This window comes from Ignavibacteriota bacterium (assembly GCA_013285405.1).
Classification (GTDB): Bacteria; Bacteroidota; Ignavibacteria; order Ignavibacteriales; family Ignavibacteriaceae; genus IGN2.
On record CP053446.1, the window covers coordinates 346,028 to 461,370 of the forward strand.

At 35.4% G+C, this 115,343-nt stretch carries 101 protein-coding genes and 2 tRNA genes (2 of these 103 running past the window's edge); 26 read left to right on the forward strand and 77 right to left on the reverse strand.

The window, feature by feature from the left end:
* The 4 genes from HND39_01540 to HND39_01555 all read right to left on the reverse strand — a co-directional run.
* Positions 1-635: the 5' end (the start) of a dihydroorotase gene (locus tag HND39_01540; protein ID QKJ95050.1), read on the reverse strand. The gene continues 658 nt to the left of window position 1, outside the view; 635 of the gene's 1,293 nt are visible here — the first part of the coding sequence; the start codon lies at positions 633-635; its stop codon lies beyond the left edge, outside the window.
* A gap of 9 nt (positions 636-644) precedes the next feature.
* Positions 645-1,568, reverse strand: coding sequence for an aspartate carbamoyltransferase catalytic subunit (locus HND39_01545; GenBank protein QKJ97843.1), 924 nt, complete (start codon positions 1,566-1,568; stop codon positions 645-647).
* The gene (gene pyrR / locus HND39_01550; protein QKJ95051.1) at positions 1,568-2,119 is read right to left on the reverse strand and encodes a bifunctional pyr operon transcriptional regulator/uracil phosphoribosyltransferase PyrR; all 552 of its coding nucleotides are present in this window, start codon (positions 2,117-2,119) and stop codon (positions 1,568-1,570) included. Before pyrR ends, HND39_01545 begins: the two co-directional genes overlap by 1 nt.
* A 228-nt stretch (positions 2,120-2,347) precedes the next feature.
* On the reverse strand, positions 2,348-3,538 hold the full coding sequence (locus HND39_01555; protein ID QKJ95052.1) for an OmpA family protein: 1,191 nt from the start codon (positions 3,536-3,538) through the stop codon (positions 2,348-2,350).
* A gap of 244 nt (positions 3,539-3,782) precedes the next feature.
* Between HND39_01555 and HND39_01560 the strand changes: the two genes are divergently transcribed.
* A tRNA-Pro gene (locus HND39_01560) sits at positions 3,783-3,860 on the forward strand.
* A gap of 22 nt (positions 3,861-3,882) precedes the next feature.
* On the opposite strand, the gene HND39_01565 is transcribed toward HND39_01560, so the two are convergent.
* On the reverse strand, positions 3,883-4,479 hold the full coding sequence (locus tag HND39_01565; GenBank protein QKJ95053.1) for a hypothetical protein: 597 nt from the start codon (positions 4,477-4,479) through the stop codon (positions 3,883-3,885).
* Between the two features lie 190 nt (positions 4,480-4,669).
* On the opposite strand from HND39_01565, the gene argF reads away from it, so the two are divergent.
* Positions 4,670-5,671, forward strand: coding sequence for an ornithine carbamoyltransferase (gene argF / locus HND39_01570; GenBank protein ID QKJ95054.1), 1,002 nt, complete (start codon positions 4,670-4,672; stop codon positions 5,669-5,671).
* Positions 5,672-5,686: 15 nt separating this feature from the next.
* On the opposite strand, the gene HND39_01575 is transcribed toward argF, so the two are convergent.
* From HND39_01575 to HND39_01750, 36 genes are all read right to left on the reverse strand, one after another.
* Positions 5,687-7,756, reverse strand: coding sequence for a M48 family metalloprotease (locus tag HND39_01575; protein QKJ95055.1), 2,070 nt, complete (start codon positions 7,754-7,756; stop codon positions 5,687-5,689).
* A 123-nt stretch (positions 7,757-7,879) separates the two neighbouring features.
* Positions 7,880-10,819, reverse strand: a complete 2,940-nt coding sequence (locus HND39_01580; protein QKJ95056.1) for a hypothetical protein — start codon at positions 10,817-10,819, stop codon at positions 7,880-7,882.
* A gap of 211 nt (positions 10,820-11,030) precedes the next feature.
* Positions 11,031-12,152: a BamA/TamA family outer membrane protein gene (locus HND39_01585; GenBank protein ID QKJ95057.1), complete on the reverse strand. Its 1,122-nt coding sequence runs from the start codon at positions 12,150-12,152 to the stop codon at positions 11,031-11,033.
* Positions 12,153-12,219: 67 nt separating this feature from the next.
* A complete protein-coding gene (locus tag HND39_01590) occupies positions 12,220-12,840 on the reverse strand; it encodes a hypothetical protein (GenBank protein QKJ95058.1) in 621 nt (206 codons plus the stop codon).
* Positions 12,841-12,842: 2 nt separating this feature from the next.
* Positions 12,843-13,520, reverse strand: coding sequence for a hypothetical protein (locus HND39_01595; GenBank protein ID QKJ95059.1), 678 nt, complete (start codon positions 13,518-13,520; stop codon positions 12,843-12,845).
* Positions 13,521-13,531: 11 nt separating this feature from the next.
* Positions 13,532-14,617 carry a calcium/proton exchanger gene (cax, locus tag HND39_01600; protein QKJ95060.1) on the reverse strand — a complete coding sequence of 362 codons (1,086 nt, stop codon included), beginning with the start codon at positions 14,615-14,617 and terminating at the stop codon, positions 13,532-13,534.
* A 42-nt stretch (positions 14,618-14,659) separates the two neighbouring features.
* Positions 14,660-15,562, reverse strand: coding sequence for a polyphosphate kinase 2 family protein (locus tag HND39_01605; GenBank protein QKJ95061.1), 903 nt, complete (start codon positions 15,560-15,562; stop codon positions 14,660-14,662).
* A gap of 155 nt (positions 15,563-15,717) precedes the next feature.
* Entirely contained in the window at positions 15,718-17,193 is a 1,476-nt protein-coding gene (locus HND39_01610; protein ID QKJ95062.1) for an efflux transporter outer membrane subunit, read from the reverse strand.
* Positions 17,193-20,378, reverse strand: coding sequence for an efflux RND transporter permease subunit (locus HND39_01615; protein QKJ95063.1), 3,186 nt, complete (start codon positions 20,376-20,378; stop codon positions 17,193-17,195). Before HND39_01615 ends, HND39_01610 begins: the two co-directional genes overlap by 1 nt.
* 3 nt (positions 20,379-20,381) lie before the next feature.
* Positions 20,382-21,557, reverse strand: a complete 1,176-nt coding sequence (locus tag HND39_01620) for an efflux RND transporter periplasmic adaptor subunit (GenBank protein QKJ95064.1) — start codon at positions 21,555-21,557, stop codon at positions 20,382-20,384.
* Positions 21,558-21,657: 100 nt separating this feature from the next.
* Positions 21,658-22,746, reverse strand: coding sequence for an AI-2E family transporter YdiK (ydiK, locus tag HND39_01625; GenBank protein QKJ95065.1), 1,089 nt, complete (start codon positions 22,744-22,746; stop codon positions 21,658-21,660).
* Between the two features lie 65 nt (positions 22,747-22,811).
* Positions 22,812-24,233 carry an aspartate ammonia-lyase gene (locus HND39_01630; protein QKJ97844.1) on the reverse strand — a complete coding sequence of 474 codons (1,422 nt, stop codon included), beginning with the start codon at positions 24,231-24,233 and terminating at the stop codon, positions 22,812-22,814.
* Positions 24,234-24,296: 63 nt separating this feature from the next.
* The gene (locus HND39_01635) at positions 24,297-25,625 is read right to left on the reverse strand and encodes an anaerobic C4-dicarboxylate transporter (GenBank protein QKJ97845.1); all 1,329 of its coding nucleotides are present in this window, start codon (positions 25,623-25,625) and stop codon (positions 24,297-24,299) included.
* A gap of 237 nt (positions 25,626-25,862) precedes the next feature.
* Complete coding sequence (locus HND39_01640) at positions 25,863-26,912, reverse strand: type II asparaginase (protein QKJ95066.1); 1,050 nt, start codon at positions 26,910-26,912, stop codon at positions 25,863-25,865.
* A 77-nt stretch (positions 26,913-26,989) separates the two neighbouring features.
* The gene (locus tag HND39_01645; GenBank protein ID QKJ95067.1) at positions 26,990-27,472 is read right to left on the reverse strand and encodes a hypothetical protein; all 483 of its coding nucleotides are present in this window, start codon (positions 27,470-27,472) and stop codon (positions 26,990-26,992) included.
* Between the two features lie 38 nt (positions 27,473-27,510).
* A complete protein-coding gene (locus tag HND39_01650) occupies positions 27,511-29,127 on the reverse strand; it encodes an NAD-dependent malic enzyme (GenBank protein ID QKJ95068.1) in 1,617 nt (538 codons plus the stop codon).
* Between the two features lie 265 nt (positions 29,128-29,392).
* Complete coding sequence (gene aspT, locus HND39_01655) at positions 29,393-31,078, reverse strand: aspartate-alanine antiporter (protein ID QKJ95069.1); 1,686 nt, start codon at positions 31,076-31,078, stop codon at positions 29,393-29,395.
* 26 nt (positions 31,079-31,104) lie between these two features.
* Entirely contained in the window at positions 31,105-32,100 is a 996-nt protein-coding gene (locus tag HND39_01660) for a hypothetical protein (protein ID QKJ95070.1), read from the reverse strand.
* Between the two features lie 12 nt (positions 32,101-32,112).
* The gene (locus HND39_01665) at positions 32,113-32,748 is read right to left on the reverse strand and encodes a PorT family protein (GenBank protein ID QKJ95071.1); all 636 of its coding nucleotides are present in this window, start codon (positions 32,746-32,748) and stop codon (positions 32,113-32,115) included.
* A gap of 35 nt (positions 32,749-32,783) precedes the next feature.
* Positions 32,784-33,350, reverse strand: a complete 567-nt coding sequence (locus HND39_01670; protein ID QKJ95072.1) for a hypothetical protein — start codon at positions 33,348-33,350, stop codon at positions 32,784-32,786.
* Positions 33,247-34,911, reverse strand: coding sequence for a carbohydrate-binding family V/XII (locus HND39_01675; GenBank protein QKJ95073.1), 1,665 nt, complete (start codon positions 34,909-34,911; stop codon positions 33,247-33,249). The genes HND39_01670 and HND39_01675 overlap by 104 nt, the downstream gene beginning before the upstream one ends.
* A gap of 8 nt (positions 34,912-34,919) precedes the next feature.
* Positions 34,920-36,005 (reverse strand): amidohydrolase family protein, encoded by a 1,086-nt coding sequence (locus HND39_01680; protein QKJ95074.1) that lies wholly within the window; start codon positions 36,003-36,005, stop codon positions 34,920-34,922.
* A 32-nt stretch (positions 36,006-36,037) separates the two neighbouring features.
* Positions 36,038-37,399 (reverse strand): hypothetical protein, encoded by a 1,362-nt coding sequence (locus HND39_01685; protein ID QKJ95075.1) that lies wholly within the window; start codon positions 37,397-37,399, stop codon positions 36,038-36,040.
* A gap of 151 nt (positions 37,400-37,550) precedes the next feature.
* On the reverse strand, positions 37,551-38,582 hold the full coding sequence (glsA, locus tag HND39_01690) for a glutaminase A (GenBank protein ID QKJ95076.1): 1,032 nt from the start codon (positions 38,580-38,582) through the stop codon (positions 37,551-37,553).
* A 30-nt stretch (positions 38,583-38,612) separates the two neighbouring features.
* Entirely contained in the window at positions 38,613-39,836 is a 1,224-nt protein-coding gene (locus HND39_01695; protein QKJ95077.1) for a hypothetical protein, read from the reverse strand.
* Positions 39,837-39,917: 81 nt separating this feature from the next.
* Entirely contained in the window at positions 39,918-40,286 is a 369-nt protein-coding gene (locus HND39_01700; GenBank protein ID QKJ95078.1) for a response regulator, read from the reverse strand.
* 24 nt (positions 40,287-40,310) lie between these two features.
* A complete protein-coding gene (locus HND39_01705) occupies positions 40,311-40,910 on the reverse strand; it encodes a hypothetical protein (protein QKJ95079.1) in 600 nt (199 codons plus the stop codon).
* Between the two features lie 113 nt (positions 40,911-41,023).
* Positions 41,024-41,392 carry a hypothetical protein gene (locus HND39_01710; protein QKJ97846.1) on the reverse strand — a complete coding sequence of 123 codons (369 nt, stop codon included), beginning with the start codon at positions 41,390-41,392 and terminating at the stop codon, positions 41,024-41,026.
* A gap of 262 nt (positions 41,393-41,654) precedes the next feature.
* Positions 41,655-43,523, reverse strand: a complete 1,869-nt coding sequence (locus HND39_01715; GenBank protein QKJ95080.1) for a HAMP domain-containing histidine kinase — start codon at positions 43,521-43,523, stop codon at positions 41,655-41,657.
* A 116-nt stretch (positions 43,524-43,639) separates the two neighbouring features.
* Entirely contained in the window at positions 43,640-44,296 is a 657-nt protein-coding gene (locus HND39_01720; GenBank protein ID QKJ95081.1) for a two pore domain potassium channel family protein, read from the reverse strand.
* 58 nt (positions 44,297-44,354) lie between these two features.
* Positions 44,355-45,812 (reverse strand): potassium/proton antiporter, encoded by a 1,458-nt coding sequence (locus HND39_01725; protein ID QKJ95082.1) that lies wholly within the window; start codon positions 45,810-45,812, stop codon positions 44,355-44,357.
* A gap of 57 nt (positions 45,813-45,869) precedes the next feature.
* Entirely contained in the window at positions 45,870-46,475 is a 606-nt protein-coding gene (locus HND39_01730; protein ID QKJ95083.1) for a hypothetical protein, read from the reverse strand.
* A 19-nt stretch (positions 46,476-46,494) separates the two neighbouring features.
* Entirely contained in the window at positions 46,495-46,824 is a 330-nt protein-coding gene (gene sugE, locus HND39_01735) for a quaternary ammonium compound efflux SMR transporter SugE (protein QKJ95084.1), read from the reverse strand.
* A gap of 28 nt (positions 46,825-46,852) precedes the next feature.
* The gene (locus HND39_01740) at positions 46,853-47,563 is read right to left on the reverse strand and encodes a hypothetical protein (GenBank protein ID QKJ95085.1); all 711 of its coding nucleotides are present in this window, start codon (positions 47,561-47,563) and stop codon (positions 46,853-46,855) included.
* A 137-nt stretch (positions 47,564-47,700) separates the two neighbouring features.
* Positions 47,701-49,383: a hypothetical protein gene (locus HND39_01745; protein QKJ95086.1), complete on the reverse strand. Its 1,683-nt coding sequence runs from the start codon at positions 49,381-49,383 to the stop codon at positions 47,701-47,703.
* A gap of 451 nt (positions 49,384-49,834) precedes the next feature.
* Positions 49,835-50,338 (reverse strand): hypothetical protein, encoded by a 504-nt coding sequence (locus HND39_01750; protein QKJ95087.1) that lies wholly within the window; start codon positions 50,336-50,338, stop codon positions 49,835-49,837.
* Between the two features lie 118 nt (positions 50,339-50,456).
* Here HND39_01750 and HND39_01755 point away from each other — a divergent pair, with 118 nt between their 5' ends.
* From HND39_01755 to HND39_01815, 13 genes are all read left to right on the forward strand, one after another.
* Entirely contained in the window at positions 50,457-50,714 is a 258-nt protein-coding gene (locus HND39_01755; protein QKJ95088.1) for a hypothetical protein, read from the forward strand.
* A 34-nt stretch (positions 50,715-50,748) separates the two neighbouring features.
* Positions 50,749-50,997: a hypothetical protein gene (locus HND39_01760; GenBank protein ID QKJ95089.1), complete on the forward strand. Its 249-nt coding sequence runs from the start codon at positions 50,749-50,751 to the stop codon at positions 50,995-50,997.
* A 28-nt stretch (positions 50,998-51,025) separates the two neighbouring features.
* Entirely contained in the window at positions 51,026-51,616 is a 591-nt protein-coding gene (locus tag HND39_01765; GenBank protein QKJ95090.1) for a hypothetical protein, read from the forward strand.
* Positions 51,617-51,794: 178 nt separating this feature from the next.
* On the forward strand, positions 51,795-53,966 hold the full coding sequence (locus tag HND39_01770) for a hypothetical protein (GenBank protein ID QKJ95091.1): 2,172 nt from the start codon (positions 51,795-51,797) through the stop codon (positions 53,964-53,966).
* Positions 53,966-54,223 (forward strand): hypothetical protein, encoded by a 258-nt coding sequence (locus HND39_01775; protein ID QKJ95092.1) that lies wholly within the window; start codon positions 53,966-53,968, stop codon positions 54,221-54,223. The genes HND39_01770 and HND39_01775 overlap by 1 nt, the downstream gene beginning before the upstream one ends.
* A 103-nt stretch (positions 54,224-54,326) precedes the next feature.
* On the forward strand, positions 54,327-54,596 hold the full coding sequence (locus tag HND39_01780; protein QKJ95093.1) for a LacI family DNA-binding transcriptional regulator: 270 nt from the start codon (positions 54,327-54,329) through the stop codon (positions 54,594-54,596).
* 184 nt (positions 54,597-54,780) lie between these two features.
* A complete protein-coding gene (locus HND39_01785; GenBank protein QKJ95094.1) occupies positions 54,781-55,113 on the forward strand; it encodes a hypothetical protein in 333 nt (110 codons plus the stop codon).
* A complete protein-coding gene (locus HND39_01790) occupies positions 55,091-57,061 on the forward strand; it encodes a hypothetical protein (protein ID QKJ95095.1) in 1,971 nt (656 codons plus the stop codon). The genes HND39_01785 and HND39_01790 overlap by 23 nt, the downstream gene beginning before the upstream one ends.
* A gap of 13 nt (positions 57,062-57,074) precedes the next feature.
* Positions 57,075-57,497, forward strand: a complete 423-nt coding sequence (locus tag HND39_01795; protein QKJ95096.1) for a hypothetical protein — start codon at positions 57,075-57,077, stop codon at positions 57,495-57,497.
* A gap of 10 nt (positions 57,498-57,507) precedes the next feature.
* Entirely contained in the window at positions 57,508-58,458 is a 951-nt protein-coding gene (locus HND39_01800) for an AAA family ATPase (GenBank protein ID QKJ95097.1), read from the forward strand.
* A gap of 24 nt (positions 58,459-58,482) precedes the next feature.
* A complete protein-coding gene (locus HND39_01805; GenBank protein ID QKJ95098.1) occupies positions 58,483-58,797 on the forward strand; it encodes a hypothetical protein in 315 nt (104 codons plus the stop codon).
* A 79-nt stretch (positions 58,798-58,876) separates the two neighbouring features.
* Positions 58,877-59,059, forward strand: a complete 183-nt coding sequence (locus HND39_01810) for a hypothetical protein (GenBank protein ID QKJ95099.1) — start codon at positions 58,877-58,879, stop codon at positions 59,057-59,059.
* A gap of 342 nt (positions 59,060-59,401) precedes the next feature.
* Positions 59,402-59,602, forward strand: coding sequence for a CPXCG motif-containing cysteine-rich protein (locus HND39_01815; protein ID QKJ95100.1), 201 nt, complete (start codon positions 59,402-59,404; stop codon positions 59,600-59,602).
* A gap of 282 nt (positions 59,603-59,884) precedes the next feature.
* On the opposite strand, the gene ftsZ is transcribed toward HND39_01815, so the two are convergent.
* From ftsZ to HND39_01905, 18 genes are all read right to left on the reverse strand, one after another.
* Positions 59,885-61,168: a cell division protein FtsZ gene (gene ftsZ / locus HND39_01820; GenBank protein QKJ95101.1), complete on the reverse strand. Its 1,284-nt coding sequence runs from the start codon at positions 61,166-61,168 to the stop codon at positions 59,885-59,887.
* A gap of 22 nt (positions 61,169-61,190) precedes the next feature.
* Positions 61,191-62,435 (reverse strand): cell division protein FtsA, encoded by a 1,245-nt coding sequence (ftsA, locus tag HND39_01825; protein ID QKJ95102.1) that lies wholly within the window; start codon positions 62,433-62,435, stop codon positions 61,191-61,193.
* On the reverse strand, positions 62,432-63,190 hold the full coding sequence (locus HND39_01830) for an FtsQ-type POTRA domain-containing protein (GenBank protein QKJ95103.1): 759 nt from the start codon (positions 63,188-63,190) through the stop codon (positions 62,432-62,434). Before HND39_01830 ends, ftsA begins: the two co-directional genes overlap by 4 nt.
* Entirely contained in the window at positions 63,187-64,566 is a 1,380-nt protein-coding gene (locus tag HND39_01835) for a UDP-N-acetylmuramate--L-alanine ligase (GenBank protein ID QKJ95104.1), read from the reverse strand. Before HND39_01835 ends, HND39_01830 begins: the two co-directional genes overlap by 4 nt.
* Entirely contained in the window at positions 64,559-65,041 is a 483-nt protein-coding gene (locus tag HND39_01840; protein QKJ95105.1) for a hypothetical protein, read from the reverse strand. The genes HND39_01835 and HND39_01840 overlap by 8 nt, the downstream gene beginning before the upstream one ends.
* Positions 65,038-66,141 (reverse strand): undecaprenyldiphospho-muramoylpentapeptide beta-N-acetylglucosaminyltransferase, encoded by a 1,104-nt coding sequence (murG, locus tag HND39_01845; GenBank protein QKJ95106.1) that lies wholly within the window; start codon positions 66,139-66,141, stop codon positions 65,038-65,040. The genes HND39_01840 and murG overlap by 4 nt, the downstream gene beginning before the upstream one ends.
* Entirely contained in the window at positions 66,138-67,277 is a 1,140-nt protein-coding gene (locus HND39_01850) for a cell division protein FtsW (GenBank protein QKJ95107.1), read from the reverse strand. Before HND39_01850 ends, murG begins: the two co-directional genes overlap by 4 nt.
* Positions 67,277-68,623, reverse strand: coding sequence for a UDP-N-acetylmuramoyl-L-alanine--D-glutamate ligase (murD, locus tag HND39_01855; protein QKJ95108.1), 1,347 nt, complete (start codon positions 68,621-68,623; stop codon positions 67,277-67,279). The genes HND39_01850 and murD overlap by 1 nt, the downstream gene beginning before the upstream one ends.
* The gene (locus HND39_01860) at positions 68,623-69,732 is read right to left on the reverse strand and encodes a phospho-N-acetylmuramoyl-pentapeptide-transferase (protein ID QKJ95109.1); all 1,110 of its coding nucleotides are present in this window, start codon (positions 69,730-69,732) and stop codon (positions 68,623-68,625) included. The genes murD and HND39_01860 overlap by 1 nt, the downstream gene beginning before the upstream one ends.
* Positions 69,732-71,123 carry a UDP-N-acetylmuramoyl-tripeptide--D-alanyl-D-alanine ligase gene (gene murF / locus HND39_01865; protein QKJ95110.1) on the reverse strand — a complete coding sequence of 464 codons (1,392 nt, stop codon included), beginning with the start codon at positions 71,121-71,123 and terminating at the stop codon, positions 69,732-69,734. The genes HND39_01860 and murF overlap by 1 nt, the downstream gene beginning before the upstream one ends.
* Complete coding sequence (locus HND39_01870) at positions 71,120-72,589, reverse strand: UDP-N-acetylmuramoyl-L-alanyl-D-glutamate--2,6-diaminopimelate ligase (GenBank protein QKJ95111.1); 1,470 nt, start codon at positions 72,587-72,589, stop codon at positions 71,120-71,122. The genes murF and HND39_01870 overlap by 4 nt, the downstream gene beginning before the upstream one ends.
* On the reverse strand, positions 72,589-74,592 hold the full coding sequence (locus HND39_01875) for a transpeptidase family protein (protein ID QKJ95112.1): 2,004 nt from the start codon (positions 74,590-74,592) through the stop codon (positions 72,589-72,591). Before HND39_01875 ends, HND39_01870 begins: the two co-directional genes overlap by 1 nt.
* A complete protein-coding gene (locus HND39_01880) occupies positions 74,585-74,917 on the reverse strand; it encodes a hypothetical protein (GenBank protein ID QKJ95113.1) in 333 nt (110 codons plus the stop codon). The genes HND39_01875 and HND39_01880 overlap by 8 nt, the downstream gene beginning before the upstream one ends.
* Positions 74,914-75,768, reverse strand: a complete 855-nt coding sequence (gene rsmH / locus HND39_01885) for a 16S rRNA (cytosine(1402)-N(4))-methyltransferase RsmH (protein ID QKJ97847.1) — start codon at positions 75,766-75,768, stop codon at positions 74,914-74,916. Before rsmH ends, HND39_01880 begins: the two co-directional genes overlap by 4 nt.
* A 69-nt stretch (positions 75,769-75,837) precedes the next feature.
* Positions 75,838-76,275: a division/cell wall cluster transcriptional repressor MraZ gene (gene mraZ / locus HND39_01890; GenBank protein QKJ95114.1), complete on the reverse strand. Its 438-nt coding sequence runs from the start codon at positions 76,273-76,275 to the stop codon at positions 75,838-75,840.
* Positions 76,276-76,458: 183 nt separating this feature from the next.
* Positions 76,459-76,531 (reverse strand) — tRNA-Thr (locus HND39_01895).
* 206 nt (positions 76,532-76,737) lie between these two features.
* Positions 76,738-77,406, reverse strand: a complete 669-nt coding sequence (locus HND39_01900; GenBank protein ID QKJ95115.1) for a tetratricopeptide repeat protein — start codon at positions 77,404-77,406, stop codon at positions 76,738-76,740.
* A gap of 204 nt (positions 77,407-77,610) precedes the next feature.
* Positions 77,611-77,910 carry an integration host factor subunit beta gene (locus HND39_01905; protein ID QKJ95116.1) on the reverse strand — a complete coding sequence of 100 codons (300 nt, stop codon included), beginning with the start codon at positions 77,908-77,910 and terminating at the stop codon, positions 77,611-77,613.
* 194 nt (positions 77,911-78,104) lie between these two features.
* Between HND39_01905 and HND39_01910 the strand changes: the two genes are divergently transcribed.
* The 3 genes from HND39_01910 to HND39_01920 all read left to right on the forward strand — a co-directional run bounded on the left by HND39_01910 (position 78,105) and on the right by HND39_01920 (position 81,249).
* Positions 78,105-78,674: a helix-turn-helix transcriptional regulator gene (locus tag HND39_01910; protein QKJ95117.1), complete on the forward strand. Its 570-nt coding sequence runs from the start codon at positions 78,105-78,107 to the stop codon at positions 78,672-78,674.
* A 109-nt stretch (positions 78,675-78,783) separates the two neighbouring features.
* Positions 78,784-78,981, forward strand: coding sequence for a heavy-metal-associated domain-containing protein (locus HND39_01915; protein QKJ95118.1), 198 nt, complete (start codon positions 78,784-78,786; stop codon positions 78,979-78,981).
* 18 nt (positions 78,982-78,999) lie between these two features.
* Positions 79,000-81,249: a copper-translocating P-type ATPase gene (locus tag HND39_01920; GenBank protein QKJ95119.1), complete on the forward strand. Its 2,250-nt coding sequence runs from the start codon at positions 79,000-79,002 to the stop codon at positions 81,247-81,249.
* Positions 81,250-81,263: 14 nt separating this feature from the next.
* Here the strand turns inward: HND39_01920 and HND39_01925 are convergent, their stop codons facing one another.
* The 5 genes from HND39_01925 to HND39_01945 all read right to left on the reverse strand — a co-directional run bounded on the left by HND39_01925 (position 81,264) and on the right by HND39_01945 (position 85,881).
* Positions 81,264-81,815, reverse strand: coding sequence for a hypothetical protein (locus HND39_01925; protein QKJ95120.1), 552 nt, complete (start codon positions 81,813-81,815; stop codon positions 81,264-81,266).
* A 122-nt stretch (positions 81,816-81,937) separates the two neighbouring features.
* Entirely contained in the window at positions 81,938-82,450 is a 513-nt protein-coding gene (locus tag HND39_01930) for a bacterioferritin (protein ID QKJ95121.1), read from the reverse strand.
* 51 nt (positions 82,451-82,501) lie between these two features.
* Entirely contained in the window at positions 82,502-83,518 is a 1,017-nt protein-coding gene (locus HND39_01935) for a guanosine monophosphate reductase (protein QKJ95122.1), read from the reverse strand.
* Positions 83,515-85,350, reverse strand: coding sequence for an oligoendopeptidase F (gene pepF / locus HND39_01940; GenBank protein QKJ95123.1), 1,836 nt, complete (start codon positions 85,348-85,350; stop codon positions 83,515-83,517). Before pepF ends, HND39_01935 begins: the two co-directional genes overlap by 4 nt.
* A 108-nt stretch (positions 85,351-85,458) precedes the next feature.
* Complete coding sequence (locus tag HND39_01945; GenBank protein ID QKJ95124.1) at positions 85,459-85,881, reverse strand: hypothetical protein; 423 nt, start codon at positions 85,879-85,881, stop codon at positions 85,459-85,461.
* A 228-nt stretch (positions 85,882-86,109) separates the two neighbouring features.
* Between HND39_01945 and HND39_01950 the strand changes: the two genes are divergently transcribed.
* On the forward strand, positions 86,110-87,384 hold the full coding sequence (locus HND39_01950) for a peptidoglycan DD-metalloendopeptidase family protein (GenBank protein ID QKJ95125.1): 1,275 nt from the start codon (positions 86,110-86,112) through the stop codon (positions 87,382-87,384).
* A gap of 157 nt (positions 87,385-87,541) precedes the next feature.
* Positions 87,542-88,513: a signal peptidase I gene (lepB, locus tag HND39_01955; GenBank protein ID QKJ95126.1), complete on the forward strand. Its 972-nt coding sequence runs from the start codon at positions 87,542-87,544 to the stop codon at positions 88,511-88,513.
* A gap of 56 nt (positions 88,514-88,569) precedes the next feature.
* Here the strand turns inward: lepB and HND39_01960 are convergent, their stop codons facing one another.
* Positions 88,570-91,344 carry a TonB-dependent receptor gene (locus HND39_01960; protein ID QKJ95127.1) on the reverse strand — a complete coding sequence of 925 codons (2,775 nt, stop codon included), beginning with the start codon at positions 91,342-91,344 and terminating at the stop codon, positions 88,570-88,572.
* Positions 91,345-91,755: 411 nt separating this feature from the next.
* Here HND39_01960 and HND39_01965 point away from each other — a divergent pair, with 411 nt between their 5' ends.
* Both HND39_01965 and HND39_01970 read left to right on the forward strand, forming a co-directional pair.
* Entirely contained in the window at positions 91,756-93,030 is a 1,275-nt protein-coding gene (locus tag HND39_01965) for an insulinase family protein (GenBank protein ID QKJ95128.1), read from the forward strand.
* On the forward strand, positions 93,020-94,387 hold the full coding sequence (locus HND39_01970) for an insulinase family protein (GenBank protein QKJ95129.1): 1,368 nt from the start codon (positions 93,020-93,022) through the stop codon (positions 94,385-94,387). Before HND39_01965 ends, HND39_01970 begins: the two co-directional genes overlap by 11 nt.
* Before the next feature lie 7 nt (positions 94,388-94,394).
* Here HND39_01970 and HND39_01975 read toward each other — a convergent pair whose 3' ends face one another.
* The 5 genes from HND39_01975 to truA all read right to left on the reverse strand — a co-directional run bounded on the left by HND39_01975 (position 94,395) and on the right by truA (position 98,362).
* Positions 94,395-95,396, reverse strand: coding sequence for a hypothetical protein (locus HND39_01975; GenBank protein QKJ95130.1), 1,002 nt, complete (start codon positions 95,394-95,396; stop codon positions 94,395-94,397).
* Positions 95,397-95,413: 17 nt separating this feature from the next.
* Entirely contained in the window at positions 95,414-96,196 is a 783-nt protein-coding gene (locus HND39_01980) for an enoyl-CoA hydratase (GenBank protein QKJ95131.1), read from the reverse strand.
* A gap of 9 nt (positions 96,197-96,205) precedes the next feature.
* Positions 96,206-96,811: a hypothetical protein gene (locus tag HND39_01985; protein ID QKJ95132.1), complete on the reverse strand. Its 606-nt coding sequence runs from the start codon at positions 96,809-96,811 to the stop codon at positions 96,206-96,208.
* 45 nt (positions 96,812-96,856) lie between these two features.
* Entirely contained in the window at positions 96,857-97,324 is a 468-nt protein-coding gene (locus tag HND39_01990) for a DUF2231 domain-containing protein (GenBank protein ID QKJ95133.1), read from the reverse strand.
* 309 nt (positions 97,325-97,633) lie between these two features.
* Positions 97,634-98,362, reverse strand: a complete 729-nt coding sequence (gene truA / locus HND39_01995; GenBank protein QKJ95134.1) for a tRNA pseudouridine(38-40) synthase TruA — start codon at positions 98,360-98,362, stop codon at positions 97,634-97,636.
* 125 nt (positions 98,363-98,487) lie between these two features.
* Between truA and HND39_02000 the strand changes: the two genes are divergently transcribed.
* Complete coding sequence (locus HND39_02000) at positions 98,488-102,282, forward strand: PAS domain S-box protein (GenBank protein ID QKJ95135.1); 3,795 nt, start codon at positions 98,488-98,490, stop codon at positions 102,280-102,282.
* Positions 102,283-102,288: 6 nt separating this feature from the next.
* Here HND39_02000 and HND39_02005 read toward each other — a convergent pair whose 3' ends face one another.
* From HND39_02005 to HND39_02030, 6 genes are all read right to left on the reverse strand, one after another.
* A complete protein-coding gene (locus HND39_02005) occupies positions 102,289-103,656 on the reverse strand; it encodes an NAD-dependent succinate-semialdehyde dehydrogenase (protein QKJ97848.1) in 1,368 nt (455 codons plus the stop codon).
* A 25-nt stretch (positions 103,657-103,681) separates the two neighbouring features.
* Positions 103,682-104,914 (reverse strand): serine/threonine-protein phosphatase, encoded by a 1,233-nt coding sequence (locus HND39_02010; GenBank protein QKJ97849.1) that lies wholly within the window; start codon positions 104,912-104,914, stop codon positions 103,682-103,684.
* A 9-nt stretch (positions 104,915-104,923) separates the two neighbouring features.
* Positions 104,924-106,192: a peptidase M64 gene (locus HND39_02015; protein ID QKJ95136.1), complete on the reverse strand. Its 1,269-nt coding sequence runs from the start codon at positions 106,190-106,192 to the stop codon at positions 104,924-104,926.
* Between the two features lie 186 nt (positions 106,193-106,378).
* On the reverse strand, positions 106,379-106,954 hold the full coding sequence (locus HND39_02020; protein ID QKJ95137.1) for an orotate phosphoribosyltransferase: 576 nt from the start codon (positions 106,952-106,954) through the stop codon (positions 106,379-106,381).
* Positions 106,955-106,956: 2 nt separating this feature from the next.
* Positions 106,957-107,238 (reverse strand): 4a-hydroxytetrahydrobiopterin dehydratase, encoded by a 282-nt coding sequence (locus HND39_02025; protein QKJ95138.1) that lies wholly within the window; start codon positions 107,236-107,238, stop codon positions 106,957-106,959.
* 82 nt (positions 107,239-107,320) lie between these two features.
* Positions 107,321-109,828 carry an ATP-dependent Clp protease ATP-binding subunit gene (locus HND39_02030; GenBank protein ID QKJ95139.1) on the reverse strand — a complete coding sequence of 836 codons (2,508 nt, stop codon included), beginning with the start codon at positions 109,826-109,828 and terminating at the stop codon, positions 107,321-107,323.
* A 400-nt stretch (positions 109,829-110,228) separates the two neighbouring features.
* Here HND39_02030 and floA point away from each other — a divergent pair, with 400 nt between their 5' ends.
* From floA to HND39_02045, 3 genes are read left to right on the forward strand one after another with little or no spacing between them, the layout of a single operon-like run.
* Positions 110,229-111,215: a flotillin-like protein FloA gene (gene floA / locus HND39_02035; protein QKJ95140.1), complete on the forward strand. Its 987-nt coding sequence runs from the start codon at positions 110,229-110,231 to the stop codon at positions 111,213-111,215.
* A gap of 3 nt (positions 111,216-111,218) precedes the next feature.
* Positions 111,219-111,785: a hypothetical protein gene (locus HND39_02040; protein ID QKJ95141.1), complete on the forward strand. Its 567-nt coding sequence runs from the start codon at positions 111,219-111,221 to the stop codon at positions 111,783-111,785.
* Positions 111,782-113,800 carry an ATP-dependent helicase gene (locus HND39_02045; protein ID QKJ95142.1) on the forward strand — a complete coding sequence of 673 codons (2,019 nt, stop codon included), beginning with the start codon at positions 111,782-111,784 and terminating at the stop codon, positions 113,798-113,800. Before HND39_02040 ends, HND39_02045 begins: the two co-directional genes overlap by 4 nt.
* Positions 113,801-113,952: 152 nt before the next feature.
* Here the strand turns inward: HND39_02045 and HND39_02050 are convergent, their stop codons facing one another.
* On the reverse strand, positions 113,953-115,343 hold the 3' portion of the coding sequence (locus HND39_02050; protein QKJ95143.1) for a DUF1028 domain-containing protein. The gene runs 22 nt beyond the window's last position; only the last 1,391 of its 1,413 coding nucleotides appear in the window; the start codon falls outside the window, past its right edge — the gene reads right to left on this strand; its stop codon occupies positions 113,953-113,955.

Genomic DNA, 115,343 nt, shown 5'->3' on the forward strand with positions numbered 1-115,343 from the left:
TCTTCAGCAACAGATGGTATAGCAGGCAACCCAAGCAAAGTCGAATTAATTCCTTCATTCATTGAGCCATCTGCGAGTGATTCGTCTTCACAATGTTCAATTATTGGTGCATCATACATACTGGCATATTCAAAAGCTCTCCTCAATACAGAGGAAGTTTTAATTGCAATGCCATCATCCGAAAAAGCAACAGCACCTGCTTCAACTAGTTCTGCCATCGGTGAAATTATTTCGCCTTTACGACCAATGCTTGCGGCAGCAACGGGATACACTTCAACCAGATGGTCAAAAGCTTTTTCTTTAATAAATTTTACTACTTCCGCAGTATCAATCGCAGGTTCGGTGTTAGGCATACAGGCAACTCCTGTAAATCCTCCTGCTGCTGCACTATTACATCCGGTAACAACTGTTTCTTCATCTTCTCGACCGGGTTCTCTCAGATGTACGTGCATATCAAAAAATCCAGGGACAAGAATTTTTTCGGAAAAATTAAACTCCTTTGCACCAGATTTTTCTTCATTACTTAACTGACCGATCTTCGAAATAATTCCTGAGTCAAGTAAAACCGAAACCCCTTTTAAATTTAGATTTTCTTCGGGATGGATTATATCAACATTTGTTAAAATAATTTTCATATATTTTTTTTAGTTTAGAGTTCCAAGTAAATATAATACTGCCATCCTGATAGCAACACCATTTGTGACCTGATAGAGAATTATCTGGTTCGATCCATCAGCAACTTCAGAAGAAAGTTCAACACCTCTGTTAATAGGTCCGGGATGTAGTATCAGAATTTCTTTTCCATTTTTATCCAATCTTTCCTGAGTTATACCAAAATATTTAGCGTATTCCCTGATTGATGGAAAATATTCTCTGGCTTTTCTCTCCAATTGAATTCTGAGAACATTGAGCACATCATTTTCCTGAATTGCCTCATCAATATTATGAATAACTTCAACTCCAAGTTCCTCAATATTTCTTGGGATCATTGTTGATGGACCGCAAACAGAAACTTTAGCACCCATAGTTTTCAATCCATGAATATTAGAAAGTGCGACACGACTATGTGAAATATCTCCCACAATACATATCTTCAGACCATCTAAACGACCGAGCTTTTGTCTAATTGAATACATATCAAGAAGTGCCTGTGTCGGATGTTCATGGGTTCCATCTCCGGCATTGATAATATTTGAACTCGAGATTTTTGTAAGATAAAGTGGAGTGCCCGCAGCCGCGTGTCTGACAACGACCATATCTACTTTCATTGCTTCAATATTCTTTATTGTATCTTTGAAAGTTTCACCTTTGCTTACGCTGCTTCCTGAAACTGAAAAGTTTATTGCGTCAGCAGATAATCTTTTCTCAGCAAGTTCAAATGAGATTCTTGTTCTTGTAGAACTCTCATAGAATAAATTAACAATAGTTTTTCCCTGAAGAGTCGGAACTTTCTTAATTGGTCTTTCAAGAATTTCTCTGAATGTATGTGCTGTATCAAGAATAGTTTGAATATCTTCTTTTGGAACTCCCTGCAATCCAAGTAAATGTTTGCTTGATAAAGGCATAATCAATCATCCTTCCTGTCAACTTCAATGAGGTAGATAGCATCTTCTTCATCAACCTCCGTCATTCGTACTTTTATTTCTTCATTCATCGAAGTAGGAATATTTTTACCAACATAATCTGCTCTAATCGGAAGTTCACGATGTCCTCTGTCAACAAGTATGCAAAGTTGAATTGATGCAGGTCGCCCAAGATCCATAATTGCATTCATAGCTGAGCGAACTGTTCTGCCTGTGTAGAGTACATCGTCAACAAGAATAATATGCTTTTCATTTATGTCGAATGTAATATCCGAAACTGAAACTTCCGGTTGTTTAATTCTCATGCGGAAATCATCCCGGTAAAGTGTTACATCGAGGACTCCAAGTGGAAGATCAGCGTTATCAATCTCTTTTAACTTTTTGTGAATTCTCCTAGCAATAAACTCACCGCGAGTACGCATACCCATTAAGACAAGATCATGAGAACCTTTATTTTTTTCTAGTATTTCGTGAGTGATTCGGGTAAGAATTCGATCCAGACCATCGCTGTCAGCAACTTTGGTTTTGATTTTCATATAAAAAAACCTCCTGCGTTTCTTCTCGTGGAGGTAGTATAAGTTTCTTGTTTCATTTCCTTCTCCATCTCTCGGATAGAATTAAAGGTTAGTAAATAATTTTTTCGGAACAAAATTACAAAAAATTGGAAGGATAAAAAATACTTTGTTGTTAAATGTTTTATCAAAAAGAAAAAGGGATCATATTTCAGATCCCTTTTCCAATTCGTGGATTCTGTAAATCCTAAATTATTTAACGTGGAATTCCACTCTTCTGTTGTAGAATCTGCTTTCAGGATCTGATTCTTTAAATAACAATTGGCTCTTTCCTTTACCTGAAGTAGTTAATCTGCTAGCATCAACGCCTTTAGCTATGAGATATTTCTTAACAGCATCAGCTCTCCTCAGAGAAAGTTCGTCGTTATACTTATCAGAGCCGATCTGATCTGTATGTCCCTGAATTTCAACGCTAACATCCGGATGCGAGAGTAGAATAGAGGCAGCATTATCAAGAATTGCATAAGATTCTGGTCTTAATGTTGCTTTGTTGAAATCGAAGTTCACACCAACCAGCACCCATTTGTCTTCCATTTTAGCAGGACCCATACATCTCTTAATAATTTCGCATATACGGTCATAATCAACTTCGGTTGGAGTTGTTTGATATCTTCTAACAATATCTTCAATTTTATTATAATCAACTTCGCCCAAACCAGAGTAAATCTGGCAGTACTTTGAAGGTTCACCCTTGCTGAAGTAATACAGTAATCCAAGGTCAGCATGAATCCAACTGTCGTTTGAATTACCACCGAAGAAGCTACCACCAAAGAAACCGTCAGAACTGCCATCTCTGGTATCTCTTCCATCGATTTTACTATTACCCATTGTATGGTAAGTACCTTCACCGCGTAATCTCCAATCTTCACCAAGTCTTATTTCAATACCAGCACCCAAATTAAATTGTGCTCCGGTGTTGGATTCTTCGTCTAATTCGCTTGTAACAAATCCACCTTCACCGTCAGCCCATCTTGCATTTTCAGGTTTGTTATAATTTACACCGATACCTGTAACCAAAAACAATGACCATGGTTCACAAGGATTAAAGTAATATAATAAATCAAGATCGCCTGAGATCATGTTGTTAGTTACATATTCGCCATTATTTGCAGCATAGTTTTCATAATACTGAGCTGCAACATGGTTATAAGAAGCTTTTAATCTTGAGGCAACATGTTCTGACCAGTTTCTTTGGATCAGAATATGACCTCCATAAAATTCGCTTGTATTCAGAGATGCACCGTTAATTCCCACATACATCGGATAAGTAAATCCAAATCCGAATGCCCATGCATCTGATGCAACATATCTGTCCTGTGCATATGAATTACCCATTAAGAGCAAAACTGCAAAAACAGAAAGAATTCTGAATAATTTTTTCATATTGATACCCTCTTAGATTGTGATAGATGTTTTCTTATTATTTTCATATAAAAGTGCCATTAAATAACAGTTGCAAAAATATTATAAAAATCAAACAAAAACAATAATCGTGCGATATAACTTATTTGTTATTAAACAGTTAGCTTTACAAAAATCTTTCCAAGAAAAATGATTGAGTTTAGCGTATTAAATAAGAATAACTTATCTTTTCAGAGTAAAAATTGCAATGTTGTAAAATCTTTTTCGGGGTGTAGCGCAGCCCGGCTAGCGCGCTTCGTTCGGGACGAAGAGGTCGGGGGTTCGAATCCCCCCACCCCGACCACTCGATAAATTCAAATCTATTATTAAAATCCTACTCCCGCACCAAAACTTACAAAAGGATCACCTGAATCGTATGGTGAATTCTCATCGTTAATCACATCAAACAGAACTTCAACAAAAAGCCAGACGTTGGGTCCAATATTCTGACTGTATCCACCACCAAGCAACAAATATGGCACCCAGAAACGTTCTGTATCATAACTATTATTTAGTAAATTGAAAGAACTGACGTTCTCGTAACTCCAGTAAGCAAATTCAGCATGTGCGTAAATCTGAGGAATGATGCGATATCTTGAAAATATGCTGCCACCATAATTGCTTGTCGTAAGTGCCGGAGCTGGTTCATATCTATCATCACTTATATATGCATATCCTATCTTACCTCCGATTGACAGCTTGGGCGTCACTTTATACGCAACTAACGGATAAACACCAAGATAGAAGTAATCATTCCAGAAATTAAAACCAATATTACCTCCGTAGTACCATCTGCTCTCAGATACTGGAGGTTGAATAGCTTGACTGCAGCTTGCAGCCTCCTCTGCCAGTGTTTTGTCAATGGCAAGCAGTGAAGACAACATAAAACTTACTAAAACCAGAGAACCGATTAAAGTTTTCATTACCTCTCCTTAATTAAATATTTAATTTCCAGGATTAAAATTAAACTATGCTGATTAAGAAACAATAGTTGACCTTATTGATTGAGTAGTATCAAATAAGCTCAACCTTTTAGTTTTCGGAGCTAAAAGATTAATTTTGAGCATTATTTAATTTTATTTATCAACTCTAAATCTAACCTGGAGAAAAATTATGGGAATCAACTTAAAGAATAAAAGCTTTTTAAAATTACTCGACTTCAATCCGAAAGAAATTCGCTACCTTCTTGATCTTTCAAAAAAATTAAAAGCTGAGAAGCAAAAAGGTGTTGAAAAGAAAAAACTAAAGGGAAAAAATATCGCACTAATTTTTGAAAAAACTTCTACGAGAACACGTTGTGCATTCGAGGTCGCATCATTTGATCAGGGTGCAAATGTAACTTACATCGGTCCAACCGGATCTCAAATAGGACACAAAGAAACGATGAAGGATACAGCGAGAGTGTTAGGAAGAATGTACGACGGAATTGAGTATCGTGGATTTGGACAATCAATCGTAGAAGAACTTGCCGAGTTTTCAGAAGTTCCCGTGTGGAATGGATTAACTGATGAATTTCACCCGACTCAGGTGCTCGCAGATTTATTAACAATGGAAGAACACTCAAAGAAAAAGTTAAATAAACTTTCTTTTTGCTTTCTGGGCGATGCTAGAAATAATATGGGTAACTCACTGATGGTCGGCGGAGTGAAAATGGGAATGGATGTACGGTTATGTGCACCAAAAGAAAACTGGCCTGAAGAAGAACTTGTTAAAAAATGTAAAGCGATTGCAAAAGAGACTGGTGCAAAAATTACATTAACGGAAAAAGTTGAAGAAGGTGTAAATGGTGTAGATTTTCTTTATACAGATGTATGGCTTTCACTTGGCGAACCAGCAGAAAAATGGGAAGAAAGAATTAAACTTATGAAACCATACCAGGTGAACATGAACGTAATAAATCTAACGCATAATCCGAAAGTAAAATTCCTTCACTGCTTACCTGCGTTTCATAACAAGGATACGAAAGTTGGAAAAGAAATTTTTAATAAATATGAACTTGATGGAATGGAAGTTTCTGAAGAAGTTTTCGAGTCAAAGCACTCAATAGTTTTTGATCAGGCTGAGAACAGATTACATACTATCAAAGCGGTGATGGTTGCAACACTCGGCAAGTAAGTTTTCTATTAAATTTTATGCTGGATTTACATTTTCAACAATTTCGATTTGAAAATCCAGCAATTTCTTTAAAGCATAAAACGGTGCCCGGGAACAGAGTTCATAGAACTGGAATATGGCTTCCTGAAGAATATTTAATTCTTCCTGATTATAATTTTGTCCGTCAAAGTAAGACCATTCTTTTTCAAGATACTTGGTAAATTTTTCTTTTTGTTCTAAAGTTAGAATTGACTGATAATTTGCGGCGTCAAGTAGTTTTTTCATCCTTTCACGAAAAATTCTTTCTTTGTGGTGCATATCTTCAAGCTTAATCCTAATTTGATTAAATGAATGAATTCGATAAATAAACTGCATCGAATTTATCAGGTCAAGGTATACTTGCAGGTTTGATTTATCTTCATTTACAAAATAAAAATATGTTTCATAATAGTTTACAAGCTCCGAATTCCTTCCGACCAGCTTACTAAGATTAAAGAAGAATTTAAAGATTTTAATGTCTAGCTCACTCACAAGTTTGTGTAAAGTTTCGTGCTGCTTTATTAGTTTATCGAGCAGTTGGCTGCTCTCTTTCGTGTTATATTTTATTCCGTCATATTCAAAACTTTCGATCTTCCACTCACCTTTTGAAATACTCTCAATTGTCTTTAAATCATAATCGAGACCATTGAACTGATAAATAAGATTAACATTTGCGTCGGAGTAAACTTCGCTGAAATGATTAAAAATATCTGTATCCACTTTCTCAATTACTGATTCAATTTCGAAGCTTGATATACCCCGATTATCATAAAAATAATTGTACATCTTGTTAAATGAATGATTTTCCAGTTCACCAGAATATTTCAATATAAATTCTTCAATTGATAGGTTAGTTGGAGATTCAGAAAATTGCCAGTTTCTAAAAAGCTTATTAGTTACTTCTTTTTGGATATTTTCCTTATTGATAAAAAAGTTCCAGGCTGAATCATTACAAATTATTGAATCAACATTTAGCTCTTCAAGTTTTTTGACCCGGTCATTCACCGAAGGATGCGATGCCCATTGATTTTCTATTATCAATTTTGATCTGTTAAAGCGGGCAATTGTCTCCTTTCTAATTTGCGGTAATCCGTTTCTAAACTGAACACCATATCTCTCAGCAATCTGATTTATTACAAATGAGTGCTGCGGATAAAGATTATCTGCTTTAATATTTTCTGAAATATGATTATAGTAAAACTGCCAGAGATAATTGAAGGAATCCCCGGCTAATCCTGTACGCAGCAAGGCTGACACTGCAGGAATGGAGCCAGAAACTTTTGCTGACACTTCGTCAGCGTGGAATTCCATCTCTCTTGAAAGCGACATATAGCTTTTGGACACAACTTCATAAGCCTTTCTCAAAATCCATCTGATTGCTCTGGAATAATAAATTACAATCCAATAGAAACGGCCTATCACTAAAAATTTATGTAAAAGAGTTTGATAAAATTCCTCATCAATAAGCATTTTGTAGATTATCTGGTTCTCGATATATACGTAACTGTAAACATTCAGACTTTTCTGTGTGAAATGTCCAAACTCGTGAGCAAGGATTGCTTTGAGCTCACTTTCATTCATAGAGTTCACAAGTCCCAACCCTATCATTAAATTTTCTTTACTTGGAAAAAATAAGTTTCGAAAGTTTGAATCGTAGAAGACCATTGCTTCAACACCCGAACCTAAATAAACTTTTTGTGGAAAATTAGTTTCTATTTCTTTTGAGATGGATTCAATAATCTCAAATAATTTGGGCTGTTCATCCTTAAATATCTCTACCCATCCTGATCTATCTACAGTAAACTTTCTGAAAAAGAACATCATGATGAATACTAAAAGAATAATCGCTACAAAAACTATTAAGAGGAATAAAATAATAATATAAATACTTGAACGATTATGTTCTACAAACTGTAACAGTAAAATGGACGAGTAAAAAATTGCGGCTACTAGTGTGAAAGAGAGAATAAGCGTGAACAGATAAACGATAATAAAAAATATTATCGCAAATATTGTTCGTATAGCACGGCTTCTGTATTTAGTTGAAAATTCAAATTTATTCTGCATTTAGTCAGACATAAATATTGTTAAATAATTTGACCTGAAACTAATTCAATTTTGAGTCAAGCTTGTAAATAATTTGTAAAAAATATGTCATACAGTTTCTACTATTCTGAACCATAAGTAATATCATTTGGGATGTTCAACTGAACCCTGATAAAACACCACGCAATCTTTTCCTGTAACATCATCGACCAGGTTTGTTACCGGGGCGAGTACTGTACCGACTACTTTAACTTTACCGAGTTGAGGTGAGTCAAGGTTTCCGTACACATTCTGGCTGAAAATGCTGCATCCACTTTTATTTAATAGTGCTATTACCAGATCAAGTTTATTATCCGCAAACCCTATTGATCCTGTTAATGCTATACGATTTTTGGTTGTAGAAAATGCAGCATCAATAATTTTAAATGTTCCATTTTTAATAGTCCAATTGGAAACAAGTTTTTGAATCAAAGTATATTTCCCTGAATTGAATACAAAAATTCTGGCAAAATCTGTTCCTTTTGTTACTGCTATTCCAACAGGTCCGGCAAGCAGAACAGCACCAAGATCAACAAGATTAAATGATTGACTGCGCTTGAATTTATCTATAATCTCTTCAGCATCAAGACCATTGAGAATAATCTGCTCACCGGAGAGATTAATTGTTCCATCAATATTGTCAATTATTTTATTCCACTCAGTACCAGATGATGTAAGGTTCAACGATAGGTTTACTGGACCTTTGAAAACTGAGTCCTCATTAAATACTGCCAGTAATTTTTCAGCTTTGAATCGTACATTATTTAAACTTAATTGATAAGCAGGTTTGATTGCAAATGGAGTCATTTTCAATAATGAACTTCCTTGAGCATTTTCTCCGAAGAGACGAACGACATCTGATTTAATTTCATAACTTCCATTATTAACATTTATTGACAAATCTATATCATTAAAGTTGAAAGATTTTGATTGGATATGTTCAGTTTGTAATTCACCTGAAGCGAACATAGTTGCAAAAGGATTGGGATTTGTTCTCTCATCGAAATAAATATTATTCAAATAGAAATTAAAATTCTTTGCTCTGATTGTATCCTTTGAGAATTTGTAAAGAAAATTTGAATTCTTAAACTTTAATTGCTTGAGAATCAATGAATCAGTTGGGAATTGGACTTCTGTAAAAAAAGATCCTGAAAGTTTTCCATCCAATGTTTCAGGAACAGAATCACCTTTCGTGTATAATAATTCCGAAGGATAGATATCATTGCAATCAGCATTGGCTTTTATATAAAATGGTTGAAACTTTGAAGTGTTATATTCACCAGTAAAATTAAATTTACCGCTCAGAAAATTCGTCTTGAAATCACTGAACTTCAGATTAAAACCCAGGATATTTTCACTGATTTTAAATAACCCGGAATTGATTTTTATTCGTGGGAGGAAATCTTCTGCTGTTGCATCAATTTTTTTGATGTCAAATTCAATCTCGGGGAATGATTTAAACTTAGTAGCTTTTAATGTTGTGGTTTTTGCCACTATATCAACTTCAGCATCAAGTATTCGGTGATTAAAATCTCTTTTAATTGATGGATCAAAAAACAGGAAGTTTGGCAAATCAAAGACTTTGGACTTGATGCGGATGTCTGCAATAATTTCTTCTTCATTCTTAAATAATATTGCCATTGCATTTTTTATATGTCCCTTAATCAGGAAATCAGTGTCTTCCGAAATAACACTAAGATCATCGAAGAAAATATCATCATTTTCTCTTCTTATAACTCCATCAACTTTATCAAACTTAATTTTGCCGGGAATTGTAATTGAAAAATCTGAGAAAGATATTTTAGCTTTATTCATTTCACTCAAATATTTTTTTTCATCAACTAAATATTTTCCAATCAACCTATCTGTTATTTCTAATTTACCTTTCAAATCTGATATCGTTCCCAGTTTAAAGACTTTCTCAAGTCCGGTAACATCAGCGGAAAGCAACACATTCACGTTTATTTGAGGTTGTGTGAAATTATTGATTGAGCCAGATAATTTCACGAAGCCATCATATAAATCAGCGTATAAAGTGTCAATAAATAGTTCTGCATCAGACCAATCATCGCTTTCTCCTGATTTAAAATTTCCTGCAAGATTTAAATTCTTGATTGGTCTGCTTGTAAGTGGATTAGTTAAGTAAACTTTGTTCAATCCAAATGCAATCTCAATTGACGGAAATTCAACAAATGTTTTCCCTTTAATATTGGCATTCAAATACATTTCACCCGATTTTAAATTCTTCAATCCATCGTCATTGAGAAATAATGAGAACAAACTAAAATCTCTATCAGAACCGATTACGGACAAATCTAAATAACCTTGATTTTTGGAATCAAAGAATCCACTAAATTGAAATTGAGTTTTGTCTATTATTAAAGTTCCATCACCAAGCCTGAAAAAAATTGAATCGGAATTGATTTGCAATTTTGAGTTAAGTTCAATTTGAGTATCGGTAATTAACGAAGTGCCATTTTTAATTATTGAATCAATTTCGCAATCAAGTTTAAAGGATGAGTTAATCACTTTGTTTTGATAAGTTAGGCTGGATTGCAGTTCGTTTACTTTAAGTTGTATTTTGTTTTTTTTGAATTGGTTTTCCGCTGTTATTAAAATATCTGTCAGTTCAAAATTATCAAATTGGAAAGCAAATTCTGTCTCTGTTTTAGTTTGAATCTTTTGGGTAACTGTATCAACAGGTTCTCTTTTTTGTTGAACTATTTCCTTTTTTGATTCTTCACCTAATGCATTTTTAAGATTTATCTGACTATCAGGATAGACTATGATATTTATATTTCCATTTGACAAATCAATAGCTGATGCGTTTATTTTTGAAGAAAGCAGATCAATTATGTTTATTGAAATATAAACTTCACTTATTTCAAAAACGGGGAGTTTATCGGCATTCAGTGCAGAATCTTTACTTTCGATCAATGAAAAATTTTTTAGTATTAACGAAGCATTTGGGAAATACCTGAAGGGAGTAAACGCAATATCATCAAAAGAAATCTTTCCGCTGATCTTCTGATTTACATTTAACAAAATTGTTTTACTTAAATCGTTTTTGTAGACCAGGAATAGAACAGAAAGCAGCAGAAAATAAAAAATTACAATTCCAGCAAGTGAAAAAAATGAAAATATGATTATTCTGAAGAGAGACTTTTGATTTTTTAATATCGGGTTTTTCAAATTGAACAATAGTTATTGACTTCAGATTATTATTAGGAAAAATCAACTATAATTTTTTTTACAATTAAAACGCCTGATTTATATCAAAATAAATTCCATTGCTTCCCTTGCCAAATCCAACATCCATTCTGATTTCAACTTTTTCCAGTTCATCAAACCTGAACCTGATTCCAAATCCGTATGTAGGTTTCACATTTGATATTGTAATTCTCTTCAGTGAAGGCGCAACATCGCCAAAGCCGGCAAATAAAATTAATCCAAAACGCCAAACCAGCTCAGGCATTCGATATTCAGACTGAACTACGTAATAAGTTTTATCCCGATATCTACCCATAATTGTTCCTCTCATCAGCCTGCTTCCGCCGAGTAACCCAAGATCGTAAAACGGTGGAGTGCCGCTTTCATTCAATAAATAAGCTTGTAATGCAACTACGTGACTGAATATTGGATTCCAGTAATGTCTCAGGTCAAGAACTGATTTGTTGTAATTAAAATCACTGCCAATAAATTCAAAAAAATTAGAAGTGTAAGCTTCATAATAACCACCACGGGATGGGAAAAAATTATTATCTCTCGTATCCCAGGAAACAGCGAACCCCAAACCCGAAGTCAGTCCTCCTTCTTTTCCAATAATTGTTGAATCATTTTCCAGATACGGATTTCCTTTTGTATCAACTACGGACATATTCCTGATTTCATAATTAATTCCAATGTTCAGACGATCATCAAATAGTTTTGGCTGGAGCTTAATCTGAGCCTGGAAATTGTCCTGAAGATATTTATCATTCTCTATTTCCACACTCTGGTTTCCAATTCCATAATAACGATCGAAATAAGAAGAATAATTTAACTTAGACCAAATTTTTAATTTATCTTCAAAAAGAAATAGTTCAGGTATAATGGTGACGTCATATTGTCCATTAACAGTGTAATAAAATGATGGCGTAATGCTGGATGATTTTGCTTTTGGGTTTTCATACAACTTAAAGTAAACAATTCCACCACCACCGAATGCAAGACTGGTTTCAGGTGAATAGAATATGTAAGGATAAGCAAGCCAATCAACTCCACGAATAGCAATCGTATCTGGTTTGTGAGTTAAAGAGGAATCAGACTGAATTGATTGTGGAAAGGTTAGCTGTAAGCATACATAGATGAAAATTGCAATATGATTTATCTGCTTCATAATCCAATGTTATAAAAGAAGTATCCAGATTTATAAAAGATTTTATTCGGTTTGCCAAAACTAATTACTAAAATTCAGCAGCTAATGCAAACATAAAAAAGTCGTCATCAGTAAACACGTTAAAAAAGTAACCAGTACATTCAAAGTTTTTATAAGAACCTCCTAACAGCACACCTCGTTCTATATCAAGTTTTGTTTGGTATAATCCTGTCCGTTGACCACTTAATCCGAACCATAACCAATCTAAAGGTGAATATGTCAGGTCAGTCCAGTTATAAAAAAAATTATTTTCCTTTGACTCAAAGTCAAATAAATATTCCGATTCACTGTAAAGCTCAAATCCGCTCAGACCAAAAGAAAATTCTAATCCGGGAGCAATTCCATTTGTTCTGCCAACAGCAGCCCCAATAATTGGTGTTATAAAATATTCAAATTCATCTCTTCCAAAAAAGTTATATCCGACCCAACCGGAAAAAGTTTTTAGATCTTCATAATTATACCGTGCTTCAAGATGTAGATTTTCTTTATTTGCAATGAAGATTGGAAGAAAGTTAAAAGGATCGGTAAAGTAAAAATCTGCTTCGGCACTAAACTTCCACTCAGTTACCGCATTTGTATCTTCTTCCTGAGAATACACGAATGGAACGAAGAAAATGATCAGATATAAAGCAGGCAACTTAAAAATCATTTTCATCCACCAAGTGCAATTGTCAACCCGACTAAAATAACTCCGAGCAAAAGAATACCTATTCCGGACACAGCGGGTCGAAAGCCAGCATATTTGCCAACTGAAAATCCACAAGCAAACAGAATCAGCAAGGCGATTGCATTTGAAAGTCGAAGTGCTAAAGCAGTGTTTGAAATAAATATAAATGGAAGCGCAACAGGAAAAGTACAGGTAAATACTAACAGAAAAATCAGGAAAGCACTTCTTAAATCAGACCAATTAATTAGTTTAGTTTTTGGAATATCTTCAAGCGTCACTAATCTTTCCTGAAGCTGATCAACTTCCTCTGATTTTAATATTGCAGATATTACAGGTGGCAATTCATCGGTAAGCAGCTTTCTTCCTTCAGTTTTATCATTTGATGTTTTTAGTTTTTTTAAAATTGAATGAGCGTGTCCTTTTTCAAAGAGCCTGCTCATCAGATAAAATGCTGCATCAATAATACCCCAGGCCAGATTACATCCCAAAGCAGCCCAAAGCAAATCTTTAATTTGTGCTTTACCATCGGCAACAACACTAATTGAACCGGTGAATGACAGAACCATTATTAATCCAAAGAGAATTTCAGAAATCCTGCTGATCGGATCTAAAGCGCTTCCTGCTTCGCTTTGAATTTTCTGCCAAAGATTTTTTTCTGACATCTGAGTCTTTCTTATACAGAGTCAGGTATAAAGAAAAACATTAAAGCGATTATTAAATAAATTGCAATTAACTGAACACCTTTAAACCAGTTGGCTCTGCCATCACCCGAAATCAGTGATCCAATAATTACCGCAAAAAATAAAGCTCCCATTTGAGTTTTTGGAAATGATAAATGCAACGGATAAGGTCCCAGCACAATGCTGAGCAACACAAGTACCGGTGCAATAAATAATGCGATTTGAATGCAGCTTCCCATCAGAATACCGACACTTAAATCCATTTTATTTTTCTGCGCTACAGTAATGGCTGATAAACTTTCGGCTGCACCACCGACGACTGCCAAAAATACAATTCCTATAAAAGTTGCTGACATACCAAGTGCGTCACCTGTTCCCTCAGCAGCTCCGACAAGAATTTCACTCATAAATGCGGCTGCAACGGATGCAATTATCAGCGATATAATAGAGCGACTTTTTGACCAGCGATCTTCGTGGTGTTTGTCTTCTTCATCTTTTATGCTTTTAAAAAATTCCGGGTGTGTTTTTATCATGAAGAAAAGATAAAGTGCATAGCCCAATAAGAGGACGATTGCTAAACCAATATTGAGCATATTTCCCTGTCTTAAAACATCCTGAGAACCAAAAAGAGTATTGAATGAACTTGGAACTGTCAAGCTGATTACAGCCATGAACATCATTGATGCATAAACACGGGCACTCACCTGATTATATTCCTGGATATGGTATTTCGTTCCTCCGATAAAAAATGAGAGACCTAATGCAAGTAAAAGGTTTGCAAGGATAGCTCCAACAATAGAAGCTAATACCATGGTATAAAGACCGGCTTTCAAAGCTACAACCGCTATAATTAACTCAGGAAAATTACCAAATGTTGCATTCAGTAATCCACCAATTGCATCACCTGTATAAGTGGCTAATTGTTCAGTTGAGTGAACAATCAATTTTGCAATCGGAATTATGGATAATGCGGCAGAGAAAAAAATCATCGGAGCTGATGCTTCTGATTGCTCAAGAGCAATAGAGATTGGTATGAATATTAAGAGCCAGTTTGGACCGGGTTTAAAAAATTTTTTCACTTGGTTTTACTCTTAGCTTAATTATAGAATATTTGAGTTTAATTATTCCTGGTTAAGCAAATTTTTTGCTTCAGCCAGTTCGATTAATTTATTTTCGCCGACTTCGGGATATTCTAATTCCAGAGATGCAAGTGCATCAATTACTGCAGCCGCAACTACTAAACGGGTAAACCACTTATTATCTGCTGGTACAACAAACCAAGGTGAATCTTTTGTGGATGTATTTCGAATCATATCTTCGTAAGCTTTCATGTATTCGTCCCAATGTCCCCGCTCTTTAGCATCTGCTGAGGAGAATTTCCAGTTCTTTTCAGGATTATCAATTCGTTCGAGAAATCTTTTTTTCTGTTCTCCTCTGGAAACGTGAAGGAAAAACTTTCTGACAATCGTTCCATTCCTGGTTAAATATTTTTCGAAGTTACGGATATCCTGAAATCGTTCATCCCAAATGTGTTTGGTCACTAATTTTTCCGGTAGTTTCTGCTTTGCAAGGATTTCTTCATGAACTCTTACAACCAATGTTTCTTCATAATAGCTCCTGTTGAAAATTCCGATTCTGCCTCTTTCAGGCAAACATTTGATGCATCTCCATAAATAATCATGATCAAGATCTTCGCTGGTAGGTGCTTTGAAAGAATAAACCTGGCAGCCTTGTGGATTTATTCCTGACTTAACATGTTTTATTGCCCCATCTTTTCCAGCAGCATCCATTGCTTGAAAAATTAAAAGGACGGACCATTTATCCTGAGCATAAAGTTTGTCCTGAAGTTCGGCAAGTAATTCGATTCCATTTTTTAGAGCTTCCTGAGCTTTAGGTTTATCTTCAGATTTAAGTCCAAGTGTATCTTCCGGATCAATATGTTTAAGACGAAAATCTTTCCCGTCAGTAATCCTAAAAGGTTTGGAAAATTTTTTCGTTCGTTTAATAAACTCTTTTTTCTTCATTTGTCATCTCATATTAAAATTGCAATCAGGCTAAAGCCAATTAATATCAGATAAAATTTATAACCCCGAACTAAAAGTCGGGGTTAATAGCCACATCATTTAAGATGTGGACACTGATTTACAAAAAAATAAACCGGGTTTTAACCCGATTGAAGTTATTCATTGTCAGTTTCAGATGTTTGCTCATCTTCTGACTGTTCATAAACAGGGTTCATAGGTTGATAGGAATCATAAACTGTTTTGTCAAGCCAACCACCAGCAAGTGAACTGAAAATTCCTACAGCGCTTTTCATCAAAGTTGCTCTTGATTGTACATAACCAAGTTCCGAGTCAAATAAGTTTCTTTCAGCATCAAGAACTTCCAGATAGCTTGTTGCACCTTCATTATATTTCATCGTTGCCAGGTTATAATAAGTTTGCAGGGCGTCAAGCCGTTTTCCATCTGAAGAATATATTTCTTCTGTTTTTTTCCTTTCGACTAATGCATTCTGAGCATCGCTAAATGCAGTCTGAACTGATTTGATATAATTAAAGAAAGCTTGTCTCTGTATTGCTTCTGCGGATTCAACCTGGCTTGAAATCTCACCGGCACGGAATAATGGTGCAAGCAAACTTCCACCAGCATTCCACACAAATGAACTTGGTTCAAAAAGTTTTGCAACATCACTATTTGAAAATCCTAACAAACCAGTTAATGATAATGAAGGAAAGTAAAGCGATTTTACAACTCCGATTCTTGCATTGGCAGCGATCAACTGTTGTTCAGCTCCCAATACGTCCGGTCTTCTTTCAAGCAAAGTAGAAGGAAGACTTTCGGGAATATCAGGAAGAATCAGATTGTTTATCAATTGTCCGCGTGGTATAGGACCGGGATTTCTTCCAAGCAAAACACAAATTGCATTTTCTAATTGAATAATATTTTTTTCAAGAAATGGAATCTGAGATTTTGCATACCAGTACTCTGACTCGAGCTGGCTAATTTCAAGCTGGGAGATATCGCCTTTATTCTTTCTCTGTTGAAAAAGGTCTAATGATTTTGCACGCGAATCAACTGTACGATTTGCAATTTCAAGCTGAGCATCGAGGGAAAGCAGATCGAAGTAATTATTAGCAATCAGCGAAGTAATAGATAAGATAACTCCTCTTCGAACTTCCTCAACACTTAGTAAATCAGCGAGAGCCGCTTCATTTGCTCTGCGGATTTTTCCCCAGATATCAATTTCCCAGAATGCTGATAGATCCAATGTATAACGTTCAGACCTGAATTTTACGCCATCAACATTATATTCTCCAACTCTACCGGAAGCACCAGCATCAAATTTTGGATAGTAATTGGATTTTTCAACTCCGTACAATCCCATATATTGATCTACTCTTGCTGCTGCAATTTTAATATCATTATTTTCCTGGACGGCTGTCTTTATCAAATACGTTAAAACTGTATCTCCAAAAAGTTCCCACCATGTTGTGTCGGCAAGAGCAAGAGCAAGACTATCTTCAATCGTATAATCCTGCATCAGAATTGTGCTGTCCGGTATTTCAATATCCGGTCGGACATAGTCTGGTCCAACTGAACAACTTACAGCAAAAAGTAGAATCGAAACGGAAATCACTAAAAATATTTTTTTCATCAGTGTCCTCCTTTCTCCTCTGAACCTGAATCAGATGTTTCCGGAGGAGAAGGTTCTTTAGTTTTTTTATCACGAACAAAATATTTTTCAACCATAACAAAAAGTGATGGGATAGTAAAGATTGCAAGAACAGTTGCTATCAATAATCCGGAGAATACGGCAAGTCCCATTACTTTTCTGGATTCAGCACCTGCACCTGCTGCACGAACGAGTGGAAGAACGCCAAGTATGAACGCAAAAGATGTCATCAATATCGGGCGAAGACGAAGCTTGGCAGCATCGAGAGCCGCAGCAGCTACATCCATTCCTTCTTCTTTTTTCATCTTAGCAAATTCGACAATCAATATTGCATTTTTTGCAGCGAGTCCAATCAGAGTTACAAATCCTATCTGAGCAAACACGTTGTTGACATAACTATCACTAAAAAATCTGCCAATCCATAAACCAGCCATCGCTCCAAAAACAGCAAACGGAATTCCAAGCAGAACACTCATTGGTAAAGACCAGCTTTCGTACTGAGCAGATAGAATTAGAAAAACAAACAACAGTGCAAAAATGAAAACAGTCGCTCCGCTTCCCGCGGCTTCAACTTCCTGATAAGACATATTTGCCCAGTCATATCCCCAGCCTTGCGGCAAATATTGTGCTGCAACTTCCTGAAGTGCTGCTATTGCATCTGTAGATGTATATCCCGGAGCCGGAATACCAGTCAATTCAGCAGAACGAAATAGATTAAATCTGTTCGTGAATTCAGGACCATTTGTTGGACTCATAGATACAATTGAATTTAGAGGGACCATTCCACCCTGATTATTGCGGACATAGAATTGACCGAGATCCCAGGTTTCATTTCTATATTCTCCTTCTGCTGAAAGGTAAACTTTATACACTCTTCCAAATCTGTTGAAGTCGTTAATGTAGTTTGCACCAAGGAGTGAGCCGAGAGTTGTATTGACATCTGAAATTGTAACTCCTTGTTTCAGAACTTTATCTCTGCTGACTTCAGCAAATATCTGCGGAACATCGGGGCGGAAAAGTGTTGCTATTCTTCCAATCTCAGGACGTTTTTTTGCTTCGTTAATAAAATTCACAACCTGCTTACCAAGTTCAATCGGGGTATTTCCACTTTTATCCTGCAACATAAAAGTAAATCCAGCACCGGTTCCCAAACCCTGAATAGCAGGTGGTCCGAAAACATAAACAAACGCTTCGGGAACTGCATCAGACAAAGTTTTATTCAAAGCTTCGATAACTTCGAATGATCTTTCAGAAGTTTCAGTTCGCTCACTCCATTCTTTTAACGAAACAAAGAAAGTTGCAATGTTTGAACTTGCAACGCCGGTAATCAGACTATATCCTGAAATAGTAGTATAGTTATCAATGCTTTTTTCATTGGCAAGAATTTGTTCTATTTTTTTGCAGGCGAGATCAGTTCTTTGGAGCGAGCTTGCATCAGGAAGCTGCACGTTTATAAGAAAGTAGCCGTTATCTTCTTCAGGTACAAATCCACCAGGAACTCCCTTGAAGAGCAGAAGAGTAAGCACGACAATAATTCCAACGAAAATTATACTTCGTGAAACTTTGCGAACCAGAATTCCTGTAAATGAAAGATATTTTCCTGTAAATTTATCAAAGTATTTATTGAACCATGTATAAAATTTATCTAAGGGAGATTTCTTTCCTCCTTTTGGTTTTAATAATATTGCGGCTAAAGCAGGGCTTAGTGTAAGTGCGTTGAATGCGGAAAATAAAACTGAGATTGCAATTGTGATAGCAAATTGCTGATACAATCTTCCGGTAATTCCTCCCATAAATGCTACAGGTACGAACACTGCTGCAAGAATAAGAGCGATTGCTATAACGGGTCCCGATACTTCTTTCATAGCCTGAAATGTTGCATCTCTTGGTGTCATTCCATGTTCGATGTGATGCATCACCGCTTCAACAACCACTATTGCATCATCAACCACAATTCCGATTGCCAGCACCATACCGAGCAGTGAAAGTGTATTGATTGAAAATCCCAGCATTGGAAAAACAATGAATGTAGAAATCAGCGAAACCGGAACAGTTAAAAGAGGAATTAATGTCGCACGCCAGTTCTGCAAGAAAATAAAAACAACCAGTATTACAAGGAGAACGGCTTCAAATAATGTATGAACAATTTCATTAATTCCTTCTTCAATAGGAAGCGTTGTATCAAGAGTAACTTCATACTCCATCCCTGGCGGGAAACTAATTGCTAATTCATCCATCAGCTTTTTTAAATCTTCGGCAACAGCAATTGCATTTGATCCGGGCAACTGGAATACAGCAATAGTAGCCGCCGGTTTGCCATTGTTACGTCCAATCTGATTGTAGAGAAGTGTACCAAGTTCAATTCTTGCCACATCTTTTAATCTTAATTGGGAACCATCGGGATTTGTGCGAATTATAATTTGACCAAACTCTTCTTCATTCAGCAGCCTGCCTTGAGTTTTTACTGTATATGTAAAATCAGTTCCGGGAGGTGCAGGCGGCGCACCAATTTGACCTGCAGGACTAATCACGTTCTGATCCTGAACAGCTTTTACAATTTCAGGAACTGTTATACCCATTTTACCAATAGCGTCCGGTTTAACCCATATTCTCATTGCATAATCACTACCACCAAAAAGTTTTACATCACCAACACCCTTGGTTCTGCTGATTCGATCATTAATATTTATTGAAGCGTAATTGCTGAGGAAGTTATTGTCATATTGCCCACCCGGAGATTTCAATGTAATCAGCAGTAATGGAAAGACGAGAGATTTTTTTACTGTAACTCCATAATTTTTAACTGAAGCAGGAAGGAAAGCATCTGCCTGACTGACTCTGTTCTGAGTCAGTACATTGGACATATCAAGATCAGAACCAACATCAAAAGAAACCTGAAGTGTTAATGTTCCGTCATTACCATTAATTGATTTCATATAGATCATATTCTCAACACCATTTATCTGCTGTTCAAGCGGTGTTGCAACAGATTGTTCAACATCAATAGCAGAAGCACCAACATAAGTTGTTGTTACATTAATCATAGGTGGTACAATGTCAGGGAATTGAGCAATCGGAAGCCCACGCATAACTATTATTCCGACAAGCACCATCACAATGGATATAACCATAGCAACAATCGGACGACGAATAAAAAAATTAGCCATAAATTAATTCTCCTTCGAGGGTTTTTCCTGACTATCAGGTATTTTGGCTTCAATAGGAGAAACGACCATATCAGGTCTGACTTTTAACAAACCTTCATAGATGACATTCTCACCCGGATTAACGCCGGATTCAATGACGATATAATTATTGTATTCAGGACCTGTTGTTACGACTCTCATTACAACTTTTTTATTTTCATCAACAATGTAAACAGATTTTTGTCCCTGAATTTCAAAAATAGATCTGGAAGGTACAACCGTTGCATCTTTTCGTTCATCAATTACTATCCGGATTTTTGCAAATTGTCCGGGTCGTAAAGTTCTTTTTGGATTTGGGAATGAAGCTTCAAACTGTAAAGTACCAGTAGCCGGATCAATTTGTCTTTGAGCAAAACTGATTACACCTAAATAGGGATAAACTGTCTCATCAGCGAGCACCATCTGGATTTCTTTGGCTTTAACTTTTGTTCTACCTTCATTTTGTTCAATCCGTCTTATAAGATCTAAATACTCTTGTTCGGATATAGAAAATCTAACATGAACTGAATCCACTCTTGAGATAGTATTAAGAATAAGAACGTTTGGCGGACGACCAACGAAATCTCCAACACGCGCTACGGAAATACCAATTAATCCTGTTATGGGTGCATAAATTGTGGCGTAACTCAGATTAGTTTTTGCAATATTCAATGCGGCTAAAGCTGCATCTAATTCACCTTGCTGTGCTTCGTATTTTGATACAGCAATTTCAAGATCTCGCTGGCTGACTGCACCAGCTTTTGCAAGCGGAGTGTAACGTTTAACATCATCTTCAGCCTGAATTAATAAAGTTCTTACGGCAGCTACTTTACCTTCAGCTTCAGCTACAGCTTCCTGCAGTTCGGTTGCATCAATTGTGTAAAGCAATGCACCCTGACGAACTTCACTTCCTTCTTTAAAATAAATTCCTGTCAGCCAACCTTCAACTCTTGCTCTGATTTCAATGTCAACTGCTCCAAGTGTTTGACCAACCCACTCACCTGTTACCGGAACATTCATCTTCAGAGCTTTGGTTATCTGAACTTCCGGAGGTGGTCCTGTTTGCTGCTCTTCTTCACCGCAGGCAAAAACGAGAAAAATCAATAATAGACTAAGAAGCAACAAACAAAAAGCGCTCAGACTTCTTTTGGGATTTAACATTTTAATCACTCCTTCATTATAAAAGTACTTTAAGATTGAAATGGAATTTATTATTTAACTCATATAAAATTTAATTATAATAATTCTGAAATTTATATTTTCAAGAATTGCCGATTGCTTTGCTCACCGGTTCGCTTTTGACTTCATTTATCCAGGCTTTTAGCAAAGTATAAGTTACTGCAAGAATAACAGGTCCAATAAACAGTCCGACGATTCCAAAAGCAATTAATCCACCAATTACACCAGCGAAGATTAATAAAATCGGAAGATCAGCTCCTCGTTTTATTAAAAACGGGCGAATGAAATTATCGGAAGTTCCAACAAATATAGAAAGTATCAGCAAAACGGTTCCCCAAACAGGATCACCAGAAGCATATTTCCATATTACTGCAGGTAGTAATACAGGAAGTCCGCCAATTTGCGAGAGACCAAGAACGAACATAATAGCAGCCAGTAATCCTGCTTTCGGAACTCCACAAATCGCTAAAGAGACTCCGCCAAGAATCGATTGAATAAGTGCAGTGATTACAACTCCCATTGTAACTGCTTTTACAGCCTGACCAGCCAAAGTTACGATTTCATCACCTTTGTTTCCGGCAAGACGAACTGCAAAATTTCTGATACCTTTAACGGCAACATCACCTTTGGAATATAAAATTCCACAAATGATAACTGTGATTAGAAAATGTAAAAGAAATAATCCGACTCCTCCGGCTTTTGAAACAAACCATTTTACCACGTCATCAAGAAAAGGAACGATTTTTTTAATTATTTCTTCATTATGCATTGAAGTAATCTGGTTCCACCCATCTGCTAACTGAGAGCCAACTAAAGGAATCCCACTCATCCATTCCGGAGCAGATTGGAATCTTAAATCTGACAGAGCATTAAACCATCCGGAAAGTTCTGATACGTTTGTTGCGATTGTTCCTACTACTATTGCAATCGGTACAAGAATAACTGCAAGAATTAATAAAAGCATTACAGTAACTGCTAATCCTTTTTTGTTCCAGAGAATCTTCTGCAGTTTAAGCATAAAATTGTATGTGGAGACTACAATGATTGTAGCCCAAATCAGTGCAGCTACAAATGGTGCAAAAACCCAGATACTACCAACGGTCAATAGTAAAATTATTATAACACTCAGTGTAATCTGAGTTAAATCTTTTTTAGAAAGATCGTTATCCATTAACTGCCTCACTTTTTTTATTTAATAAATATTCAGATTAAACTCATTGAAAATTTAATTAATTATCATTGTCCTGTCATTTTCTTTGGATCAAGTAATTCTTTTATCTGCTCTTCAGTTAATAATTTTTTCTCACGGATGAGTTCCAGAATTCCTTTTCCTGTTTCGAGAGCTTCTTTAGCAAGCTCGGTCGTCTTTTCATAACCCAGCACAGGATTAAGTGCCGTTACGATCCCAACACTCTGATTGATATATTTTGTCATCACATCTTGATTTGCCGTAATTCCATCGATACAACTTGTGCGGAATGCTTTCATTGTATTCGTGAGGAGCTTCTGCGATTCAAGAATTGCAGAGATTGCTAAAGGTTCATAAGCATTTAACTGAAGCTGCCCGGTTTTTGCTGCGATTGTTACAGCCACATTATTTCCCATTACTTTGAATGTAACGAGATTCATAAGTTCCGGCATTACCGGATTAACTTTTCCCGGCATTATGGAAGAACCTGGTTGTAAAGCAGGAAGATTAATTTCAAATAATCCTGTCCGAGGTCCTGAAGCTAACAAAATTAAATCACTTGCAATTTTTGATAATCTGACAGCGAGTGTATTTAATGCATTCGAGTATTCAACAAATGAAGAAAGATCGGATGTAGCCGCAATTAAATCTGTTGCGGGAACAATTTTCTTTCCTGTCAATTCTGCAAGATGCTTAGCACAATTCTGTACGAAACCTTTTTGAGCAGTCAATTTAGTTCCGATTGCAGTTCCACCCATATTAATAACATATAAATTTTCTTCTGCTCTTTTTAGTTCACTTATTGATCCTTTGAGCTGTGATGCAAATGCGTTAAACTCTTGCCCTAATGTCATCGGAACTGCATCTTGCAATTCAGTTCTGCCCATCTTCAAGATATTTTCAAATTCTTTTCCTTTCTTTTCGAAAGATGCGATCAATGAGTTTAGTTCGGGAATCATTTTATCGTTCATCAGAATTATAGCAACATGAAGTGATGTCGGATAGGAATCATTTGTTGATTGAGACATATTGAGATGATCGTGCGGTTCAATGTAAGCGTAATCACCTTTTTGCTTTCCGCTAAGTTCCAATGCTATGTTGGCAAGAACTTCATTGACGTTCATATTTGCGGAAGTACCAGCGCCACCTTGATAAAGATCAACTAAAAACTGATCGTGATATTTTCCAGCCAGAACTTCCTTGCATGCCTTTTCCACTGCATCAAGAACATATTTTGGCAAAGCTCCCGAATCATAATTCGCTTTTGCAGCAGCAAGCTTTACTAATACAAAAGCATTTACAAGTTCAGGATAATCTTTTGTTGTCTGACCGCTGATTTGAAAATTTTCTAAGGCGCGCATAGTCTGGACACCGTAATATGCATCATTTGGTATTTGCTTATCACCAAGCAAATCGTGCTCTATTCTGAATCCGCTGTCCTGTGCGAACAGGATTGCTGGTAAAAACATCAATCCAACGATGACTGATAAAAATATTTTTTTTATTGATAACATGATTGACTCCAATAAAATTTATAAAACAAATGAACTAATTATAAACGCAAAGATTGTTGTAGCTACAAGACACACAATTCCCGGAAGCATAAAACTATGATTGAGAAGATATTTTCCTATCTTCGTTGTGCCCGTACGATCAAATGAAACTGCTGCCAATACAGTTCCATAAGTCGGTAAAAAGAAAAATCCGTTTACAGCAGGATAAACTGCAATTAAAATCCACAACGGCATACCAAGTGCAACCGCAACGGGCATGAGTGTTACAACAGTTGCTGCCTGACTAAATAGTAACATCGAAAGTACGAACAGTCCAATTACAAGCACCCATGGTGATTGTTGAATTATATCAGAAATTCCACTAACAATTTCAACTCTATTTCCCTCAAAGAAAGATGAACCCATCCATGAAACTCCGAGAATAGAAATTATTGCAACAACACCGCCGTTCATGATACTCCCTTTCACTGCTTCTGCAGGTTTTGCTTTAAAGAAGATCATCATCAATCCTCCTGCTGCAAGCATAATAATCATTATTGCATCACCCATTTCCAGATGTTTGGTGATTGACTCACCTGCTGAAAATATTTCATAATCCGGACGGAGCTGCGGAAAGATGCCAATCATTACAACAACTACAATTGCACATAAAAATACAAATAGTGAATTTCTCGCATTACTAATTTTTTCTTTAGCTATTTCTACAGAGGCAGTCGTCTCTTGAATTTTACCAGTCTTTAATCTTTCCTGATATTCAGGATCGTCTTTAAGTTCTTTACCTTTCCAAGCAACAGATAAAATTCCCACAATTAATCCGAGTAATGAAGCTGGAATAATTACCATCATAATTTGAAGAAGATTTACATCATAAGAAACAAGTGCTGCTAATAAAGCAACAGTAGCAGCACTTATGGGAGAAGAAATTAATCCGTACATAGAAGCTGTCACACTTATTGATAAAGGTCTTTCAGGACGAACACCCGCTTTAGTCGATACTTCTGCAATGACCGGAAGCAACGCATATATGACATGCTGAGTTCCGCTTGCAGCAATTAAAACATAAGTAACAAATGGTGCAACGAATGTGATGTATTGAGGTTTTTTGCGCAATACTTTATTTGCGAACGATATCAAATAATCGAGCCCGCCAGCAGATTGCATAGAAGCTAATGCTGTTATTACGGCGATTATCATTCCAAGTACGATTCCAGGAGGTGAACCTGGCGGAAGTCCAAAGACAAATACCAGAACCACAAGCCCGATCCCACCCATTGTACCTAATCCGATTCCTCCGAGCCTTGCACCTATCACTATGCAAGTAAAGAGTATCAGGAGTTCAATCCACATCATGGTTGCACCTAAATTGAATTTTAAATAGTTAAATGATCACAAAGCTGATCGCTAAAAACTAATTGGGCTAAAGCCCTATTTTGTTTAGCGGGCTCATTAATTTCCCCGACCTGAAGGTCGGGGCTAATAGCCACGCACTTCAGTGCGTGGTTAATTAACCCGCCCAAGTTAAAATGGGTTTCAACCCGTAATAATATTAAATAAATGATTTTATTCATTGAATTGATCTCGGGATTAATACATATCAAAATATTCCTGAATTTTTACAGGATCATTGGTTGTTAATAATGCAAGTCTTAAAAGAACTCGTGCTTTGGATGGAATAAGTTCATACGAAGCATCGAATCCAAGTGCATCATCATCCAGTTCAATATTTCGTCCAACAAAACCTGTAAGTACACGAGCAGCTCGAACAACTACTACATCCTTACTCACTGCATACTCACAAGCTTCAACACAGGCTTTTGGCATATTGCCATTACCTAATCCACTTGTAACAATTCCTTTAGATCCAAAATCAACCGAAGCTTTAATCAAATCTCCGGGTGCATTTTCGTAGATAGCAATAATATCAACTCTTGGTAAGCTTGTTAATCCATCAACGCTGAACGGTGTTTGATAAGTAAATTTTTTATCAGGATAATCGAAAAAATTAATATCTCCATAATTTACAGTTCCCAACGGTCCAACACCGGGAGATATAAATGTTTCAACAGCAGTAGTGTTACTTTTAACAACAGCGCGAGCAGAATGAATTAAATCATTTGCAACAACCATAACTCCGCGATCCCAGGAATCTTTGCTTCCGGCAACTGCAACTGCATTGTAAATATTTAGCGGACCATCCGCACTCAATGCTGTTGAAGGTCGCATAGAACATGTAAGCACAACAGGTTTTTTAGATTTCAGAACAAGATTCAGGAAGTAAGCAGTTTCTTCCATTGTATCTGTTCCGTGTGTGATTACTATTCCATCAACATCATCCTGTTTTAATAATTCATTGCAGTGTTTTGCAAGTTTTAGCCATACTTCATCACTCATATCCTGACTACCGATATTTGAAATTTGTTCACCACTTACAATTGCGATTTCCTTAAGCTGTGGTACAGCATTAATTAATATTTCTACACCAACTTGCCCGGATTGATAACCTGATTGAACTTCAGTTGGTGCAGCCCCGGCAATTGTACCTCCTGTAGCAAGAATAACTACGTGAGGAAGATCTTGTGCAAAGAGATTAAATGAAAGTGCTACGACTATTAAGAAACCAAAATGTTTTTTCATGACATTACTCCTTATGTTTTTGAAAATATTTGATATTCAATAATTTTAAATCAATCGAAGTTTTGTAAAACAATTGACTATTTCTTTTCTGAACCAGTCTCTGATTTTTTCACCAATGGCAAATTCGCAGCAATACTCAGATCCACAACTAATTGCATCTGATTTTGTAACTGCATAAATTTTGCTGCGACGGTCGGTGATAAAGCTTCTGAGAATTTAGTAAAATACTCTTCATTCAGAGACACTCGATCACTCTGGAAATCAAACGCTTCTTTAATAAGTTCAGTAGCTTTTTCATCATTCATATTGTCATAATTTGCAGCAAAGTCTTTGATATTTGCTATTCTTTCACTGTTTAATTCATCAAGCTCTTTCTCCATTTCCCCATATATTGGCCAGAAAAGAGAAGACTGTTGATCTGTGAATTCCATAGTCTGAGTTATAATGGTTTTCTTATTTGTTTTTAATTCAGATTTTAGAATTTCGATGTAGCTGTCTGCATCCTGTGCATATAAAAAATTTACAGACATAAATACTACAATCATTAATAAATACTTCATGACATTATTCCTTTTATTTGATTTTTGATATTTGATTATTATTTATACAGAGGTTCATACATTTTACTTCTAATAAACTTTTCTAAATTCTTAGGTTTTTTAACACGGGCTAATCCGCTTCTGAAAATTTCTTCAGCAACTTTTATTGCAACATTTTTTGAAACTTCTCTTATATTTTTTATCGGTGGATAGATCAAACCTTTTTCAAAATCTTCATTTTTAATCTGATCAGCAACTGCTTCTGATGCAACCAAAAGCATTTCATCAGTAACTCGTTTTGCTTCAGTTGCAAAGATCGCCATTCCAAGTGCAGGAAAAATGAAGACATTATTTCCCTGTCCCGGTGTGTATGTTTTTCCATTGTATGTCACAGGTGCAAACGGACTTCCGCTTGCAAATATTGCTTTACCTTTGCTCCATTGGTATGCCTGCTCAGCAGTACATTCCGAATGAGAAGTCGGATTTGAATAAGGAAATATTATCGGTCGTTCATTTATCGAGCTTATATTTTCTATTACCTTTTGAGTGAAAGCTCCACCAACTGTACTAACTCCAATTATTGCTGTTGGTTTTATTTTCAGAATGCTTTCGGCAAAATTATTTGATGGTTCAGCATCGTGCGCAAAATGTTTTTGATGATCAGCAAGATCTGTTCTGGATTTGACGAGCAATCCATTCACATCAAACATCCAGATATTATTTAGTGCTTCATCTCTGCTCAAGCCATCTTTTTGAAATTTCTTGACAAGCATATCTGCAATTCCAAATGCTGCAGCACCAGCACCAAGAAATAAAAATTTCTGATCTTTGAAAGATTTTTTTAACAAACGACTGATAGCAATAAATCCGGCAACTGCAATTGCAGCCGTTCCCTGAACATCATCGTTGAAGGTACAAATTCTTTCACGGTATTTTTCCAAGATTCTAATTGCATTCACTCCGGCAAAGTCTTCCCACTGAATACAAATCTTCGGATAAACTTTTGTGATAGCTTTTACGAATGCTTCAACAAAATCATCATATTGCTTCCCTTTAATTCGTTTCTGTTTTAGTCCCGGATAAAGCGGATCATTTAAAAAATTTTCGTTATCCGTTCCGGCATCAAGAATAATCGGAAGAGTATGTTCAGGCGGAACACCAGCACAAGCAGTATAAAGAGCAAGTTTTCCAATCGGAATTCCCATTCCGCAAATTCCAAGATCACCAAGTCCAAGTATTCTTTGCCCATCAGTGACAACTGCAAATCTCACATCCTTAACCGGCCAGTTTTTCAAAATTGATTCAATTTTATTTTTATTTTTTATTGATATGAAAAGTCCTCTCGGTCGTCTCGCAATGTGACCCAAACGCTGGCAGGCTTCTCCAACCGTTGGTGTATAAACCAATGGCATAAACTTAGCAGGATCACTTATAATAGTTTTGAAAAACAATGTTTCATTTGTATCGAGCAATCCAGTCAGATAGATGTACTTGTTGATTGGTTTATTTAAATTGTCAACCTGACCTTGAACACGTAAAATTTGTGTTTCCATAGATTCAACTTCATCAGGAAGAATTCCATCTAACCCGTACTTTTTCCTTTCTGCTTTAGAAAAAGCAGTTCCTTTATTCCGTCGGGGATTGTATATCAGCGAATATCCTTTAAGCTCTTTCATCGGATTTGTTGTAATTATTTTAAATACATTTATTAGAAAAAGAACTCTCTCTCATCTCTCTCTTAAAAGAGAGAGTCTTATTATCAGTAAAACAATCTATATCTTAATTTTGACCTTACACCGTACCAATTAATGTGAAGTCATAAGTTTTCATAAGCCCTTCTCTTTGCAAGAGAAGGGTTGGGATGAGTTCCACACTAAAGAAAATTTAAAAGAGTATTTCAATTATCATATAAATTTTTCATTAGTTCGTTTTCATAAATTGTTAAAGATTCATCAATGCTACTATCACAGGTCCCCATGCAGTTAATAAAATATTTCCGAGTGCGTAAGGAACTGTATAACCAAGCACAGGTAATTTACTGTTTGCATTTTCCTGTACTGCTTTAAGTGCTGCTGTCATAGTTCCAGCGCCTGATTGAGCACCAAGCAGTATTACCGGATTAATTTTTAGTATGAACCTACCAACTAATAATCCGAAAATATGTGGCACGACTGCGACAATGACTCCGGCAAATAATAATCCAATTCCAGTTTGATGTAATCCTGAAATAAAACTTGGACCTGCTGAAAGACCAATAATGCCAATGAATGCTGCTAATCCAACTGTATCAAAAATCCATAAAGCTGGTTCAGGAATTCGCCCAAACTTTGGTGTTTTAGATCTAAGCCAGCCAAATATTAATCCCATTACAAGTGCTCCTCCACTTGTGGTTAGTGTAATTGATATTCCTGCTATAGTAATTGAAATCAATCCAACTAATCCTCCAATGACAATTCCTAGACCGACAAATATCATATCAGTTGCAGGTGAGTTGCTATCAAGATATCCAATAATTTTTGTTGCACGATCAACTTCCTCACGAAGCCCGGAGATTTTTAGTACATCGCCCCGATTCACAATTGTTTCCGGCGAGAATGGAATTTCCTGACCTGTTCGAATCAACTTGTGCAGTTTAACTCCCTGACCATATTTCATTGCAATATCACTCAAAGATTTACCAATTAAATTTTTATTTGTCACAATTAGATCCCTGTAGAGAATTGGAAAGTCTAAAAGTTCTCGATCCATAATTTCCGTTCCGATGTCATTAATCTTTTGGAAAAAAACCTGATACCTTGCCATTACAGCAATCACATCTCCCGATTTCAAAATTGTATTTCCAATCGGTTCGATAATTATACCATTTCTGCGAATCCGGTGAATAAAAATCCGAAAGCCGGTAATACTTTTTTCTAAATCATCAATTGATAATCCCGACCATTTTTCATTTGTAATTTTGAAAGCCCGAAGCCTCCAGTCTTCAAAAGCTGAAGCTATTCCGTCATCTTCTTCTTCAGATTTTCCTAAAAGTTTTTTTTCAAGCTCACGACTTTCTGTTCTTAAATTTATTTTCATAAGTTTTGGAGCGAGTGAAGAAAGAAACCAAACAAGAATTGTTGTTCCAACGAGATATGTTACAGCATAAGCAACAGGAATATTATTTAACAAAATTGTTTTCTGTTCAAGCGTGACAGGAAGACGCTGAATTGATTCGCTTGCTGTTCCGATGACAGTTGATTCAGTAAAAGCACCTGCTAATAGTCCTGCAGCAGTTCCAACATCAAATCCCATAAGCTTTGACATTATGAATGCTGTGAGTAAACAAGTAACGCAGATAACAACCGTAAGTATAAGTTGAGGCACAGCATCTTTCTTTAATCCCCGGAAAAATTGAGGACCTACTTTGTAACCTGTTGCAAATAAAAACAAATCAAAGAAAATAACTTTAACGGTAGGATGAATCTGAATATCGAATTGACCGATTAACACACCAGCAAATAAAGTTCCGAGCACAGAACCTACTTTAAAATTTCCAATTCTTATTTTGCCAATAGCAAAACCAAAAGCGAGAGTTAGGAAAAGAGCTAACTCAGGATGCTGCTGAAGTATTTTGACAAATTCATTCATAAAATCTCAAAGTGTTAGAAGTTTTTTTAAAAGTAATAGCTTATATAAATTCTGGAATAAATAAATTTAAAAGTCTGTTCATATTCCTGTGGTTCTATAAATTGAAGAAAATTTTCAATACCAAGTGTAAAATCATTCCGGTTATAAAACGCAATATTAATATTTCCTGAAAACACCGGTGGTTTGGCATCGTTAAATCTCCAGTCGTTTGAAATGAGTGTGCCGCCCAATCCAACACCAAAAGGAATGTGAATCCAATTACGTAAGTCAATGCTAAGTGCAAGTCCGAAGTTATACTGAAACTGGCTCTGATTTTCAGCAGCGTAGAATTCACCAAATCCTCCGGATAGTTTAGTAACCAATCCAAAGACATCACTAAACCGGACTGCAAATCTCAAATCCGTTTGCGTAGTCAGGCTTTGATAATCAGTAACAATCTGCTTGTTAATAATAGTGTCTATTTGAGTGATGGTAGTATCAGCACCACCAAAGATGTCAATAAAAGTTAGATCAGTTGTGTTAAGTGATATGCTTGCAGAAAACATAAGATCTTCGTTTTCGGCAATCCTGAATAACCAGCCAATATTAAAGCTGGATGCTGCTGATACACCTTCCGAAGCAAAGGATAAAAAATTGTTTCCTAATCTTGCAAGCCCAAATGCTTTTATATTTACTGCCGCCCAGTTTCTGATAGCGTATTGGAATTCTACTCCACCTGTTGAGTAGAATATATCCGGTTCAAATTTTATGGTTCTATTAAACTCGCCAATTGTGATAGGTATTTCAGTCTCAACCATTTCAGCGATACCGAAACCAAGATGAAATTTAGTACTTACAAAAGGATCGTCAACGTTTGATATTGATGTAAAAACGTGATTACCGCGCGATGGTAAATAAGTTGTATCAGAACTTTGTTTTAAGACTTCAGTCGAATCAGATTCTTGTGCGAGACATCGTAAAAAAAATGGAGTGACTCCATTTAGGAATAATAATAATAAAAGTAGTTTGTTTATTTCTTTCATAGTATTAAAATTTTAAAGTGGTATCAAGATTCCGGTACTCAACCTCAAACCGGTACTTTTAAAGTTTGACAAATATATTTCTGTGTCTGACTCGTTTTCATCCGATCGTATATTAATAAGACCCTGAATGTATCTCAGCTCAACGAAGAGTGATGGTCCACCTATTGGAATTTTATATCCAATATTGAAGAACGCAAGTGCATCATAGTTTATGAATTTATCTTTTATGTCTTTTTCCTGCGATTCATATTCTAGTTTTGCGCTGCTTAATAATTGAGCGCTTAAACCACTGCCTACAAAAAAATTTCCAGCATTTACTTTGAACATCAGACCAAGTCCAAAATAGTTTTGCTTAACTTTAAATTTTAATGTAGTATCTTCTAATCCTTCTTCGAGATGTATATCGATTGTTGATCCACGTTGTTCAAAAGAGGGCTCAAGTGAGATTACAAAATCGGTTGATGGATGGAAATCTAAATTTGCACCAGCAGCTAATCCTCTGATATCGCCATATCCGGCATCTTCTGGTGGATTGCCGCCAAAGCTGGAATTGTTGACGCCACCCCAGAGTGATAGCTGAACCTGGGCGAATGAATTGTTGCCAAGGATAAAAATAAAAAAAGTTAAGGCTATAAAATTTTTAATCATAATATTTTTAACTAACTACATTTTATTATTTGAATTTATCTTCTTCTTCCACTTCCTCTGTTAAAACTTCTGTTTTGTGTTGTTCTTTGTTGATTAAAAGAATTGGTTCTCTGGTTTCCTTTTTCTCTTGAGTTATATTGTTTGTTTAAATCCTGTTTATTCCTATCGAAGGAGGATTTGTTTTTATTATTCTCAACATTTGACCAGTTATTTCCATCCCTGGACTGCCATTGGTTGTTATCTTTTTTGTAAACATTCCCGTTTTTATCAGAAAAAACATTATTCTTATCATTCGTATTTACTCTGTTCCTTTGAACATCGCCCGTGGAAACATTATTTCTTTGTCTGTCCATAGTAGAAAGATTGTTTCGCTGTCTGTCATTAGTATTAATGTTCTCTCTGCTCTCTCGGTTATAAATATTCCTGTTTCCTTCACCCAACTGATTAATGCGTGGGTTGTTTTGTGCGTAGTTGTAACCAGCATAAAATCCCGCTCTTCTACCGTGATAATACCCATGATGGTAGCCAGCATGATATCCTCCGGCTCCCCCAATATCCTCCGTAATATGGATAAGAACTAAAACCAATAGAAAACCAGCCATAAGGTCCGCCGAAACTCATTCCAAAACCGAAACTCCATCCCATATAAGGGTTGTAGTGAACTGAAAATCCGTAGGTGACAGGACGAGGATAATAGTACGCTCCATACCAGGGCTGATAGTAATAACCTGTTCCATAAATAACAGTTCCACCATAAACATAAGACCCGGTGTAGCCGGGATAGTATCCAACATAAACAACTTCAGGAGTGGAATCGTACACATAAACATATTTTGTATTATAAACCGGTGAGTCAGGAGTCATTTCATAAATCTTATCAGGAACTTCATCAGCAACTTTCCATGGACCTTTCGGACTATCAGAAACAAACCAGGTTGCATTATCACAACAGTAATATTTATCATAATATTTGATTACACTTTTATCTGTATTCGTAGCATAATAAAGATCTGACGTTGATAATTGTTCGAACTTTGGTTCACCGTCATAGTTAACTTCGAGCTTTGTGCTGCGATCAACTTTAGCTGTTTGAGGTATTTGAGTATCAAGTATTGCATCCTTCGATTCCTGAGTACCAGGAACATTAGTAAGTACATTACCCATATCCGAATCAACTGGAATTTTAGCAAAGTCTGCCGGCAGGTTTTCAGGCTCAATATATTTCCAGGGACCTTCAAGGGATTTTGATTGAAACCATCTTCCTGAAATCAGAATAAAATAAGTTTGTGAAGTAAGATCCATTAAGATATCGCTGTCAGTATTTTCAACAAACAAAAGTGAAGTACCTTCTATTGAAGCGAGTTTTGGTTCCCCAGTCGTTACGATTAATTCTGCCGGCTTGGTTCTTACAATAATCTCAGGTTTAACTTTGATCGTATCGGGATCTATGTTCTTATATTCATCAGGATTTTTCTTCAGAATGAATTCAATTAACTCATCAGGAATTTCCTCAGTGAATTCATATCCATCGTAAACATTTTCCGATTCATACCATAGAACTCCGCCTTTCAGATAATACATCTCTTCCCAATTATCTTTTACAATGAAGAACGGAGTATTGATCACCATTTCATAATCTGTGTCTTCCAGCTTTTTAAATTTTGGTTCACCATCTATGGTAATTAACACTGAAGGTGTTGTTACGTGGATTATTTCAGGAGGGTCGTTCTTGAAATTTTCTTTTGTAGTACTTTTGTCATCTTCCAAACTGGCAATCAATTGATCAATTGTAATATCTAACTTCCATTTAGGAATTTCCTCACTTAAAAATTTCTTCAGCTCTTCAATTTTTGTTGAATCCTGATTCGGAAATTTTGCGTCTGTAACCATGACTTCATCAAGTGAAATTTCTCTTGTATCCCGATCAGTTAAAATTTTAGTTTTTACCCAGACTGCACCAAATATGGGTTCTTCCTGTTTTGGTGATTTTATCATCACTGCAGAACGGAACTCGAGATTTACTTTATCAAATGATTCTACCTGCGGTTGATATAGTGTAATCACTGTTCCTGATGGATGAGTAATTTCCTTTGGCCATTCCTGAGAAAAGACTTCTGAACATAAAATCAGAAGGACACAAGATATTATTATTGAATACTTCATTCTTAATCTCATTTGATATTTTCTTTCTCCCAATTTCTGACTTTAACCCGGGCTTCGTTGAATAATTTTTCGTAATTACCAATACATACTTTGTAAGTAACCTCTTCTCCAACAGCTTTCCACAACCTGTCATAAAGATGATAAACATAAAGCTGCTTTTCCTGTTTATCAGGTGCAACGTTATCCGTTCCGAATAAAAATCTGTCCGGATATTTCTTAATTAAACCCGCAGTACGTTCAACAGAAGTATCATTTTGCATTATCCATTTTGCAACTTCATCCCATGAAATATCAAAATAAAGATTTTTGCAATCGGGATCCTGAAGAACCTGATCCAGTTTTTTTGCCATATCTTCAACCGGATGAACAATTCTTCCCAAACCACAGTGTGCCCAGATTGTAGTGGTGTTAGGATGTCTCTTGATTAGATCAATCATTCCTGTGAGATAATTTGGCTTTCCCGGTTTCGGGAATGGATTATCAATATCATTGTGAATAAGTACGAGCAATCCGCTTTCAGCACAGAACTCAAAAATTCTATCGAGCGCCGGATCGTAATAGCTTGCAACGTCACCGGAGATTTTTGATGATACAAATTCTTTATGAATAGTAAACTCTCCGATTCCTGTAAACACTCCCGGAAAAGTTTTTAAAACTCTTTTGATATGATCAACTGCGTACATATCGGTGGGATTAAATCCTGTTATCATCGGGTCGAGACGTTTTTGCTTTTCTTCCGGAAGAGATGTGTACATCATTGCGATAACTGCATCAGTGAACGAATAATAATAAAGTGGTGCATCAGAATCGAGATAATATGTCGGAGCTATATTTTCTGTCACACGATAAGACCATTGCTGTTGAAGTGGAATACCAAATAAAGTCGAACGACCGACTTTATTTCCCATAATTGAATCAACATAAAAGTTTATATCAATTCCTTCCTGAATGTAGTTTGTTATGTGAAAGTGTGAATCATTGAATAAATAATCATCGCTGGATTGTCCTTTAGTCAGCATTAATACTCCAAATACGAGCAGAAGTATTATCGTGTAAATAAACTTCAGAGAGACCGGGAACGTTTTATTTTTCATTTAAAATTTTCCTTTTGCCTTTATTCAGTTAATCAAAATAGAAAATCAATTCCTGTTGAAATAGTTGTGCCTGTCTGTCCACCAATATAGAAACCAAATGATGAAGATGCCGGAGATTTGTCAACATATATTGCATGCAGATTTAATCTTAAGCTTCTTGACCCCGAAGGATACCAGTTAATCCCTCCTACAATATCCCATGGTTTTCTCTGGAAGTCATCAAAAATCCATGAAGTTGCACCATAGATTTGAATTGCTTTCGGAATAATTTCATAAGAAGCTAATGCATAAAAACCATGATCATAAATGGAAGAAGGCACTTCACTAATATCTATTGAAGGATTGGCAACTGCTAAATCAAATTTGGACAGATTTCTGAAGTAGTATTCCACCTGAAGATGCAAACCATTTATTTTAATCCCGGCATCAACGGCAGCCTGATCAAAATTAGCTTTAAGTACTGTAACACCATCTGCGAGAGTATTGGTTTCATACAACAACAAACCATCAGAGACTTTTACTTGTGTTTCAGCGGAAGCAGCGTTTAACTGCGACTGACGATCCTCACGACAGTGAGTGAAAGAAACACCGAACCTTGTTGCTAAGGTTTTATGAAGTTCAAAATCTCCATAACCACCTCGTGGTCCAAATTCTCCAGTTGTTGGCATCCACCAGATACTTGCACTTGAACTTAGGTCGCGAGTCATCTGACTTGCAGTTATACCAAGCTGGCTCAAATTATTTCCAACCATTACCCAGTATCTGAGTTTTGCAGTTGGTTCACCTGTAACCCATGCACCTGCAGTAAATCCAGGTCTGAAAAATTCTTCCGCTAATAATCTGTCACTTGATAAAAAATACGGCCAAGGTCCTTGCATGGAACGGGTTCCTAAATTCGGAACAATACCCACTCCAAGAGTTGCAGCTTTGTGTGCAGCATACTGAAGATTTCCGAATAACAGAACTTGATTGGTCGCGGCAAGTCCCCAAATTGAAATTGTATATCTAAGTTTGGGTGTATAAAAAAAACCTGAGAGCCACACAAAAGTTCTATGCCACCAGATATCATTTCTTGTATCTGCAATTTTTGTTCTTCCAAGATGATCTTGAAATTCCTGTTCACCGGGCATTTGATTAATATATCTTGCAAGTCCATATACACTAATGTTAAGACTTGCTAAATCAGTTTTAAAAATTGTAAATCCTTTTCCGGGAGTAAACTCGCCAGCAGTTGTATTTTCAAATGTCCTGTCCTCAACAATGCCTACAAATACACCTTCGGAACTCATTGTTGAATCAAATTCGATTGGAGCTTCATCCTGTGCATTAGTGATTCCAGAATAAAATAAAATGGTGAGTAAAGTGAATAATAGAACCGTAAATAAATTTCTCATAAATATTCTCTCCGGATTCATTATTAAAATAAAGAGGCTCTCTTTTCAAAACCTATCAAAGTCAAATCTTGTCCCGTAAGAAGCAGCTTACTCAATTGAGTAGCCAATCGGTTTTAAGACAGCCCCATTTAAAAAGTTATTTCAAACGCAATTACTGCTTTGGTTGAATTAAATACGGATCAACCTTTAACTGTTCAATTACATATTTAATAGCCAATTGACCTTTTACACTATTCCCTGCTTTGTCAAGTGGTGGTGAAACTACAGCGATACCAAATTTTCCTGGTACTACTGCAATTAAGCATCCACCAACTCCGCTTTTTGCTGGAACTCCAGTGTTGTAAAACCAGATACCTGAATCATCATAGAGACCAGCGGTTGACATTACAGGAAGAGTGTACATAACAGTTTCCGATGATACAACTTTCTTTTTTGTAACGGGATTAATTCCACCATTTGCTAAAGTTGCAGCCATAATTCCAGCATCTTTTGCGTTGACATTGATTGCACACTGCTTTGTATAAATGTCTGTCGCCTCAACAGGATCAAAATACATTCTTCCATAAGCTAATAACAGATGGGCGATCGCCTGGTTGCGTAAATTATCTCCGGCTTCACTTATATAAACCGGAACATTAAGTCCAAGTTGTCGTCCTGCAAAGTCACTATGCACTTGAAGAATGTGTTTCCATTTTGCTGATGAATCTGCACCAGCAATCAAACTTGTTGCTGCAATTGCGCCTGGATTTACAAGAGGATTAATTTCTTTTCCTCTCATTCTCTCGACTGCAGTAATTGAATTGAATACTTCGCCGGTTGCATCGACACCAATTTTATCCTGGACAGCCTGATGCCCCTGTTCTTCAATTACCTGTGCCATCGTGAATACTTTGGAAACACTTTGAATCGATACCATAGATTTAATGTCACCAGCAGTATAAACCTGACCATCAACGGTTACGAGAGCAATTCCGAAAATATTCGGATCAACTGTTGCAAGCTCCTTGATGTAATCGGCATTAGCACCTTCTTTTACATCTTTGAATTTATTGAATGCTTCATTCAGAACTTTTTCAATATTTGCTTTAGAAAGATCCTGTGAATACAAAAAGGAAGTACCAGTTAACAACAATGCAAATAGCACTATTGCCATTAATCTTATGTGAACAAAAAACCTTTTCATTTTATTACGCTCCTTTAGTTAATTACTTTATTAGAATAAAATCTTGTGCGAAAAATTATATTTGAATGAGAATTGAAGTTTCAGAATATCAGAAGTCTTTAAATATTCTTCCGGATATTCTTGTCCTGCCTCAAGGTTATTAAAATTATCACGGTTACCATATTGCAATTCAGCTACCATCATAACATTTTCTACCGGGTAATAGATTAAGTTACCAATAGCATAATTACCCATTTTGAATGCACCATAGCTCTGTCCGTTAGTATTATCCATACTCAGCATCGAATAACCGATTGCTGTAGCAAATTTGTCACTCCAGTTATGCTCGAGGAAAGCAACAACACCGAGCAAAGGAATTGCAACACCTTTTACTGGTTTTTCAGGATCATTTGTTGTTTCGATTCCAACATCTACGGTTGCATCATTCATATAATTTTGAACACCAGCTCCGTATAAAACTGAAAGTCGTGCTATATCATTCTGTGTTATTTTAATATTCGAGCTGAGGTTCAGTCCCCAACCAATTGCATCTCCGCTTAAATCAATCGAATCAGCGCCCTGATCTTTCCATTTCATATATCTTACGATTCCGGCAAGTTCAACGTATCCCCAATCATGTGCAGAGCGATATTCCGCAGAAAAATCCGGGACTGGAAACTGTGCATCTATATTTTGCTGCTGAAGTATTTCACTATACACTCCTCCATCAGCACTAGCACCCGGTCTTTCAAGAGCAAACGTTAAACGTGTATCGCCTTTAATCGGCATATAACGGAATTGAATGTTCCTGAAAAATGCCATACCATTTGGACCCCAGTACTCAACAGTATTTGGGAAAACATCAATGTCCATAAACGGTGACCAGTACTGACCTACACCAATGCAGCCAAGTTCACCGTAAGCATGGCGAAGTCGGATTGTAGTTTGACCAGCATCAACGCCGGTTCCGAATAATTCCCATTCAAACTGAGTGAATAGTTCTCCTAAACCAGTTTGTGTGCTGCTTTTTACACCGAATCTGGTTTGACGGACGCTGAAGTATGCGTTGCCATCAGTGCCATATTCATTTTCGTAAGTTGGGAGTTTAGTTGGTCTAACTACATCATACCAGTCAGGATGAATCTGCTTGAAGTCATAACCTATATCAGTCATAGCAAATCCGTAAACCTGAAACCAGTTTTTATCCTGTGCTTGCAGGTTGACTGCAATAGCCGCAATGATAATATTTAAAAATAGAAGTCTGTAATTAGTCATAGTTCTTCCTTTCAGTAATTAGTTAGAAAATTTTGCTCATCAATATTTGTGTGATTTTAAAATATCAACAGATATATTTTTTCAATTTAAATTTTTCGCAAAACTAAATTTTATCAGATCCAATAAAGCCGCACTATCTACAGGTTTTCTGAGATACGCGAGTGCACCATGATTTTTGGCTGCGACTCTCGAAGTCTGTTCATCATACGCTGTTATTATTATTATTGGAAGATTAAAACCTTTCTTCCTCAAATACCCCATAACTGAACAACCATCCATACCTGGCAAATGCATATCAAGAATAAGTAAATCATTTGTACCAGCTTTGTAATTTTCCAGAAATTTCTCCGCACTCTCAAATGCGCTGCATTTTAAACCCGCAGATTTGAGCAGCATCAGAAATCCATCTCTTACATTCTGATCATCGTCAACAATATGAATCATATACATAAACTAATTTTTATTAGTAAAAGATTAAAAACCGACGCCGCCCCCAATACTGATAATTGGATCCCAATCTTCATACGGCGAGTTTTCATCCTGAAGCACATCAAACAGAACTTCAACATAAACCGCTGCATTCGGACCAACCTGCTGAACAAATCCGCCGCCTAAAAGCAGGAACGGAACCCAGTTTCTATCAGATTCCCATTCTTTACTGAGCGGATTATAAACGGGTGTATCATAACTTTCATAAGCAAATTCTGAGTGCAGATAAAGTTGATATACCGGACGGAATCTTGCAAAAACACTTGCGCCGTAATTATGTGAGCTAAAATCAGGATTGTCATAATTGTAATAGGAATACAGCAATTTACCACCCAAAGAAAATTTAGGTGAAATTTTATAACCGATAATAGGATTTACACTTAAATAAAAGTAGTCCTGCCAAAAATTAAACCCAACAGTTCCTCCATAATACCATTTGCTCGGTCCTGATGATGTGGGTGGTACTTCGGGTTGAGTTTCTTGTTCAACAATTACTGAATCTTTTTCAACTTTCGAAGAATCCATTTCTTGCGCGATCGAAAAAGAGCAAAAAGCAAATAGAAGAATTACTACAAAGTATTTCATTTTTTATCTCCTTGAATATTTTGTGATGAAATCTATCTGAATTGGATTTTGCAGTAAATAGGTACTTAGTCCTATTCGTAGAAAATTAGAATTAAGGAAAATGTGAGAAAAGATTATTTAGAGTTGTTCGGGATTAAGGTTCTTAAGCTTAATTTATCTGCCATATAAATCATTTCGGGAACTGTCTTTACTCCAAGCTTTTCAGTAATTTTCAGTCTATGATTCTTTACCGTGTGTTCTGCAATTCCCAGCTCGCTGGCTATCTGTTTATTAAGCATACCGGTAATTACGTGTCTGAAAATTTCATATTCTCTGGCAGTTAGAGAACTTACCAGCGATTTAATTTTATCAATTTCAGAATACTTGATATTTAAAGTTAAACTTCTGCTTAATGCTTCTTCTATTGCATTAATCAAATTCCTCTCATCAATTGGTTTTTCCAGAAAATTTATTGCGCCTTTCTTAAGTGCTTCAACACTCATAGGAATATTGCCGTGCCCTGTAATGAAAATTATAGGGAAGGATTCAAATCTCATTTCAATTTCAGTTTGCAGTTCAAGTCCCGTTTTTCCTCCAAGAATTACATCAAGAATAATGCAGCCCGGACCAATGTGATTTGTCTTCTCAAGAAATTCTTCAAAACTAATAAAACTTTCAACCTGATAACCAGTTGATCCTAGAAGCAATGCGAGGCTTTGTCTTATTTCCTCATCATCATCAATTAAAAATATTTTACAATCGGATTTATTCATCTTTAAAAATTTTCAGACTGAATGAAAATTCCGCACCACCATCTTTTTTGTTCTCTGCCCAAATTTTCCCGTTATGATCTTCAATTATTGAGCGGCAAATTGCCAGACCAATTCCCATCCCTTCAATTTTTGAAGTTACGAACGGTTTAAAAACAACATCCTTTATTGATTCATCTATTCCTCTGCCATAATCACGAACAGAAATAATAACATTTTCTTCTTTGAATGTTTGGTTAATATCAATAGTTTTTTTTGATGCGCCATCCCGTTCTATAGATTGTGATGCATTGAAAATAAAATTAAGTAAAACCTGCTGGATCTGAATTCTATCAGCAAAAATGTAAATAGGTTCATTTAAAATATGCAAAAAAATATTCGTGGATTGTTTTCTCGCCTCGCCGCGAATAACTGCTACTGTCTCTTCGATAAGAGAATTCAATTCAGTTTTTTCTTTTGGTCTGTTTTCAAGTTTCATCATTCCGCGAATGGTATGTATTATGGAGGCGCCTCGTTTATCATTATCAACAATTCGTTGCAATATCTGTTTCAATAATTCGGGAGTTGCATTATTTGAGTTTATAAAATTAATTCCAGCCTGTGCATTACTCAAAATAGCAGTTAATGGCTGATTCAATTCGTGAGACAAAGTTGCTGTCAACTGACCAAGCCTCAGAATTCTATCTTCATTAACAAATTTCCTGTATTGGTTTTCGGTTTCTATAACTTTTTGAGTCATAACCTTTTGATTTTTATTTAACCTTATCAGGCTAACTATCAACAATGATTGAAAAATAATAAAAAGTAATACTAAACCTATAATCCATTTGTATTGTTCAAAGAAACTAACTTCTTTAAACATTATTTTGCTTCCCGGAGGAATATTTTTGGAGTATTGAATATTCCACCGTTTCAATTCTCTCCAATCGAAAACAGTTTCATAATAATCATCCTGGGTTGCCTCAAGTGAATTTGGATCAACTCCGTTTAATACCTGCACAGCAAATTCACCTGTCTTCAACCCTGCTTTTCCGAAACTTAAAATATAACCTCCAACCGATCCCTCTCCGAATCCCATATCGCTGTAAGCGAATACGGGTGAATTTGAATTACTGCTTATTAATCTGATAGCTTCCGGATTATGGTAATTAACGTGTTTGTAATCAGAGTTAAAGGATGGAACAAATATTAAACTGTTTTCCGGAAACTTATTTACCATATGAATAATTCCATCCATCGATAAATCTGTTAAAAACAAGAATTTTCTGTTACTTACTTTTTTAGCTGAAACAGAAGCAATCGATAACATAAACTTATCAAATTTTGAAGTACCGGAGATAAAATAAACTGACTTTGTTTTCGGAAAAACTGATAGAGCAGTGTTCAACATTTTATCAATATTCATTTTCATCCCAACAATAGCAGTCTTTTCATTAAGCTTAATATTTGATGTATAACCAAAATCCGAAAAATCCAGATCAACAGAGATTGTGGGTAGTTTAAGTAAATAATCTTCAGCATACTTTTTTATAATATCAATACCATTTCTTCCTACGACGATTAATAAATCTATAGCAATATCTTTATACTTCTCATTATATCTGGCGAATTTCATTTCAATAGATGAACTATCAATTTGGTATTCAATGTCAAAGTATTCCGTATGAATATCGAATCCATCACCATATTTTTCTTGTAATTTTTGTCTTATCCCATTAAGAATTGGCTGGTATGCAGGTTGAGTCGGTGAAAGAGCAAGTAAAATTAGTATGGTTTTATCTTTAGCTGATTGATCAGCGAACAAACTTGTACAGCTAATTATTATAAAAATAGTAACTATTAAGAATCCAAAGGATTTTCGCATGATACAAAACAATACATAATGTCTAATTGAAAATAAATGACTTCGAAAAATTAAGAAGTTTTCAGTGAAAATTTTTTTAAAAAATTAACTTATAGTATTTGGTTATCATCAGCTTATTAAGTTTCTTTACTGATGGATAAATACTTTCCAATTAATATCCCGATAATCACCGTAAGATAAAGGTTTCCAAACAACGCAAGAAAAATTGAAAGGGTTCTGGCAATCGGGCTGATAGGTAGTACATCCCCGTACCCGGTAGTTGTTATGGTGATATAACTGAAATATAAAAATTGATGAAACTGACTTACATAACCGGTAGTTAATGAAAATGCTTCAGGTTCAAAAAACATAATAACTGCTGCAAGGATAGCACCACAAAAACCAAATAAAACGTAAACTGCGACAGCGCTTACAATCAACTGAGTATCAACTTCTTTACTTTTTACGATCTCAATTAACAGATTGACTGCAACAAGAACCAAATACAATATGAACAAAATTCTATTGATAAGTTCTATGTCTGTATTCTCAGTAATAGCTACAATTAAGTTTACAATTATAATCAGGTAACCAGCTTTACCGAGTTTTCGCAATTTAACTCTGCTTTTTTTCAATGTCAGAATTGCTGAAAGAAGAATAAGCGATAAGAATAAAAAATTAATGTACCCGGCAGACTGTGCATTCCCGTAGTATGGACAGACAATAATCATAAGCAGTATGCTTAAGATCAGAGAGATTTGTGGTTGATCTGAAATAATTTTTAATGATTTCATAATAAAACTTTATCAGTGTAATAAATTCCGCGTGCAGAAAAATTATCTATTTATCATCTCAACTGCGCACATCAATTTTTTTCTTTACCTCTTCAATTGTTTTTTTATTGGTAAGGACAAGAAGAATGTCCCCCTGCTCAATTAAAGTTCCACCGGCAGGAACAACATATTGTTCATTACGATTAATCATCACTATCAGGCTTTCCTTCGGCAGACCAAGTTCAACAATTGATTTTCCAACCAAAGGTGAATTATCACTAATCATAAAATCGTAAAGATCGTTAGTATCGCCGGGTTTCGATTCAAATTCAATTGGCGAATATAATTTTTTAGGAAATGGTGCATCCACTTTAAGAAGTTTTGCAACAAATGGTAAGCTGCCTCCCTGAATAACTGCTGAAGTTAAAACAATAAAGAAAACTATGCTGAAAATTACATCAGCATATTGCACTCCTGCTAAGAGTGGAAATGTTGCCAGAATAACAGGAACTGCACCTCTTAATCCAACCCACGAAATAAACACTTTTTCTTTTAATTCTATTTTAGTGAAAAGCATACCGAAAAACACTGAGATGGGTCTGGCAATAAACATTAGCACGGCTGAAAGTACCAAACCTGCTAAAGCAATTCCTAAAAGTTTTGAAGGGAAGATCAGCAATCCTAAAGTAAAAAACATTACAATCTGCGAAAGCCACGCCATCCCATCAAAAAAACGTTTCAAACTTTTTTTATGCAGAAATTCTTTGTTCCCTATTATCAAGCCGGCAAGATAAACAGCAAGAAAACCGCTCCCTCCAATCAGATTCGTTAATGAGAAAACCATTCCGGCAAATGCTAAAAAGAGTACCGGATATATTCCTTCATAATCAAATTGAATTTTATTGATCAGATAGGTGATAACTTGTCCCATAGCAATTCCCACAAGACCACCGATGCCGAATTGCTTTATGAATAATAAAACAAGGCTGAAAAAATCTGAAGTTGGTTCCATGATTAACTGGATAAAACCAATTGTCAGAAAAATTGCCATCGGATCATTGCTGCCTGATTCAAGTTCGAGCAAGGGTTTGAGATTTTTTTTCAGGCTTACATTTTTTGACCGGAGTATATTGAAAACCGCGGCGGCATCTGTTGATGAAACAATGGAGCCTAATAACAGACCGTATTTCCAATCTATTTCCAGAAAATAAGAAGCTGCAACACCAACAATGATCGCAGAAATTAATACTCCTATCGTTGCCAAACTGATTGCTTGTATCATAACAGGTTTTACATCCTGAATGCTTGTATCAAGTCCGCCTGAAAACAATATAAAAACCAGAGCGATTATACCAATTGATTGTGCAAGAAGTGCATCATCAAAATAAATTCCGCCAATCCCTTCTGAACCTGCCAGCATGCCAAGTGCTAAGAACAATACTAAGGTCGGCAAACCGAGATCATCAAAAACTTTTGCAAAAACGACGTTAATAATTATAAGTACTGTAATGCTGAGCAGAAAATGATCCAATGTCATACTTTATTACGATTTATTTAACGATTTATAAATTTGTTTTATCGAAATTATTTAATTCTATTTTAGAAAACCTTGTTTGTAAAGATCACCAATGACTTTACTGCTTACTGCTTTAACTACTTCGCCGGTGTTTTTTGGTTCAAAAGATTGTGATTTCGCGCTCCAGATAATTTTGCCATCAGTGGTTTCATAAAAATTTGTTCTCATATAAACAATTTTTTCTTCAGCTAAATAATCTGAGTTGAAGTAAAGCGGGGCAGTTGAAGCATAGAACCCATAGAAACCAACATAAACATGTCCTGAACCGCCAGAGTACAATGTTTTATCCGTTCCTTCACCGCCTTCAATAACTACCAGCACTGCATCGATATCCTTATCTCTAAAATATTTCTCGAATGTTTCTCTGTTAAACTCCTCGCCTTTGGGAAGTTCCTGCCATCCCAGCAGAACTTCGACATTATGATCTAACAATTGCGAACGGAACTCATTTTCATATACTTTTCTTTTCCATTCGACTTTCGCTAGACCGATTACCAGAATTTTGTTAAACTGCTTACCAGCAAAAGTTTCGTCAATATAAACGTCAGTAAGTTGAGTGGATGAACTGCAGCTAATAATTATTATAGTTAAAAAGCCAAGAGAAACTTTAATTAAAAATCTCATAAAATTAATAGACCTTTCTTTATTGTGTAGGCACTTTCGAAAAAATTTTTAGTCCGACTATTCCGACCACTATTAAAAAAATAAAAAATATTCTTAATAATTCTTTTGATTCATTAAACAGAATTATACCCAGAATAGCAGTTCCCACAGCACCAATTCCAGTCCAGATTGCATAAGCAGTTCCGATAGGAATAATTTTTATCGCATTCGATAGAAAATAAAAACTCAATATCATACCGATGATTGTGAAAACACTTGGGAGAAATTTTGTAAAACCATCAGTGTATTTCAATCCGATCGCCCAGCCGATTTCAAATAATCCGGCTATGAAGAGATAAATCCAGGCCATACAATTTGCTATTTTTGATTGTTTAAAATTAACTATCTGCGTTGTCAGATGCCATCTGAGTTGCCGATGTGAAGAAATCAACTGCACTTGTCAGAAGCTCGACAAACGTTTTGATGCCCACAAATATTAATATAATTGCCATATCTATCCGCACCGAAAAAGCTGAACCAATGATGCTTAAAAATCCTCCGAGAATAATTATAATATGCATTGGTATTATTCTGAAATAAGGTGCAAACATTACAGCACCAAGATTTGGAATTACTTCCTGTTGAGCCCGTATTGATTGAACGAATTCGATTAAATAGCTGATAAAAAAAACTAATGTCGTGTAAACAAGATAACTTAATCCGGAGTTTCCTGAATGTGTATTAGTGATTCCGGGAAATCCACCGAGGAACATTGCATAAACAAAATGGAAGAATCCATAATGAAATAAAAAGAAAATTGCTATTGAAACTTTAGTTGCTTTCATCGGAGATAATTCACTGCCAGCGCCTCGCTTTAATCCGGTTGTTGTGAACTCTTTTAGTGAAATAATTCTTATAAAATTAAAAACACCGATGATGACACTTTGTATCCAATAAATCCACAGAACTTCAACTGCACTCAGGTTATCCACAACCGCAAAAATGATTACGAGGAGATTTGAAAAGATTATCATCAGTGTAGATGTTTTACTGAAATCTACTTTCTTCCACGCATCAGATAATTTTATTTTCTGTTTCTTAACTTTCACAAATATTTTTTTTCGTTGTAATAATATATGGATTTGGCAAGATTATTCGTGATTTATGCTGAATTTATTTCAGCATCTTCTTCAAATATGTAAGTCTGATTCCGGATCAAGTCCTGAATGACAAATACAATTTATGTTTATCCAACATAAGCAATTTTCAGTTTCTTATGATCGAGAGCCTTTGCAAGAGCGAAATCTTCTTCTGTTATTTTTTCTTCATCACCGTAGTAATTGTGCTCAACGCTGTCTTTCATCAGGCTTGATTGAAGAACAGTTGAAGAAAGTACTTTAAGATTATCAACAACAAGATTTGTGTGATCGTTTGTATCCACTCTTCCGGTAACGAGATATGGACCCAGTGACAAAGTCAGTTCTGCGACACGGTAATAGACTTTCGGGAAGATAACAGCTTCAAAAGTACCGGTGAGATCTTCGAGCGAAAGGAATTTCATTATCTCACCGCTTTTTGTTTTAATTCTTTTTGAAGTCATATACCAGCCGATCATCTTCACTTTCCGTCCTTTGTTCTGCAGCATATCTTTCGCAGAAACAATTCCCTTCTGTTCTATCCATTCTTTGAAAAAATAAAGCGGATGACGTGTAACCATATAACCGAAAGCTTCGTATTCTTCTTTGCAGATGCCGGCAAGTGAGTAGTTTAAATCAGTTTTTACTTCTTCCTCCAAAGCAAAAGTTTCACTCAAGAAAAGATCGTTATAACTCTCCTCAATTATTTTTCGCCGATGAATGTAAATATCAAGCAGTCGAAGCAGTGTCGGTCGCGTTTGCTTGAAGCATCCCATTGCACCACATTTAATTAATAAAGCAGTTTCTTCGCAGCCAAGTTTTGTTCGGACAAGAAAATCTGCCAGTGAAACATAGTTGCCATTATGTTTTCTTTCCACAACAATTTTTTCAATTGCATTGTAAGAAAGATTTTTGATTGCCTTCAAACCAACACGAATTGTTCTTCCTTTCCCGGCATATTCTTTTTCACTTTCATTGACCGAAGGAAGTTCAATCTTCAAACCCAGACGTTTTGATTCTTCAACGTAAACTGCAGGTGAATAAAATCCTCCGCCGTTGTTGAGTACACTTGCCATAAACTCTGCAGGATAGTGAGCTTTGAGAAACGCTACCTGGTAAGAAAGCAATGCAAACGATGCACTGTGTGCTTTGCAGAAAGAATAACCTGCAAACGATTCAATCTGCCGCCAGAGTTCTTTGCTTTGGTAATCTGTCAATCCTTTTTCTTTACAGGAGATAAAAAATTTATCAACTATACGCTGCATTGCCTGGTGTGAGCGCATCTTCCCGCTCATTGCTCTGCGAAGTAAGTCTGCATCCTCAAGACTCAATCCTGCAATGTGATGAGCAACTTTAATTACATCTTCCTGGTAGATCATCACTCCGTAAGTTTCGCCGAGATAAATCTCCATTTCGGGGACAAGATATTTTCTTAGTGAAGGATCTTTGTGACGAGCGATAAACTCCTGCATCATTCCGCTTTCTGCAACACCGGGACGAATAACAGAACTTGCCGCTGTAAGCATCTCAAAAGTTTCAACATCAAGTCTGCGAAGAAGCGAACGCATTCCCGGCGATTCAATATAAAAGCAGCCGATAGTTTTTCCCGAGCGGATTAATTCCTTTGTTGCCGGATCGTTGAAGAGCATTTCAAAATTGAAGATGTCGAAATCAATATTGCCGGTGTGTTTTGGTATCGGCGGATAGAGAGTGTGTACTTTTGCCTGCCCGCGCCATTCAGGTGGAATTTGGTAAATTAGTAAATCTTCCATTTGTGAGCTGTTTTCAAACATATTATAGTGAACATTTGCCCACTAAAATATAATCTTTTAAAGTTTAAATGCAAGAGGAAATTTGATAGTTATGAGATCATTATTGCAGATAAAAAATTAAATGTGGTTGGAATTGATTCATCTAATTCTATTTCGAAACATTTTAAGAAAGTTTTTATAAAAGGATGTGTAATTTGGGAAATTTTAGTGTGACAAAAAGTGTTGAATTTTGTTTGTAATGAAAGAAAACAGTGAAAATTTCCAGAACTTGGTTTCAAGAATCATTACATAGAATAGTGCTAAAACGGCTCAGAATTACACAGTGATGGAAATTTGGTTTGGGAAATGAAACAGCGGATTAAAAATTGTTTAAACGTGTTTTAAAGGTTGTTTAAACTGTGAATTTGATTTTAATACGCAATTATTTTTAAACAAGGCTGTTTAAAAGTGGGAGAAAGAGAACAAAAAACTGTCACGGCTTTTTTGCATTTTTTGATGGTTTGGGTTTCCTAAAAGGGGGATTATCTTTTTTAAATCTATTTACTTTTGGGATACTAATATCAAACACTCTGGCTGCGAAAGTACAGTCCATTTTTTTATGCTGGCTTAAATACAGATGTATGAGCTTATCGATTGCATCTCTTCTTAAAGGAAGTCTGACTTTTGGGAACGCTTTTTTTATTTTAGAAAAATGTTCGTCCCCGATAAAAGCCTTAGCTTCCTCCATAAAATAGTTGAATTTAGATTTTCGGAGATATAACCCCGTCTTATGGTAAAGGTCAAATAGTATGAAATATTTTTTTGGGCCGACAATATCAAGAAGTTTACGGTTATCCTCGTCAAAATACTCTTTATAATTAGGAACATGCTGAAGGAGATCAAATCTCTTAAGACTCACATAATACATACGGTCTTTGTCAGGATCAACAATAAGATTGGGGATGAGCTTGAGTGTTTCTTCTATACTTGATTTCACGAATTAAACTTAATCATTTTTTTTTACATTGTAAATGGAATAATGTCAAGAGACAAATTATTTTTCATTTAAACTTTTATTCAATTGAGAGATTATGGAAAATAATAATTTAAGCTTTTTGAAAACGACACCTGACTTCATTAATTTCTTTAATAAGGAAGAGCAAGTGATGATTGGATTAGTTGGAGTCGATGGCTTTTTTAAACTTTACCACCGCTACTCAAAAACAGGATTCTACTTCAGTTCTGCATCAATAATCAAATTGAAAAAAGCTTGGTGCATTCAAAACAGTCATTTAACTTATGATGAATTAGCACGTGAATGTGGAGTCGCATCAAAAACCATTTTTCGATGGCTACACGAAAATGATAATTAAAATAATTTCTAACAAAATATAAAAGGAGTTACAAATGAAAGTCACCACGCTACCTGAACAAGGGAAAGAAAGCAAAGGCTTTATAAGTTCACACGAAATTGTGAACAAAACAGATTTAGTAAATCGAAGTTTAGTCCAGGGTGTTGTAAAAGAACTGGAAGAAAAGGCTGTTAAGTTAGGTGCAGACTGCATAAGCAATTTAAAATTAAAATATTTAGCAGTTCCTTCTGGTTTCGGTCTTGAGTTGGTCGTCGTCGCAGAGGCAACGGCAATAAAATTATAAAATTTTAATTAGAAAGGAGATCACAATAATGGGACAAGGATATAGACTTGCCTATGAAAAGGCACACCAAAAGTTGAGAGAAGAGACTGAAAGACCTCTAAGAGTTAAAGTTTCAACCTTACCATTCGTCAATGGAAAATCGTTGGGATACGTTTCAGTATTCCAGAAAATAAACATTTCAACATTGAGTCCAGACCTTAAAATAGATGATAACATTATACAAGCCTTACAAGTAGAAACAGATCGTCGTGGTGGGAACTTTCTTTCTAATCTCAAGATAAATTATATTCAAGATCAAGGACAGCCTGGTATTCTATTGGCTTACGGGTCTGGAGAATCAATGCTAACAAGTGCCTATGAGATGTCGATTGCACAACCAAGGACTACTTCCCCACTGAAATCAACAGAAGACGATGCTTCTCCTGAATTAAAAGAAATCCTAAGAATATTGAATGGGGAGAATGTAGAGAAAACTTTACCAACACTTGCCGTGATGTTAGGTGGAGTCTATAAAAAATCAGTAGAAGTTCATAATAAAGCAATTGAGCTCCAGGCGGTAGACAAAGGTCTCAGTTACGAAATTGCTGTAAGGGAATCTTATACAGAATTGGTAAAGTGAAAATAGAATTTTAAGTAGAACAGATGAAAATGATTTTAGGTGGTTGCTTGTGGTCTCTTGGTGGTAAAGAATACTCCTTTACACCAACAAATAGCAGAGGCTTTTCTTATGAAGCTATATCGTCCATTTCATAATTAATTGTCTCTGCTTTTTTATTGAATTTAAATGAAAGAGAATAATGGCTGAATCAACACAAACGTTAGTATTTAAACTTATTATTGATGGGAAAGAAGCACAAGCAACACTTGATCTTACCAAAGGTGAATTCGTTGAAACCGGAGTAGCTGCAACCACAGCAACCGAACAAATCAAAAAAGCATATCAGGGCTTAACTGCTGAAGCTCTAAAACAAAACCAGGTTACTGAGGGTAATGTCGAAAGTCTTACTGCGTACATTAAAACACAAAATCTTTCAGTTGATGTAATTGAAAAAACAATACAGGTTCTTGATACAGAAACAAGAACACTTGCAGTTGACAGCGAAGCGTGGAAAAAGAAAATGGTTGCATCAACAAATCTTAAAGCTGCACTTGGTGGAATAATTCAACAGCAAACTGCATATGGTAAAGCAAATCAACAAACTTTGCCAGGTGTAAACAGTATGAGGATGGCAGTACAACAATTTGGATATGTGCTAAATGATTCACAAACCTTTTTTGTGAATGCAAGAATGGGAATGATGGGTATAGCTAACAACATACCTATGATTATTCAATTATTCCAGGCAGCAAAAAAGGAAGCCGGTGCAAATGCAAGCATGATGAAACTACTGACAAGTTCAATTACCGGAGGTGGTGGATTAATAATTGGAATAAATGCATTGATGCTTGTGATGCAATTGCTCCCAGGTTTGTTTGATGATACCACTGAAGCTGCTACTAAGCAAAAAGAAGAAATTGAAAAACTCAGAACGGAGTATGAAAAGCTTACACAGGCACAAATAAAGAGAAAGCAGACTGATGTTCAAACTGAACTCTCACAAATGACTCAAGAGTTGGGGGGAAAATATGGATGGCGAAAAGAATTCTTAGATGCATTGCCACTTGGGATGGGAAAATATCTGGCGTCCTTCAAGGAAATGAACGATGAGGAAAAGGAGAGATATGAAAATTTACTAAATCAAAATCAAGCATTGACTGAAGCTGCTGCAAAAGTTGGATATACTAAGGATTTAGAAAACCAAATCAACCAATTATTGGAAAAGCGAGAGACGATAAAGGACCCTTCTGCATTGAGAGCGTTTGATGATTGGATATTGGAACTAAAGAAAAAACAAAAAGAAGCAGGATTGGATGAAACTAATTGGGACAAAGAAAAAGACAAGCAATTTAAAACTGCATCAGAGCAATTAGAATTATCACAATCACACGCAACAAGAATGGCTGAGATTGAAGGCAAAAGCGACAGAGATATTCTTGAGTTGAAAAAACAGCAGCTTGCTGAACAGGTAAAACTTTATGAGAATTATGGCAAAGATGTTACTGCATTGCTTTATGAACTCGCTGAGACCGAGGCTGCACTGCAAACAGGGAAAAAAGTTAAAGTTAAATCAGCATTTGATCCGAGTGGGAAAAGCAGTAGTGCAACCGGAAATGAAAATGAAGATAGAAATAAGTTTTTAAAACAGTTCGAAGATGATCAATTAAAGGAGCTTGAGATTGAAGAATCAATAGCTTTAAAGCGTGCAGAAACTTTTTCGAATGCAGAAGAATTAAAAACAAAAATTCAAAAGTATTATTTAACAAAGAGAACAGAACTTGAAGAAAAGGCACAAGCTGAACAGCTTAAATTCACTTCTGATTATTTAGGACAGGCAGCTGGTTTATTCGCTAAACATACTGCTGCATATAAAGTGCTATCTGTAGCACAAGTTCTCATAGATACTTACGCATCTGCACAATCAGCATTTAAAGCAATGGCAGGTATTCCGGTTGTTGGTCCCGCACTGGGAATAGCTGCCGCAGCAGCAGCTGTTTTAGCTGGTATTCAAAGAGCAAATGCTATTGAAGCAATAAACATAAAAGAGATTGGTGGTTTTGCTGAAGGTGGAAGATTGCCAAAAGGCAAGATGGGTTTCTTTGAAGGTTTCCATAATGAAGTAATTGCACCTGAAGAAGATTTTAAAACTTATTCTACAGAGCTTGTAAAGCATGCACTTGCTGATGCAAGGAATTATATCAGCATAAATCAATCTTTAAATACTGATTTATTCGCTGTTAAAGAAGAGATAATAGCCCTAAAAAACACTTTGATAAATGGGGGGATTAAGTCGATCGCATATTACGACAATAGCGAGGTTAAAAAAATAAGGAGATTGGGTTCAAGTTTATACAGAAGATCTAAAGTATGATGAACTCAGAATTAGAAAAAATAATTAAAGAGATACCCGGTTACAATATTTCAATGCCATTGAATAAAATTCCATTAGAGATATTTAACCTAAAAACACAATCAGCAAAACTTGATGCTCTTGCAGCTTTTGTAATTGAATATATAGCAGAAAAAGGATACAAAGAGGAAGAAGAAGTTAGGGCTGATTTTGAGGAATTATATGCACGTATTCTTGCAGATGAAATTGCACAATTTTTATCGGACTATGGACGATGATTCCAAAATATGTTAAATAGTAAATTGAGCAGCTTTTCTAATTTCATCCTAAACGCTCATAGATTGCAAATTGGATGATTCCAATTAATATACGAGTAAGATAATGGTAAGAAAAAATAAAGTCGCTGAAATCGAAAATCCTATCAAGAGAAAAATCCTTGAAGAGATGTCATTAAAAAAGTTTGCGAAACTCGCTGGTGTAACTCCTCCCGATCTGTCTTATTATCTTAACAAAAATAAAAAAGTTAAAGCATCAAAAAGAAAAAAGATAAAAGTAACTTTAATTAAGTTGAGATTTGTTCCTAAACCTTCAGTGAGACAATATGCAATTTGTGAACACTGTGGAAGTAAAGTTAGGATTTTAACCAAATAATTTTTATGTTATGGCTAGAATTTCTAAAAACACAAGCGGATACCGGCCCGTCAGCCGTTATTTTATTTTAAACCATTTTAATTTCCCAGGATTCCGCTTGTTCCGTAAGGCTGGCGGGTGTGCTTGTGTACACAGAAAAATCCTGGGCTTTTTTATTAATTTCTAAAATCACAGGAGGATTTTTATGAACAATTACTATATCAAATACGCTGACGAACTTATCAAAATTGTTGGGCTGGGAGAATGCCTTAAAGATGCACAGATTGGCCTATTAGAAGCAAATAAGGATATTGAAAACCATATCTGGTTAACCCAAGTAATCACGCATAAGCTTCGTGGTGTTATAAAAAAAATGGAGGAAGAACCGGAACAAGAAGATGTTAAGATAACAGAGGCGAGTTATTTGGATTTGAAAAAGGCTGCTGATACAATTATCAACGAATTAAATAAACTTCAGAGGGAAAACTCTTCCCTGAAAAAAAAATTAGTTAAGTATGAAGCGAAAAACCGAAAATAATCTTTACTCTGGCTTAATTAGTATTAAAGAGCTTGCCAAGTTAATTGACTCAGTTAACTGGCAGGCTGCTTATAATAATCTTCGTCAAAAGGTTGTACGCGGAAAATTTAAATCATACCAACTAATTGACGGAAGAGGATTTGTTAGTTTAGATGATGCTTTAGTTCCCGATTTTGTTAAGCAAAAATTTTCAAAAACAACCTCCCTTCAAATACCATTGGATCACTCGATAATACAAAAAGCAGAGTCATCAAAGGAACTCTCCGGAGATCAACTGGATTTTGCTTTAGCAGCTGCTGAACTTGTGGGAGAATTTATAAAGTATAAGAATCAACCAATGTTTAAAGGCAAGAAAGCTGCTGCTGAAAAAATATTTTCTGATGCTTACAACAATGAATCTTTAAGTTCATACCCCAACATATTTAAAATTATTGGGAAGCGTTCATTTAAGACTCTGAGAACCTGGGAAAACAAATATGTATCATCAGGAAAAGATTACAGAGTTTTAATCCCTCAATACAATTCAGAAAAGTCGAGCAGTATTACTCTTGATGAGCGTGAAGTGCTTACTCGTTTATTACTGCACCCTGGTAAACCCTTAATAACTGAAGCAGTAAGACAATCAATTAACTACTTCGAGATGAAAAGATTTCCTCATATTAAAAGCGACAAGACCTATAAAAGATACCTTGAGAGTTGGATGAAAGAAAACTTTGCTGAGTATATCTTCTATACTGAAGGTGAAAAAGGTCTTGACGATAAAGTTTTACCATACATTGAACGTGACTGGACATTGGTGGAAGTTGGTGACATCATAATTATGGATGGACACGTTAACAATTATGAAATAATTAATCCATTCACTGGTAAACCAAAACGAATGGTAACAATGGGTGCAATTGATGGAAGAAGTCAATACCTTGTTGGGTACGACATTGCAATAACTGAAAATATTCTTTGCATTGCATCCACCCTCAGACGTGCTATACTTCAACTCGGAAAAATTCCGAAAGTAGTTTACATTGATAACGGGAAAGCATTTTCAGCAAAATATTTTCATGGTGATGATTTAGAAAAATTAAATCCTCTATTCTCACGACTCGGGATAAAAACCATTTTCGCTAAAAAATACCATGCACAAAGTAAACCGATAGAACCTTTCTGGGGTTGGATGGCTGAGCTTGAAAGATTGATCCCAACTTATGTCGGCACGTCAATAGAAATGCAGCCACCAAGAATGAACAGAGGTGAATTCATTCATAGAAAAATCTATGACAATGCAATGCAGAAAATAACTGTTGATATTTTTGCTGCTCACCGAGCTATGGCTTGGTGGTTAGATCAATACCATAATAGACCTAAACAATCTGGTCATTTAAAAGGATTAACACCGGCACAGGTATTTGAAGCTGGCAAAGGACAGGGAGTTGATAAAGCTAAACTCAATTACCTGATGATGGATACCACAGTTGCAACTCTGTACCGTAAGGGAATAAGGATGTTTGGAACGTGGTATTGGAATGATTCACTTTTCGGTCAGCAAATAGATTCAGGTGATGAAATAACAGTTAAGTATGATTTGTTTGATCGTGATTCAATTCTTGTTTATGACAACAAAGGAAATTTTGTTTGTGAAGCTAAAGAGGTTAACAAAATTCATCCGGCAGCAGATCTGCTCGGAAAACCTGAACAACAGGAAGAATTCAAAAAACAGATTGCACATAAAGAAAAACTTAAATCTGCTGTTGTTGGCTCAGCAAGAAAATTCGCAGAGGAAGAAATATTCCCTGCTGTTAAAAAGCAATTAAACGATGCTAAAATTCTTCAGTTTCCTGATTCTAATACTGATGATACAATTGAAGAAAAAGCACCAAAACAAAAAATCAAAAAGAAAAATATTTCTGATAGATGGACGCTGACAGAAGATAAAATTAAAAAAGCAAATTAAACTCTTGAATGTAATGAATAAAATTTTAAGCATAATAGATCGTGTAAAGAAACACAAAGCCATAGGAATTATTTTTAACCTTCCACCTGATGAGGAGGCTAAGATTGAAAAAATACTTCTTGATGAAAACCACATTATTATCAAAGGCACAGATGCTTATAGAGGCGAGATGCTTCGATATAGACTCGGTAAAAAATTCAAAGTCAAGTATTTCCGTTTTTGTATGCTTCCTGGTTTGTTGGATAACGGAATTATATGTATAAAAGAAGCGGACAAAATTAAGCCAAGTTACTCACGTGTGTTTTATGATTTTCATCAATACAAAATTCCTTTGCTTCTTTTGATGAACAGCGATGCACAAATGAAAGATTTAAGGATGCTCAATTCTTATAAGTATGTGCTTACTATTGAACAGAACTTTTTAACACTTAAATAGTGAGATTAAAATGAATGAACAAATAATCAGCGATTCTACAATACAACTTACAAGAGAAAGACTTAATGAATTCATTAAGCAAAATCCTCCCCTAACAAATAAAATTATTGCAACTAATACAGGACTCTCGCATGGTACAGTTTCACTATTCAGAAACAACAAATATTCTGGAAACAACGCAGAGGTTGCGTCGTTAATTGAAAACTATCTTGATATTGAAAAATCAATCGAGACCAGGATAAGCAGAGGACATCTAAAATTTGCAATGACAACCGCAGCAAAAAGCATTTTCACAATTGCAAACTATGCTTTAACAGAAGGGAAGATCGGTGTTATAACCGGTGTAGCCGGTTGTGGTAAAACTATTGCAGTTCAAGAATATAAGAAAAAAAATCCAACCGTAATATTAATTGAAGTATCCCCGATAGTAACTCAGAAATTTTTGATTCAGCAAATAGCACAAGAGTTGAAAATACCTTTATACACTTACAAAAATGAATCGTCTAAAATTGTTCCAAGCTTTAACCTTTTCAGTGAAATTGTTGATAAGTTGAGGGATACCAGAAGACTTTTAATAATTGATGAGAGTGAAAATAACACTGTCTCTTGTTTGGAAGTAATAAGAAGAATACAAGATTTTACGAGTATTGGGATGTTACTTGTCGGAACGAAAAAATTATTAGACCGCCTCCGCGGTCCGAGAAGAGAGCTACAGCAACTTTTTTCGAGAGTCGGCATTCAAAAAGATATAGACTTGCTTCAACGTAGTGATGTTAAAGCGATTTTATCAGTTAACTATTCTGAAGCATTAAAGTATGCAGATAATTTTTTGCAAGTCAGCAAGAACAACGGAAGGTTACTCGAACATCTTATTACATTGGTAAAGAAAACAGTCCAAGAAACAGGCGATGAACTGTCAACTGATCTAATCGACGAAGCAGCTGCTTCATTGTTAACTTAATAATTTAAATTTGAGGTGTCCGTTATGATAGATAGTAGATTAAGAAAAAAATGTTTGAACTTATTTTTGAGCAGATACACACTTGATAACATAGTCAAACAAACCGGTGTCTCTAAAAAAACATTATATAATTGGAAGCAACAGGACAAGTGGGATGAGATAAAAGAAGTAAACCTCACTGATGCTGAAAAAATAGAAAATAGACTTTCTGGTTTAGTATTAAAAATGATTGATAAGGCGAATCAAAGTGCTGACAAACAATCACTTGCTAATCTTGAATATGCTGTTAAAATTTATGATGAGCACCAGAAGACATCGCTCGTAAAATCAAAGAGATAATATTAACAGGCATTTAATAAGCTCATTGACAATTACTCTTTTTAGAATTAAGTTTGAATAAAATAGTGAACATAAATTGATGAGAAAATTATCAGAAAAAGAATACCAAGAGTTGCTAGAACGTGAGCAGAAAGGCGAAAAGCTTTCCGACGAGGAAAACCTGCTGATCCTTTTATATCTGGGTTATTCCGAAGACATAGCACGCGAAATGCTTTTCATTGATTCAGACGAATTTAAGAATTCTGGAAACATTATAATCTGATCCTCCTAACAAGACTCTCAAAAAACTGCCAAACCCTTTGTGACATTTAAAGAAATTTCTTTAAATCGGTGTCCGGTCATAGTTTTTCATCATTAAGTAATGATTTCTAAATAATACTTAATGGTCTGAGAGTTGTAGAATTATCTCTGCACAACTTCTTTTGAAAATAGAATTGTGATCATACAACAACGAGTGGCTGTCCGGTAAAAATCTGGACAGCCATTTTTATTTTACACATGACAAATATTGATTTTCATTTTTTGTAAATGTACTGCGAGTGTTGCGTTTGATTTAAAAATTATTTTAGTTTCGGTAGGTAATAACAATTACTAAGGTGAAACTATGCAAACAGATGATGTAATAAATTGGATTTGTCAGTACTGTGGTGAAGAAAACGAATTGTGGGTTGATCTGACAATTAAGGGTAATCAGGATCTAATTGAAGATTGCGAAGTATGCTGCAGACCAAACAGAATTCTGATTAAACACGACAAGGAAGACGAAGAGTACATATTCGTTGAGTCACGTATTACTGACGAATAATACCCTCGAATTACAAAGATTAAATTGAAACTGGTTTTTATTTCTGATCATGATCAGAAATGATTATTCAACCCGTAAACCTTCCTTCATTCTAATTTTTATCATCTCCTCGTCAGCATCTCTACGAACTTTTCCAAAAACCAGTGCAATATTTAATGCAACTGAAATTATCAGCAGGATTATCAACAGCATCATATAACCCTCCGTGGTTTTTAATTATTATAAGTTAACTTTCTGAATTCTCCTCAACCAAAACAATCAGAATTTATTTTTAATTAAACTCTAATCCATAATCATCCGCAGGAACGATGAACTTTCATCATCATCGTCATTGGATTTTTTATTTGGATCTTTTTGTTCCATCTTTTCCTTCGCCCAGCTATATCGCGAAGCTTTTTCGGATAGTGAATTTTCGGGTTCTTCATTTTCAGGTTCTTCAGGCTGCGCCGGATTATTTTTTACCCGCAGAATAGTTGGAACATCCAGATCGTCTTTATCAATCGTCGAAGCATCCATAAAATTAAATCCACCTCTGAAGCTTAATTGTTCGCCGGATTTCTTCGCCTGGGATTTAAAGTTACTTTGAGCAAAAGTTTTTCTTGCACTGTCAAAACCAGTTGCTATCACGGTGTAAGAAACGTAGTCATTCATTTCCTCTTTTCTTACACATCCGAAGATAACATTTGCTTCCTCACCAGCAGCTTCGAAGATTACATTATTACCTTCATTAATTTCCTGAAGTGTGAGATTGCTGGATCCTGAAATATTCAGCAGTACACTCTTCGCACCTCTGATGTTCACGCCTTCGAGAAGAGGACTTGAAATTGCTTTTTGAGCTGCTTCGATTGCACGATTTTCACCGCTTGCGATTCCGCAACCCATTAAAGCTTCGCCGCTTTGATTCATTACCGCACGAACATCTGCAAAATCAACATTGATTAATCCTTCAACAGTAATTATATCAGCAATACCTCTTGTTGCTTCATAGAGTACTTCATTTGGTTTGTCGAATGCGGCAAACGCATTTATGTTACCATCAAGAATATTCAATATTCTTTCATTAGGAATAACTATTAAACTGTCAACATGTTTTCTTAATTCTTTAATTCCTTCATCAGCATTTATCATTCGTGTTTTACCTTCCCATCGAAAAGGTTTAGTAACAATTCCAACGACTAACGCCCCGATACTTTGTGCAACAGATGCGATAATTGGCGCGCCACCTGTTCCTGTTCCGCCACCCATTCCTGCAGTAATGAATACCATATCACTTCCTGAAAGTACTGAAGCAATTTTATCCCGGTCTTCTTCAACCGCTTTTCTGCCGATATTAGGATCAGCACCAGCACCCAAACCTCGCGTAATATTTGTTCCAACCTGAATTTTGTGATGTGCCTTACTGCTTTCCAACACCTGTGCATCGGTATTAACAGCAACATACTCAACACCATTTAAACCTCTGGCAATCATACTTCCCAGAGCATTGCATCCTCCGCCTCCGACTCCAATTACTTTGAGAACGGCAGACATTGGTTTTTCTCTATCGAGAGTGGCGAACTTTATCATGGACCCTCCTGTATTAGATTTTTTATAATTCATCAAAAAATTCCTGTACTCTTTTTACAAATAGTTTAATTGAGTTCTTAGCTTCTTTTTTTCTTTTAATAATCTGATATTCACTGGATTTACCGCCCGGTATTCCTTTAATCAATCCTGCAACGGTAGCAAACTCCGGACTTTCAATTTCATTGGACAGACCCTCACCAAGTTCCTGTGGAACTCCAATCCGTGCAGGTAATCCAAAAACTTCTTCAGCTAATTCAGGACAACCGCGCAGCAGCGATCCTCCTCCTGTTAAAACAATTCCTGCTTTCACTTTATTCTTGTATCCTGCACTTCTTATTTCATTATCAATTAGCGTAAATAATTCTCTCATTCTCAGACTTATAATTTGGGTTAGAAGACTTATCGGGATTTTTGTATTTCCTCTGGCTCCAACACCCTTAATCAATATATCTTCATCTTTAATGATTGCTGTTTCGATAGCATACCCGTATTCCTTTTTCAATTTCTCTGCTTCTTCTGTAACAACTCCAAGCGATTCACGAATATCATTAGTTACCTGGTTGCCGGCGATGCCAATAACTTTAGTATGCTTGATAGACTTTTTATGATAAATAGCTATATCAGTTGTTCCTCCGCCAATATCCAAAAGAACAACACCAAGATCTTTTTCACTATCTTCCAGAACTGATGTGCTTGAAGCGATTGGTTGAAGAATATAGTCTTTTACCTTTAATCCGGAACGCTCCACAGATTTTTTTATGTTTTGTATTGCAGGAATTGATGCAAGAACTACATGATTGCTCGCTTCCAATCGTGAACCAGACATACCAATCGGATTTTCTATTCCGGGTTGATGATCGACAGAAAATTCTTCGGGAATTATGTGAAGTATCTGTCTGTCTGAAGGAATCCTTATTGTTCTGACATCAGCTTCTAATCGTTCGAGATCTTTTTTAGTTATTTCTTTTTCTTCACTGCTTATTGTTACATAGTTTCTGTGTCTTATGCTGGTAATGTGTTCGCCTGCTACGCCAACATTAACTGAAGTGATATTTAACCCGGCACGGTTTGTTGCAATAGACATTGCTTCCTTAATTGCTTCAGAAGTCTTTCCGATATTTGCAACAAGACCTTTATGTAAACCTTCAGAAGGAGCAATTCCAAAACCAAGAATATTAAAAGATTGTTTTCCTTCTTCCAGTTCTGCAATTACTGCACAAACTTTAGTTGTACCTAAATCGATTCCAGCAATAACTTCTTTTTTCATCTGTTTGCCAACTCTATTTTTCGTTTACCGATGAATACTTTGTTTTTATATCTGAGATCCACATAATCAATTTTTTCATAATTATTTTCTGCATTGATCAGTTGATTCCATAAATCTTTTAGTACTAGTGTCTTCAGGACTTCATCACTCTTTCCAAACAAAACCGGAAATTTTAATCCGGTAAAAGTAAGTATAACGTCTCCACCTTTCCTCAAATTTATCTCAGCAAGATTTTTTCGCATGCTCGTATCACTCATGCTGATTGCATCAATAATCCTGAAAGCAAAATTAATTTCCTTTTCATTAAAACTTTTTTTGCTTTTAGTTTGCATGCTTGAGATAACCGGCAAACTTTCTATTTCAGCAGGGGGGAAAAGCGGAAGTATTTTCAAATCACCGGTCAAAAGTTTTAATTCATTCTTTTGAAGCAGAGCGGCTTTTATCTCTTTCTCTTGAACCTCAACCAGGATTGTGTTTACACCATCGAATTCAACTTCCGCTTTTCTTAGGTAGGGATGTTTTTCAATTTTTTGTTTTACTTCTAACAGTGTTAAGTCATTAAATTCTGTAGAATCAATCAGACCCGCATAACGAAGATATTCGGCAGCATCAAGCAGATTATTTCCGTTGATTTCAATCCGACTGTATATTTCTTTTGCACTGGAATTAGAACCAGTAATTATCAGATATGAAAATCCGAAGACAAGCATTAAAAAGACAGCGAGTCCAAAAAATTTACTTTTTCTTTCGCTCAATGTTTTACCTCCTTAAGTAATTCAACAAATTTCTCTCCGTATTTCCAGATGTCACCAGCTCCCATTGTAACTATTATATCGTCTTTCTTTTTTAGTTCCATTAATTTTTGGGGAATATCTTTTTTATCCTGAACATAAATCACATTTTTATGACCGTATTTCTTTGTGATATTTGCGATCATCTCACCATTGATTCCATCAATTGGTTTCTCTCTTGCAGGATAAATATCTGTGCACAGAAAAACATCAGAGTTCAAAAAAGACCTTCCAAAATCCTGATAAAAATCGCGTGTTCGTGAATAGAGATGAGGCTGAAAAACTACTACCAATCTTCTGTCCCACGCAGCTCTTATCCCTGCGAGTGTTGCAGCAGTCTCAGTTGGATGGTGTGCATAATCATCAAGGACAAGAATATCATTCTGATATTTTGTTTCAAATCTTCTGTAAACGCCTGTGAATTTTTCCAGAGCTTGTTTGATTGTGTTGAAATTTATTCCGAGCTCCATTCCAATTGTAACTGCCACCAATGAATTTTTAACATAATGTTCGCCGGGGATGTTAAGTTTAATTTGTCCGAGTTCTTTTCCCTTGTAGATAACAGTATATTTTCCGCTGAATCCTTCAAATTCAATATCGATTGCACGAACATCTGCCTGTGCAGTAATTCCATACGTGAATACTGTTTTATTAATTGATGGGATAATATCCTGAAGTGCTGGTTCATCAAGACAAATAACAACAAAACCATAAAACGGAACTTTGTTTGCAAACTCGATGAATGCTGTTTTAATATCATCGATATCCTTGTAAGTATCGAGATGTTCTCTTTCAAGTGTAGTAATTGCAGCAATAGTAGGTGTAAGCTTTAAAAATGTTCTGTCAAACTCATCTGCTTCAACAACAATGAATTCACCATTACCGAGTCTCGCATTTGTTCCACCAAGACCACTCAATTTTCCGCCAACAATAATTGTGGGATCAATTCCACCTTCTGTTAAAGTTAAACCAACCATCGAAGTAGTAGTTGTTTTTCCGTGAGTTCCGGCAATACCAATTCCGTACTGCATCCTCATTGTTTCAGCAAGCATTTCTGCACGTTTAATTATCGGGATATTTTTATCTGAAGCGGCTCTTACTTCAGGATTGTCAGGAATAACTGCGGATGAATAAACAAGTACGTCAACATCTTTCACATTTTCGGCTGAGTGTCCTTCATAAATTTTTGCACCGAGCTCTTCTAGTCTTTTGGTTACTTCAGAAAGATGAAGGTCTGAACCGGATACTTCGAATCCCTGATTCATGAGAATTTCCGCAATACCGCTCATCCCGATACCACCAATTCCAACGAAATGTATTTTCTTAATACTTTTAAACACTTCTTTTTTCTACTTTAGATTTTAATTCTTCTATTCTCAGTAAAAGTTCATCCTGATTTTCGTAATCTGAAAATCTGATAATTACAGGTCTCACTCTTCCATTGACTTTAATTCTTGCAGTCCTGAATGCCGGAGAATTACTGGTTCTTACCTGTCTTGAAAATTTTATTTTCCAGACTTGCTCAGTCTTATAAGATTTTGACTTGAAGCGATCTGCAAAAACGATTTCATCATCCGAAATTTCTATGTACATATTCCTGATCAGATTATAAACCAACGCAGCTACTGATATTACAAGAATGATTGCCAGAAAATATAAAATCGGATCCCGGGTAATCAGAGTGTAAGAATCCTTAATGAACTCACCTCTTATCACGCCATAAAGAATGAACACAATGAAATAAATAATTGTTGATTTATAATAAAACGATAAATTGTATTTAAATATTCTTCTCTTTTGATCACCGTTGTTCAAACTGCCTCCGCAAAATTTATTGCGTTCTTTGCTATCACTTTTGCAGCATCCGGCTTTGCCATCTTCAAAGCATTTGTTCTTATTTCTGAAAGCGAACTCTCTGAATTCAAAAGCGCAAGCACATTCCTGAGTAATTCAGTTTTCAGTTTTTCATCTTCAATTAGAATAGCGGCGTGGTTATCTGCTAACGATTTTGCATTATGATATTGATGATTCTCCGCAACATTTGGTGACGGAACAAGTATCGCAGGAATTCCAAGATTCAACATTTCAGCAATTGTGGTTGCACCGGCTCTTGCAAGAAGAAGATCACAGACTGAGTAAGCAGCATTCATATCTTCGATGAAGTCATAAACTTTTATTGAATCGTTGCTGATATGTTTGAACTGATCATAATAATTTTTTCCGGTTTGCCATATTACCTGGATATCACTTTCTTTTAAAGTATTCATACTAACTGACATCGCTTCATTAATTGTTCTTGCTCCAAGGCTTCCGCCAAGTACGAGTAAAGTTTTTTTTTCATTGGATAATCCAAATATTTTCAGGGCAGCGAACCTGTCTAATCTTCCAAGATTTTCTCTTACTGGATTACCTGTATTATGATGAATATTTTTCTTCCTCAAATATTTTTCTGATTCCAGAAAACTCAGATGAACCTCATCAGCATATTTTTCCAGTAAGCGGGTTGTCACTCCCGGATAACTGTTTTGTTCAAGCAGAATAATTTTAGCTCCCATAACATTAGCAGCCCATATTGCAGGACCAGCAACATATCCACCTGAGCCAATGGCAACTTTAGGTTTGAATGACATATTTATCAATAACGATTGAATCATCGAAACAAAAAGTTTTACAGGGAATAACAGATTCTCAATATTAATTTTTCTTGAAAATCCTTTTATCCAGATGGATCTGAATTTAAAGCCAAGCTTCGGAACAACCCGACCTTCAATCCTTTCCTTTGTACCAATAAAAAGAATATCAGCTTCTGGTTTTATTTCTTTGATTTGTTCTGCAACAGCGATCGCCGGAAAGAGATGACCACCGGTACCACCACCAGCAAATAAAAAACGGTATTTGGTTTGAACATTACTCATCTGCTAATTCCTTGAACAGGATTTTGATCCTGGATATGAATTACACCATTCTGCCGCATGTGATTTGTAAAAGCAATGTTGATCAGTATTCCAACACTCACACAAAGAAATATCAATGAAGTTCCGCCGTAGCTTATAAATGGCAGCGGAAGTCCGGTAGTTGGCAGAACTCCTGTAGTTACAGCAACATTCATAAAAGCATAAAACACTATTGAAATCGTAATTCCAAAAGCCAATAATTTTCCGAACTGATCTTTCGTTTTTTTTGCAACTAAAATTCCGCAGACTAAAAGCACGAGATACGCGATCAGAACGGCAATTGATCCGATCAGTCCGAGTTCTTCACCAAGAATTGCAAAGATAAAATCGCCGTAAGCTTCGGGGAGAAACAGATTGCTTTGCATACTATTTCCGATTCCCACACCAAAAATTCCACCACTGCCAAGACTGTAAAGCGCTTGTTTCACCTGGAAATTTAAATCACCACCGGTTGTAATTGAATCAACAAAAGAAAAAACTCTTGATCTTGAATGTGGATAAATCATCGCTGCAGATCCGATAACTATACCGCTGAACATCATCGAAACAAGAATATGTTTAAGTTTAGCACCGCCGGTATAAATAACAGTAAGTGAAATTAATATCAGCATAATACCGCTGCTTATATTTGGTTGAAGCATTATCAATCCGGAAATGCCGATAATCCAGATATACAAATACAAAAATCCATGTCTGTAGTTGTCAATGACGTTTGCTTTGACTTCCAATAAAAGTGCAAGGTGAATCACAAGAACAAGTTTAGCAATATCAGCCGGTTGGACTGTTATAATACCAAGGTTTAACCACCTGTTCGCACCCTTGATGTTTGGCGCAAACAGAAGTGTAACTATAAGCAAAAATGCAGTCGCGATAATTGCTGGCTTGCTCAATCGTCTGTAATATTCATAAGGAATAAAAGCAAAAAGTATAATTGCACCGATTCCTAAAAAAACTTTGAAGAGGTGTGATTTAAATAAATAGAACACACTATCAAATTTGAATACGCTATAAGTGCTGCTTGCGCTCAAAACGATAGTCAGTCCAAGCAGCATCAGCACAAATACATCAAAGAAAATTGTCAATCCTAATTTTTTCATTATAGTTTGTTTACAGCCTCTTTAAAAACTTTTCCACGATGTTCATAGTTATTAAACATATCAAAACTTGCACAAGCCGGTGACAGTAAAACCACATCACCGCTGTGTGCTTCCCTGCCCGAATTTTTAACAGCATCTTCAAGTGATTTTTCAATTTCAACTTTTACATCATGATGAAAGAAGTTGAATACTTTTTCTGCTGAAGAACCAATTGCATAAATCTTTTTTACTTTCTGAAGAACAAGTTCTTTTATCTGATTATAATCGTTTCCTTTATCCTGCCCGCCAAGTATCAGTAAAATTGGTTCATCAAAACTTTTTAATGCATACCATACAGAATCAACATTCGTTGCTTTTGAATCATTTATATATTTAACGTCATTAATCTGCCTCACAAGTTCTAAACGATGTTCAACACTTTCGAATGTTTGAAGTCCTTTTATGATTCCTTCGTTACTAAGATTAAATACTTTTGCAGCGCAGATAACTGACATTGCGTTTGCAAGGTTGTGTTCACCTCTGATTTTAATATCGTTTCTGGAACAGATAAATTCTTCTTTACCATCAAGTTTAAAAATTACTTTATCATCAGTTAAAGAACATCCGTTTAACTGTTCATCCATTAAAGAGAAATAAATCGTTTTACTTTTATGATCAGCTAAATAATTCATTACAGCATTACTGTCTTTATTCAGTATCAAAAAATCTTTTTCGTCCTGGTTTGAATAAATCCTTTGCTTTGACTGTGCATATTTATCAACACTGTTCTCATATCTGTTCAAATGATCGGGTGTAATATTCAGAATCATTGCTGCCGCAGGTTTAAATCTATTTATCATATCCAGTTGAAAGCTTGAAACTTCAAGAGAAACGAATTCACCTTCTCTGACATCAAGCACGATTTCACTAAATGCCAAACCAATATTTCCTGCAACATGAGTTTTGTAACCACAAGTGTTAAAAACATGTCCGCATAAACTTGTGGTAGTTGTTTTACCATTAGTTCCTGTTATGGCAATAATTTTGCCTTTGCAATAATGATATGCAAACTCAATCTCACTGACTAAATTAATTTTTTTAGCTCGTGCGGTCTTCACAACCTGTGAATCGTTGGGAACACCCGGACTGACAATCATAAGCGATGATTCATATACTCTGTCCGAGTGTCCCCCGAACTCAAAATCAATTTTTTCAATTTCGAGTTGATTCAGTGCATCATATATTTTTTCCTTCGAACTCATATCGCTGACAAATGGAACACCTCCAAGCTGCTTGACCAGTTTAGCGGCACCGACACCACTTCTTGCAGCTCCTATTACAGATATTTTCTTGCCTTTTATGTCCATTATCTTATCTTAAATGAAACAAGAGTTACAATAGCCAGGATGATCGCAATGATGTAAAAGCGAACAACAATTTTTGGCTCCGCCCATCCCAGCAATTCAAAGTGATGATGAATTGGAGCCATTTTAAAAACTCTCCTGCCCTGTCCAAATTTTTTTTTTGTGTATTTGAAATAAACTTTTTGAACGATAACTGAAATTGTCTCCATAAAAAAAACGCCACCAAGAATCGGGATGAACAATTCTTTCTTAATAAGCACAGCAAGAATCCCAAACGCGCCGCCAAGTGCAAGCGAACCGGTATCACCCATAAAAACCTGAGCCGGATATGCGTTGTACCAAAGAAATCCAAGCGACGCACCAACTAAAGCTGCAACAAACACAGTTAGCTCACCCGAGCCGGGTAAATAAATTATGTTCAGGTAATCTGCAAAAATTATGTTGCCGCTAACATAGCTTAGAAATGCAAGTGCAATCATTACTATCGCAATAATTCCGATTGCAAGCCCATCTAATCCGTCAGTTAAGTTCACTGCATTTGAAGTTGCTGTTATAATAAATATGACAACTGGTATATAAAAAATTGAAAGATCAAGATTAACATTTTTTAAAAATGGTACGGTGGTTAATGTGTTGTAATTTGCAAACTCGGGAGAGAAATAAATTACTGCACCAACAACCAGTCCAATAATAATCTGACCAATGATTTTATATCTGCCGATCAAACCTTTTGGAAATTTTTTTACTACTTTCAGATAATCATCAACAAAACCAACGAGACTCAACCAAACAGTACCACCAAGAATTAATATTATATATATGCTTGTTAAGTCACCCCAAAGCAAAACCGGCACAACTGCAGAAAAAATTATTATTAATCCTCCCATCGTGGGTGTTCCAGCTTTTGACCAATGAGTTTGAGGAGCATCTTGCTTTTTTGCTTCACCAATCTGATTCTTCTGTAATGCACGAATTATTTTTGGTCCGAGATAAAATGCCAAAAACAATCCTGTTATTGCTGCTAATGCTGACCTGAATGTCAGGAACCGGAATATGTTAAATCCCGGAGGTGAATAAAGTTTATTTATATATTCAAATAAATAGTAAAGCATCAGTTCATAATTTTTCTTTTGATGACTGAAACAAATTCTTCCATCTTCATTCCTCGTGAACCTTTAACAAGCACTACTGAATTATCTAAACTCATTCCATTTATAAAATTGACAAGTAGTTTTCTATTTGAAAAATGACGTGATTTAATATTCGTTGTTATCAGTTTTTTATTCAGATATTTCATTAGTGATCCGATTGTATAAACTTCATTAATACCTGATTTTCTGATTTGTTCAATTAAACCTTCGTGTAGCTTAATGCTTCTACTGCCAAGCTCAAACATATTTCCGAGAAATAAAATTTTTCTTTTGAATGTTTTTATCCTTCCAACTAATTCGATTGCTGCTTTAGTTGAATCGGGATTTGCGTTGTATGTATCATCTATCAAAATAAATTTTTTATACTTTTGAACATCGAGTCTGCCTGCGGGAGCTTTTAATCTCTTCGCAGCGTTCTTAATTTCTTCAATCGATAATCCCATCTCTAAAGCAACGGTGCAGGCTGCAAGAAAATTTTTTGCAGATTGTTCGCCATAAATTGGCAGTGTGATATCAAAATGTTTTTTCTTACAATTAATTTCAATTACAGGTTTACCATCGTCACTATAGTTTTTTAGATTAGCCCGAACATCTGTTTTACCGGAGAAACCATAGCTAAGATGCTCGCCTTGTCTGTAATGTTTTGCTTTAATTATTGGGTCATCATAATTCAAAAAAACTTTTCCGCCATTTTTAATTGTCTCTTCAAACAGAAACGATTTCTCTTTCCAAACACCGTTTATCGATTTCAAAAATTCAAGATGTGAGACACTAATATTAGTTATCAGGCTATAATCCGGTGACAATATTTTTGCAGTGTATGGAATCTCACCAAAATGGTTTGTGCCAAGTTCTGCAACCAAAATCTGGTGAGTATCGTTTGTATTTAAAATTGTTAACGGCACACCGATATGATTATTATTATTCGATACTGTTTTATTAACACTGAATTTTTCAGAAAGCAATTCTGCGATCATTTCTTTTACTGTAGTTTTTCCGGAACTACCGGTTATCCCGATGATTTTAGTATTTAATTTTTTTCGCCAAATTCTTGCTACTTCACCAAGTGCATAGGTTGAATCTTTCACAGATATTATTGGCACCTGAACACTTTTAAATTGATTTAAATTTTTATGATTGATCATTACAACCGCGGCACCGTTTTTAATTGCATCATCAATGAATTTATGTCCATCCAGCCGTTTTCCTTTCAGTGCAATAAATAAAGTGTTTTTTTTAATTTTTCTTGAATCAATTGATACATAATCAATTCTTTTTAACTTATCAGGTTCATAGATCACTGAACTGGTCAGATTGAAAATATCTTCTATGTTCAGGTGAACTTTTTTCAAATTCCAAGATATTTTTTTGCAATCTCTTTATCAGAGAAATGATGTCTTACATTTCCGATTTCCTGATAATCCTCGTGACCTTTTCCTGCAATGAGTATCACAGAATTTTTCTGGCTCTTCTTAATAGCTTCTTCAATTGCTTTTTCTCTGTCTTCAATAACCTTATAATTATCAGTTGTTATCCCTGCTTTTATATCTTCAATAATTTCTGAAGGATTTTCATTCCGCGGATTATCGGATGTAACAATAACATCATCACTGAGTTCAGTTGCTATTTTACCCATTAATGGACGTTTAAGTTTATCGCGGTTTCCGCCGCAGCCAAATACTGTAAAGACCGGATTTTTTTTATCGGTAATTTTTCTAATTACCATCAAAGTTTTTTCAAGACTATCCGGTGTGTGTGAATAATCAATAATTATTTTTCTTGTTCCGTTCGCAAGAACTTCAAATCTTCCTGGTACCTGCGGAGTAGTTGATATTCCTTTAGCAATAACATCGTCCTTTATTCCTGAAAGTTTGGCGGCAGCAAATGCGCCCGCAGCATTGTATGCATTAAAATCTCCTACAAGAGTAGTCTTTAACTGGTAATCTTTATTTTCATAATTAATTGTGAATGATGTTCCTGAAAGACCACAATTGATATTTGAAATTCTGAATTGAGAGTTTGTATTCATTCCAAATGAATATTTAAGTGCCGGACAATCTTTTATAACATCAATGCTATGAAGATCATCCAGATTAAATAATGCAGATGAAGAAACAGGCAGAGAATCGAATAAAATTTTCTTTGCATTAAGATAATTCTGGAAGTCGCCGTGAAAATCAAGATGTTCGGCTGTAATATTTGTGAACACAGCGAATGTAAAATCCAATCCATACACTCTTTTAAGAACAAGTGAATGAGAAGAAACTTCCATAACAGCAAAATCACATCCCGAAGTATGTATCCGGTTTAACATTTTATTCAGATCATTCGATTCCGGAGTTGTCAGACGTGATTCTATTTTTTCTTTACCAATGTAGTTCGAAATTGTTCCTATCAAACCAACTTTATAACCGGATGTCTCGTATATGTTTTTTAGAAAATAGGATGTCGTCGTTTTTCCATTTGTTCCTGTTATACCAATTAATCTTAGTTTTTTTGATGGGTTGTCGAAAAAGGCTTTAGATAATTCTGCTAATGCTCTGCGACCATCTTCAACAATTATCTTAATTACTTTTAAATGATTTACAAGTGAATCAGGTATTGCATCACTGTTTTCCAACACTACTGCAATAGCTTTTTTATTCAGTGCATCCTGTACAAACAGATGACCATCAGTTTTATATCCTTTAATAGCCACAAAAACAGAACCGTCTGCTACTTTTCTTGAATCATACTCGATCCCGGTTACTTCCTGATGAGGTGGAGTTCCAATAACCTGAATTGAGGTAACTTTATTTAATAATTCGTTCAGTAACATTAATATATCCTTGCACCTGTAGGAGTTATCGGAGAACAAGTAAGTATGCAGGTTTTCTTTTTATCTATTGCGTTTCCGGGGGAAATACTTTGCTCAGTTACAACTCCCGAACCTGATACAGACCATTTAATTTTTAAATCATTTAATATTAATATCGCCTCCTTTATTGTTTTTCCTGTTAAATCTGGCATCAGATTTTTTCCTCTGCTGGAGATGAAAATATTCTGTGTGCCTGTGATAGAAGATCTGTTTTTCGATTCAAGTTCAACAATATTGTCGTTAAAAGAGTCACCCTTGTGTTCAGTAATTTTAATATCCTGATGAGGAACAGAGTTATCGTACATCCCATTTTCCAAATCATGAATTCTTGAAATTATTTTTTTAAAAACCGGGGCTGAAACGGCTCCGCCATAGTACTGCCCTTTTGGTTTATTGATCAAGACAAAGCACACAATTTCCGGTTTATCAGCAGGATAAAATCCTATGAATGAAGAATAGTATTGAGTATTAGAATATTTACCATCAATTACGAGTTTTGAAGTTCCTGTTTTTCCTCCAATAGAAAGCGATTCGATTTTTGCCTGGCTGCCAGTTCCGTTTTCAACAGCTCCCAATAAAATATTTCGCATTCGCTCGGATGTTTTTTCTGAAACTACTCTTCTAACCGCAACAGGTGAAAACTCTTCTACTATTTTTCCATTTTTATCAACTTGCCTCTTGACAATTTGTGGACGATACAAGATACCGCCATTTACCACAGCACAGAAAGCATTAGTTAATTGAAGAGGTGTAACCGAAATATTATATCCGTGAGACATGTAAGTTTTTGTTAGTTTAGACCATTTGTCAAGTTCTACGAGTTTTCCAGTAACTTCACCCGGAAGTGAGATTGATGTAAAGGTTCCAAATCCAAAGCCCCGCACATATTGATAATATTTTTCATCACTAATCCGCTGGACCAGTTTGGCTATACCAATGTTACTCGATTCTTCAATAATTTCCCTGACGGTTAATGATTCAAACTTATGTGTATCTCTGATGTAGTTGTTTCTGAATTTGTAAACTCCGTTTTCGACATTAATTCTTTCAGCTTCATTACAAGCTTTTTCTTCCAGTAATGCAGCAAGTGTTATAACCTTAAAAGTTGATCCTGGTTCGTAAGAATCTGTAATTGCCCGGTTCTTCCTTTCAAAATCATTGTATTCCCAGAAATTATTTGGATCATAATCGTTGATATTTGCTAAAGCAAGTATCTCGCCCGAATTTGGATTCATAATAATGCAAGTTGCAGATTCACCGCCATTTGACTTTAAACTTTCTTTGAGTTCCTCTTCTGCGATTGCCTGATATCTCTTATCAATTGTGAGATAAATATCATCGCCAGGAACTGAAGGTTGAGTTTCATTTTCTGAAATTGAAATTATATCCCCCATAGCATTTCGTTCTACTATCCTGAATCCGTCTCTTCCTTTTAAGATGTGATCAAAACTTTTTGAAATTCCGTTAACTCCTTTATAATCATTATCAACGTACCCGATGATATGTGAAGCGAGTGAGCCATAATGGAAGACACTCACGGGTTCTTCAACATAAAAGAATGCGTGATTCTTATATTCAAAAAGGTTAACTGATTTTTCAAAGGAGACTTTTTTCTCAAGACAGATGGTCTTCCCTGTTCCTCTCATAAGATTTAAATAATGTTTCTTACTTTTTCCGATAACTTTTGAAAAGATGCCGGCAAGTTTAGTTTTCTCGGTCTGAGGAAGCATGCGTAGATCAACAAAGAAAGAATAATCATTTCTATTATATACCAGTAAAACCTCATTCCGGTCAAAGATAAACCCTCGCTCTGCTTTTATTGTTTGAGTGTTGGTCTGTTGTCGTTTTGCGAAATAACTAAGTTCATCACTTTTTACAATTTGAAGATTAATTAATCTGTACACTAATGCACCGAATAGAAGCATTGTAAAAATCAGCACTAAAAGAACCCGGGAATTATTCATTCGGAATTCCAGCATTTTCTGAGAGTTCAATGATGTCTGATTTCAGAATAGTAATTCTATTTTCCTCATCATTTGTAGTATCGGTCAGACCTAATTCGAGCACAGCATACTTCTTTACCAAATCTTCTGCAGTAAGCATTTGATAGTTCGCTTTTAGTCCTACCATAACAGTCTTTTCTGTTTTTATTATATTCTCTAACTGCGTTAGTTCACGCTGTAGTTCTTCATATTTTAAACGCATTCCCTGTACGATGAGAATTATGATTGTTATTAAAATCAAAAAAGAAGCAATAACAACAATTAAAGGTTTAGAAGTTTGTTTCATATTCTCTCAGCAACTCTCAATTTTGCACTGCGCGCTCGTTTATTATTTAATATTTCAAATTCTGACGGAACAATCGGTTTTTTTGTAAGAATATTTAATCTTTTCACTTTACCACAATTACAAATCGGCGAATCTGGAGGACAAACACAACTCAGGTTTTCGTATTTAAAGAAATCTTTTACGATCCTATCTTCAAGAGAATGATAACTGATTACAACCAATCTTCCGCCCTTTCTTAATACAGGCAAAGAATTATTAAGAAATGATTTTAGTACAGCAAGCTCATCATTAACATATATTCGCAACGCCTGGAAAACACGTGATAATGTTTTAGTCAGATACTTCGGGTTAGTTACCGATGCAATTATTTTTTTTAATTCATCAGTAGATTCAATTCTTTTTTTATCACGAGCTAAAGAAATCTGATGCGCTATTTTTCTTGAATTTTTCTCTTCACCATAATTGTAAATTACATCGGCGATTTTATCTTCGGATTCCTCATTAATAAAATCCGCAGCAGTTTTCTTGAAGCTTTTATCTAATCGGAGATCCAGTGCTGAATCAACACTGTAAGAAAAACCTGCTGCGGCATTATCCAGTTGAAAAGAAGAAACTCCCAGGTCCGCGAAAATTCCGTCAAAGAACTCTAACGATTCTATCTTCGCGATAACATCAACAAACGAAAAATTGAAGTTATACAGTTTAATTCTATCCTTATTATTAAATTTATTTTTACAATAATTGAAAGCATTCAGATCTACATCAGTAGAGACAATTTTACCCTTCGTACTTAATCTGTTAAAAATTTCCTCAGTATGTCCGCCAAATCCAAGTGTCCCTTCAAAGTAAATTCCATCTTTACTTAGTAACTAAGTAGTCAACGCTTTCTTTCAGTAAAACAGGAGAATGAACCAGAAACATTAATCGGTCATTACTTTAGAGGCAATCTCTTCATAACTCATAGGAGACTGCTTCAAGTATTCATCATACACTTTTGGATTCCAGACTTCAATTTTTCTCAGAGCACCAATGATCAAAACTTCTTTCTCAATCTTTGCATAGTCAATCAGCATTTGAGGGATCAATATTCTTGACTGCGAATCCATGATATCTTCGTGTGCATATTGAACGAACATTCTTATAAATCTAAGATCGTCAGGTTGGAACTGGTTAAGCTTCAAAAGTTTTTCTTCAATTTTCTGCCATTCATCCAGGGGGTACAAATCAATACAACTTGATAACCCTTTGGTCATCACAATAGTATCATTTGCATCGGGCGAAATGTGTTTGCGTACTTTTGCCGGAATGCTAATTCTGCTCTTTGAATCTATCGAATATGTAAACTGACCTTTAAACAATTTAATACCATTATTTGGGAATATTCACCACTTTTCCCCACAACACCCCGAAAATAATGGAAAATTTTACTGAAAGTCAAGAAGTATTTTAAAAAAATAAAAATTTAAGTTAAGATTTATCCGGACGGACCTGTGGGTCTAAAAGGGGAAATAACAGAAAAGTAAGACTAAAATCCATAGTCGAGCCAACTGCCGGAATCGAACCGGCGACCTGCTCATTACGAATGAGCTGCTCTACCAGCTGAGCTAAGTTGGCTAAAAAAAATTCTACCGATTATTTTTATTATATATACATGCATCTGATCATCCATAATTCTGATGCTGCTATACAACTATAAATCGTTATCTAATTTTCTTTTTGTGTCTGTTTTTCCTTAATCGTTTTTTTCTTTTATGAGTAGACATTTTATGACGTTTTCTTTTTCTTCCACAAGGCATTCGATTTTCCTTTTCTTAAATTGATTAATGTGAGGTTAATAATTCCTGAGCTCTTTTACCTGCATCTGAGTTTGGATCTATTTCAACTGTTTTTTTGAACCATTCTTTTGAAGCTTCCATATTTCTTGCCGTGAGATTTACGATTCCAAGATTTAAATGAGCAATTTGATGTTTAGGCTGATACTTGAGCGCGTTTTCCATTTCTGCTATGGCTGTATTGTAGTCATTTAAATTGTAATAACAAATCGCCATATCAACCCGTGCATCCGCGTTTGCAGGATTTTTGATTAAATAGTTTTTATAATTTGTTACAGCTTTCTCGAAAAGACCTGAATCCTGAAGTAAGTGTGCAAGATGTAAAGTTGATTCCATATCTTCAGGATTAGCAGCAATTTTATTTTCCAGATTATTTATCTCCTGCATATTCGCCATATTAACAGTAGAATTCTGCGATTCAGTATTCATCTGTGTCACATTTTGCTGAACCCCGGAATCAAAAACTCCTGTAACTATTAAGATGGTAATGAATGTAACTACAACTACTAAAGAAATGATCAGAATTTTTTTATTATCAAGCACTTTTTCATTATTAGCTTTATTCTCTTTGCTGTTTATCTTCTCAGAATTTACGTTCCGTTGGATAGTTTTCCTTGTCTGCTGCTTTTCAGTTGTATTATATTTTCTATCCTTCAACAAAATTCCGCAACTGAAACAAACAGAATTTTCAATCGGATTTTCTTCTCCACAATTCTTACAAATAACAATCTGGTTGGAATTTTTAACAGGTTTATCTTGTAAATAATCCCCAGCGGATGTAATCCTGCAACCACAATTAGGACAGAAATTAAATTCCCCTTCGAATTTGAAACCACATTCTTTACAATAATTCACTATTCATTATCTCCGGTTTTTTTCCAGCATACCTGTATTTACCAAATCTTTAAAGTCCTTCGAAAATTTAAATGATGGAACATAATGTTCAGGAACAAAAACTGATTCACCAGTTTTTGGATTTCTGGCTTGTCGCGCATTTTTCTTTTTTACTCTGTAACTACCAAAACCTCTTATCTCTATTCCCTTACCTTCTTTTAACGCTTCAATAACAGTCTTTAAAAACCCTTCTACAATTGCTTCAGTTTCTAATTTGGTAAGCCCAGTACCGGCTGCAACTTTATCAACAATGTCAGCCTTTGTCATCTTATATACCTTTTACTTAATAATTAAATAATTAATTTTTAAAATCAGGGCGTTAAGGTAAGCAAGTTTTGCTGTAAAATCAATCAATATAGTCAGTTACAGGAATATACATACAGAATCAAGCTAATGGTTAGATTTTTTTCATTTCTAATCAAATTCCGAATTGCTAATTTTTTAACAAAAATTGAATTATTATGGAAACCAAGCTTTACATAAAAAATATGGTATGCGATCGCTGCATTAAAGTTGTTAAATCTGAATTAAGTCAATTGGGTTATAATGTTGTTCAGATTACTCTCGGCGAGGCGATTATTGAATCAGATAAATCCCACGATTTAACTGAGATTAAAAATGTTCTTGTTGGGAACGGTTTTGATTTGGTTGATGATAAAACTTCTAAACTCATAGAGAAAATTAAAGTTCTGATTATAAATAAAATTCATCATGATTCTGAAGCACTTGAAAAGTTCAGTTTTTCAAAATTCATTTCCAAAGAAATTGCCGTTAATTACAGTCACCTAAGTTCTGTTTTTTCGGCTGGTGAAGGAATCACAATTGAAAAATTTATAATCAAACAGAAGATTGAAAAAGTGAAAGAGTTATTAACGTATGACGAATTAACATTAAGTGAAATAGCATATAAGTTAGGTTATAGCAGTGTTCAACATCTGTCTAATCAGTTTAGACAAGTTACCGGTTTAAATCCTACATATTTCAAGAAACTTAAAGACCGAAAAAGAAATCCACTAGATCATTTGGAATGATGCACTAATAATTTGTAACATTTCCACAATAATCTGTAACGCACTTCCTGAACTCTGTACTTAAATTTGTTCCGTAATTAAATAATAAAAAATTTATGTTAGGATAATAATGATCAAAATTTTTAAAATAGAAGGAATGAGCTGTCATCACTGCGTAATGGCAGTTCAAAAAAATCTTGAAAAGTTAAATCTTGAAAAAATTAAAGTACAGATCGGTTCTGCCGACGTCGAGTTTGATGAACAAAAAATTAATGAAAATCAAATCATTAAAGCAATTGAAGACGCAGGATACAAAGTAGTTCACTAATTAACTTAAATATTCATGATGAGCGATAATCAAAAACATAATTTTAGTTTTGAGAAGATCAGTGTCCCCGTTGAAGGTATGACGTGTGCAAGTTGTGTTGCTCGTGTAGAAAAAACACTCAGCAAACTTGATGGAATAAAAAATGTTACCGTTAATCTGGCATCCGAGAAGGCTACTTTTGAATTTGACCCCCAAGCAGTTTCGCAGGAAGATATTTCCAATGCAATTGAGGATGCTGGTTACAAAATTGATTTATCTTCTCTGTACAATAAAGATAAATCATCTGGTCACTCAACTGATAGAAAATCTGATTTTGATAAGGAGTTAAGAACGGATTTTTTAATCGCAGTAGTGTTAACGATTCCGATTTTTTTATTGAGCATGGGAATGATGTGGAACTGGACAATGGATTCCCTGCCTTTTTCTCATGAAACTTTAAATAAAATTATTTTCTTACTTACGATTCCTGTGATATTTATTTCAGGAAAACGGTTCTATAAAATCTTCTGGAAAAATCTTCAGCACTTCACTGCGGATATGAACTCACTTGTAGCAATTGGCACTGGATCAGCATTTTTATACAGCACTTTACTTGTACTATTTCCTGAAATTGTATCCGATCAATCATCCAGTCATCACGTATATTTTGAAACCGCTGCGGTAATAATAACTCTCATTTTAATGGGGCGATGGCTTGAAAGCAAAGCAAAATCAAAAACTAATCTTGCCATTAAAAAACTTATTGAATTAAAACCCCAAAAAGTGTTGGTGAGAAAAGATGGCGTTGAACAAGAAATTTTAATCGAAGATTTATCACCTGGTAATATCGTAATTATTAAACCTGGCAGTAAAATTCCGGCAGACGGAAATATTATCACAGGATATTCTGTAGTTGATGAATCAATGATAACCGGTGAATCGCTTCCTATTGAAAAAAACAAAGGTTCGAAAGTTATTGGAGGAACGATTAATAAAACCGGCACATTCGAGTTCGAAGTAACAGCAGTAGGTGATAATTCAGTACTCGGTCAAATAATAAAAATGGTTGAAGAAGCTCAGGGTTCAAAAGCTCCGATTCAAAAGATGGCAGATAAAATTGCTTCTATATTTGTTCCGGTAATAATACTGATCGCTCTGTTTACTTTTATCGGTTGGTTAATTTTTAGTTCGGCGGGATTTAGTGCTGCACTTATTAATTTTGTATCCGTTTTGATAATTGCCTGCCCATGTGCGCTTGGTCTTGCAACACCAACTGCTATTATTGTAGGAACGGGTAAAGGAGCTGAGAAAGGAATACTAATAAAGAATGCTGAAAGTTTGGAGCTTGCACATAAGATTGATACTATCATCTTTGATAAAACAGGAACACTCACAACAGGAAAACCTGTTGTTAATTCAATCCACACGAATAGATTAAATGAAAATGAACTTTTACAATTAGCTGGTTCACTTGAGCAAAGGTCTGAACATCCGATTGCAAATGCGATTGTTAATTATGCGAAGAACAGAAACATTACTTTTACGAATGTTGAAGAATTTATAAGTCTCACAGGTTCAGGATTGAAAGGAAGTATTAACAGTAATGAAGTCCTTGCAGGTAACAAAACTTTAATGGATAATTATTCAATAAGTACTGAATTCTTTCGTCCGTTCCTTGATGACACTTCAAACCAAAGTAAGTCTCATGTCTTTATTGCAGTAAATGGTAGAGCTGAAGGATTAATTTTTTTAGAGGATGAATTGAAAAGCAACTCCGGAGAAGTAATCAATAAACTAAAAGAAATGAAACTGACAACGGTTTTACTTAGTGGTGATAATAATGCTGCTGCAAAAACAATATCAGAAAAAGCCGGGTTTGATAGTTTCAAAGCAGAATTACTTCCTGATGATAAGTTAAATGCTATTACCGACTTTCAAAACTCAGGAAAAATAGTTGCTATGGTAGGTGATGGAATTAATGATGCACCAGCACTGACGAAGAGTGATATCGGAATTGCAATCGGAACAGGAACTGATGTAGCAATTGAATCAGGTGATATTGTTTTAATGAGTGGTGATCTGAATGGAGTAGTTAATGCAATAAAACTCTCTCGTCTTACAGTAAGATCAATAAAGCAAAATCTTTTCTGGGCTTTTATTTATAATCTGATAGGAATTCCTCTTGCCGCGTTTGGTTTACTTAATCCAATGATAGCAGCATTGGCGATGTCATTCAGTTCTGTTTCTGTGGTGAGTAACTCGTTAAGATTAAAACGCAAGAAGTTCTAATCACATCCAACGGTTTAATCGATTCCGTAAAGAGTGCAAAGATCAAAATATGTTTTTCCCGCAAATAATTGTGAAAAACCTGCAGACAATTGAACCATAAATGAATCACCGGAAGCAACAGTAAAAGTATCCACAATACTGTAATCTTTCCAGATTATATCTTCAACCGTTACATTTGAAGATTGAACCACTGAACCGTTTCTAACTAATGATAGTATTGCTTTTCCGTAAATATTATTTGTTACTGCTGTACTCTTTGACCAAAATGTTAATTTGAATTTATTAAATTGTGTTTTTACCGGAACTTTAATTTGTGCAAAAACTTCAGGAGGTTGAGTTGCTTCTAATTGAAGAGAGAAATTGCCGCCACCATTAGGAACATCGTTTGATGAATCACTCAATGCTGGCAGTATCCATCCATCAGAAGTAAATTTTCCATTTTTTTCAAATGAAGTACTCAGAAGTGTGTTCTCATCAGTTGGTTCTGTAGTGTTTTCTGTACAAGATATTGCAATCCAAACCAGACTGACTATACTCAATCCAATAAATATAAATTTGAATTTCATAATGATTTAGAATAAAATTTTTTTAACAATAAATTATTTTTTGTAACAGATTACTTAAAATCTATTCAGGATTAATTAAATAAAAAAGGTCGGTTACCCGACCTGAAAAATTTTTGAACATATCATTCTGCTGCAGGACCTCTTGCAGAGACAACTTTACTCCTCTCAATTGCCTGAAGCGCAAAATAGTTCTCACCAAATTTGACCATATTCTCCATTTCAGTATCAAACTGATCATAATGTGTTTCTTCATCAAGCACTAACTCTTCAAAGATTTTTTTAGAAACTGCATCAGCATTCGCAGAACATTCATTCGCCCAGAGGTTATACTCTTTCGCGCTTTCATCTTCCATATCAGCAGCACACTTCAGCATATCTTTCGGTTCCTTTATCTTCTTAACCGTACCAACGATCTTCATTTCGACATCACCTTTCAGAAAAAGAATTCTTTCAGATAACTTTTCAACATGAATCATTTCCTGAATGGCGGTTTTCTTAAATAGGCTGGCAAGCAAATCATATCCCTGATCATCGCAATGAAAATGAAAATACATATACTGATGGATGGCAAGAAGTTCATCAGCGACTGCTTTGTTCAAGAGTTCAATACTCTTATTAAATTTTTTCTTACTCATTATTAATCTCCCTTAATTTTAAAATTGACATCACAAATTTACAAAAAATAACTAAGGTTTTGGAAGGCGCTCCAAATATGAATAATTACTGAGCACAGCAAAAGTTTCTATTTTTCTCAGGTCATCAATAGTTCTACAATTCATGTAACTCATCGAACTTCTCAAACCATCCGAAATAGCATTAACAACATTTTGCACGGCACCTTTGTATGAAACCATCGTTTCCTCACCTTCAATAAATTCATTTTTCATTTTTACACCGAATGATGCTGAGCCGCGATATTTTTTCCAGAGTTGATCGTTGTAACGGATCACTTCACCCGGAGTTTCTCTTGTTCCGGCGAGCAGTCTGCCCAGCATTACTGCATCAGCTCCGAGTGCAATTGCTTTTGCGACATCACCGGCGCCCTTAATTCCGCCATCAGCAATGATCGCAATTTTTAACTTACTCTCTTTCCGAGTAAAAAGAACGTTGAGCAGCGACGAAACCTGCCCAATTCCAATTCCGGTTTGAATACTGGTTGAACAAACACTGCCGCTTCCAATTCCAACTCTCACTCCGTCTGCACCTGCATCTACAAGATGTTTTAGCGAAGAACCGTGCGCAATATTTCCAACAATAACTTTAATGCGGACATTTTTTTTAACCTGTTCAGTCTTCTTCAATACTTCTCGGTTGCTGGCGTTTGCAGTATCAATACAAACAACGCGTCTGCCTTCGGCAAGTTTTTTAACTACGTCGATGGGTGTATTAAGTGCTATCGATATTGCAGTAATTTTTCTGGTTCCATTATTATTTTTTAATAACTCATCGAGTGATGAATCAAAACGATTTACTATTCCCAGGCAGCCTAGATTATTAAGTTCTTTCGCCATCTCGATTCCTGTAACTGACTCCATCGGACTTGATACGATTGGAACAGAAAGCTTTAAACCTAAAAAATTGGAAGCAGTATCAACTTCTTTTCTTGATTTGATTCCTGATATCTCAGTCGGAATTAAACTAATATCATCGTAGGTTAATGATTGATGATAATTGTTCAAAGTTAGTTTGTTATATATTTTCATAATAAATCTTCCATTTCATTGAGAACCTGATTCATCCTGTCACTCACCGCCTGAACGGGTTCGTGAGAATTCATATCTACTCCGGCTTTAGTTAAAATATTAATAGGATAATCTGAACTTCCTGCTTTCAGGAAATCCAAATATTTATTCACTGCAGTTATACCTTCTGTCTTTACTTTTTTTGCGAGTACTTCTGAAGCTGCAAATCCGGTTGCATACTGATAAACATAAAAGTTGTAATAAAAATGCGGAATTCTTGCCCACGTAAACTGTTCTTCATCCGCTACATGCATATCCGGTCCCCAATATTTCTGATACATACTGCTGTACATTTCATTCAAAACATCTGCTGTTAAAGATTCCCCCATTTCTGTTTTCTTGTAAACAATCATTTCAAATTCAGCAAACATTACCTGACGGTAAAAAGTTGCTGTGAGATTATTTAAATATCTTTCAAGTAAAAATAATTTTTCATCTCTTGTTTCAGCAATTTCGAGCAGATGATCAAGTAATAATGATTCATTGAAAGTTGATGCAACTTCAGCAAGAAAAATTGAATAGTTGGCATAAGGATATGGCTGGGATTCACCTGTATAATATGAGTGCATATTATGTCCCATTTCGTGAGTGAGTGTAAACACATCATTTAAGAGATCGGTCCAGTTCAGTAAAACATAAGGATGAACTCCGAATGTTGTACCGGAAGAATAAGCACCACTTCTTTTTGATTTTGTTTCGAAAACATCTATCCATCTGTTACTAAATGCTTTATCTAATGAAGATAAGTAATCGTCACCCATTATTTGAAGCGAGTTACGAACAATATTTATTCCTTCACCATATTCATATTTTTTTTCATTTTCAGAATTAAAAATTGTTACATAAACATCATACGGTTTAAGTTTATCCAGCCCCAAAAGTTTTTTCTTTAATGAAGCCCAGCGGTACATTGGCTGCAAATTTTTATTGGCTGATTCTATAAGATTATGATAGACTGAAACCGGTATATTATTTCTATGCAACGCAGCTTCAAGTGCCGAATTAAAATTTCTTGCCCGCGCATTAAATATGTTAGTTTTTAAATTTCCATTAAACAGAACCGTGAATGTATTTATGAAATTCTTGTAAGATCCAAGATATGCTTTGAATACTCTTTCCCTGTAATCTCTGTTTTTCGAATACAATGCAGAGTAATATCTTCCGTGAGAAAGTTCTGTCAACTCACCCTGTTCATCAATCACCATTGGTAGTTTCAGGTCAGCATTAGTAAATATTGAAAATGCATTATAAGGAGTTTGAGATATCTCAGAACTCATCGCAAGAATTTTTTCTTCTGGATTTGACAGGGTATGTTTCTTCGAGCGAAGCAGATCATTTATAGAATGTTTATAGATTTTTAATTCTTCATTGGATTCAATCATTTCCAATAATTTTCTATCAGGAATTTGTAATAGTTCAGGACGAAGAAAGGCACTTTCAGCTCCAACTTTTGCATAAAGAGATTTTACACGCTCATCCATCGATTGATATTTACCAATACGCATATCACTATCTTTTGACAACATTGTGTATAACTGGAGCCTATCCAGAGTAATATTAATCTTTTCATCAAACTTAATGCAGCTTAGTAATGATTCGCTGTTTTCAGAAAGTTTCCCCTCAAACTTCTTATAATCTTCAAGCTGATTTGAGACCAAATTAAAACTCTTTTCCCACTCGTCATCACTTCCAAAAATATCAGTCAGGTCCCATTTATAATTCTGATTTACATTTTCCCTCTCCGGAATTGCTTTACTTTGTGCGACAATCTGGTAATATTTTCTTTCAGGCATAGTAATGAGTTTTTATTTCAAAGAATAAATAATTATTAAAAAGTAATTGTGAATTTTAATCAGAAGATAAGAAATTTTACCCTGACTTTTTTTTACTAAATATTTCTCTTAAAGAGTTTTTCTAAATTCAATTTGTATTTGTCCGGTAAATTCATTGGTTCTTATCTTAATTGTTGCTGGTACGTATCCATCAAGCAATTCAGTATAATAAGAAATTTCTCTATTAATGAAATAACTGAACTTTTCCATATCATGATTATCCTGAACAGCTACACTCGTATATCCAGATTCATATCCAATCAGTTTGATGCTGAATCTTGTTCTGATTGAATTAAGGTAGAGAGGAACTGACATATCCATTGTTAAATTTTCTGCGTTTAACAAAAACATGTAAGAATTATTTTCTCTTAACTGCACTGGTTCATTTATCTTTCCAATAAGATTGCCAGGTTCGATAATTTCTTCCCTGCATGAGATCATCAGTGTTGTAACGGAAAGAATGAAAACAATCCTTTTCAAATCTGCGTTCAATTTAATTTCTGACTATGGTGGTAATAATTTTGACATGATATTATATAATTGAAACTAAAATTGCAATTCCAGATTCCGGTTTATTTTGGAGTATGATACGATATCAATTTTAATTTTAGATGATGCAGTAGAGATTTCAGGAAATAAGATGGAAATCAACTAAATATTTTGCATTATTTTAAAATTAGCCCTAAGTTTGTTAAAAATATCATTCATAATTATCGATTAGTGAAATCAAGTAAATATATCAGGATATATATCCGATTTCTTTATCCTTTCATCGGAATTGCATTTGTTTTACTTCTTTTATCCGTCTGGATACAATGTTCCGATTCAGAATCCAAAATAGGATGTGAACCTTCGCATTCACCAAAAATAAACTCTTTCGGTTTTTATTCCGATTCGCTCGATCATGAAATACATTCAGTATCAAAGAACGAAACGCTTTCCGAAATTCTATTCGAGCTTGGAGTTCCTGCTGACGATATTAATCAAATCATTACTAAAGCTAAACCATTTCTGGATGTGAGAAAAATCGTTGCGGGAAATATATATCATGCATTTACTTATGACGACTCACTCAGTTCGTTAGTTTATTTTGTGTATGAAAAAAACCCACGACGTTTTGTTGTTTTTAATTTAAAAGATTCCGTCAAGGTATATGAAAGCGAAAAAGAAATTGAAATCAGAGAAAATAAAAAATCAGCAGTGATAGACCAATCACTCTGGGTATCATTGCTGAATGCTGATGCTTCACCGGAACTGGCTATAAAATTATCCCAGATTTTTGCGTGGCAAATTGACTTCTATCATTTACAGCAAGGGGATAACTTCAAAGTTATTTACGAAGAATTGTTTGTTGACGATAAGTTTTTTGCAATAGGAAAAATTATTGGAGCTTGCTTCAATTGTAACGGAAAAGATTTTTTCGCGGTTCCTTTTACACAGGATAGTGTGTTCCAATATTTTGATGAAAATGGTAATAGTTTAAGAAAAGCTTTTCTTAAAGCCCCGCTGGAGTTTGGCAGAATAAGTTCACGATACAGTAAAAGCAGACTGCATCCCATACATAAAACAAGACGACCTCATCTTGGTGTTGATTATGCTGCACCAGTCGGAACACCTGTAAGATCAACCGGAGATGGAATTGTTTCCGATGTTGGATACAACGGTGGTTCTGGTAGGTTTATAAAAATCAGACATAATTCTGTGTATTCCACAATGTATTTACATCTTTCTAAATACGCAAAGGGATTGAAGAAAGGTGTACAAGTAAAACAAGGTCAGGTCATAGGATATGTTGGAAGTACTGGCTTATCAACCGGTCCGCACCTTGATTACAGATTCTTTGTTAATGGAAATGCTGTTGATCCATTGAAAGTTGAAGTTCCTCCTTCTCATCCTGTTAAACCGGAATTAAAAGCACAATATGAAGTTCAAATGGATAGTGTGCTTAAAATGCTGGAAATAATAGAGTTTCCATCTGTTTCAAAGCCTGTTTGATTTCCAAATCATTGACCTATCCTGAAAAAAATTGATTCGAATAAAAAAAATTAACCTTCATCTTAATAGTAAACAGATTATATTTCACACCGTTTTTTTATAATTCTTTAATAATAAATTCTTCATTTACTAAATACACTTTTTTCGCGAATCAATAATGACTGAGAAAAATACTTCACCGGAAACAGAACCTAAAACAAAAAAATTTTTATTCTGGAAAAAGAAAGAAAGAAAGAAACCAGAAACATTTTCAGAAAAAATAATTGAGTTTTTCAGACAGCTATTCTGGGCAGCAGTTGCAGCTTTTTTCATAATCACTTTCATTATTCAAAACACCAGAATTCCGACCGGTTCTATGGAGGATACAATTCTCGTCGGAGATTTTGTGCTGGTTAATAAATTTATTTATGGCGCTTCGTCACCGAAGTATATTCCTTTTACAGAGATAGAACTACCTTTTTTCAGACTTCCTGCGTTTAAAGATCCAAAGGCGAAAGATATTGTTGTCTTTGAATTTCCCGGTGATCGTGACAAATTGTTTGCTGATGAAAGAGGAATAAATTATGTTAAGCGGTGCATTGGTGTACCCGGTGACACTATAGAAATAAAAGACAAAGTAGTATTCGTAAATGGAAAAGAATTCTGGAGACCACCGTTTATAAAATATTATAAAGGAAGATATGGTAAGTTTCTCAAACCGATTCCAAAGGGTATTGCTGAACCAAGAATATTTCCCAAAGGTATGCCATGGAACGAGGATAACTATGGACCTCTTTTTATCCCGCGAAAAGGATCTACAATTCCATTGAACAAATACAATGTTGAACAATGGAGAACAATTATTGATCGTGAATATGGTAAGCGTGTTGTTGATATGAAAAATGGCGCTGTTACAATTGAAGGAAACCCTGTTTCATCGTACACATTTAAAAAAGATTATTATTTTATGATGGGCGATAACAGAGACGATAGTCTTGACAGCAGATTTTGGGGATTAGTTCCAAGAGATATGGTTGTTGGTGAAGCGTTTATTACTCTTTTTTCGTGGGACAGAGATATTCCGTTTTCACAACTATTCAAACTTCTTAGTTCAATCAGAACAGACAGAATTTTATTACTACTTCATTAAAATAAAAAAGGCTGCCTTTTTGAGACAGCCTCTTTTTGATTCATAAAATCCAATATTTACAAACCAATTCTGAAGCCAGCATTGAAAGAGGTAGGTAATCCAAGAAATACCTCTGCAGAGCTCGCTGAGTGTGATTCATAATAATCACCACTAACCATATAGCCGTTAAATTGACTATTATCAGTTGCATCCTCAACATAAAGTTCGTTTAACATGTTAAACACATGCCCAAATACGCTAACATCCAAACCTGCAACTTGTCCGGGAATCCTATAAAGAAGATGTAAATCAACAAGACTATATGATGGAATTTGCCAAACTTGTTCTCTATCAGTTTCGTCATTCCTGCTGAATGGATCAAAGTCAGCGAAATACCTGTCATAGTATCTCCAAACGATCTGAGTTTGCAAACCTTCAGGAAAGAAGAGTGTAAAAGCAAGAGCTAATTGTGTTTGCGGTGCATCGCCCACTTTAAGATCTTTAATGTAGTAGTGATATTCAACGACTGAATTCGGATCAGAAAAATCGGGAATATATGAACCACTAACATCATTTGTATAAGTCCAGAATCCTTGACTAAACGCTGCATCAAATCTGAGATAATTTACCGGCTGATAAGCAGCTTCTAATTCGACGCCAGCATAGGTTGCATCAATTCCATCAAGTCTTACCAAGCCATCAGTTCCATCAGAATTTAAAACGTTCTCGCTCTGTGCGCGATCTGACCACAAAGTATAGTAGCCATTTAATTTGAGAGTAAGTTGATTCTGAAGAAGTCTTGAATTAACTCCAGCTTCAAATGAAATAAATTTTTCGTTCTTAGGATCTTCAATCATAGTACCATTAACATCATTAATTACCTGATCGAAAATTGGAACCTTTGAAACATAACCAGCATTAGCAAATACATCCCACTCATCTGTTACTCTGTAACTTGCACCACCTTTGAATTGATATCCGCCAATCATATCTGTTTCAAGTTTCAATTCGCCGGAAGATAGATCACCTGTAATTTGAGATTTGAAATGATCTGTATAATCATATTTGATAACTGAGTAACCTGCAGTTCCATACAGAGTATATTTTGGTTGTGTGTACTCTGCCTGAACATATCCACCAAGCCAGGACACTTTGTTTGTATTATTATAATCAATCCTGTCACCTAAATCTTTATAATAGTCGGTTCCACTTTCAAATACATTACCAGTCCAGTAATAATAGTCATTACCTAACAAGTCCCTTATTTCACGAAAATGTTCAATCTCAGCCATTCTGCCATCAACACCAAAAGACATCGTTAAATTTTCTGAGCTCTTCCAGAATGCTTTTGCGATACCACCAAATGTCCATTGCTTATTTACGCTATTCCTGAGAATTCCACCTCTATTAGGATTACCGCTTATATTATTTGATACGATATATTGCGTTGGACCATTTCCAAAATCAATTGTATCAATATGTGTTAAGTTTCTGGCAATTGTCGCATCCCAATCAACAACACGCTGTAACAGAGATGTGTTATAAACCATACTTCCGAATGTACCTGACCCTCCGCCTAATCCACCAGAATAGTAGAAAGTTGTGTACAAACTCCAGTCCTTAGCCAATTGTGAGTACCAGTTGAGGTTAACCAATGGTTTGTGATAGTAATTGACGTTTTCATTGATTGCATCCGGCTGATATCGTTGATTGACATCATTATTCCAGTAAGATCTTTGCCACTGCAAACCATCATAAGAAGTACTTACACCAGCCCAGTTTGAGTTATATAACAAACCCTGCTCTCTAAATTTTTTATCGTTTAAAGCAGCATCAGGATATCCTAAATCTTGTGCAAGTTCATGACTGAATGTTGCGATGTTAAGTCTCCATCTGCGTTGACCATGTTGTTGTGGTGCACCCATAGCATAAAGCTCTATTCTGTTATTATCATTTATCTGATACGCAGCACCTAAATAATATGCCCAGGCATCTGTCCATGTTTTATCTGCATAACCATTTCCAACTTTTCGAACGCCACCAATACTCAGAGCAAATTTATTATCCACCATCCCGGTATTAGCATACAGTGTATTTTTACTGAAGCTAGACGTTCCAATTTCATTTTGATAGATAACTCCAGCTTTTTGTTGTGTGGGATCAGTAATGATATTTACTGTACCACCAATAGATGGAGTAGCAAGATTTGTTGCGCTTAATCCTCTCTGAATCTGAATTGAAGAAGTAACATCTCCTAAACCATCCCAGTTTGACCAATATACCCAACCATTTTCCATATCGTTGATAGGAATACCATTAATCATAATAGCAACATTTCTCTGTGTAAATCCACGAACGTTCACTCTTGCATCTCCGGCACCACCGCCATTATTGGTTGCAAAAACTGAGGGAGTGCTATTCCAAACAAGAGGAATATCTCTTGAGCCAAGATTAAATTGAATCTGCTTTTTATCAATATCTGTAAAAGCAACAGGTGTTTCTCTGTCTTTAGCTCTGTCAGAAATAACAGTCACGTTTAGGGTAAACTGATAATCCTTGAGACTAAAGTTCATTGTCATATCTCCAATCAGGTTAATTTCCTGTTCAACCTTTTCATAGCCAATGAAACTGCAGGTAATAGTATATTTACCAGATGGAGCAACAATGGAATAATTCCCATCCGCATTTGATGCAGCACCCAGAGTTGTTCCCTTTAAAAAAATATTTGCCCCGATTAACACTTCCCCGTTCATACCATCTGTAACTTTACCACTGATTGTATAAGACTGTGAAAAAGCCAAAGATGAGAACAAGAGAAATACTGACATCATGAAAGTAATGAATTTAATCATACATCCTCTCCTTTATTAATTTGTGATAGTAATTTAGAGTTAGTTATGAAATGAATTTTTAACAAAGATTAAACCTCAACATTTTCTTCCCACCCTGGATGAAAAAGTTTTAATTTACTACAACAAATATTTGGTATATTCAGGACGAATTCAAGTTTTTTCTCTAAATTAATATTAAGAGATTTCTGAAAAATTCTTCTCTTCAGGTTGAATTATTGAAATATCTCTTTTTTAGAACGAATTGGAATTCTTTTTCACGAATCTGTAAGTGACCAGAATAACAAAGCACCAGTAATCGATAGGTTTCATTCACTCGCTCAATTACATTAATGGTTTTGTACTTTGTTATCGCAGCCTTTAACGGATGCAAAGTGAATAAAATTTATATATATGATTGGATAAAAATCAACAATGGATCTTCTTAACATTCCCTACAAAAAATATAAGCTTGCGAATGGATTAGAAATAATTCTTTATGCAAATAACTCTCTTCCCTTTACAGCAGTCAATTTATGGTACAGAGCAGGTTCTGCAAACGAAATAGCTGGCAAAACAGGATTAGCTCATCTCTTTGAGCATATGATGTTCCAGGGTTCAAAAAACGTTGCAAAAGAAATGCACTTCAAATATATCCAGGAAGCTGGCGGCAGCTTGAATGCATCAACCAGTTTTGACAGAACCAATTATTTCGAAAAACTTCCTGCGAACGAATTAGAGCTTGCACTTTGGCTTGAGTCAGACAGAATGGGTTATTTTCTTGATGCTCTTGACCAAACAAAATTGGAGAATCAAAAAAGTGTAGTGTTGAATGAACGTTTAGAAAGATATGACAATCAACCGTATGGTTTAGCATGGGAAAAACTTATTTCAAATATTTATTCTGATGAACATCCGTACAACTGGCCAACTATTGGATTTACCGCTGATATAAAAGGATATACGCTTGACGATGTTAGAGACTTTTTTATAAAGTATTATTCTCCTTCTAACGCAACGATGGTTATTGCCGGAAATATGAACGTTCAAAAAACTATCTCATGGATAGAAAAATATTTTTCAGATATCCGGGCTGATGGAAATCCGGTAATTCCGGAGTCAATTTCATCGAAGAGGAGTCAGGAAAAAATTATTGTTTACGAAGACAAAGTAAATCTTGAAAGAATTTATCTTGCCTGGAATTCAGTAAATGCTTTCGAAACTGATGATGCAAATCTGGATTTACTATCGGATATTCTGACTGGCTCAAAAAATGCCAGGCTTACGCGCAAACTTCTATATGAGTTGGAAATAGTTCAGGATGTTAATTCCATGCAGTTTTCAGGAAAATACGGTGGTCATTTTATGATTGTAGCAACTGCAAAGCCAGGAAAATCTCTTGATGATATCAAAAAAATTATTTTTGATGAAATAGATTTTATTTCAAATGCAACAATCAATGAACGCGAATTAACAAGATCAAAAAACGTCATCACTTCGAATTTCATTTATTCACTGCAGAACATTGACACCGTTGCAGATTTATTAAACCTTTATAACTTTTATCTCGGTGAACCAAATTCATTCAATTTTGATTTGAACAGATATATCAATACTGAATCACAGGACGTAACGAACGCTGCTGCTAAATATTTAAAAAATAATTTTACAGAACTTCGCATAATCCCGGGGAATAAAAATGCAAATTGACAGAAGTAAAAGACCAGCAAGCTCGGCTAATATTGATTTCAAGCTCCCGAAGATTAACTCTCAAAGATTAAATAATGGACTGGATATTTATTTCGTTGAGAAAAATGAATTGCCGATTATCCGGTTAAGTTTAATTATTAATTGCGGCAGCAGATATGACCCCGTACATCTGAATGGATTAAATAATCTTTTAGCAATGTGTATTGATGAAGGTGCCGGAGAGTTGAATTCACTTCAGCTTGCCGATGAATTTGAAATGCTTGGTGCACATTTTTCTGTTTCCACTGATCCGGATATTATGTTATTGTCACTGCAAACATTAACAGAAAATTTTAATAAAGCACTGAACCTTTTCGCTTGTGTTGTGACCAAACCTCATCTGAATGAAATTGATTTTAAACGAGAACAGGATAAAGTGTTTGTCAGGCTCCGGCAATTAAATGCTGAACCAGATTACTTAGCCGAAACAGCTTTTGAATATTTTCTTTTCGGCAATTCTTCGCCGTATTCACTTCCTACACTCGGAACAGATAAAACAATAAATAAAATTACTATTGATTCTATCCAGCGCAGCTACTCGAAAAGTTTTTCTCCGTTAAATTCCAAACTTGTGGTGGCAGGAAATATTGATAAACTGAATCTGGATTCTGAAATCGGGTCAGCGTTAGGAAACTGGTATTCTAAACATACGACGGATCAGCAAGTACTTGAATTTAAGAATCCAGGTAAAAAAGTTTTAATAGTTGATAAAGAAGGCGCGGTTCAAACAGAAATTCGTACGGGTCATTTAACTTCTAAAAGGAATCAGGAAGATTTTTTTCAGAAACAAATACTCAACCTTACTCTCGGTGGTCAGTTTTCCAGCAGGTTAAACCTGAATCTCAGAGAGAAAAACGGATATACGTACGGTATTCATTCAAGATTTAATTATTGGAAAGATGCTGGTTACTTTGCTGTTTCAACGTCTGTTGATACTGAATTGACTTTTCAGGCGCTTAAAGAAATATTTTCTGAAGTTGATAAAATCAAAGATGGAATTACGCAAGATGAGCTGACTTTTGCCAAATCATCATTAATAAAACGATTCCCTTCTAACTTCGAAACTTATACTCAAATCTCCGGGAATATTATCAGAAAAATTATTCACAATCTGCCGGATGATTACTTTGAAAATTATACTGATAATATTGAATCGGTAACTCAGGATGAAGTAAACAAAATCGGATCAAGTTCTATTGATGCTGATAAATTAGTAACTGTTTTAGTTGGTGACTCAAAAAATATTCTCGCACAAATTAATGAAGATAAATTTGGCGAGATTAAAGTAGTAGAGTTTGATAAAATATTCGGAGAATGACCGCGGCTTAATTTTGCAGAATCAGACTACTTGCAATAAAACGATATCCAAGTTTTTTGAATTTTTTTATTTCCGCTTCTATTGAGAAAAATGTTTCTTCATTCATCAGGAAAATCTTGGAACCACCGGGATCAATCATACCGATCTGATTGATAAAATCATTGCGTAAATTTTCATCATTATCGAGCTTCACAAAATCAGAAGTAGTAAACAATTTAATTTTTCTTTTAGATAACTCTCTTTCAAATATTTCAAAGTTCACAGATTTATAGAATGCTGAATTATCATCGACAATAAAACAAACCGCCTGTTGATAATCTGTGACTAAAGTTTTTATCACTGTTACTATTCTGACTTCTGAATAACCCGGATCGAGCTTATACTTTTGTTCGCTGATATTATCATCAACTAAAACTGAAAATTGCTGACCATATTTTTGGATGATCTCCTGCTCTTTCAGATTACTGCTGCCGGGCAGCAAAAGAAAATTAATTTTTTCTGTTGACTCCAATAATCGAAGCGCTGAAGGATTATCCGGATGAACATCTCTGATAACGAAAGAAACATAGCCTTTATTACGATGATATGTCTTTGAATAATCGAATTCACAATTGAGGAAAACATTGTCACCATTTTTGAAGGCAACAAATGTTTTCCCGCCTTTGATTTTCTCGGTTGAAATTATTTTCAGGCTATCCTTTTTGAATGTCTGAAAAACTTCAGCTAATATTTCCGGAATGCTCAAATCTACCGGCACCTGAACTTTGTAACTCGATATTTCGGTTCCGGAAGAATTATCTTTAATTCTTTTTTCTTTTATTAATTTTTGATCTATTCCGAAATCATCAAGAATGTTATTAAACTTATCACGGATCTCAGCTTCATTTAACAGGGTTTCATGATCGGAAAAACTAATTTTGTCCTTCAAAAGAATTTTCGCAGCAACCAATACTATTGCTAAAGAAAGTAATACAATTAAAAGTTTCCTTCTGAAATTAAACGAAGTCATTTTAATAAAGAGATTGATCAGCGGTTCTTGAATTCAGGTTTTCTTTTTTGAAGAAAAGCTGAAGTTCCTTCTTTAAAATCTTCGGTGCCGCACGTCAAAGCAAATAAACTTGCCTCATAACTCAAACCTTCAGTCAAAGACATATTATCTGTGGCTTTAACTGCTTTTAGTGCAAAACGGATTGCATGCTGACCTTTTGAAGAAATTTTATCGGCTAATTCCAAAGTTTTAGTCAACAATTCATTCTGCGGATACACCTTGTTAACCAAACCAATTCTAAAAGCTTCCTCAGCAGTTATCATATCTCCGGTCAAAATCATTTCGAGAGATCTTGCAGAATTAATTACTCTTGCAAGTCTTTGAGTTCCACCGTAACCTGGAATGATACCAAGATTAACTTCCGGCTGACCAAATTTTGCATTCTCACTCGCAATTCGGATATGACAGGCTAAAGCTAATTCACATCCGCCGCCAAGTGCAAAACCATTTACTGCTGCAATCACAGGCTTATCTGATGTTTCAATTGCTCTGAAAACATTGTTACCTTTTTCAGAAAACTCTTTGGCTGAAATAACATCCAGCTTATTCAACTCACTAATATCAGCTCCTGCAACAAAGGCCTTTTCACCGCTTCCGGTGAAAACAACTACATAGACTTCAGGATTATTTTTGATTGAATTAAATACATCAGCGATTTCAATCATAGTTTGATTATTTAGTGCATTAAGTTTATCCGGTCGATTGATAGTAATTACTCCGGTGTGATTTTTAATTTCAAATAATAAGTTTTGATAGTTCATTTTGTCACCTTAAAAATTAACAAATAAAGGAAGTCTTACATTCAGATTGAAAGAAAAGTATTGGTTCGAATCAAAATAATTATAGTTAGCCATGATCTCCATCATAAACATTGAAAGTCCGGCACCGATTGTTCCGCCGAATTTCCAGGTATCTTCAGTAAAATTTGTTTTACCAGCATCTGCTTTGAATTCGTTCAACACGTGGAAATAACTATACGAAACTGAACCTTCAACGATTGGCATTAACAGAACAATGCTTTCAACCATCGGGCTAAAATAGTACCGCAAACCAAATGAAATCGGTAATATTGTAGTCGAATAATTTGAAAAATCTGTTTCTTTGTAAAAATCCTGTGAGCCTGGAAATTGTTCATAACCGAGCCGCAGGAAAATAAAAAATGGTAAATGATCACTATCGGAATATGATGCTTCCAGATTTAAACCATATCCCAGATCGGTTGAGTTTGAAAAATCAGCAACGGGAACTCTTGCACCAACGCCAACAGCTACGAAAACCCCAACTGCTTTACTTGCAGGTGGTTTCTCTGCATGCAGACTTGTTTGAATCAACAGGAAACTCAATAATATGAACATTGAAAAATTTCTTTTCTTCATGACGCAAACTTAATTAATTTTTCAGGTAATTGAACATTAAGAAAATCATTTTGTTTCATTTTGCCGGATTACATCTGTACCAATTCCAAATTTTTTCACAAGATCGCCGCCATAATTTCCGGTGTTAAAAACAAGAAAGATTAATACAAGTGCTAAAAAAATGAAGAGATACTTTATGGGACCAAACATCTTTTTCTTTAAGACAATGAATATTCTTAAAACACAAATGAAAACAGCAAACCACAGTGTGTAAGTTGCGTATGACTGATGATCATTTAACAATGTACTGCTCTCGTTATTCCACAAAGTAAAATCTGTTGCAGCCTGATTACCGGTTAACACCGCGAAGAATGAAGTTACAACACCAATGCACAGAATTAACAAAGCTGATTTGGAAAGAAATTCTTTATTTAAAATTATTCCGGAAATTTCCAGAACAGCATAAGTTGTAAACAAAGCAATCGGAAAGTGAACGACTTTAGTATGAATGTCAGCAAGTAAGTTTGTTTCCATTTGAGTTTTTCCAGAGTAATTCAATGATTAGCTGCTAAGCACTAAATCAACTTTACAATTAATATATTGATACTTCTGAATTATTATGAATGTGTTATTCTGAATCCGGCAACTGCCGGATTTTTTAATTTAAAAATCAGATATTTCACTCCTGCCTTGCCGGCAGGCAGGTCATTCAATATGACAAATTAGAATTTTTCAGAAGTCTCATATTTTCATTGAAAATATTTTTGCACATACATAAAACATTTCAATGGATCCATCTGCTATAAGCTCATTTTTATTTATCAGAAATTTCATGATTGGAAGTTAGTACTTAACTTTGTATAAAAATAATCCTTTAGCAGGAGCAGCATCAGCAGCAAAACTTCTGTCTTTCTGATCAAAAATATTTTTGAGCATGTCTGTGGCATTTTCCTGAGTGTATGTTTTAATCAATGTACCAACAATTGTGCGAACCATCCCGTATAAAAACCTGTTCGCTTCGATATAAAAAATTAACAAGTTTTTTTGTTTTCTCCATCTGGCTTCAAACACTTCACAAACTTTATTTTGAACATCAGGATTATTTTTACTGAACGATGTAAAATCTTTTTCTCCGATAAATGTCAAAGATAATTTATTAAGTTTTTCCATATCCATTTCTGAAAAATGAGTGTATGAATACCTGTCAAAGAATGGTGACTTACGCTCTGATATCAGATAAATATATGCTCTTTTTTTTGCACTGTACCTTGAGTGAAAAATATCATCCACTTGTTCAATAATGGTTATCGAAATATCTCTTGGTAAAACAGAGTTTAAAGAATATTGAAACTTCTGCATATCCAGTTCTTTATAATACATGAAATTAGCAACCTGACCCAGGGCATGCACTCCTGCATCAGTTCTACCGGCTCCAATAAGATTTATTTCCTGTTGTAATATTTGCTTAACCGAATTGCTAATTACTTCCTGCACAGTTAGCGCGTTTTCCTGAATTTGCCATCCGGCATACTCAGTTCCATCGTATTGAATAGTCATCTTATAATTAAACATTGGCACAAAATTAGTGATTTTATGATACTTCTCTCAGCACATTAAAATTGGTGACAGAGAAAGAAAAAATTATATCAGAAAATGTCCGGTTTAATCATCAATACTTTGTTTCTTAAAGATAAAAAATGCGTTTGGTCTATAATACTATTTTTGACAATTCACCTCAGATAAAACTATTAATTGATTGTAAAAATTATAAGGTTATTTCAGCTAATAAAGCTGCACGAAAGATTTTTAAATTATTAAAATCAGGGACGACTGAAAATTATTTAACTGATCTGTTACTTTTAAATAAATCCGCTGATTTGAAAAAACTTACATCAAAAAAATGTCAGGTTATAAACTCTGTACTTACAAGGAATAAGCAAGGTAAAAAGGTTGATTTCCGGATTGAATGTATAAAAGTGAAATTAAATGGAAAGTTTGTAGCTGAATGTACGTTTACAAAAAATTCAAAAACTAAATCATCTCACCCGAAATCAGCGGAATCTGAAGTTACTCAAACTAAATTAAAATCTATCTTCGATAATAGTCCACTTATGATTTTCATCCTGGATAAAGATGGATTTATCAAGGAAGTGAATTCACGCGGCGCAAAAGAACTTGGTTATGAAATAAATGAATTGGTTAATCAGCATGTTACGTTTGTATTTCATAAAGAGGATTGGCTGACGGTAAAAAAACAAATAGAAGAATGTCTTAATAATCCGGATAAAAATTTCAAATGGGAAATTAGAAAAATTAAAAAGAGTGGAGAGACTATCTGGGTTAGAGAAAATGCAAGTCTGATAAATTCGAATGGTGATGGACAGGATATTCTCATTCTTTGCGAAAACATCACAAAAATAATTGAAACAGAAAAATTAATTAATGACTCTGCTGCAAAGATAAAACAGATTGTAAATGCATCTCCTTATGGTGTACACGTCTATAATTTACAAGAAGATGACAGATTGCTGTTCACAGATTACAACCGTGCTGCTGATAAAATACTTGGTATAAATCACGCTCATCTTGTGAATAAAGAAATTCTTGAAGCATTCCCAAACCTTGCAGGCACCAATGTGCCGGCTACTTACAGGAAAATTGCACGTGAAGGGATCAAGGTAGAGAATGAAATTATTGAATACGTTGACCAGAACGTCAAAGGAACTTTTGAATTTTCAGCTTTTCAAATTGAACCGGGAAAAATTGCAACCTTTTTCAGTGATGTTACTGAAAAACAAAAAGCATACGATAGTCTGGAGAAGAGTGAATTAAAATTCAAATCATTATTTGAGCTTGCTAATGATTCAATTTTTCTGATGGACGAAGAAATATTTATCGATTGTAACCAAAAAACTCTTGATCTGTTTGAATGCAGTAAAGAAGATATAATTGGTAAACCACCGTATGATTTTTCTCCGGATTATCAACCAGATGGCAGACCCTCCGCTATTAAGGCTCTTGAAAAACTATCGGAGGCAATAAAAGGAAATCCACAGCGGTTTGAGTGGCAACATAAAAAACTTAATGGCGAATTGTTTGATGCTGAAATCAGTTTAAATAGAATTAATCTTGGCGAAAATGTTCTCATTCAAGCTATTGTAAGAGATATTTCCGGAAGAAAAAAATCCGAAGAACAAATTTCTATGCTTGCACACGCTGTGAAAAGTATTTCAGAGTCAATTTGCATTACCGATACTGAAGGTAAAATAATTTTCGTGAATAACTCATTTTGTAATTCGTATGGCTATACGTACGATGAAATACTTGGTAGTCACATCTCGTTACTTCTTTCTAATCAATCCGCCGATGGTTTTCTGAATCATATACTCTCTTCGACTTTACGAGGCGGTTGGGGCGGTGAGTTATTGAGTAAAAGAAAAGACGGTTCTGAATTTTTATCATCCATATCAACATCAGTTATCAGAGATGAGAAAGGCAGTCCAATAGCCTTTACAATTGTTGCCATGGATATAACAGACAGAAAGAAATCCGAAAATGAGCTGCGTGATTCAAGACAGATGCTTCAATTGATACTTGATAATATACCACAACGTATATTCTGGAAAGATATTAATTCTAACTATCTGGGTTGCAATAAAAATTTTGCAAACGATGCAGGTTTTTCTAATCCTTCAGATTTAATTGGGTTGAATGACTACAACATGCCCTGGAAAAGCGTTGAGGCAGATCATTATCGTTTGATTGATAGTAAAGTAATGAAGAATAATCAACCAATATTTAAAATTATCGAACCACAAACTCATTACGATGGTATGTTAGCCTGGGTCGAAACAAATAAAATACCGTTGCACGATGAGCTTGGAAAGGTAGTTGGAATTCTTGGTACATACGAAGACATAACCGAAAGAAAAAAATCAGAGGAAGCACTAAAAGAAAGTGAAGAGCGTTTTCGTTCCTTAATTGATAATATGATTGAAGCTGCTTTAATTATTGACTGGGATGGTGAAATTATTTTTGCTAATAACAGTGCTGCAAAATTGGTTCATCTCGAAGATGCATCTCAAGGTATCGGCAAAAATGTATTCGAATTTTTACATGATGATTTTGCACCACAGGTTTATTCGGCACTAAAATATTTAGAGAGGAACCCTGCCCCGTTCAAAGATGAATATATTATCAAAACAACTCAAAATGAAGAATTGTGGGTAGAAAGTCTCGGAATTAATATAATGTTCTCAAATAAAAAATATATCCTTGTTACTTTAAGAGATATAACAAGCAGAAAAAATGTCGAGAAACATTTACTTGAAGCTAAAGAGAAAGCAGAAGAACTGAACAGAGTAAAATCTAACTTCCTCGCAAATATGAGTCACGAATTAAGAACTCCGCTTGTAGGAATTTTAGGGTTTGCAGAATTGCTGCAAGAGAGATTAAGAGAAGATACAACAAAAGAAATGGCTGATCGTATTTTAACGAGTGCCGGCAGGTTGATGGATACTCTAAATCTTTTACTTGATCTTTCAAGGATTGAAGCGAAAAAGGTTGACATTAATCTTCAGCCAAACCGAATTTCTGAATTAGTCGAATCACAGGTTCAATTATTTGAAGCAGTTGCGGAAAAGAAAAATTTATTTCTTGAAACTTCTATTATCAACCATAATTTATACTCGAATGTAGATGAGCAAATATTCAGACAAATAATTAACAACCTCGTCAACAATGCGCTTAAATATACTTACACTGGCGGTGTATTGGTTTCAGTTGATTCAATTATTAATGATTCAGGTGAGTTTGTAAGAGTAAGTGTGAAGGATACCGGAATAGGAATACCAACGGAAAGTCTGGGATTGATTTTTCAGGAATTCAGACAAGTAAGCGAAGGATTTAACCGACACTTTGAAGGAACCGGACTTGGTTTAACTATTACAAAAAACTTTGTTGAATCGATGGGTGGGCAAATCAGTGTAAATAGTACTATCGGTTCCGGATCAACATTTACCATTATCTTCCCTTTACTAAAAGATTATAAACAAATTGAAGTTAAGAAAGTAATAGATTCAAATTCAGAACTACTCTCCGTTAAAGAATATAAAGCTGAGTTCAGACCAAAGCTTCTTGTCGTTGATAACGATGATTCAAGCAGAGATATAATAAAATTGTTCCTGAAAAATATTTGTGAAACTGATTTTGCAGACAGCGGTGAAAAAGCCTTCAGACAAGTAAATGAAAAGAAGTACGATATTATTCTGATGGACATAAATCTTGGTAAAGGAATGAGCGGTGTTGAAACAACAAGAGAAATAAGAAAGATTGAGAGCTATAAAGAAATTCCGATTGTTGCAATTACAGGCTTTGCGATGAGAGGAGACAGAGAAGAATTTATCCTGGCAGGATGCACACATTATCTTTCAAAACCATTTACAAGAACAAAACTTTTAAAACTAATAAGTGAGATATCGGAACCAAAGTAGCATTGATTACTTAATGTAAACTGTTTTGATATTGACGAATTCTCTAATACCAAATGATGAAAGCTCTCTGCCATATCCGGATTCTTTAATTCCACCAAACGGTAATCTCGGATCTGATTTTACAAAAGCATTTACAAAACAGCAGCCAGCTTGTAATTTTTCTGCTGCAATTTTTTCTCCTCTCTCATTATCCCTTGTAAAAACAGCAGCACCAAGTCCGAATATAGAATCGTTGGCAAATTCAATAGCCTGATTTTCATCCTTCACTTTTATTATTGCTGCAACAGGTCCGAATAATTCCTCATCGTAAGCAGGCATTCCTTTTTTTACATTTGAAAGAACAGTTGGAGGATACCATGCACCAACAGTTTCAGGAATTTCTCCGCCAAGTATTAACTTTGCACCAAGTTCAATACTTTTTACAACTTGCTGATGCAATTCATCTCTCAGCGAAACACTTGCCTGTGGTCCGATGTGATTGGATTCATCAAACGGATTACCCATTTTTTTTATTTTCATTTTTGCGACAAAAAGTTTTTCGAATTCATCATAGACTTTTTCGACAACGATAAACCGCTTTGCCGCAATGCAACTCTGTCCAGCATTAATTAATCTTGCATTGACACAAGTTTCTGAAGCCATTTCCAAATCTGCATCTTCGAGGATAATATACGGATCACTTCCTCCCAACTCCATAACTGTTTTCTTCAAAACTGATCCTGCGGTTTTACCAACAGCTTTACCGGCAGTAACACTTCCGGTTAAAGTAACTGCTTTGATCTTTTTATTTTTTATTACAGCTTCCATTTGAGATGAAGGGACTAAAATTGTTCTGAAAAGATTTTCAGGAAAGCCAGCTTCACGAAACACTTCTTCGATTGCAAGGGCACATCCGGAAACATTTGAAGCATGTTTTAAAATTCCTGCATTACCAGCCATTAAACCCGGTGCAGCAAATCTGAACACTTGCCAGAAAGGAAAATTCCATGGCATAACTGCAAGCACTGTTCCGAGAGGCTGATATGTTACAAAACTTTTTGATGCATCGGTTTGAATCAATTCATCCTTTAAAAACTTTTCAGCATTATCCGCATAATATTCACAGACCCAAGCACACTTTTCAACTTCAGCTTTTGATTGAGAAATTGGTTTGCCCATTTCAAGAGTCATTAATTCTGAATATTCTTCTCTTTTTGCTTTAAGAACCTGAGCAGCCTTCATCATAAGATTCGATCTGTGACCGAAAGAAGTTTCTTTCCACTTCTCAAATGCATCAGCAGTTAAATCTATAATATTATTTACTTCTGACGGAAGCATTGAATGATAAGTTTTAATCAATTGCAGGTTTGCAGGATTAATAGATTGAATCACGATCGCCCCGAATTTTTTAATTCAAATTTCATTTCATTTTTTTGATAACTACCAATGTCATATCGTCAGAGTATTTTCCATTCTTTGAATATTTAATTACATCTTCCAGGATTCCCAGAGCAATTTCTTTTGGTGAAGATTCGCTCAGCTCTTTTACTTTATTCAACAGGCGATCATCTCCGTATGCATCATAATTATTATCAGCTGATTCTGTAATTCCGTCTGAATAAAGAAGAAGAACATCATCCTTTGAAAAATTTATACTATCGACAAAATATTTTGCATCGGGTGCGGGACCCAGAACCGGACCAGTTGTTTTCAGATATTCAGCAACTTTTGTTTTTGCTTTAATAAAGATGGGCGGGTTATGACCAGCATTTGCATAAAGAAATAATCCACCACGATGTGTTGTTAATTCACCATAAAAAAGAGAAGTAAATTTATCATCTTCAAAAATCAGATTAACAAGCTGATTCATTCTCCGCATCAATGCTGCAATCTTTAATTCAAAACCACTCGCCATTCTCAGTGCACCTGAAATATACATAGCTTCAGCAGCAGCACCGACACCTTTACTTGCAGCATCTCCGACTGCTACTCCAAGTCTTTCACCATCGGATCCATGCAGAAGATAATCGAAGAAATCTCCACCGACAATCTCAGCAGGATTTGTTATTCCGTAGAGATCATAAACATTGAACTTGTATTCGTGCTCAGGAAGAATACTTTTTTGAAGTTGTCTGGCTCTGTCAATATCTGCTTTAAGGTGATCAACACTTGCCGATGTTCTTCTTTGTTTTATTTGTGCAGTTAAAGCTGTTGCAATAATGTTAAGATTAATTCTGAACTCTTCGTCTATTTTATCACTATTAAGAGCAAGCAAATACTCATAATAAAATTTTTCTTTAATTTTTTTTCTTCTGCCAACACCAGAAGCAGAATATTTAAATATGCCTTTTTTTCTTAATGTGCTGATTGTTTCCTGGCTTAAAATTGTTCTGTGCTTTGATATTGATTCAAGTATGGGGTAACGATTGATATCGATCTGAAAATCGGAATCAATTTTTTCAATATTGCCGGTCTGAAATAATATTTTATAGGTTTCAGATTGGTCATTTAGTTTCCAGATTCTTCCACCGGTAATTTCTATTTCTTCATTACCGATAATTTCGTTCATTGTGGCGATGAGCATTTCTTCTTCCGTTTTAAATTTCCCGGAAGCAATTGATTCAACAAGCCGATGTAATTTTTTCTGATCTATTGCCATATTTTATTCCGAATAAAAATCTATCATTTGCTGAATTGCACGTTTACAAACAGGACATAAACCATCTACTTTGATAGATCTCATCGTACAATCTTCCATTGGTCTGTAAATTCCTTTTTCCATATATCCACCGCCTTCGAATGCACCAACTTTATTTTTAAATTCATCCGTAGCCGGAGTTGGTATCGGTGTTCCCTCTTTTACAAGATCTTTCCACTTTGAATTAAAATCAACAAGTGTAGTAAGATTAGGATCAAGCGGTTCAACATCTTGCGGATAAAAATCCTGATATGCAACGTCCGATGTCCAATATTCATCTGCCAGAGAAGCAAATCCATGACCGAATTCATGCGTTACAATAAATTCAAAATTCTTGTCGTTCGTTACCGATAAAGAATAATGATTGTAAATTGCTCCACCTCCATATTTATCAGTATTAGCTAAAATATAAATCTGATCGTAAGGTGCATTTGAAGCAACGTTGCGCAGTGTCTTATTATCTGAGGTCATCAAATATCTTTCAGTATCAAACGTGTAAAAATTTGAATTGACTAAAGTTTTCTTCCAGATATTTTCTTTAGGAATATCAACTCCGGATTCGACAGAAGGGGCTGCTATTCCCCAGATGTTGAACTTATTTTTATTTTCTTTGAACGGAGAGGAGTTGAACAGATAACCAGCAAATTTTTCGCAATCGTTTTTGAATTTATCCATTTCATCTTTTGTATAACCTTCGGGAATTATGACAATATCAACTTTAACTGCCGGATCGCCTGAATGAATAACTTCAAAATTTTCATACTCAGCAGTTCTTTCCGGTTTGATAAAATAGTTTTCCGGATCAATTCTGAACTCAAATTTTTTCAGCAGTTCATTTTTCCTGTTATGACCGTAAAATTTTACAATAACAGGTTTCATTGGAAATGGAAATATGACCGTCTCGCTGAAAGTTTTGAAAGTCTGTTTTGCTTCTTCTGTTGTCTGCCATTCACTGAAAAGTGTTGCGTATCCTCTTGAGTAAATTAAAGTGTTAGAGTTTTCATCGTAAACTTCAAACCTGTATTTGCCGTAATTGAATTTATCAACAAGATTTACTTTTGATCCTCCCCAAAATGGTTCTTCGATCAATTCATCGAATGAATAAGAATCATTGTCCTTATTTCCTGTATGAAAATAATCGAGACGCAGTGTTTTGTCCTCGAAGTAATCTTCAAAATTTATTTGAGAGTAAGTAATAGAAGCAAATATCATCAGGGATAAAATTAATTTCATTATAAGACCTTATTAATCATTAGAAAATATTATTACAAAGATAGGAGTTTTGAGTGATAGTGGTAAAGTAAATATTGGATCCTGAATTTAGTTCAGGATCTGAATTTCTTTCGGAATTTCAAGCTATGCTCAAACTATTTTGGGAACCTGTCCAAAGGACTCCTTCGGAGAAACAAGTTCAGGTTTTTACTTTATTATTCTCGAGCCTGGTTTTACAAGTTCAATATCTTCTCTGCATAAAGGACATTCATCAGGCAGATAAGAAACAACTTCCATTTTTAAAGTTGAGAACTGAGGATAATTAAAATTCACGCTGCCATTACTTCTGTCCACAATGAACCCGACACCAACAACATTTGCATTGTTGTTTTTTACAATGTCAATTACTTCAAACACTGAACCACCAGTCGTTACAACATCTTCACAAACCAATACTTTTTCATTATCATCGAGAGCAAAACCTCTTCGGAGAGAAAGTTTTTTATCTTCTCTTTCTGCAAAGATGAACCTTTTGTTTAACTGACGTGCAACTTCCTGCCCAACGACAAGTCCGCCAATTGCAGGTGCAATCACAGTATCTATTTCATACTTTCTGAAATTATCTGCAATCATTTTACAAAGCACTTCATTGTATTCAGGATATTGTAAAACTTTTGCACACTGGAAATATCTGTCGCTGTGTCTTCCTGAAGTTAAAAGAAAATGTCCGGTTAAAAGTGCGCCTGATTTTTTGAAGATATTTAGAATTTCTGTTTCAGTCATAACTATCCGAGTCCTTCAATTTTTTCTGCAAGCTGAAAATCTTTTTTTGTAATTCCACCTTCACTGTGAGTTGAGATTGTGATTTTAACTTTATTCCAGGAATGAATAAAAATATCCGGATGATGATCCATTTTTTCTGCTTCTGCACCAACTTTGTTTACAAATGAAAGTGCCTCAGCAAAATCTTTAAACTGGAAAAGTTTTACGATCTGGTTTTCTTCCAGTTTCCAGCCGGATATTGAGGAAAGTTTTTTTGTTATTTCGTCTTGATTTAATAAAGCCACAAATCCTCCAAATTAGATTAGTTTTAAAATATAAAAAGCGTATTGATAAAATACGCTTTTCAAAAATAATTTTATTTAATATTTAGTTTTCTACTCGTCCGGGGGCTTTTGTTTCTTCGCCTGGTTTTGCAACTTCTAATGACTCATCGTAAAATACGAGGTCATCTGCACCTTCAACGTGCTTTGCAACTATCTTGGTTCCTTCTTTGAATGAACCACGAAGAATTTCTTCTGCCAATGGATCTTCAACATATTTCTGGATTGCTCTTCTTAAAGGTCTTGCACCAAACTTTTCGTCAAAACCTTTGTTGACAAGGAATTCTTTTGCAGTCTGATCAAGAATTAAATCCATCTTATTCTCTTCAAGATTCTTGTATAATCCTTTTATTTCAATGTCGATGATCTGCATTATATCTTCCTTGTCAAGATTACGGAAGACAATTGTATCATCAATCCTGTTAAGAAATTCAGGATTGAATAATTTCTTCATGGCATCTTCAACAGTATCCTTCATCTTATCATACTGATCTTTTGGTTTCGAATCGCTAAATCCAAACGAACTTATTGTTTTTATATCTCTCGTTCCAACGTTTGAAGTCATAATAATAATAGTATTCCTGAAATCTACTTTTCTTCCAAGACTGTCAGTTAAAATTCCGTCATCAAGTACTTGAAGCAGAATACTGAAAATATCCGGATGAGCTTTTTCAATTTCATCAAACAGAACAACCGAGTAAGGTTTTCTTCTAACTTTTTCTGTCAGTTGACCGCCTTCTTCATAGCCAACATATCCCGGAGGAGCGCCAACGAGCCGTGATAAGGAAAACTTTTCCATATACTCGCTCATATCAATTCTAACAAGTGAATCTTCAGAATCGAAAAGATATCTTGCAAGTGCTTTGCATAATTCAGTTTTACCAACACCTGTTGGTCCTAAGAAAATAAAACTTCCTATTGGTCTGTTAGGATTTTTTAATCCTGCTCTGGTTCTTCTGATTGCCTTTGTAAGTTTTTTAATAGCTTCATCCTGACCAACGATGAATTGCTTCAAAGCTTCATCCATTTTAAGAAGTTTTTCGGATTCAGTTTGTGCAATTCTGTTAACCGGGATTCCAGTCATCATTGCAACTACCGTAGCAATATCATCTTCGTTTACATCGTGAACTATATCTCTTGTCTTTGCATCCCATTCTCTTTTTGTTGATTCAAGATCAGCCTGGAGATTTCTTTCCTTGTCTCTGAGTCGTGCTGCTTCTTCATAATCCTGTCTCTTAACTACGGCAGCTTTCTCTCTTCTAACCTGTTCTATTTCTTCTTCAAGATCAAGAATTTCTTCCGGAACTTCAAAGTTACCCATATGAACTCTTGAGCCTGCTTCATCAAGAACATCAATAGCTTTATCCGGCAAATGGCGATCAGTAATATATCTGTTACTGAGTTTTACCGCAGAATCAATTGCAGCATCAGAATATTTTACGTGATGATGCTCTTCGTATTTGAATTTAATCTTTTCAAGAATTTGTCTTGTTTCATCATAAGATGGCGGATCAACCATGACTTTCTGGAAACGTCTGTCAAGTGCACCATCTGTTTCAATGTGTTTTCTGTACTCATCGAGAGTTGTAGCGCCAATACATTGAATATCACCGCGCGATAACGCGGGCTTAAACATATTGGAAGCGTCAAGGGAACCGGAAGCTCCGCCAGCACCAACTATTGTGTGTAATTCATCGATGAATAAAATAACATCCTTTGCTTTTTCAAGTTCATTCATCAGAGCTTTCATTCTCTCTTCAAACTGACCGCGGTATTTTGTTCCGGCAACGAGACCAGCAAGATCAAGAGTAACAACTCTTTTATCCTGTAAAATTCGGGGGACTTTCTTTTGAACTATCCGAAGAGCAAGTCCTTCTGCAATTGCTGTCTTTCCAACACCCGGTTCACCAATTAGTACAGGATTATTTTTCTTTCTTCTGCTCAAAATCTGAGCAACTCTTTCAATTTCTTTTTCTCTACCAACAACAGGATCAAGCTTATCGTCAATAGCAAGTTTTGTTAAGTCTCTTCCAAAATTATCGAGCACCGGAGTTTTAGTTTTTTCAGTTTTCCTATCAGGTGAAGTAACTTTGGCAGGACCAGCATCTTTGTTTCCTTTGCTGCTCAGCAACGCATTTAGTTCTGATCTTGCTGAATCATAGGTAACATTGAATTGATGCAATATCTGGGTTGCAATATTATCTTCATCTCTTAAAAGTGAAAGAAGCAAATGTTCGGTACCAATCACATCTGCTTTATAAATTTTTGATTCGATCTGAGTAATCTTTAAAACTTTTTCTGCTTGTTTTGTCAGTGGAATATTGCCAATCGTCAAAGTTCCACCAGAAGTTCTTACCGTATCTTCAATTGCTTTTTTCAGTTTCAATAAATCACAGTCAAGATTCCGTAATATTCTAACAGCAACACCCTGACCTTCCCTGATGATTCCGAGCAGAAGATGTTCTGTTCCGATATAATCGTGCCCCAGCCGAAGAGCTTCCTCCCGGCTCAATCTGATTACATCCTGTAATCTATCTGAGAAATTTCCGTCCATTTATCTTTTTCCTCTCTGTTTTATCGTATAAGTACTATTTTTTCCCTCTAAAAGTCCAACTAATATAAACATAAAATTTATTATTATTTCAACCAGTTTATTAAGTCACAGGCAATAATATCTTAGTCTAAAAATATCCGCAATGCATTATTTCAGTAAATAGTCCTTATTGACAAAATAAGTGCCAGTGGTTAACTATTAAATCTTTTGATTAAACTAAAAACCGAAGGCGATTTGATTCCAGTTTAAAACATCGGTTGAGACATTGAGGCAGATTATACTTCACAGATTGTAAAAGTGTGTCAGAAAGACCTGCTGAATTGATTTACAATAACGGAGAATTTGATTCTTGAAAGAACTATATTTCCCAATCAAAAGAATAAAAAAAATTGGAGAGTAAATGGAAGCAATAACAGGTCTATCTTTAGTAATAATCATAGCAATATTCTTATTTCTTATATTAATTCTTTATTTCGTTCCCGTCAGGTTATATATAGCAGCGATTTCATCCGGTGTGAAAATCAGGATATTTAAGGACCTTATCGGTATGAGACTAAGAAGAGTTCCACCAAGTATAATAGTTGATAGTTTGATAAATGCAACAAAAGCAGGAATTAATGTTCACCAGGGTTTACTCGAAGCGCACTACCTTGCAGGTGGTAATGTTAAGAAAGTTGTTGCTGCATTAATTTCCGCCGATAAAGCGAACATACATTTACCATTTGAGAGAGCTGCAGCAATTGATCTTGCAGGAAGAGATGTACTTGAAGCAGTAAGGATGTCGGTTATTCCAAAAGTAATTGAAACACCCACAGTTGCTGCAGTAGCAAAAGATGGTATCCAGTTAAAAACTATTGCAAGAGTAACAGTAAGAGCAAATATTGACAGGTTGGTGGGCGGTGCAGGTGAAGCTACAGTACTTGCAAGAGTTGGCGAAGGCATTGTATCCACAATTGGCTCAAGTAATTCACATAAAGAAGTATTAGAACATCCTGACAGAATTTCTAAAAGTGTTCTTGCAAAAGGATTGGATTCAGGAACTGCATTTGAAATTCTTTCGATTGATATAGCCGATGTTGATATCGGACAAAATATTGGTGCTATGCTTCAGACAGATCAAGCAGAAGCTGATTTAAAAGTTGCAAGAGCAAAAGCTGAAGAGAGAAGAGCATCAGCAGTTGCGAGTGAACAGGAAAATATCGCTGAAGTTGCAAAGCAGAGAGCAAGAGTAGTTGAAGCTGAAGCTGAAGTTCCAAAAGCAATGGCAGAAGCATTCCGATCTGGCAGACTTGGTGTGATGGATTACTACCAGATGCGTAATATACAGGCTGATACTGAAATGCGCGATTCAATTGCAAAACCGCAGGAGCCGAAAAAGGGTAGTTAGTAAATGGACAACTTATTCGAAATACTAATCTATGTTATAATCATTATCAGCTTTCTGAGCAGCATCTTTAAAAAGAAACAGCAACCTCAGAAAAAACCGCCGGTGCAGCAACCGCATCAAGAGGATTATTATCAAGTTGATGAGTCAAAAGTATCTGTCCCTCAATCTCAGCGAAAAGAGGAATATGATATAATGAGAGAACTTGAAGATTTCTTTAAAGTCGGAGAGGAAACTACTGTTGGAAAATTGCCAATCCCAAAAGTTCCATCCGAAAATATTCCAAAAATAGAAGAACACACAAAAGTAGAACGTCAGGAAATTCCAACTGTTATAGAACAAACTGAAGATGATTGGGCACGGAAAAAAGACGAAGTTAGAAAACGAATGGCAAGAGTTGATTCGGGAGTTGAAAAACAAGCTGCGTTATTTGAAGAATCTTTAGAGAGGAAAGTTCAGTTCCAAAATGATTTAGTACTCTCTATCAGATCAAAATTCAGAAATCCATCAACACTGAAAGAATACATTATCTTTTCAGAAATATTAGGTAAGCCAAAAGCGTTTCGAAGATGAACCAAAAAAAATATATACTAACACGGGTTGGTAAAGCGGGATTCGAAAAAAAAGTTGACGAATCCTGCCTGCCGGCAAGGCAGGCCAGTTTTGCTATAAATTATCAGCAGGAATTAAATCCATCACAGTACGAAGCTGTATCGGCTGTAAATGGTGCTTACTTAATAATCGCCGGTGCAGGAACAGGGAAAACAAGAACTTTAGTTTATCGTGTTGCAAGATTAATTGAATCCGGTTACGATCCGAATTCGATTTTACTTTTAACATTTACCAGAAAAGCTGCTAACGAAATGATGAAACGTGCATCGGTTTTATTGGACGATCGATGTTCAAAAATTCGCGGGGGAACTTTTCATTCCTTTGCTAATTTGACTTTACGAAAATATTCGAAAGCTGCAGGGCTTGATTCAAACTTTACAATTCTTGATCAGGGTGATAGTGAAGACATAATTAATTTGATTCGTTCTCAGGGTGGATTGATCAGTAAGGAAAGAAGATTCCCGAAAAAAGAAACGCTCAATAAAATTTACAGCTTATCAGCAAACACTGAAAGAGCTATTGAATTAATAATCGAGGAAGAGTATCCACATTTCTTACCCGAACTTGATGAGATATTAAAAATTCAGAAAGTTTTTGTTGAATATAAAAAGAGAAACAACCTGCTTGATTATGATGACCTGTTAATTTATCTGAGAGATTTTCTTGCAAGTGGAAATGCTGCTGCTAAAAATCTTTTATCCACAATAAGTTTTGTTATGGTTGATGAATACCAGGATACAAACAAACTTCAGGCAGATATTGTAAAAGGATTAGTTCAGCATAACGGAAACGTGATGGTTGTTGGTGACGATGCACAATCAATTTATTCTTTCCGTGGAGCTAATTTCAAAAATATAATGGAATTTCCAAAACTTTTTCCTGAAGCTCAGATAATAAAGATTGAAGAGAATTACAGAAGTGTTCAAAGCATATTAGATTTTGCAAACCACATTTACGATGGTGCAGTTGAGAAATACACAAAAGCACTTTACACGCGAAGACAAGGTGGTGATTTACCATTCATTGTTGCTGCAGCAAATGAAAATATGCAATCAAAATTTATTGTTGAAAAAATTCTTGAACTGATGGAAGAAGGAATAAATTTAAAAGATATCGCAGTACTATTTAGATCTTCTTTCTTTTCATTTGATCTTGAAATAGAATTGGCAAAAGCAGGAATTCCTTTTCAAAAATTTGGCGGGATAAAATTCATTGAAGCTGCTCACGTAAAAGATGTACTCGCATTTCTTCGCATCGCATCAAATCCAAAAGACATCGTGAGTTGGTACAGAGTTTTGCTTTTGCATGATGGGATTGGACCAAAAACCGCTCAACGAATTCTGGATGAACTCGCAACTGCAAAACTTACAATCGATGAAAATCCTGGAACTAAGAAACAGTTCGCTTATGAAAAAATAAAAGAGCTTTTTGTTTTTCTTTATAAGCTGAGAAACTCGCAAGCACCACCAAGTGAATTAGTCGGAATGATTTTCGAATATTATCATCCAATCTTCAAATTGAAATACGACGATTTTAATAAAAGAAGTAAAGACTTAGAAACACTTCAAAATATTTCTGAGAATTATCGTTCGCTTGATTCCTTCCTTGCTGATATGGCAATTGAACCGATCATAGATAGTGTAACTGACATCGGTGAGACAGATAAAGAAGATGAATACCTGACTCTCTCTACAATTCACTCAGCAAAAGGTTTGGAATGGCATTCAGTATTTGTGATTCATGCAGTTGAAGGTTACTTCCCTTCTGTAAGAGCAGTTGAAAGTTTGGAATCTTTAGAAGAAGAAAGAAGATTAATGTACGTTGCTTCAACAAGAGCAAAGCAAAATCTTTTTGTAACATATCCGATGCACATGTACAACAGGATTGATGGAATAACATTATCGAAGCCATCAAGATTTATTTCTGAAATGTCAACTGATAAAGCTCAGGGCTGGCTGGTTGAGGATGAGTTTTAGCCTCACTCCTAAATCCTCTCCCCGAAGGGAAGAGGACTTTTATAAGAATTTATATCCAATAATTTATAATAATAATAGCTACAAATTTTTGTTTAGAATAAACAACCACGACATTTCTCTTCCCTTGGGGAAGGGATCAAGAGATGGGCCAATTATCTCAGATAAATCATCTTCTTAGTTTCAACAAAACCTTGTCGTGCCTGCCCATTTTGGGAACTTGTTTCGGGATCTCCAACCCTCAACCGGTAAAAATATAATCCGCTTGATAATCCAGAGGCATCGAATTCAATTTCGAAGGTACCTGCCGGTTTTTCTTCGTTAACGAGTGTAGCAATTTCGTTTCCAAGTACATCATAAACTTTCAAAGTTACAAAGTTAGATTGCTTCGTTTCACTCTCAACGACATTTGGAATAGTATATTTGATTTTTGTGGATGGATTAAAAGGATTCGGAGAATTCTGATAAAGATGAAAATCGTTTGGTGATACTGAATTATCTGAAATTGAAACAGGATTTGAATAAAAGACTATCGCTTTCCAGAAAATTGAAACAGTGTCAGTACCTGATATAACAATTACACTAATAGTATCTGCTCCTTCCGCAACAGGAGAAGTAATAGTTGATTCATAAGTTCCATCTCCCAAATCAATAACTGAGCTTAATTGACCAATACCTGTATTTGACAGAACAATTTGTTTTCCACTTGCAAGAAGCGTATCGGAATTATTTTTTGGCAAGATGGTTATTACTGCTTGTGAAGTTCCATTTGCTGGAATCGTATCAGGATTAATTTCAATCTGTGATAAAAACGGATCAACAGTATTGAACTTTGCTATCTTCCAATTATCAAACATAGTTTGAAGTGAATCAATCGGATCAGTTCCAATCGGAGTATCCGGCACAACAATCTGAAGATACGGAGTATTTCCATCACCAATTCTTACAACTTTTACAAAACCTGACTGAGAAGAAGTTCCTCTTACAGCACAACGAGTATCTGCCCCAACTATCTTTGCTGCCTGAAGTGTTGCCATCAGCCTGTCAGCTATTGGTCCGGATGTATTAAGAAAAGTTGTTTGCATTGTGTCGATAATAATCTGTCCAAGTAAAATATTTCCCTGTATTGAATAACCAGGACCGGTAACATGATTTTTATAGTTTAAACAATTTACACCGGTGTAAGCTGCGCTTTCGCCATTTCTGGTTAAGTCAACAATACCATATTGACGAACGGTTGGATTTCCCTGGGCGTCATTTATTATCAACCAATCAATTATTTCTTGTGGTGATAATCCTTCTAACATTTTATTGTGCGCATTTTGCTGATTGGTGGCGTTCCATGAAGCTTGTGTATGAATACCTCCAATGCCTTCAATTACATCACTTAGAATAAATGCACCTATTCCACCAATTGGACCAACACACGAAGCACCAGCACTTCCGATTTCTCCGGTTACAGTATCAACTGCAACAATTGAGAATGTATCCTGCGCAAGGAGTTTAAATTGAATCAACAAGCTCAAAGCCAATAGAGTAAATGAAT

What these genes read in the sequence shown, in the direction of transcription:
- HND39_01990 (QKJ95133.1), bottom strand. Translation starts at nt 97,324, where the DNA reads ATGGAAACAAACTTACTTGCTGACATTCATACTAAAGTCGTTCACTTT.
- HND39_01925 (QKJ95120.1), bottom strand. Translation starts at nt 81,815, where the DNA reads ATGAAATTCAAATTTATATTTATTGGATTGAGTATAGTCAGTCTGGTT.
- HND39_01785 (QKJ95094.1), top strand. Translation starts at nt 54,781, where the DNA reads ATGAACAATTACTATATCAAATACGCTGACGAACTTATCAAAATTGTT.
- HND39_01805 (QKJ95098.1), top strand. Translation starts at nt 58,483, where the DNA reads ATGATAGATAGTAGATTAAGAAAAAAATGTTTGAACTTATTTTTGAGC.
- sugE (QKJ95084.1), bottom strand. Translation starts at nt 46,824, where the DNA reads ATGGCCTGGATTTATCTCTTCATAGCCGGATTATTTGAAATCGGCTGG.
- pyrR (QKJ95051.1), bottom strand. Translation starts at nt 2,119, where the DNA reads ATGAAAATCAAAACCAAAGTTGCTGACAGCGATGGTCTGGATCGAATT.
- HND39_01590 (QKJ95058.1), bottom strand. Translation starts at nt 12,840, where the DNA reads ATGATTTTTAAGTTGCCTGCTTTATATCTGATCATTTTCTTCGTTCCA.
- truA (QKJ95134.1), bottom strand. Translation starts at nt 98,362, where the DNA reads ATGTTTAATTATAAGATGACTATTCAATACGATGGAACTGAGTATGCC.
- HND39_01605 (QKJ95061.1), bottom strand. Translation starts at nt 15,562, where the DNA reads ATGAAGAAAAAAGAGTTTATTAAACGAACGAAAAAATTTTCCAAACCT.
- HND39_01555 (QKJ95052.1), bottom strand. Translation starts at nt 3,538, where the DNA reads ATGAAAAAATTATTCAGAATTCTTTCTGTTTTTGCAGTTTTGCTCTTA.
- HND39_01615 (QKJ95063.1), bottom strand. Translation starts at nt 20,378, where the DNA reads ATGGCTAATTTTTTTATTCGTCGTCCGATTGTTGCTATGGTTATATCC.
- HND39_01905 (QKJ95116.1), bottom strand. Translation starts at nt 77,910, where the DNA reads ATGACAAAGGCTGACATTGTTGATAAAGTTGCAGCCGGTACTGGGCTT.
- HND39_01985 (QKJ95132.1), bottom strand. Translation starts at nt 96,811, where the DNA reads ATGAAGAAAAGAAATTTTTCAATGTTCATATTATTGAGTTTCCTGTTG.
- HND39_01920 (QKJ95119.1), top strand. Translation starts at nt 79,000, where the DNA reads ATGAGCGATAATCAAAAACATAATTTTAGTTTTGAGAAGATCAGTGTC.
- HND39_01935 (QKJ95122.1), bottom strand. Translation starts at nt 83,518, where the DNA reads ATGAAAATATATAACAAACTAACTTTGAACAATTATCATCAATCATTA.
- HND39_01790 (QKJ95095.1), top strand. Translation starts at nt 55,091, where the DNA reads ATGAAGCGAAAAACCGAAAATAATCTTTACTCTGGCTTAATTAGTATT.
- HND39_01665 (QKJ95071.1), bottom strand. Translation starts at nt 32,748, where the DNA reads ATGATTAAAAATTTTATAGCCTTAACTTTTTTTATTTTTATCCTTGGC.
- HND39_01970 (QKJ95129.1), top strand. Translation starts at nt 93,020, where the DNA reads ATGCAAATTGACAGAAGTAAAAGACCAGCAAGCTCGGCTAATATTGAT.
- HND39_01645 (QKJ95067.1), bottom strand. Translation starts at nt 27,472, where the DNA reads ATGAAGTATTTATTAATGATTGTAGTATTTATGTCTGTAAATTTTTTA.
- HND39_01810 (QKJ95099.1), top strand. Translation starts at nt 58,877, where the DNA reads ATGAGAAAATTATCAGAAAAAGAATACCAAGAGTTGCTAGAACGTGAG.
- HND39_01650 (QKJ95068.1), bottom strand. Translation starts at nt 29,127, where the DNA reads ATGAAAGAGCTTAAAGGATATTCGCTGATATACAATCCCCGACGGAAT.
- HND39_01595 (QKJ95059.1), bottom strand. Translation starts at nt 13,520, where the DNA reads ATGTCAGAAAAAAATCTTTGGCAGAAAATTCAAAGCGAAGCAGGAAGC.
- HND39_01675 (QKJ95073.1), bottom strand. Translation starts at nt 34,911, where the DNA reads ATGAAGTATTCAATAATAATATCTTGTGTCCTTCTGATTTTATGTTCA.
- HND39_01745 (QKJ95086.1), bottom strand. Translation starts at nt 49,383, where the DNA reads ATGTTTGAAAACAGCTCACAAATGGAAGATTTACTAATTTACCAAATT.
- lepB (QKJ95126.1), top strand. Translation starts at nt 87,542, where the DNA reads ATGACTGAGAAAAATACTTCACCGGAAACAGAACCTAAAACAAAAAAA.
- murD (QKJ95108.1), bottom strand. Translation starts at nt 68,623, where the DNA reads ATGGACATAAAAGGCAAGAAAATATCTGTAATAGGAGCTGCAAGAAGT.
- ydiK (QKJ95065.1), bottom strand. Translation starts at nt 22,746, where the DNA reads ATGGATAACGATCTTTCTAAAAAAGATTTAACTCAGATTACACTGAGT.
- HND39_01910 (QKJ95117.1), top strand. Translation starts at nt 78,105, where the DNA reads ATGGAAACCAAGCTTTACATAAAAAATATGGTATGCGATCGCTGCATT.
- murG (QKJ95106.1), bottom strand. Translation starts at nt 66,141, where the DNA reads ATGAGTAATGTTCAAACCAAATACCGTTTTTTATTTGCTGGTGGTGGT.
- HND39_01850 (QKJ95107.1), bottom strand. Translation starts at nt 67,277, where the DNA reads ATGAAAAAATTAGGATTGACAATTTTCTTTGATGTATTTGTGCTGATG.
- HND39_02000 (QKJ95135.1), top strand. Translation starts at nt 98,488, where the DNA reads ATGCGTTTGGTCTATAATACTATTTTTGACAATTCACCTCAGATAAAA.
- HND39_01660 (QKJ95070.1), bottom strand. Translation starts at nt 32,100, where the DNA reads ATGAAAGAAATAAACAAACTACTTTTATTATTATTATTCCTAAATGGA.
- HND39_01620 (QKJ95064.1), bottom strand. Translation starts at nt 21,557, where the DNA reads ATGTTAAATCCCAAAAGAAGTCTGAGCGCTTTTTGTTTGTTGCTTCTT.
- HND39_01875 (QKJ95112.1), bottom strand. Translation starts at nt 74,592, where the DNA reads ATGAATAATTCCCGGGTTCTTTTAGTGCTGATTTTTACAATGCTTCTA.
- HND39_02015 (QKJ95136.1), bottom strand. Translation starts at nt 106,192, where the DNA reads ATGAAATTAATTTTATCCCTGATGATATTTGCTTCTATTACTTACTCT.
- HND39_01930 (QKJ95121.1), bottom strand. Translation starts at nt 82,450, where the DNA reads ATGAGTAAGAAAAAATTTAATAAGAGTATTGAACTCTTGAACAAAGCA.
- HND39_01695 (QKJ95077.1), bottom strand. Translation starts at nt 39,836, where the DNA reads ATGACTAATTACAGACTTCTATTTTTAAATATTATCATTGCGGCTATT.
- HND39_02020 (QKJ95137.1), bottom strand. Translation starts at nt 106,954, where the DNA reads ATGACTGAAACAGAAATTCTAAATATCTTCAAAAAATCAGGCGCACTT.
- HND39_02040 (QKJ95141.1), top strand. Translation starts at nt 111,219, where the DNA reads ATGGACAACTTATTCGAAATACTAATCTATGTTATAATCATTATCAGC.
- HND39_01685 (QKJ95075.1), bottom strand. Translation starts at nt 37,399, where the DNA reads ATGAGAAATTTATTTACGGTTCTATTATTCACTTTACTCACCATTTTA.
- HND39_01765 (QKJ95090.1), top strand. Translation starts at nt 51,026, where the DNA reads ATGGGACAAGGATATAGACTTGCCTATGAAAAGGCACACCAAAAGTTG.
- HND39_01575 (QKJ95055.1), bottom strand. Translation starts at nt 7,756, where the DNA reads ATGCAGAATAAATTTGAATTTTCAACTAAATACAGAAGCCGTGCTATA.
- HND39_01760 (QKJ95089.1), top strand. Translation starts at nt 50,749, where the DNA reads ATGAAAGTCACCACGCTACCTGAACAAGGGAAAGAAAGCAAAGGCTTT.
- HND39_01710 (QKJ97846.1), bottom strand. Translation starts at nt 41,392, where the DNA reads ATGAGTGTTGAAGCACTTAAGAAAGGCGCAATAAATTTTCTGGAAAAA.
- HND39_01640 (QKJ95066.1), bottom strand. Translation starts at nt 26,912, where the DNA reads ATGAAAAAACATTTTGGTTTCTTAATAGTCGTAGCACTTTCATTTAAT.
- HND39_01870 (QKJ95111.1), bottom strand. Translation starts at nt 72,589, where the DNA reads ATGTTACTGAACGAATTATTAAATAAAGTTACCTCAATTCAGGTTATT.
- HND39_01815 (QKJ95100.1), top strand. Translation starts at nt 59,402, where the DNA reads ATGCAAACAGATGATGTAATAAATTGGATTTGTCAGTACTGTGGTGAA.
- glsA (QKJ95076.1), bottom strand. Translation starts at nt 38,582, where the DNA reads ATGAAAAGGTTTTTTGTTCACATAAGATTAATGGCAATAGTGCTATTT.
- floA (QKJ95140.1), top strand. Translation starts at nt 110,229, where the DNA reads ATGGAAGCAATAACAGGTCTATCTTTAGTAATAATCATAGCAATATTC.
- HND39_01975 (QKJ95130.1), bottom strand. Translation starts at nt 95,396, where the DNA reads ATGACTTCGTTTAATTTCAGAAGGAAACTTTTAATTGTATTACTTTCT.
- HND39_01965 (QKJ95128.1), top strand. Translation starts at nt 91,756, where the DNA reads ATGGATCTTCTTAACATTCCCTACAAAAAATATAAGCTTGCGAATGGA.
- HND39_01725 (QKJ95082.1), bottom strand. Translation starts at nt 45,812, where the DNA reads ATGACATTGGATCATTTTCTGCTCAGCATTACAGTACTTATAATTATT.
- HND39_01610 (QKJ95062.1), bottom strand. Translation starts at nt 17,193, where the DNA reads ATGAAAAAAATATTTTTAGTGATTTCCGTTTCGATTCTACTTTTTGCT.
- HND39_01960 (QKJ95127.1), bottom strand. Translation starts at nt 91,344, where the DNA reads ATGATTAAATTCATTACTTTCATGATGTCAGTATTTCTCTTGTTCTCA.
- HND39_01775 (QKJ95092.1), top strand. Translation starts at nt 53,966, where the DNA reads ATGAACTCAGAATTAGAAAAAATAATTAAAGAGATACCCGGTTACAAT.
- HND39_01705 (QKJ95079.1), bottom strand. Translation starts at nt 40,910, where the DNA reads ATGAAATACTTTGTAGTAATTCTTCTATTTGCTTTTTGCTCTTTTTCG.
- ftsZ (QKJ95101.1), bottom strand. Translation starts at nt 61,168, where the DNA reads ATGATAAAGTTCGCCACTCTCGATAGAGAAAAACCAATGTCTGCCGTT.
- HND39_01680 (QKJ95074.1), bottom strand. Translation starts at nt 36,005, where the DNA reads ATGAAAAATAAAACGTTCCCGGTCTCTCTGAAGTTTATTTACACGATA.
- aspT (QKJ95069.1), bottom strand. Translation starts at nt 31,078, where the DNA reads ATGAATGAATTTGTCAAAATACTTCAGCAGCATCCTGAGTTAGCTCTT.
- HND39_02045 (QKJ95142.1), top strand. Translation starts at nt 111,782, where the DNA reads ATGAACCAAAAAAAATATATACTAACACGGGTTGGTAAAGCGGGATTC.
- pepF (QKJ95123.1), bottom strand. Translation starts at nt 85,350, where the DNA reads ATGCCTGAAAGAAAATATTACCAGATTGTCGCACAAAGTAAAGCAATT.
- HND39_01860 (QKJ95109.1), bottom strand. Translation starts at nt 69,732, where the DNA reads ATGCTTTACTATTTATTTGAATATATAAATAAACTTTATTCACCTCCG.
- HND39_01800 (QKJ95097.1), top strand. Translation starts at nt 57,508, where the DNA reads ATGAATGAACAAATAATCAGCGATTCTACAATACAACTTACAAGAGAA.
- HND39_01585 (QKJ95057.1), bottom strand. Translation starts at nt 12,152, where the DNA reads ATGAAGCAGATAAATCATATTGCAATTTTCATCTATGTATGCTTACAG.
- HND39_01670 (QKJ95072.1), bottom strand. Translation starts at nt 33,350, where the DNA reads ATGGCTGGTTTTCTATTGGTTTTAGTTCTTATCCATATTACGGAGGAT.
- HND39_01720 (QKJ95081.1), bottom strand. Translation starts at nt 44,296, where the DNA reads ATGAAATCATTAAAAATTATTTCAGATCAACCACAAATCTCTCTGATC.
- HND39_01635 (QKJ97845.1), bottom strand. Translation starts at nt 25,625, where the DNA reads ATGTGGATTGAACTCCTGATACTCTTTACTTGCATAGTGATAGGTGCA.
- HND39_01700 (QKJ95078.1), bottom strand. Translation starts at nt 40,286, where the DNA reads ATGTATATGATTCATATTGTTGACGATGATCAGAATGTAAGAGATGGA.
- HND39_01780 (QKJ95093.1), top strand. Translation starts at nt 54,327, where the DNA reads ATGGTAAGAAAAAATAAAGTCGCTGAAATCGAAAATCCTATCAAGAGA.
- HND39_01565 (QKJ95053.1), bottom strand. Translation starts at nt 4,479, where the DNA reads ATGAAAACTTTAATCGGTTCTCTGGTTTTAGTAAGTTTTATGTTGTCT.
- HND39_02030 (QKJ95139.1), bottom strand. Translation starts at nt 109,828, where the DNA reads ATGGACGGAAATTTCTCAGATAGATTACAGGATGTAATCAGATTGAGC.
- HND39_01880 (QKJ95113.1), bottom strand. Translation starts at nt 74,917, where the DNA reads ATGAAACAAACTTCTAAACCTTTAATTGTTGTTATTGCTTCTTTTTTG.
- HND39_01980 (QKJ95131.1), bottom strand. Translation starts at nt 96,196, where the DNA reads ATGAACTATCAAAACTTATTATTTGAAATTAAAAATCACACCGGAGTA.
- HND39_01915 (QKJ95118.1), top strand. Translation starts at nt 78,784, where the DNA reads ATGATCAAAATTTTTAAAATAGAAGGAATGAGCTGTCATCACTGCGTA.
- HND39_01630 (QKJ97844.1), bottom strand. Translation starts at nt 24,233, where the DNA reads ATGTTTTTACCAGCAATCCTGTTCGCACAGGACAGCGGATTCAGAATA.
- HND39_01730 (QKJ95083.1), bottom strand. Translation starts at nt 46,475, where the DNA reads ATGAGATTTTTAATTAAAGTTTCTCTTGGCTTTTTAACTATAATAATT.
- HND39_01770 (QKJ95091.1), top strand. Translation starts at nt 51,795, where the DNA reads ATGGCTGAATCAACACAAACGTTAGTATTTAAACTTATTATTGATGGG.
- ftsA (QKJ95102.1), bottom strand. Translation starts at nt 62,435, where the DNA reads ATGAAAAAAGAAGTTATTGCTGGAATCGATTTAGGTACAACTAAAGTT.
- argF (QKJ95054.1), top strand. Translation starts at nt 4,670, where the DNA reads ATGGGAATCAACTTAAAGAATAAAAGCTTTTTAAAATTACTCGACTTC.
- HND39_01795 (QKJ95096.1), top strand. Translation starts at nt 57,075, where the DNA reads ATGAATAAAATTTTAAGCATAATAGATCGTGTAAAGAAACACAAAGCC.
- HND39_01715 (QKJ95080.1), bottom strand. Translation starts at nt 43,523, where the DNA reads ATGCGAAAATCCTTTGGATTCTTAATAGTTACTATTTTTATAATAATT.